The organism is Pseudonocardia sp. ICBG162 (assembly GCF_020496225.1).
GTDB classification, from domain to species: domain Bacteria; phylum Actinomycetota; class Actinomycetes; order Mycobacteriales; family Pseudonocardiaceae; genus Pseudonocardia; species Pseudonocardia alni.
Genome location: NZ_JAHLJD010000017.1, coordinates 111,004 through 223,250 on the forward strand (window position 1 = coordinate 111,004; position 112,247 = coordinate 223,250).

The window sequence follows — 112,247 nt, forward strand, 5'->3', positions numbered from 1 at the left end:
GGTGATGTCGAGCAGGTCGGCCCGGGTCACGCCCGGGTCGACGAGCATCCGCGCGATGTCCTTCGAGGGGATCGCGGTGGCCCGCTCGGCGACCTCGACGTCGATCGCGTGGTCGGCGATGAAGGTGTCCATGAAGTCGAACGCGGCGCGCTCGCGCCCGTCCATCTCCACGATCACGCCGTTCTCGACGCGGACGCTCGGCTGCGGGTCGAAGTCGCTCTCCATCGCGACGAGACCCTTCTCCGGCCACTCCTCGACGAAACCGTCGAGGTTGACCGGGCGGGACTCGAGCATGTCGGTGCGCTTCGAGGTCCGGGCCCCGGTCGCCGGGGTGCCCACCTCGGGGAGGGTGCTGGTCATCGGTCAGTCTCCTTCGCGGGCGAGCAGGTCGCGGGCGGCGTAGACCTGCGCGGCCTCGCGGACGAGCGCGGCACAGGTGGCGGCGGCGTAGTCGTTCTCCAGCCGGTCGGCGATCTCCGCGAGCCGGGCGGCCGACGAGGCGCGGGGCCGCAGCGCGTTGTAGATCGCGAGGACCTCGTCGTCGGGGACGGCGGTGAGCTCGGCGGCGCGCCGCATGTTCTCGGCGAGCTGGCGGCGGCCGACCGCGTCGGAGATCTGGCCCTGCAGCTGCAGCGTCTCGGCCGAGATCCGGAGGTCCTCGTTGCGGATCTCCCCGGACACGACGGCGGCCATGGTGACCTCCGCCAGCGGCCGGCCGGTCGGGGTGCGGAGCAGGTCGGGCCGCTGCACGGACAGCGGGTAGTCGGTGGGGCCGAGGGTGGTGGTCATCGGGTCTCCTCCAGGCGGGACGGCAGGGGCTGCTCGACCGGGGCGTCCGGCTGCGGGACGCGGCCGACGGGGACCTCGCCGGTCGCGGCGGCCTCCAGCTCGGCCGGGGCGAGGAAGCGCTCGACCAGCAGGACGAACGCGCCGCCACCGATCAGACCGCCGAGCAGCGGGGCGACGATCGGCAGCCACCAGTACGGGACGCCCGCGCTCGTGACGAACGCGGTGTCGTAGCCGGTGACGAACGAGGCCAGGCGCGGGCCCAGGTCACGGGCCGGGTTGATGGCGTACCCGGCGTTGGCACCGAAGGCGATGCCGATGCCGACGACCAGGAACCCGATCATGAAGGGCGCCATGTTGGCGCCGGGCGGGTTGTTGAGGGCGTTGGTCAGCGCGAAGATCACGAAGACCAGCAGGGCGGTGCCGACGATCTGGTCACCGAACGCGGCGAAGATCGTGACGTGCTCACCGGGCAGGGTCGAGAAGATGGTCTGGGTGGCGACGGTGTGACCGGGGTCGGCCGCAGCGATCGGGCCGGCGTAGACGGCCCGCACGACGAGGGCGGCGAGGAAGGCGCCGGCCGTCTGGGCCAGCGAGTAGGGCAGGACCTTGCGCCAGGAGAAGCCCTTGAACACGGCCAGTGCCAGGGTGACGGCCGGGTTGAGGTGGGCACCGCTCACACGGCCGGCGATGTAGACGCCCATCGTGACCGCGACGCCCCAGCCCCAGACCAGGGTGCCCCAGTCGCCCGCCTTGCCGTCGGAGGTGACGACCTGGGCGACGGTGCCGCAGCCGATGAGGATCAGGACGAAGGTCCCGGCGAACTCGGCTGCGAGCTCGCCCGCGTCCCCGCGGCTCACGCGAGTGCCGCGACGGCGGCCTCGGCCACCGTCACGTCCTGCTCCACCGAGCCGGCGCTGACCCCGACCGCGCCGACGAGCTCGCCGTCGCGGTGGATCGGGATGCCGCCACCGAAGATGACCATGCCGCCCGCGGTGTGCTCGAGGCCGTAGAGCTCGGCACCGGGCTGCACCAGCGGAGTCAGCGCGGCGGTCGGCAGGTTCATCAGGATCGACGTGCGCGCCTTGCGCTGGGCGATGTCGATGCTCGCGCGGATCGCGCCGTCCTGGCGGGCGAAGGCGAGCAGGTGACCGCCGTCGTCCACGATCGCGACGTTCATCGGCTGGCCGATCTCGGTCGCCTTCGCCAGTCCGGCGGCCAGCGCCTTCTCGGCGTCCTGGAGGGTCAGTCGCTGCATCCGGGCCTCACTCCTCGTCGAGTCGAGCTGCCCGGTTCCGTACCGGGCCACGACGAGGACGCTATGAGCGCGGTCACCGGTGAGATATGAGGACTCTCCCTACCTCACCCCCACCCCCACACCCTCCGGGGAGGGCCGTATGGCCCAGTCGGCGCCGGTGCGGAGGGGTCGACGGATCGGTCGCCGCGGCGGCGTCGACCGGGTGGCCCGGCCGGCCGCGGCGACGGCGGCCACGCCGTCGGGCGTGCGGGCCGGGGATGCCGTCGGTCAGTTGCCCGCGCCGAAGCGGGCCAGCATGGTCCGGTTGCGGGCGCCGGTCTTCCGCAGCACCGCACCGACGTGCTTCTCCACCGTCTTGACCGAGATGGCCAGCCGGGTGGCGATCTGCTTGTCCGCCAGCCCCTGCTCGACGAGTGCGCGGACCTCCCGCTCCCGCAGGGTGAGCGTGTGCTGGCCGCGGGCCGGCTGCAGGCCGGTGGGCGGCACCACGAGCGAACCCGCCGTGTACGGGGTGGGCGGGTCGGGCCAGCAGGCCCGCACACGTGTCCCCCACCCGGGGACGCTGTCGATCTCCAGCCGGCCGCCCGCCGCGCGCACGGTGGACTCGACCCGGTCCAGCCCGGACCGGGGCGCGGTGACGGGGTCGAAACCGCGGCCGTCGTCCTCGACGAGCAGGCGGACCGTGCCCGCCTCGAACGCCAGCCCCACCCGCAGCGTGCACGCACCGGAGTGCAGCACGGCGTTGTCGAGCAGCAGCCGCGCGACCTCGTGCACCCCGGTCGCGACGACCGGGTCCGGCACCCGCTCGGTACCCAGGGTGACCACGCCGCCGCGGGCACCGAGCGCGCGCAGCGCGCGGTCCAGCTCGGCCCGCAGCTCCGGCAGCAGCTGCGGCGCGGCGGGGGCGGTCGCGACCGCCGGGACGTCGGCGAGCAGCCGGGCCGCCATCACCGCGACGGCCGCCTGCTCGGCGAATCCCTCGACCGCGGCGACGTCGGAATCGCGGAAGGATCCACCCCCGCCGAAAGCACAGGCTCCGAGGAGTTCGTCGTCCCACCAGAGGGGGGTTCCGAGCACGTCCGGTGCGCCAGGGCCGGCCCCCTCCACAAGGAGGGTGCGGGGCTCCCGGACCAGACGGGCCAGGACGTCCTCGACCGGGGGCAGCGGGTCCCGGTGCACGACCGGCGCCGGGTCGCCCAGCAAAGCGACGGTGCCGCCACCACCGCCCAGCCTGCTGGTCGTGCGCCGGACGAGGTCGTCGAGCAGCGTCGTCACACCCCGGTCCTGCACCGCACCGTGAGTGAGGATCACCCGGTCCTCCCGGTATCCATCTTGCATCTATGTCGCGTTCCTGGAGGGGAACGGTAGGGATGTCGGCCGGGGTGGGCAAGCCTCGCGAACCCGGGCCGGACGTGATCAGGCATCATTCGGACGTGGACGACGGGTCACGGGCGAGCGGTAGCGCCACCGAACGGGCGTACCGGTTCGCCAAGGCCGGGATCCTCGACGGCTCCCTGCCCGCGGGCGAGCTGATCAGCGAGGGTCAGGTCGCGCGGCCGCTGGCGCTGAGCCGCACACCGGTCCGCGAGGCGTTCCTGCAGCTGCAGGCCGAGGGACTGCTGAAGCTCTATCCCAAGCGCGGCGCGCTCGTGGTGCCGGTCTCCCCCGGTGAGGTGGACGCCGTCGTCGAGGCCCGCGACGTCATCGAGTCGCACGCGATCGCCACCGTCGTGGGGGTCGACGACGAGACCCTGGAGCACATCGCCGCCGCGATGGACGCCGCGATCGACGACCAGCTCGCCGCCGTGGCCGCGCGCGACGAGCTCGCCTTCGTCGAGGCCGACCGCCAGTTCCACACCGTGCTGGTGCGGGCCGGGTGCCGCAGCATCCTGCTGGAGGTCTACGGGACGCTGCGCGACCGGCAGCTGCGGATGAACATGGGCGCCCTCGGTGGCCGCTTCCCCGGCCGGGCCGAGCGCCTGGTCTCCGAGCACCGGCAGCTGCTCGCCGGGCTGCGCGCCCGGGACCGCCAGGGCGCCGTGGCCGTGCTGCGGGTGCACCTGGCCGGCACCCGGGCGTCGGTCCTGGGCGCCCCGCCGGCGAGCGCCTGAGCCGCCGGGCCTCAGCCCCGCAGCACCCGCACCACGACCGTGCGGCTCGCGCGGTCGTGCCAGCCGCGGCCGTCGGTGTCGCGCAGGAACGGCGGCAGCACCACCGCGATCATCGCGGTGCGCAGCAGCGCCCGCGGCACGCCGACGTGGGTCGCCATGTCGGTGCGCGCGACCCGCATCCCCAGCGCGAGGTGCCCCGGCGCCGTACCGAGCACCGACACGGACAGCGCGGTGATCACGAACCAGGTCCCGAGGACCCACCAGCTGAACTCCGGGGTGCCGAGCGCGTCGACCCCGGCGACCAGCAGCACCAGCAGGTAGGACAGGAACCAGTCGAGGCAGACGCCGGCGACCCGGCGGCCGAACCCGGCGACGGAGTAGTGGCCGGTCGCCGGCAGCCCGAGACGCTCGCCGGGGTGTCCGGCCGGGGCGGAGCCTCCGGCGGATGAACCGGGGAGCCAGGACTCGATCCAACGGGCCATGCTCTCTAGCGTAGGCGCCGTAGCCGCACCACCGAGCGGGACCGGACCGGACACCGATGACGAACGTGATCGATGTCGCGGTCGGGTCAGTTAACGTCGGTGAAACAGGTGAGTGATGGGTGAGCAACACGCCACTCCTACCGTCACCCACGATCTCCACCAGCGAATGAAGGAGCCCAGAGAGTGTTCAGCAACGCCGAAGAGGTACTCAAGTACATCTCGGACGAGAAGGTCGAGTACGTCGACATCAGGTTCTGCGACCTGCCCGGCGTCATGCAGCACCTCACCGTCCCCGCCAAGACGGCCGGCGACCTCCTGGAGAACGGTGCCGCCTTCGACGGCTCCTCCGTCCGCGGTTTCCAGGCGATCAACGAGTCCGACATGGCGCTGCACCCGGACACGACGACCGCCCGTCTCGACCCGTTCCGCAAGCACAAGACGCTGAACATCAACTTCTTCGTGCACGACCCGATCACCGGTGAGCCCTACTCCCGGGACCCGCGGAACGTCGCACGCAAGGCCCAGGAGTACCTGGCCGCGTCCGGCATCGCCGACACCGCGTACATGGCGCCCGAGGCCGAGTTCTACGTCTTCGACTCGATCCGGTTCGGCACCGACCCGCACCAGGCCTACCACCACATCGACTCCGCGGAGGGCTGGTGGAACACCGGCCGCGAGGAGGTCGGGGGCAACCTGGGCTACAAGGTCAACTACAAGGGCGGCTACTTCCCCGTCCCGCCGGTCGACCACTACGCCGACCTGCGCGCCGACATCGTCACCGCGATGCAGGCGTCGGGCTTCGAGGTGGAGCGCGAGCACCACGAGGTCGGCACCGCAGGCCAGGCCGAGATCAACTACAAGTTCGACACGCTGCTGCGTGCGGCCGACGACGTCATGCTCTTCAAGTACCTGGTGAAGAACGTCGCGTGGCAGAACGGCAAGACCGCGACCTTCATGCCGAAGCCGCTGTTCGGCGACAACGGCTCGGGCATGCACGTGCACTCGTCGCTGTGGAAGGACGGGCAGCCGCTCTTCCACGACGAGTCCGGCTACGGCGGCCTGTCCGACACCGCCCGCTACTACATCGGCGGCCTGCTGCACCACGCGCCGTCGCTGCTGGCGTTCACCAACCCGACGGTGAACTCCTACCACCGTCTGGTCCCGGGCTTCGAGGCGCCGGTCAACCTGGTCTACTCCGCGCGCAACCGCTCGGCCTGCATCCGCATCCCGCTGACCGGGGACAGCCCGAAGGCCAAGCGCGTCGAGTTCCGCTGCCCCGACTCGTCCGGCAACCCGTACCTCGCCTTCTCGGCGATCCTGATGGCCGGCCTCGACGGCATCAAGAACAAGATCGAGCCGCCGGCGCCGATCGACAAGGACCTCTACGAGCTCCCGCCGGAGGAGGCCAAGGACATCGCGCAGGTCCCGGCCTCGCTCGGTGCGGTCATCGACAAGCTGGAGCAGGACCACGACTACCTGCTCGAGGGTGGCGTGTTCACCCCGGACCTGATCGAGACCTGGATCTCCTACAAGCGGGAGAACGAGATCGACCCGCTGCGGCTGCGCCCGCACCCGTACGAGTTCGCCCTGTACTACGACGTCTGATCGAGGCGTGCCGCTGACCGTCCGGTCGGCGGGATGACGGCGGTCGACCCGGCTGGATGCCTGTCGGGTCGGCCGCCGTTCGTCGTTCTCCCACGGGGCCCGGCCGGGGACCCCGGGCTCACGTCAGAGGCGTTCGACGCGGTCGGCCTGCGGGCCCCGGTCGCTCTGACGCACCGCGTAGCGGACGCGGTCGCCCTTCTGCAGCGGCTCCGACCCCGCGATCACCGACACGTGGACGAAGAGGTCGTCGCCGCCGGCGTCCGGGGCGATGAAACCGAAGCCGCGGTCCTCGTCGTAGCGCACGACGACGCCCTCGCCACCGCGTGCGGGCACCTCGCGCGACGCCGGCCCCGAGGCCGCGGCGGGTGCCGGCCGCTTCGGCGCCGGGGGCTCACCGCTGCGGACCAAGTGCACGTCACGGGCCTGCGGGCCCCGGTCCCCGTCGGTCACCTCGTAGGCGATGCGGTCGCCCTCCGCGAGCCACGTCAGCCCCTCGGCCAGGGCCCGGGCGTGGACGAAGACGTCCTCGCCGCCGGAGTCGGGGGTGACGAAGCCGAAGCCCTTGTCCTCGTCGTACCAGGCCACCGTGCCGTCGGCGTCGTCCGCGGTGTCGTCGGTGGCGGGCAGGCCTGCCCCCGCTCCCAGCGGGATCACGTGCCCGGCCTGCGGACCGCGCTCGCCCTCGACGACCAGGAAGGCCACCCGCTGCCCCTCGGTGACCACGCCGCCGGTCACGATGGCGGAGCTGTGCACGAAGATGTCGGCGCCGCCGCCGTCCGGGGACGCGAAGCCGTACCCCTTCCCCGGCTCGTACCAGTTGACGGTGCCGAGCAGGCCCAGGGCGCTCTCGGCAGCCTCCGCCGTGACGCGCACCCGCAGCGCCTGGGGTCCGCGGTCGTTCTCGCCGACCTCGAACTCGACGACCTGGCCCTCGCGGAGCACCGGCGCGCCGCCGCCCCCGACGATCTCGGAGGCGTGCACGAACACGTCCGGCGAGCCGTCCTCGGGTGCGAGGAAGCCGAAACCCCGTTCGGCGTCGAACCAGCGGACGGTCCCTTGCGGCATCGAGAACTCCAGATCGGGAAGGCGGGTCACTGGCCCCAGTCTCCCCGACGGACCCCGCGCTCCCTCGGGCCGGGCCCACGGGCCGGCGGTGCGGGGCGGCCGGCGGTCCGGGTGCTCCCCCCCCCGCCACCCGCGGCGCGGCGGCCGGCGGACGGGGCCGGACATACGTCGGCGCCCGCCCGGAGGGTCTCCGGGCGGGCGCCGACGAGGGTGTTACGCGCGTGTCAGGCGCGGACCTTGCGGCCCACGATCACGCGGTAGATCGCGAGCAGGATCAGCGACCCGACGATGGCGAGCAGCCAGGTCGACAGGTTGAAGAACCCGCCGAGGCCGACGCCGAACACCGCGCTGCCGATCCAGCCGCCGAGCAGCGCGCCGACGACACCCAGGATCAGGGTGACGATGATTCCGCCCGGGTCCTTGCCCGGCATGATGGCCTTGGCGATGGCGCCCGCGATCAGCCCCAGCACGATCCACGCGATGATGCCCATGTCTGTCTCCCTCGCTTACGGTCCGTTCGTGACGAACCGAATCTGACCGGTCGGCATCGAGTGACCCGTGGGGGTCGTGGCGAAACGTCCCCGGTGGTCACCGTTCGGATGCGATCAGGAGACGGGAGAACGTCGGCCCGCTCCGGCTGCTCCGAACGGCACCGTGGAGACGCCCGTCCGCCGACCGATGTACGGCCGTCGGCACCACGCGGTTCCCGATGTCGTGTAGGACGTCGCCGACGCTAACCACTGCCGGTCACGGAAACATCGCAGAACACCCCTGCCCCACCATCAGGTGCCGGAGTTCGCACGGTCGGGGTCTTCCCGGATGCGCGCGCGTCACGAGGCGGTCACGGCGGACGGATGCGACCCCCGCTCAGGGTCAGGTCCGCTCGGAGCATCCCCGACGCGGAATCGGTGCAGAGATCATCTCACCGACCGCGTCCGCGGATTCGTTGACAGGGGTGGGACGCGAATGCTTGACTCAGAGCTACCGTGTTCCAGGTCACACGGAGTGAGGGCCACACCGGCCCGGCCACTCCGCTCGGTGACACCGCCCGGGTGTCCAAGGAACGGCACCGGCCACGCGCGACCCTCTGCGTCACCCTGCGCCCTGCGGCGCGACCACGAACGTGCACGGTCCTTCCTCGGCGGCAGGATCGTGTCCCCTCCGCGCCCCCGGGCTGACCTCGTCGCCCGGGGGTGCGGCACATTCCGGGGCGTCGGGACTACTCGGCGCCGGTGACCGCGACCAGACCGGCGGCCTCGATCCCCGCGAGGGCGGCGGCCTCGTCGTTGAGCGACGCGTCGCCGGTCACCCCGACGGCGCCGAGCAGCGCGCCGGCCGCGTCCTTGACGAAGACCCCGCCGGGCACGGAGAGGATCTTGCCGCCGGCGAGGTTCGCCACCGAGGTGAAGAACTCCGGGGAGTCCGCGGCCCGGGCGGCGATCGCGCGGTTGGTCATGCCGAGGGCGAGCACACCGCTGGCCTTGGCGACGGCGAGGTCGGGACGCAGGAAGCCCGAGCCGTCCTGGCGGGCCAGGGCGACGATCGCACCGCCCGGGTCGAGCACCGCGACCGTGAGCGGGTTGAAGCCCTGCTCGGTGCCGTGGGCCAGGGCAGCGGCGGCGATGGTCTGGGCCTGCTCGAGGGAGATCGTCATGGCCCGAACCCTGCCATCACCGCGGCGCCCATGCCCACCCCGGCCTCACGCACCGGGCAGGACGGCGGTCAGCGCCGGGTGAGCCCCACCAGCGGGATCCTCCGGTCGGTCTTGCGCTCGTAGTCGGCGAAGCCGCCGTTGTTCTCCTTGATCCAGGTCCAGATGCGGTCGCGGTCGGCGTCGTCGAGCTCGCTCGCGTGCACCGGGACGGTCTCGACCCCGCCCTCGCCGTCGGCGATCTCGGCGGTGACGTCCGGGTTCGCCATCAGGTTGTGGAACCAGGCGGGGTGACGCGGGGCGCCCGCCGCGGAGGCGACGACGACCCAGCGGTCACCGTCGGCGAACCAGCGCAGCGGCGCGATCCGCTCGGCGCCGCTCTTCGCGCCGACGTGGTGGACGAGGATCATCGGCAGGCCGGTGAACGGCTCGCCGACCCGGCCGTCGTTCTCCCGGAACTCGCGGATCACCCTGGTGTTGAAGTCCTCTGCCATGACCCCATGCTGTCAGGCCGGTGCCCCACCGGGGGCGAACACGACCCAGCAGGCGGCGAGCGTCGCCGCGAACGCGACGAGGACGAACAGTGCCGCCCACGCCCCGCCGCCGAGCGGGGTGAGCTCGGCGAGCCGGTCGGCGTCGGAGTGGCGCAGCCTGCCCCCGCGACGACCCCGGCGCAGCTCCAGGCAGGCCTTCACCCCGCCGAACAGCAGGAACCAGGTCAGCGCGGCGGCGAACCCGGTCCGCAGGTCGGCCGGGGCGCGCAGCGCGACGAGAACGAGCACCGCCCCGGTCGCGACGACGGCCAGGCCGCCGTAGAGGTTGCGGATCTGCAGCAGCGTCGCGGCGAGCAGGACCACCGCGATCCACAGCATCACCTGCGCCTCGTCCGCCGCGACCAGCACCGCACCGCCGAGGCCGAGCAGCGGCGGGAAGACGTAGCCGGCGAAGAACATCGCGACCACGCCGGGCCCGCGCCCGGCGCCGGTGGAGTGCGTGACGCCGGAGGAGTCGGCGTGCAGCCGGATCCCGGCCAGGCCCCGCCCGACCAGCACCGCGACGAGTGCGTGCCCGCCCTCGTGGGCGATCGTGACCGCGGTGCGCGTCAGTCGCCAGGTCGGCCGCCACGCCACGACCGCCAGGGCCAGCAGCGCGGCCAGCAGCGACGCCGGCCGGGCCGCGACGAGCTCGTACCCGCGGGTGATCACGTCGAGGTCTGCCACGGACCCCAGTGAACCAGCGGGGTCCGGTCACCCCGCGCCGAGGATCTCCTCGACCGCCTCCAGCGCCGAGTCGGTGTCGTCGGCCAGGTACATGAGGTCGACGAAGGTGTGGTCGACGTCGGTGTCGGCGGCGGCCCGGCGCACCAGCGCGGCCGCGTCGGCGGCGGTCTCCCCCGCCTTCGGGTTGACCCGCAGCACCGCGCCGATCGCGTCGGCGGGGCGGCCCGCCTCGGCCGCGGCGGCACGCAGGTCCGCCCAGGGCGCGGAGACCGCGGCGTCGAGGTCGGTGACGTCGGAGGTGACGACCGGCAGGAACCCGTCGGCCCGTTCCGCGATCCGCCGGCGCGCCCGGGGGCTGAACCCGCCCAGGTAGACCGGCACGTGGTGCGGCCGGGCGTGCACGTACGACGGTGCGACACTCGCGAACCGGCCGGTGAACTCCACCGGGTCGTCGTGCCACCAGGCGTCGAACAGGTCGAGGGTCTCGTCGAGCCGGGCGCCGCGCTCGCCCATCGGGACGCCCACGGCGTCGTACTCCTCGGGCGACCAGCCGATGCCGAGGCCCAGCAGCAGCCGTCCACCGGACAGGTTGTCGATCGTCGCCGCCTGCCGGGCCAGCAGCGCCGCCGGGTACCAGGGCGCGTTGAGCGTGTTGGTGCCGAGCTGCACCCGCGCGGTGACGGCGGCCGCCGCGGTCAGCAGCGCCAGCGGGTCGTGCGCGGCGGTGAACTGCTCGGGCACGCTGCCCGGGCCGCCGGGCCCGCCGCCGTAGCCGACCGTCGGGTCGACGGCCACCAGCAGCCGGTCGCCGGTCCACAGGCTCGCCGCGCCGCGCTCCTCGGCGCCCGCCGCGAAGCACATCGTCCCGTCCACGTGGGCCGCGGCCGCACCGAACTGCGGGATCCCGAAACCGATTCGCACTTGACCTCCAGCCGCTGGAACACCCGACGCTGTACCCCGTGACCGCACCGCGTACCGATGATCACCCTGTCACGTTGACGATCGGGCAGCTCGCCCGGCGCAGCGAGGTCCCCGTGCGCACGCTCCGCTTCTGGTCGGACGAGGGGCTCGTCCCCGCCGACCGCAACGGCGCGGGCCACCGGGTCTACGGACCGGCCGCGGTCGCCCGGCTCGACCTCGTGCGCACCCTGCGCGAGCTCGGCCTGGGTCTGGACGACGTGCGCGCCGTGCTGTCCCGCCGACGGGGGGTCGGCGAGATCGCGGCGGCACACGTCCGGGCCCTGGACGACCGGATCCGGGAGCTGCGGGCGCAGCGCGCGGTGTGCGCGTTGCTGGCCCGCACCGGGGCCGGTGACACCCTGCCCGACGAGCGGAGCGTGACCCTGATGAACGACCTGGCCCGGCTGTCCGCGGCCCAGCGGCAGCACCTGATCGACGACTTCGTGACCGAGACCTTCGCCGGCATCGACGACGACGCGCCGGGCGCGGGCATCGCCACCGGCATGCGGTCGATGCCCGCCGAGCTCCCCGACGACCCGACCCCCGAGCAGGTGGGGGCCTGGGTGGAGCTGGCCGAGCTCGTCGCCGACCCGGGGTTCCGGGCCCGGTGCCGGGAGATGGCCGTCGCCGGCGCCACCGCTCCTGAGCACCGGGAGCAGCAGGCCGACCCGGCCGCGGTGGCCGAGCACGCCGGGGCCGCGCTCGCCGCGGGCGTCGACCCGGCGAGCCCGGGTCCTCGCCCGCATCCCCGGCGTCGAGGGGCAGGACGCGGCGGCCCGCGCCCGGACCGCGGACAGCGTCGAGCTGTTCGCCGACCGTCGCGTCGAGCGCTACTGGACGCTGCTCGGGGTGCTCAACGGCTGGCCGGCCCGGGAGCCCGCGGTCCCGGCGTTCGAGTGGTTCGCCGCGGCGCTCCGGTCGGCACCGGCCGGTCAGTCCTCGGACCAGCCGTAGAACACCCGCTCGACGACCGCGCGGGCCCGCCGCGTGACGCGCTTGTAGTCGTCGAGGAACTCCCCCGGGTCGCCGCCCGCCGGGTACCCGAGCGCGACGGCGACGGCGGCCAGTTCCCGCCCCGAACGCGGGAGCTGGTCGCCGGGCTTGCCCTTGACCAGCATGATCGCGTTGCGGGCCGCGGTCGCGGTGCGCCAGCCCTCCTCCAGCTCGGCGGCGTCCCCGGCGCTGATCAGCCCGGCCTCCGCGGCCTCGTGCAGCCCGTGCAGCGTCGACGGGGTGCGCAGCTCGGGGACGTCGCCCGCATGCTGGAGCTGCAGCAGCTGCACCGTCCACTCGACGTCGGCCAGCCCGCCCAGGCCGAGCTTGGTGTGGGTGGTGCGGTCCGCGCCGCGGGGCAGGCGCTCGGCGTCGACCCGGGCCTTGATCCGGCGGATCTCCGACACCGAGGCCGCCGACACGCCGTCGGCCGGGTAGCGGATCGGGTCGATCAGCGCGGTGAACTCGCGGCCCAGCGTCCGGTCCCCCGCGATCGGGCGGGCCCGCAGCAGCGCCTGGGCCTCCCACACCTCGCCCCAGCGGGCGTAGTACTCGCGGTAGGAGGCCAGGGTGCGCACCATCGGCCCGGACCGGCCCTCCGGGCGCAGGTCCGCGTCGACCGGCAGCTCCGGATCCGGGCTGGGTGAGCCGAGCAGCCGCCGCACCCGTTCCACGACCCGCGTCGCCCACCGCACCGCGGTGTGGTCGTCGACGCCCTCGGCGGGCCTGCAGACGAACATGACGTCGGCGTCGCTGCCGTAGCTGGACTCGCCGCCGCCGAGGCGGCCCATCCCGATCACCGACAGGACGGCCGGGCGCTCGGACTCCGCGCGCAGCACCGCGTCCAGGGTCGCGGCCAGCACCGCCTCGTTCACCGAGTTCAGCGCCGTGCACACCGCGTCGACGGGCAGCAGGCCGAGCAGGTCGGCGCAGGCGATCCGCAGCATCTCGTGCCGGCGGTAGGACCGCGCCGACGCCACCGCGGCCTCCGGCGTGCTCTGCCGGGCGACGGTGGTGCGCAGCGCCATCGACACCTCGGCCGGGTCCCGGGTCAGCTCCGGGCTCTGCACCCCCGAGGAGGTGGCGAGCATCCGCAGCACCTCCGGCGCGCGGGCCAGCAGGTCCGGGACCAGCGCCGACGTGCCGAGCAGCGTCATCAGCCGCTGCGCGACCGCGCCCTCGTCGCGCAGCAGCCGCAGGTACCAGGGGGTGTCGGCGAGCGCCTCGGACACCCGCCGGTAGGCGAGCAGGCCGCGGTCGGGGTCGGGGCTGCGCGACAGCGAGTCCAGCAGCACCGGCAGCAGCGCCCGCTGGATCGACGCGGCCCGCGACACCCCGCCGGTGAGCGCCCGCAGGTGCCCGAGCGCCCCCTCCGGCGACGCCCAGCCCAGCGCCTTCATCCGTGCCTTCGCCGCCTCCGGGGACAGCACGGCGTCGGCGCCGTCGGCGGCCAGCCGGGACACCGCCGACAGCAGCGGCCGGTAGAACAGCTTCTCGTGCAGCCGGGTGACGCGGCGCGCGTTGCGCTGCCACTCGTCGACCAGCACGCCGACGACGTCGCGGCGCCCGTCCGGGCGGATCCGCGCGGCCCGGGCGAGCCAGCGCAGCCCGTCGGTGTCGTCGGCGGCCGGGAGCAGGTGGGTGCGGCGCAGCTTCTGCAGCTGCAGCCGGTGCTCCAGCAGGCGCAGGAACCGGTAGGACGCGGCGAGGTTGGCGCCGTCGTCGCGGCCGACGTAGCCGCTCTCCGACAGCGCGGCCAGCGCGACCAGGGTGTTGCCCGAGTGCAGGGTGTCGTCGCCCCGGCCGTGCACCAGCTGCAGCAGCTGGACGGCGAACTCGACGTCGCGCAGCCCGCCGCGGCCGAGCTTCAGCTCGCGTTCGCGCTGCTCGGAGGGGATGTTCTCGATGACCCGGGCGCGCATGGCCTGCACGTCGCTGACGAAGTCGTCGCGGGTGCAGGCCTGCCACACCATCGGGTCGAGTGCGTCGATGTAGAAGCGGCCCAGCACCGGGTCCCCGGCGATCGGACGGGCCTTGAGCAGCGCCTGGAACTCCCAGGTCTTCGCCCACCGCTTGTAGTAGGACACGTGCCCGTCCAGGGTCCGCACCAGCGCACCCTGACGGCCCTCGGGGCGCAGGTTCGCGTCGACCTCGAAGCAGGCCTCCCCCGCGATGCGCATGACCCGTGACGCGAGCTTCGTCGCGGCCTGGGTGAGCTCCCCGCCGGGCTCGGCGACGAACACGACGTCGACGTCGGAGACGTAGTTGAGCTCCCGGCCGCCGCACTTGCCCAGACCGATGATCGCGAGCCGCAGCTCCTCGGGCGGGTCCTGCTCGGCCGCGGCCACCGCCAGCGAGGCCGACAGCGCGGCCTCGGCGAGGTCGGCGAGCTGGGCGGCGACGTCGTCGACCTCCATCACCGGCAGCCCCGGGTCCCCGACGGCGGCCAGGTCGGCCGAGGCGAGGCCGAGCAGCTCGTCGCGGTAGGCCGTGCGCAGCGCGGCGACGGCCTCGGCGCCGGTCAGCGTCGCCCGCGCTCCCCCGGCCGTCCCCGGCGGCGGCGCGGCCGGGTCGGCCCCGACCGCGCGCAGCAGGTTCGCGGTGCGCCGGGCCAGGTCCGGCGGCGGGTCACCGCGCTCGGCGGTGTCGGCCAGCAGCGGCCAGCGGTCCGGGTGGCCGACGAGGTGGTCGCCCAGCGCCGTCGACGACCCCAGGGTCGCGAACAGGCGCCCCCGCAGCCCGCGGTCGGTGCGCAGCGCCCGGTCGATCGCGGGCCACGGGGCGGTCTGCGCCAGCCGCTCGACCGCCCGCAGGGCGAGGGACTGGTCGGGGCTGCGGGCCAGCGCCCACATGATCTCCTCGCAGCCGGGCGCCGGCCCGTCGGCCGCCCACCAGCCCAGACCGCGCAGGGTCGTGGCCGCGTCCTCACCGGTGAGGCCGAGCCGGGCGAGCGAGGTCCCCGTGCGACGGTCCATGACCGGTGATCCTGCCCCATCGCGGGCCGCCCTTCCCTCAGGGGCGTTCAGCGGTCAGGCTCGGGGCATGCACGTCGTGATCGTCGGTGGAGGTATCGGAGGACTGACCACGGCCCTGGCCCTGGAGCGGGCCGGGATCGGGTCCACGGTCTACGAGCAGGGGTCCGGCGCGGGTGAGCTCGGTGTCGGGTTCAACCTGCTCCCGCACGCCGTGCGGGTGCTCGACGGGCTCGGCCTGTCCGCGGAGCTGGCCGACGTCGGCATCGCGACCACCGACCTCACCTACGCCCACCGGCTCGGGCAGCCGATCCTGCGCAGGCCCTGCGGGGTGGCGGCCGGCTTCGCGTTCCCGCAGGTCGCCGGGCACCGCGGCCGGGTGCACCGGATGCTCACCGACGCCGTGCGCGCACGGCTGGGGCCCGAGGCGATCCGCACCCGGCACCGGGTCGCCGCCGTCGAGCACTCCGACGGGGGTGTCCGGGTCCGCTTCGCCGACGACGCCCTGCCGGAGGCGACCGGCGACGTGCTGGTCGGCGCGGACGGCATCCACTCCGCCGTGCGGGCCGGTCTGTTCCCCGGCGAGGGACCGCCGCACTGGAACGGGGTGTCGATGTGGCGCGGCGCGACGGACTGGCCGGCGTTCCGCGGGGGCCGCTCGATGGTCGTCGCGGGCGGGAACGCGGCCAAGCTGGTGGTCTACCCGGTCGGCGCCGGCAGCGCGCCGGGGACGGTCCTCACCAACTGGGCGGTGTGCATCGCGACCGGCGCCGACGGCGACCCCGCCCCGCAGCGCCAGGACTGGTCACGGCCCGCCGACCGCGACGAGACCCTCGCCCACGCCCGTCGCTTCCACCTGGACGACGTCGACCACCTCGCGCTGGTCGCCGCGACACCGGAGATCTTCGAGTTCCCGATGTGCGACCGGGACCCGCTGCCGCGCTGGTCGCACGGGCGGGTCACCCTGCTCGGCGACGCCGCGCACCCGATGGTCCCGATGGGCTCCAACGGCGCCGGGCAGGCGATCCTCGACGCCGAGTCGCTCGCCCGACACCTGGCCGCGGGCGGCGACCCGGCGGCGGCGCTGGCCGCCTACGAGGCCGAGCGGCTGCCGATGACCGCCGACGTCGTGCTCCGCAACCGCGTGGGCGGCCCGGAACGGGTCATCGACGAGGTCGAGCGCCGCGCGCCCGACGGCTTCGACGACCTCGACGCGGTGATCACCGGCGAGGAGCTCGAGGAGATCTTCGCCGGTTACCACCGCGCGTCGGGCAACACCCGCTAGTACTACAGTCGCGTTTATGGGTTGTGGCTGCGGTGTTGGTAGTGGTGCTGTTGGGCGGTGTGTTGGTGTCTTCGTCGCCAGCGTGAGCGGCGCAGCACGTGGCCGGGGTCGGCGATCGTGTCCAGTGCGAGGGTGGCGATGAGGTGGCGGATCTCGGGCAGGCTCAGCGCGATGAGCTCGCCGCTGTCGGCGTGGAGAGCCCCCTTTTTGACCGTGTCACGGTGAGGAAGGCGTGCGCGAGCATGGAGAGAGTGATGTGCCGGTACCAGCCGGTGTATTGCCGGACTTGGTAATGATCGAGGCCGGTCTGGCCTTTCGCGGTCTGGAAGGTCTCCTCGATCGCCCACCGCGCGCCGGCGACCCGGGCCAGCTCGCTGAGCGCGACTCGCTTGGGCGTGTGGCAGAGGTAGTACGCCAGCTCTGAGGGGGCAGTCAGGCTGCGGCGGGCCAGCAGCCAGTACTCGGCGTCGGGATCGCGTTCCCCGTTGATCCGCGCCCGCGCCCACGCGTAGCGACGGTCGCCCTTCGATCCGGCGCCGGCTGACCTGCTGCGCCACGCGGTGGCCGGCAGTCCTGCGATGAGCGCGTCGGCCCGGTACTCGCTCCCGATGATCGACGAGGTGGTCTTGGCGATCACGCGCTGGTTGGAGGGGATCGCGAGCACGTAGCTCATCTGACGGTCTTCGAGGCTCTTGCGGAGCCGGTAGTGCTGTCCGTAGACGGCATCGCCGGTCACCCACGACGCCGGAACCCCGCCGTCGATCGCGCGGGCGATCATCTCGACCGCCAGCTCGGGCTTGGTGCGGAACTCACGATCAGCAGGGATCCCCGCACGGTCACATCGGGGGCGATCCTCGGTCCACGCCTTCGGCAGATACAGCTCCCCGTCCAGGAACGTCCGCCCATGCGGCGTCGCATAGGTCAGGAACACACCGACCTGCGCGTTCTCAATCCGACCCGCCGTGCCGGTGTATTGCCGCGCGACACCCGCCGACCGGTCTCCCTTCTTCAGGAACCCGGTCTCGTCGACGACGAGGATCCCAGCCCGGTCGCCCAGGTGCGCAACGACATACGTGCGCAGATCGTCCCGCACTGCATCGGGATCCCAGTCCGTCGTCGACAGCAGCCGCTGCATCGGATCCGGCACCGGCTGACCGGCCTGCTCGGAGATCGTCCACGAGTTCTTCCGCTCCCGCTCCGAGAGCAGCCCCCGCACATACGCGACCGCGTTCGCCCGCGGCTCCGAACGCGCGAACCGCGACCCAATCAACCGCGCGATCTCGTCCAGACCCGCCGCCCACTCCCGCACATCCGCCACACCAATATCGTCACCCACCGCCAAGGGTTAACACAGTCACGAACACCAGAACCGGAAACACACCGATCACCCTCAACATAAACGCGACTGTAGTACTAGTTGTGATGCCCAGGCACGTTGGTCGAGATCGTGTGACGACACGGTCTGATCTGTAGATGGGCGAAGGCCTCCCGGGTGTGGAGTGGAGCTGTCGAGGAACCGCTCCGCACCCAGGAGGCCTTCGTGTCCCACGCTACCCACTCCAATGCCGCGCTCACCTGTCGTGCCCGACTCCGACTCGCTCGCTTGGTCGTCGATCTAGGCTGGTCTGTGGCCCGCGCCGCCGAGCGCTACGACGTCTCGTGGCGGACTGCGAACAAGTGGGCCCAGCGCTACCGCGATGAAGGCCCGGCCGGGATGCACGACCGGTCCTCGGCCCCCCGTCACCAGCCGAACCGCACGCCGGCGCCGGTGGTCCGCAAGATCGTGCACCTGCGCTGGAAGCAGCGCCTGGGACCGGTCGAGATCGGCGACCGGCTCGACATGGCGTCCTCGACCGTGCACGCCGTGCTCGTGCGCTGTCGCATCAACCGGCTCACCCACATCGACCGGGCTACTGGCGAGCCGATCCGCCGCTACGAGCACGAGGCGCCCGGCGACTTGATCCACGTCGATGTCAAGAAGCTCGGCAAGGTCCCCGACGGAGGCGGATGGCGCTACGTCGGTCGTCGACAAGGCGAGAAGAACCGTGCGGTGACCTCGACACGAACCGGTCTGCCCAGGAGTCGGTACCACCAGCCTCTGCTGGGCACCTGCTACCTGCACACCGTCATCGACGATCACTCTCGAGTCGCCTATGTCGAAGCACACGAGGACGAGACCAAGCAGACCGCGGCCGCGGTCCTGCGTAACGCGGTCGCCTGGTTCGCCTGCCGCGGTGTCACGGTCAAACGCGTGCTCAGCGACAACGGCGGCTGCTACAAGTCTCATCTCTGGCGCGACACCTGTGCCGAGCTGGGCATCACCCCGAAAAAGACACGGCCCTACCGGCCGCAGACGAACGGGAAGATCGAGCGCTTCCACAGGACCCTGGCCGAGGGCTGGGCCTTCAAGAAGCTCTACAACTCCGAGTCAGCCCGACTCGCGGCTCTGCCAGCATGGGTCCACGACTACAACCACCACAGGCCCCACTCGGCAATCGGAAAGGCCACACCCATCACCAGGTTGAACAACCTGGCTGGGCATCACAGCTAGTCGGCGCCGGGGACGCTGCCCGGCGGCAGGAAGTCGACGTCGTGCAGCGCCGACTGCCGCACGACCTCGGCCGGGTCGGTCAGGTCGTGCAGCCGGTCGAACAGCGACGCCAGCCGGCCGGCCGGGCTGACCCAGAACAGCGCGCGGGCGTTGCCCTGCTCCTTGTTGTAGTAGGCGTGCGGCAGGCCCTTGGGCATGAGGACGGTGTCGCCCGGCCCGGCCTTCTCCCACTGCCCGTCCAGGTAGAGCGTGAACACGCCGTCGAGGACGTGGATGTGCTCGTCCTGGGTCGGGTGCACGTGCGGCGGGACGCCCGTGCCGGGCGGGTCGAGGGTCTCGAAGGCGAAGCTGGTCTCGCTGACGACCTTCGCCCAGTAGGTGTGGCCCAGCACGTTCCACACCCGCTTGTACTGGCCCTCGCCGGCCCGCGTGATGCCCTTCGGCAGCGGGCCCAGGATGATCTCGTCCGAGAAGTCGGTCACAGCACGGGAAGATACGTCGCGAGCTCGTGCGGCGTCACGTTCCGGCGGTAGGCGTCCCACTCGGCCCGCTTGTTCCGCAGGAAGAAGTCGAACACGTGCTCGCCGAGGTACTCGGCGACGAGCTCGCTCTTCTCCATGACGTCGAGGGCCTCGGTGAGGTTCTGCGGGAGCAGCTCGTAGCCCAGCGCCCGGCGCTCGGTGTCGGTCAGGGCCCACACGTCGTCCTCGGTGGGCGGGGGCAGCTCGTAGCCCTTCTGGATGCCGGTGAGGCCGGCGCCCAGGATGACCGCGTAGGCGAGGTAGGGGTTGCACGAGGAGTCCAGCGTGCGGACCTCCACCCGCCGCGACGACGACTTGCCCGGCGAGTACATCGGGACCCGGACCAGCGCGGAGCGGTTCGCGTGGCCCCAGGACACCGCCGTCGGGGCCTCGCCGCCGGTGATGAGGCGCTTGTAGGAGTTGACCCACTGGTTGGTGACGGCGGTGATCTCCCGGGCGTGCTTGAGCACGCCGGCGACGAACGCCTTGCCGGTCGCGGACAGCTCGTAGGGGTCGTCCGGGTCGTGGAAGGCGTTGTGGTCGCCCTCGAACAGCGAGAAGTGCGTGTGCATGGCCGAGCCGGGGTGCTCGGAGAACGGCTTGGGCATGAACGAGGCCCGCACGCCCTGGGTGAGCGCGACCTCCTTCACGACGTAGCGGAACGTCATGAGGTTGTCGGCCATGGTCAGGGCGTCGGCGTAGCGCAGGTCGATCTCCTGCTGGCCGGGGCCGCCCTCGTGGTGGGAGAACTCCACCGAGATGCCCATCGACTCCAGCGTCTCGATGGTGTTGCGCCGGAAGTGCGGGGCGACGTCGTGGCTGGCCTGGTCGAAGTAGCCGCCGGAGTCCGCCGGGATGGGCCGGGTGCCGTCGCCGGGCAGGTCGCGCAGCAGGTAGAACTCGATCTCCGGGTGCACGTAGCAGGTGAACCCGGCCTCGCCCGCCTTGTTCAGCGCGCGGGTCAGCACGTGCCGCGGGTCGGCCCAGGACGGCGACCCGTCGGGCATGGCGATGTCGCAGAACATCCGCGCCGAGTAGTGCTCGCCCGAGGCGGTCTCCCAGGGCAGCACCTGGAACGTCGACGGGTCGGGCTTGGCGACCATGTCGGACTCGTAGACGCGGGCGAAGCCCTCGATGGCCGAGCCGTCGAAGCCGATGCCCTCGGCGAAGGCGCCCTCCAGCTCGGCCGGGGCCACCGCCACCGACTTGAGGTATCCGAGCACGTCCGTGAACCAGAGACGGACGAAACGGATGTCGCGTTCCTCGAGCGTGCGGAGCACGAACTCCTGCTGGCGGTCCATGCGGCGGAGCCTAGGAACCCCGTGTTACGCGGAAGTTACCGGGGTGTGCGGGCGACCCGGTCGTGGTCGCCCGCACAGCCCCGGCGACGGCCCTCAGCTCGGCGAGAGCGTGCACTCCGCGCCCTGCGGCGGGAGCGTGAGGTTCACCAGATAGTCGATCGCGAGCTTGTCGGTGCACGCGTCACCCTGCAGCGACGCGGTGTGCTGGTTGCCGTTGACCTTGATCAGGCTGCCGTTCAGCTGCTGGGCCAGGTCGACCCCGGCCTGGTACGGCGTGGCCGGGTCACCGGTGACCGACACCACGACGACCGGCGGGAGCCCGTCGACCTTCGGCGTGTGCGGCTCGCTGGTGGGCGGGACCGGCCAGAACGCGCACGCGTCGCGGGCACCGACCGGGCCGCGGCCGGTGGAGCGGAACGGGGCGGCCTCGTCGGCCCGCGTCGCCAGCTCCAGGGCCTCCGACGGCTCCTTGAGCGCCGGCTGGTTCACGCAGCTGATCGACTGGAAGGCCTGCAGCATGTTCGAGTAGCGGCCCTGGTCGTCACGCTCGTAGTAGAGGTCGGCCAGGCGCATCAGCAGGTCGCCGTTGCCGTTCGCGACCTGCGAGATCCCGCGCTGCAGGGCGGGCCACAGCTGGGAGACGTAGAGCGCCTGGCTGACGCCGGTCTGGGCGTCGGAGAAGCTCAGGACGCGCCCGTCGCCGACCTTCGCGGGCGTGTCGATCAGTGGCCGCATGACCGCCTGGAACGCCTGGGTCGCCTTCGCCGGGTCGGTGCCCAGCGGGCAGCCGGGGCGGCTGGTGCAGTCCTTGGCGAAGTTGTCGAACGCGAGCTGGAACCCGGCGTTCTGCTTGACCGTGGAGTCGATGGTCGACTGCGTCGGGTCGATCGCGCCGTCGAGCAGCAGCGCGCGGACGTTCTGCGGGAACGCCTCGGCGTAGGCGGTGCCGAGCTCGGTGCCGTAGGAGAAGCCGGCGTAGGTCATCTTCTGGTCGCCGACGGCGGCCCGCATGACGTCCATGTCCTTCGCGACGTCACGGGTGCCGACGTTCGCCAGCACGTCGGCCCCGGTGCGCTGGGTGCAGCGCTCGGCGAACTGGCGGCTGTCGGCCTCGGCGGCGGCGACCCCGGCGGGCGAGGGGTCGGCGAAGACCTTCGTGCGCTCCTCGTCGTTCTCCTTGTCGGTGAGGCACTGGATCCGCGGCATGCTGGCGCCGGTGCCGCGCGGGTCGAACCCGACCAGGTCGAACCGGTCCCCCAGGCCGTTGGTGGCCCAGGTGGCGGCCTGGCGCGCGACGAACGAGGTGCCCGAGGCGCCGGGGCCGCCCGGGTCGGCGAACAGCGAGCCGATCTTCGCGCCGGTCGCCTTCTTGCGCAGCAGCGCAATCTGCATGGTCTTGCCGTCGCCGGGCTGGGCGTAGTCCTGCGGGACGGTCACCCGGGTGCAGTCGAACTGCGGGTCGGCGTAGGTCTGCGCGTCGTCCGCGGTGGGGGCGTAGTCCGCGCAGGCGCCCCACTGCAGCTGCTGGTCGTAGAACTGCGCGAGCTCCGGCGGGTTCTGCGCGGCCTGCGGCTGGTCACCGGTGCCCGCGTCGGCGCACGCGCCGACCAGGACGAGGGTCGCCGCGCCGAGCACGGCGAGCGCGGCCGGACGCGTCCGCCGGCGGGCCGCCCCCGGTGTCTCTCGTCGGTGGGCACGTGGTCGCAACAGCCGAGGGAGCATGACCGTGAGCATGCCACCGACCCCCGACGGTGACCGGTCGCGGGTCACGGCCCGGGTGAGGGTGCCCACACCACGGGGCGGTCCGGGCCCGTGCGCTGCCACCCTGGCGTCCGCCATCGACGGCGAACCCGGGGACCCACGACCAGCGTGGGCCTCGAGGCACGGAAGGAGCTCACCGGTGAGCACACAGGAGAGCGGAGAGGTGGCGGCCCCGTACCGGGCGCCCGCGACCCCGCCGAAGCGGACCCGCGTCCACCACCTGCTGCAGTGGAAGCAGGAGGGCCGGCGCTGGCCCATGCTGACCGCCTACGACGTCTACTCCGCCGAGATCTTCGACGACGCCGGCATCCCGGTGCTGCTCGTCGGCGACTCCGCGGGCAACAACGTGTTCGGCCACGACAACACCATCCCGGTCACGGTCGACGACCTGGTCCCGCTGACCCGGGCCGTGGTGCGCGGCGCCCGCAGCGCGCTCGTCGTCGCCGACCTGCCGTTCGGCAGCTACCAGATCTCCCCCGCGCAGGCGCAGGAGACGGCGTTCCGGTTCATGAAGGAGGGCGGGGCGCACGCGGTCAAGCTCGAGGGCGGTGCGCGGTTCGCGCCGCAGGTCGAGGCGCTCACCGCGTCCGGCGTGCCGGTGATGGGCCACCTCGGGTTCACCCCGCAGAGCGAGCACGCGCTGGGCGGGTTCCGCATCCAGGGTCGCGGCGACGCCGCCGACCGGCTCGTCGAGGACGCGCTGGCCGTGCAGGAGGCGGGCGCGTTCGCCGTCGTGCTGGAGATGGTGCCCGCCGACGTCGCCAAGCGGGTGACCGGGGAGCTGCGCATCCCGACCGTCGGCATCGGCGCCGGGCCCGACTGCGACGCCCAGGTCCTCGTCTGGTCGGACATGGCCGGGATGAACCGCGGGAAGGTGCCGCGCTTCGTCAAGAAGTACGCGGAGCTCGGCTCGGCCCTGCACGACGCGGCGGCCGCGTTCGCCGCCGACGTGGCGCACGGCGAGTACCCCGCCGAGGAGCACAGCTACCGCTGAGCCGGACCGGGGCCCCGGCGCGCGTCGCCGGGGCCCCGCCGGTCAGTCGGTGGCGCGCGTCGCCGGGTGCCCGAGCCCCGGGATGCCGCCGCCCGCGCGGTGGCGGGCCAGCATCCGGTCCGCGGGGGTCTCGCGGCGCGCCAGCCGCCGGGCCAGCGACGCCAGCCGCGCGCCGTGGGCGTCGTCGCCGGCCAGCGCGGCGGTCGCGGCGTCGAGGACGGCCTGCGACCCCGCCCGCACCGCCGGGTCCGCCCAGCCCCGCAGCGCCGAGCGGCGGTGCGCCGCCGCGTCCGGGGTCCGACGCCGGCCGGGCAGCGTGTCGTCGCGCAGCAGGCCGGTCAGCAGGCTCAGCAGCGCCGCGGGCAGGTCGGTGCCCACACCGTCGGCGGGTTCCTCCCCCGCGACCACCGGGACGGCGTCGAACGCCTTGAACTCGATCCGCCCCACCTCCCCGGGGATGCCCGCGTGCCGCACCAGGCTGGGGTCGGTCGCCATCAGCGGGGCGTCGGGCGGCAGGTAGGCCAGCGCCGCCGGGCGCGCCCCGGTGCGACGCGCGGTGCGTGCCGACAGCCCGCCCCAGACACCGCCGTCGCGGAACGGCGAGGAGAACGACCACGGCACCAGGTAGGGGCTGTAGAAGGTCAGCTTCGCCGCCGCGTCGGCCAGCACGGCGGGGTCGGTGCCCGACTCGGGGAACGACAGGTTCAGGTCCGGCCCCCAGGTCACCATGTGCAGGTGCGAGGTCCGCTCCTCCGGCGAGGCCGCCATCAGCGCCCGCTCGTGGGCGTTCGGCGGCGGGTCCAGCCGGTAGGCCGACAGCTGCGGGTGGTGGGCGAACGCGACGGGGCGCAGCCCGTGCCGGGCGGCCACCGCGGCCAGGGTGACCGCGTCGGCGGCCAGCGCGTCGACGGCGGCCTGGACCGAGTCGTGCACGCGGGTCCGGATCTCGATGCCCTTGGGCTCGAACCGGAGCAGCCCGCCGTCATCGTCGAGACGCTCGTAGCCCTCGGCGTACCAGCGCTTGCGGCGGATGCCGGCGTCGCCGATCCGCAGGTCCGACTGGTCCCCGGGCAGCTCCGGGAGCTCGTCGACGACCGCCGCGACCTGGGCGTGGGTCAGCGACCGGTGGTCGGCCACCGTCCCGTCGTCCCGCAGCAGCGCGAGCTCGTGCTCGAGCCCGTAGCGCGCCTCGCCCCGCATCGACCACCCCCGGTCCCCGTCCTGGCACAGGACGTTACCGAGGCCGGGCCGGGCGCCGGCTGTGATCCGTCCCCGGCCCCTCCTCACCCGTTCCGCCCTGGACAACCCCGCGACGAACGGTCAGCCTGGTGACGGCGGCCACGTCCACCAGGTGGCCGGGACCCGGAGCACACGGGAGGCGTCATGAGGCTGGGCCGCAAGATCTCCGAGGGATTCGCCGTGGACCACGAGGCCGACCGGGTGGCCGACGCCCAGGAGCGCCCGCGCCCGGCGCGCACCGTCGAGCCCGAGTTCACCGAGTGGACGCCGGCCGTCGAGCAGCCGGCGCACTCGGGGTCCCGCGAGGACTGACCGGGTGCGCGGGCTGTTCCGCCGGACCCCGCTGGAGTACCCGACCGGCCCGTTGGAGGGCCACAAGCTGGCGTTCCCGATGCTGTCCGCGGACGGCACGACGGCGGGCTTCAGCGGTGTGACGCTCGGGCGGGCGCACGTCTACCGCACCGTCGACGACGCGGTGTGCGCGCACGGTTGCCGGCACGCCTGCCCGTCGCGGTGGTGCGACTGCGGGTTCTACTGCTTCCACACGGCCGACGACGCCCGCGAGCTGGCGTGCGCGCCCGAGCACCAGGGCGCGATCCTGCTCGAGGTGGCCGTCTCCGGCCGGTTCCGCCGCTACGAGCTGGGCCTGCGCTACGCCCGGCAGCGGGTGCGCACGATCCGGATGCGGCCCTGCCGCTGCGGGGCGCGGGTCGCGGTGCTGGCCGACACCGGCTCCGGGCAGCACGGCTGGCGCCGGCTGGAACCGGTGTGCCTGCGGTGCGCCGGGGCGCGCCCGGTGCTGTCGGCGCAGCGCTTCGCCGAGCTGGCCGAGCTCACCCTGCTGCCCGACGACGTCGCGGCGGGCCCGCTGACCACGCCCGACGACGCGGCGGGGTTCGCCGAGCACCCCGACCCGCACGGCACCGAGGCGGCCGACGGCCTGATCGGCGACCCGGTCGCCGCGGCGGGCGCGGTCGCCGTGCTCACCGCGGAGATGGCGCTGCTGCAGGCCCGGCTCGACGAGATGGCCCGCCAGCTCGGCCGGGCCACCGCCCGCCTGGACGCGCTCGAGGGCCGCGACCGGCCCGCGGCGGAGCCGGGGTCAGAGCCAGACCGGTAGCGGCGGCGGGAGCTTCCCGTCGGCGTCGCGCAGGCCCTTGTCGAACGGGCGGCCGAGCAGCCAGGCGATGATGTCGTGCGCCTTGCCGCGGACCGTGCCGAGGTCGCGCGGCTCGGCGCCGTCCGGCCCGGCGGGCCCCGGCCCGAACTCCAGCGTCGCGCCGGTGCGGACCTCCTCCAGGCGCACGTGCGGGCAGCCGGGCTTGCGCTCCAGCCGCGCGACCACGTCGGCGACCAGCACCTCCCGCATCGGGATCGGCAGGTCCTTGAACGAGGCGCCGACGTCGAGGTCGACGGCGTGGATCCACACCTCGCGGGCCCGGTTCCAGGGCACCGCCGTCACCGGCATCTCGACGCCCTGCGGGTTGCGCACGGTCGCCGACCAGGCCTTCTCCGGCATCGCCCGGACCGCGTCGGCGAGCCGGTCGGAGGCGGCGACGACGTCGGCGCGGATCTCGTCGGAGCTGCGCCCGGCACCGGCCTCGATGTCGGCGTCGCGGGACGCGGGATCGGGGTAGGCCGGGGTCTCGACGCCGGTCCGCGCCCAGGTCAGCAGGTTCACCATGGCATCGGCGTTGCGGGCCAGGTGGGTGAGCACGTGCGCGCGGGTCCAGCCCGGCAGCGCCGACGGGGCGCGGAACGCCTCACCGGCCATCCGGGTCATCAGCCCGCGCAGGTGGGCCTGGCCGTCACCGGCCCAGGCCAGCGCGTCGCCCACCGGCGGCGGGACGACGGCGCGGCCGTCACCGGGGGTGCGTGCGAGGCTCACCGCACCGCCCGGCACACGTTGCGGCACTCGCCGATCCCCTCCACCGCGGTGACGATCTCGGCGCCGTCGGTGAGGTAGCGCGGGGGCGTGCGCGCGTCGCCGACGCCGCCCGGGGTGCCGGTGGCGATGACGTCGCCCGGGTTGAGCGTGAGGATCTCCGACAGGTAGACGACCAGGTCCACCGCGCCGAACACGAGCTGGTCGGTCGTGGAGTCCTGCATGGTCTCCCCGGACAGCTCCGAGGAGATCCGCAGCGCGCCACCGGCGGCCGGGTCGGCGGGCAGCTCGTCGGGGGTGACCAGCACCGGCCCGAGCGGCGTGGAGTGCTCCCAGGTCTTGCCCTGCAGGAACTGCTTGGTGCGCCGCTGGTAGTCGCGCATCGACACGTCGTTGAGCACGGTGTACCCGGCGATGGCGGCCGTCGCCGCCTCGCGGTCGGCGCGCCGGACCGAACGCCCGATCACGATGGCCAGCTCCGCCTCGTAGTCCACGCGGTCGGACTGCTCGGGCAGCTCGATCTCGTCGTGGGCGCCGATCAGGGCGGGCGCGAACTTGCCGAAGACCGTGGGGTACTCGGGCAGCTCGTTGCCCATCTCGAGCACGTGGTCGCGGTAGTTCAGCCCGATGCAGATGATCTTCTCGGGCGACGGCACCAGCGGCGCGTAGTCCAGGCCCGCGGTCTCGTGCACCGGGCCCGCCGCGCCCGCGGCGTGCTCGGCCCAGTCGGGGCGCTCCAGCAGCGCCCGCACGTCGGCCTCCCCCGTCTCGACGGCGGTGTCGCCGTCGACGCGCACCGCCCGGTGCCCGGTCGCGGTCCGGATCGTCGCGAGCCTCATCGTGCGGGTGCCTCCCGGTATCGGTTGCGGTCCGGCGCAGAGTCTGCGCCACCGGGGACGCGCGGAACAGTCAGGGGGTGGGTTACCGCGCGTCCCGGCCGGTCGACAGGCGGAAGTCACCCGTACGGGCGACACCCGTGGACGGGGCGCGATCCCCGCTCCGCCGCCCCGGGGACGGCGGGGCACCCGTCGGGGAACCGCACCCGCCGCGCCGGCACGGTCCGTCCGCGCCCCGCCGCGACCGGCCCCGGGGTCAGATCGCCGCGTCGTCCTCGGCGCCACCGCCCCGCACCGGCAGGTCGTCGAAGACCGCGGGCGGCTCACGCCACGCCTGCTCCGGCGCCCCGGCGCGGGCCGCGGCGACCGCCCGCCAGACCCGCTCGGGGGTGCAGGGCAGGTCGATGTGCCGCACACCCAGGTCGGACAGCGCGTCGACCACGGCGTTCTGCACCGCCGGGGTCGACCCGATCGTCGCGGACTCGCCGATGCCCTTGGCGCCGAGCGAGTTCAGCGGGGTCGGGGTCTCGGTCGTCGCGGTCTCGAAGGAGAACAGGTCGGCCGCGGTCGGGATCGTGTACGCGGCGAGGCTGGAGGTCAGGGGCTGGCCCTCGTCGTCGAACAGGACCTCCTCGTGCAGCGCCTGCGCGACGCCCTGGGCGAGCCCGCCGTGCTGCTGGCCCTCGACGAGCAGCGGGTTCAGGATCCGCCCGCAGTCGTCGACGGCGACGTGCCGGCGCGGCGTGACCCGGCCGGTGTCGGTGTCGACCTCGACGACCGACAGGTGCGCCCCGAACGGGAAGGTCGCGCCGTCCTGCGCGGAGTCGAGCCCGACGTGCAGCTCCTCCCCCGTCGCGGCGGCCTGGCGGTGCACGTCGCTCCAGGTCGCGGTCGGGCCGCCCGGCACACCGGCGACGCCGAAGGTGCCGTCGTCGGTGATCTCGACGTCCTCCGCGGCGGCCTCCAGCAGGTGTGCGGCGAGCTTGCGGGCCCGCTCGTACAGCTCGTGCGCGGCCTCGGACACCGCGGTCCCGCCGAGCTGCAGCGACCGCGAGCCGCCGGTCCCGGCGCCGCGCGGGACGAGCGCGGTGTCGGACTGGACGTAGCGGATCCGGTCCATCGGGATCCCGAGCCGGTCCGACACCAGCATCGCGAACGACGTCGCGTGCCCCTGCCCGTGGGCCGAGGTGCCGGCCGACACCGTCGCCGAGCCGTCGTCGTGCACGGTCACCGAGCCGTACTCGCCGCCCCCGCCCCCGGCGGTGACCTCGACGTAGACCGCGATGCCGATGCCCAGGCGCACCGGGTCGCCCGCCTCGCGGCGGCGGGCCTGCTCGGCGCGCAGCTCGTCGTAGCCGGCGATGCGCAGGGCCTCGCGCAGCGGCAGGTCGTAGTCGCCGACGTCGTAGCGGGCGCCGGTCGGGGTCGTGTACGGGAAGACGTCGGGCGCGAGCAGGTTGCGCCGGCGCAGCTCGACCGGGTCGATGCCCAGCTCGGCGGCGGCGACGTCGACCAGGCGCTCCAGGTGGGCGGCGGCCTCGGGGCGTCCCGCGCCGCGGAAGGCGCCCATCGGGGTGGTGTTGGTCAGCGCGGAGACGGCGTCGTAGCGCAGGTTCGTGATGTCGTAGACGCCGGTCGCCATGAGGTAGGTGGTGCGCAGCGGCAGCGCGCCGCCGAAGCCCGCGTAGGCCCCGGAGTCCCCGACGACCCGCACGCGCAGGCCGGTCATCCGGCCGTCGCGGGTGAGGCCGAGCTCGTAGTAGCCGACCTGGCCGCGGCCGTGCGGCATCGAGACGAGGTTCTCCGAGCGGGTCTCGACCCAGGCCAGCGGCCGCCCCAGCGCCCGGGCGGCGACGACGGTCGCGGTGTGCTCGGCGAGCACACCGGCCTTCGCTCCGAACCCGCCGCCGACGTGCGGGGCGATCACCCGGACCTGGTCGGTCTCCAGTCCGGTCAGTCCGGCGAGCTGGGTGCGGAAGCCGTGCGGCATCTGGGTGGAGATGTGCACGGTGAGCGGGAAGTCGGTGGTGGTGGGGTCGGCGACGATCGCGTTGCCCTCCATCGGGACGGCCGCGACGCGCTGGTTCACCATCCGCGCGCGGACGACGACCTCGGCGCCGTCGAGCGGGTCGCCGGTCCCCCGCTCGCCCGCGGCCAGGTTGCTGCCCTGGTCGGGGAACTGCAGCGGGGCGTCGTCGGCGAGCGCGGCCTCGATGTCGGTGACCGCGGGCAGCGGGTCGTAGTCGACCTCGACGAGCTCGGTGGCGTCGACGGCGGCGGCGCGGCTCTCGGCGACGACCAGCGCCACCGCCTCGCCGACGAACCGCACCCGGTCGGTCGCCAGCGGCGGACGCGGCAGCGCGGGGTTGAGGACCATCAGGCCGTGATGGGCGGGCAGGTCGAGGTCGGCCGCGGTGTACACGGCGAGGACGCCGGGCGCGGCCGCGGCCTCGGTGGTGTCGATGCCGGTGAGCAGCGCGTGCGCCACCGGCGAGCGGACGAACGCCACGTGGGCCAGGCCCGCCGGTGCGTCGGCACCGTGGACCAGGTTGCCGACGAAGGTGCTCGCACCGGTGATCAGGTCGGCGTCCTCGACGCGGCGGACGGAGGTTCCCAGGATCGAGCCAGGCATGTGGCCCACACTACAGCACTAACCGGAGGGTCGTCCGGTTAGTGCGCCTCACACGTCGTCTGCGTCTCCACCTGCGGTGCCCGCCCGGCGACGGCCGGTAGCGTCCCCGCCATGCCCGAGTTCCACCACACCGACGTGCTCCCGCTCGGCCCGGACGACACCGAGTACCGCGAGCTCGACCTGCCCGCGGGAACCGTGACCGAGGCCGCGGGCCGCACCTTCCTCGAGGTCCCTCCGGAGACGATCACCGGACTGGTCCGCGCGGCCGTCACCGACATCCAGCACCTGCTGCGACCCTCGCACCTGAAGCAGCTGCGCGCCATCATCGACGACCCCGAGGCGTCCGGCAACGACCGGTTCGTCGCGACCGACCTGCTGCGCAACGCCTGCGTGTCCGCGGGCGGGGTGCTGCCGATGTGTCAGGACACCGGCACCGCGATCATCGTCGGCAAGAAGACCGAGACCGTGCTGACCGGCGGCGACGACGAGGCCGCGGTGTCGCGCGGGGTCTTCGAGGCCTACCAGGAGCTGAACCTGCGCTACAGCCAAATGGCGCCGATCAGCTTCTGGGACGAGAAGAACACCGGCACCAACCTGCCCGCGCAGGTCGAGCTGTACGCCAAGCCGGGCCGGGACCCGTACTACGAGTTCCTGGTCATGGCCAAGGGCGGCGGCTCGGCCAACAAGACCTTCCTCTACCAGGAGACGAAGGCGCTGCTGAACCCGAAGCGGCTCGCGGCGTTCCTGGACGAGAAGCTGCGCAGCCTCGGTACCGCGGCCTGCCCGCCGTACCACCTGGCGATCGTCGTCGGCGGCATGTCGGCGGAGTTCAACCTGAAGGTCGCGAAGCTGGCCTCGGCCCGCTACCTGGACAACCTGCCGACCGAGGGCTCGCCGCTCGGGCACGCCATCCGCGACACCGACCTGGAGCAGCAGGTCCTGGAGCTGACCCGCAACTTCGGGATCGGCGCCCAGTTCGGCGGCAAGTACTTCTGCCACGACGTCCGCGTCATCCGGCTGCCCCGCCACGGCGCCTCGCTGCCGGTCGGCGTCGCGGTGTCCTGCTCCGCGGACCGCCAGGCCAAGGCGAAGATCACCCCGTCCGGGGTCTACCTGGAGCAGCTGGAGCGCGACCCGGCCCAGTACCTGCCCGAGGCCACCGACGCCGACCTGTCCGACGAGGTCGTGCGGGTCGACCTGAACCGGCCGATGGACGAGATCCGCGCGCAGCTGTCGCAGCTGCCGGTGAAGACCCGGCTGTCGCTGACCGGGCCGCTGGTCGTCGCCCGCGACATCGCGCACGCCAAGATCGCCGAGCGGCTCGACGCCGGCGAGCCGATGCCGCAGTACCTCAAGGACCACGCCGTCTACTACGCCGGACCGGCCAAGACCCCCGAGGGTTACGCCTCGGGCTCCTTCGGTCCGACGACGGCCGGCCGGATGGACTCCTACGTCCAGCAGTTCCAGGAGGCCGGCGGGTCCCTGGTGATGCTGGCGAAGGGGAACCGGTCGAAGCAGGTCGTGGACTCCTGCGCCGCGAACGGCGGCTTCTACCTGGGCTCCATCGGTGGCCCGGCCGCCCGCCTGGCGCAGGACTGCATCCGCAAGGTCGACGTGCTCGAGTACCCCGAGCTCGGCATGGAGGCGGTCTGGAAGATCGAGGTCGAGGACTTCCCGGCGTTCGTCGTGATGGACGACAAGGGCAACGACTTCTTCGCCGACACCAGCGCCCCGACCCTCCAGGTCACCTTCCGCACCTGACCCGACCGCCCCGCGCGCCGCCGGCTCCCCGGCGGCGCGCGGGGCGGGTCAGCGCAGGCGGCGGGGGCCCGCGTCGCGGCGGTCGGGCACCGGGCCGATCGTCACCCGGGCCCCGGCCACGAAGGCGCCCTGCGGCGAGGCCAGCACCGGGTCGAGGGCGAGCGAGCGGACCTGCGGCAGGTCCTCCACGAGCCGCCCGATCCGCAGCACGACGTCCTCCAGCGCGGCGAGGTCGACCGGGTCGGTGCCGCGGTAGCCGGTGAGCAGCGGCGCCGCCCGCGGGGCCCGCACCAGCCGGGCCGCGTCCTCGATCGACACCGGCAGGACCCGGTAGGCGCGGTCGTCGAGCAGCTCGGTCGCCATCCCGGACAGCCCGAACGCCACCAGCGACCCGAACGACGGGTCGTCGACGACCTCCACCGTGCACGACGTGCCCTTCGGGGCCATCCGCTGCACGTAGACCTCGTCGGACCCGGTCACCCGCGACAGCTCCGCGTGCGCGACGCGCAGGGCCTCCTCCGAGACCAGGTCCAGGCGCACCCCGACGAAGTCGCCGCGGTGCCGCCACTGGTCCGCGGTCGCCTTGATGACCACCGGGTAGCCGACCTGCTCGGCGGCGGCGACGGCGTCGTCGGCGCCCGTCGCCCGGCGGAAGGTGATCACCTCCAGGCCGTAGCAGGCGAGCAGGTCGACGGCCTCGTCGTCGGTGAGGGTGTGCCGGGTGTCCGGCCCGAACGACGCGACGAGCTCCCGCGCGCGGTCGACGTCGATGCCCTCGGGCACGACGAACTCCCCCACCGGGGTGTCGCGCCACTGCGCGTAGCGGCTGACCCGGCCCAGCGCCGACGTCGCCCGCTCGGGGCTGGCGAAGCTCGGCACCGACCCGCGGCCGGGGGTGCCGTCCGCGCCGGGGACCGACAGCTCCGCCGGGATGCCCTCGGCGGCGAGGAACACCGCGATGACCGGGACCCCGGCACCGCCCGCGGCGTCGCGCAGGGCGTGCGCGTGGTCCCGGCCGGCCACCGCGACCGGCGGGACGAACACCGCGATGAGTGCGTCCGGGCGGGCGTCGCCGTCCAGGGTCGCGCGGACCGCGCCGGCGAACGCCTCCGGGGAGGCCTGGGTGCCGACGTCGACCGGGTCCCCCGCCAGCTCCAGGCCCTCGTCGAGCAGCCCGTCGAGGACCAGCAGGTTCACCGCGGTGGAGTTGCCGACGACCGCGACCCGGCGGCCCTTCGGCAGCGGCTGGTGGGCGATGAGCAGGGCGGTGTCGAACATCTGCGGCAGCGTCTGCACGCGGATGACCCCGGACTGCTCGAACAGCGCCTGCACGCTGGACTCGTCGATCGGTGCCCCGACCGAGGCCAGCGACGGCAGCGTCCCGGTGTGCCGGCCGGACTTCACCGCGATCACCGGCTTGGTGCGGGCCAGCCTGCGGGCGACCCGGGCGAACTTGCGCGGGTTGCCGAAGGTCTCCAGGTAGAGCAGCACCTGCTCGGTGCTCGGGTCGGTCTGCCAGTACTGCATCAGGTCGTTGCCGGACACGTCGGCGCGGTTGCCCGCCGACACGAACGACGACAGGCCCAGCCCGCGGGTGCGGGCGTTCGCGAGGATGGCGCTGCCGAGCGCGCCGGACTGGCAGAAGAACCCGGTGCGCCCGTGCCCGGGCATCCGCGGGGCGAGGGTCGCGTTGAGCCGCACCGACGGGTCGGGGTTGGCGACGCCGAGTGCGTTCGGCCCGACCACCCGCATCCCGTGCGCCCGAGCCTCGGCGACCAGCCTGCGCTCGGCGACGGTGCCGCCGTCGTCACCGGCGTCGGCGAAGCCGGAGCTGATCACGACCAGCACCTTCACGCCCTTGGCCAGGCAGGAGTCCATGACCTCGTCGATGTTCGCGGCCGGGACGGCGACGACCGCGAGGTCCACCTCGTCCGGGATGTCGATCACCGACGGGTAGGCGCGCACGCCCCGCACCGAGCGGGCGTCGGGGTTGACCGGGTAGACCGGGCCGGTGAACCCGGCGCGCAGCAGGTTCAGCAGGACGGCGTGACCGATCTTGGTCTCGTCCGCGGACGCGCCGATCACCGCCACCGAGGTCGGGTGCAGCAGGTTCGCGACGCTGCGGGCCTCGGCGGCCTGCTCGCGCGAGTAGCGGACCGCGATCGACTTCTCGGTGGGGTCGATGTCGAACTCGAGGTGCAGGACGCCCTCGGCGAAGGCCCGCGTGACGCCGTAGCCGGCCTCGCGGAACACCCGCACCATGGCGTGGTTCTCCACCAGCACCTCGGCCTCGAACCGGGACAGCCCGTTCTCCCGGGCCGCGGCGGCGAGGTGCTCGAGCAGGATCGAGCCGAGGCCGCGGGACTGGTGGTCGTCGCGGACGACGAACGCGACCTCCGCGGAGGTGACCGGCTTGTCGGTGCCCGCCCCCTCCTGGGCGGCCGCCCCGCCGCCGGGAGTCAGCCCCTCGTAGCGGCCGACCGCGATGATCTCGTCGCCGAGCAGCGCCAGGAACGCGACCCGGGTCCGGTGGTCGACGACGGTGAACCGCTCCAGGTCCCGCGCCGAGATCCGCGGGTACGGGCCGAAGTAGCGCAGGTAGCGGGTGCGGTCGGACAGCTTGGCGTGGAAGGCCAGCAGCGCGTCGGCGTCGCCGGGCAGGATCGGGCGCAGGTGCACGATCCCGCCGTCGGAGGCGACGACGTCGGCCTCCCAGTGCCGCGGGTAGGGGTGCCCGGGGGCGACGGCCGGGGTCTCGTCGGTCTTCTCGGTCATGGTCGGTCTCAGTCCCGCGGGTCGTCGGGGTCGAGGCCGTGCAGCGGGAACACCGCACGACGGGTCTCCAGGATCGCGGAGTCGACGCGCTCGCCGAACGAGCCGCCCCACCGCTCGAAGGCCGGGTCGGCCCCGTCGGACATCGAGACCGGCAGCGGCGAGCGGGTCCGGGTCGCGGCGAGCGCGGTCCAGTCCGCGGGGATGGAGGTGTCCGGGTCCAGGTCGCGGTCCAGGGCGACGGCCATCAGGTGCGTCCACGAGCGCGGGACCACCCGGTAGAGGGCGTACCCGCCGCCGCCGAGCACCAGCCACTTGCCGCCCGCGGTGGTCTCGGCCATCTCGCGCAACGCGTGGTAGATCGCCCGGTGGCCGTCGACCGACAGCTCCAGGTTCGCCAGCGGGTCCTCGGAGTGGGTGTCCGCGCCGCACTCGGTGACCAGCACCTGCGGGCGGAACGACTCCAGCAGCGACGGCACGACGCCGTGGAAGGCGCGCAGCCAGCCCGCATCGCCGGTGCCGGGGGGCAGCGAGACGTTGACGGCGTAGCCCTCGCCGGCACCGCGGCCGATCTCCCCCGCCCAGCCGGTGCCCGGCCACAGGGTGAGCGGGTGCTGGTGCAGCGAGATCGTCAGCACCCGGGGGTCGTCGTAGAAGCAGTCCTGCACGCCGTCGCCGTGGTGGACGTCGACGTCGACGTAGGCGATGCGCTCGTAGCCCTGCTCCAGCAGCCAGGCGATCGCGACCGAGCAGTCGTTGTAGACGCAGAAGCCCGCGGCGCGGTCGCGCATCGCGTGGTGCAGCCCGCCCGCCATGTTCACCGCGCGGTCCGCGCGGCCCTCGGCGATCTCCCGGGCGGCGGCGACCGAGCCGCCCGCGATCAGCGCGGACGCCTCGTGCATGCCGAAGAAGATCGGGTTGTCGGCGGTGCCCAGCCCGTGGCCGACGCCGAACGGCGCCTCGGGGGCGGACTTGACCGCCGTCTGGAAGCCGGGGGTGTGCACCCGGGTCAGGTCCACCTCGCCCGCCGGCTCCGGGACGACGAGGTCGACGCCGTCGAGCACCCCCAGCCCGCGGGAGAGCTCCATCATCAGCTCCAGCCGCACCGGGTTGAGGGGGTGGTCGTCGGACAGCTGGTAGGTCAGGAACTCCGGAGTCCACACCACCGACGTGCGAGCGCTCATGGGCCGGAACCGTATGCCAGGCCGGCGGGCGCGGTCACTCCCGCGCGGCCCACGGCCGGTCCCCGGTCTCCGCCGGGCGGTCCGGGTCGGCGCTCCACTCCGACCACGACCCGGGGTACAGCGCGGCCGGGGCGTCCGGCGTGGTGAGGCCGGACTCCTCCAGCGCGAGCACCAGGGCGCAGGCGTTGACGCCGGACCCGCAGTAGGCGCCGGTCGCGACACCCGGTGCGACGCCGGCGGCGCGGAAGCGCTCGGCCAGCGTGCCGGCGGGCTGCCAGCGCCCGTCCGGGCCGGTGTTCGCCGCGGCCGGGGTGCTGCGGGCACCGGGGACGTGCCCGGCGCGCGGGTCGACCGGCTCGGTCTCACCGCGGAAGCGGGCGGCGGCGCGGGCGTCGAGGAGCACGCCGTCGCGGGCCAGCGCGGCGGCCCCGTCGGCGTCGACGACGGGCATCCCGCCCGGCCGGACCACCAGATCGCCGGGCGGCAGGGGCTCCGGTTCCGGCGCCCCGGCACCCGGGCCGGTGCCGGCCACGGGCAGCCGCGCGGCCTGCCAGCCGGCGAACCCGCCGTCGAGCACCCGGACCCGGCCGGGCGCGACGCCGGCCCAGCGCAGCAGCCACCAGGCGCGCGCGGCGACCGAGCCGTCGAGGTCGTCGTAGGCGACGACGAGCTGGTCGCCGGCGTCGTCGCGGATCCCGGCCCGGCGCAGGACCTCCTGCAGCGCAGCGGGTTCCGGCAGCGGGTGGCGCCCGCCGGGGCCGGGGCGCGCGGGGCCCGCGGACAGCTCGGTGTCGAGGTCGACGAACACCGCACCGGGGATCCGGTGGGCCCCGTGGTCCTCGCGGCCGGGCGGGCCGACCAGACGCCACCGGACGTCGAGCACCACCGGCCGTAAGGTGCCGGCGGCCGGGGCGGGCCCCAGCAGGCCGGCGAGTTCCGAAGGGGGGATCATGGATCCGGACACGCGGCCCATCCTGCCCCGGACGGGCTCGCCGTGCGCGGGAGCCGCGCTGGGTAGACTGGACGTCGAACGAAGGGGCCCCACGTGAACGACCTCATCGACACCACGGAGATGTACCTCCGCACCATCTACGAACTCGAGGAGGAAGGCGTCGTCCCGCTGCGCGCGCGGATCGCCGAACGCCTCGGACAGAGCGGGCCGACCGTCAGCCAGACGGTGGCCCGTATGGAACGCGACGGACTCGTCGTCGTGGCCGGGGACCGCCACCTCGAGCTGACCGACGAGGGCCGCGGCCGCGCCGTCGCCGTCATGCGCAAGCACCGCCTCGCCGAGCGGTTGCTGATCGACGTGATCGGGCTCGAGTGGGAGCTCGTCCACGCCGAGGCGTGCCGCTGGGAGCACGTGATGAGCGAGGACGTCGAGCGCAAGCTGCTCCGCCTGCTCGACAAGCCGACCGTCTCGCCCTACGGCAACCCGATCCCGGGTCTGGAGGAGCTGGAGCGCGGGGACGACGCGTCGACGTCGTCGTCGGTGCCGCCCACGCTCGAGGTCGGCCTGCAGCGGCTCGACGAGCTGGCCCGCCGCGGTGGCGGTCGCGTCGAGATCCGGCGGATCGCCGAGCACGTGCAGCTGGACTCCGACCTCATGGGCGAGCTGAAGCTCGCCGGGATCGTGCCCGGCAACGCGGTCGACGTCGGCCCGATCTCCCGCTTCGGCGACCCGGTGCCGGTGAGCTCGGAGGACGAGAAGTCGACCGTCGCTCCGCCGGTCGCGCACGCCGTGCTCGTCCGCGCCGTCTGAGGAGGATCCACACACGTGAAGCTGCTCGTCACCGGCGGCGCGGGCTACGTGGGCAGCGTGTGCGCCGCACACCTGCTCGACGCCGGCCACGAGGTCGTCGTGCTCGACGACCTGTCCACCGGCCACCGCGACGCCGTGCCCGCGGGCGCGGAGTTCGTCGAGGGTGAGCTCGGTGCCCGCGCCGGGGAGGTCCTGGGCCGCGGCGGGTTCGACGGCGTGCTGCACTACGCCGCCCGCTCGCTGGTCGGGGAGTCCGTCGAGAAGCCCGAGAAGTACTGGGACGGCAACGTCGTGGCCTCGTTCCGGCTGCTCGAGGCGGTCCGGGAGCACGCGGTACCGCGGCTGGTGTTCTCCTCCACCGCCGCCACCTACGGCGAGCCGGAGCAGGTCCCGATCCCGGAGACCGCGCCGACCCGGCCGACCAACCCCTACGGGGCGAGCAAGCTCGCGATCGACCACATGATCACCTCCTACGCGACGGCGCACGGCCTGGCCGCGACGAGCCTGCGGTACTTCAACGTGGCCGGGGCGCACCTGTCCGGTGCCACCCCGCTCGGGGAGCGGCACGCGGTCGAGACCCACCTGATCCCCCTGGTCCTGCAGGTCGCCGCGGGCACCCGTGAGTCGATCGCGGTCTACGGCGACGACTGGCCCACTCCCGACGGCTCCTGCGTGCGCGACTACATCCACGTCGACGACCTCGCCGAGGCCCACCTGCTCGCGCTGACCCACGCCGTCGCGGGGCGGCACGACATCTACAACCTCGGCAGCGGTCACGGGTTCTCCGTGCTCGAGGTGGTCGAGGCCTGCCGCGCGGTGACCGGGCACCCGATCCCGGCCGTCGTCGCGCCGCGCCGCGCCGGTGACCCCGCGGTGCTGGTGGCCTCGAGCGAGCAGGCCGCGCAGCAGCTGGGCTGGAAGCCGTCGCGGACCGCGATCGCCGAGATCGTCGGCGACGCCTGGGAGTTCGCCCGGTCCCGATGACCCGGACCTCCACCGTGCGGCGGGCGCTCACCGCGACCGCCGCCGTCGCACTCCTCGGTGCGGTCCTCGTCGGCTGCACCGCCGCCGCCCCGGAGCCGGCCGACGACGCGGTCCCGCTGGTCGCCGGGCACGGCATCCACCTCGGCCTGTACTACGGCTCCGGCAGCATCGCCGACACCACCGCCGCGATCGGCCGGACCCCGCGGATCCACCTGACCTACGTCGACTGGCCGTCGGAGTGGGCGACCTCGCCGGTCGTCGCCGAGGACCTCGCGGCCGGCCGGATCCCGCTGGTGAACTGGGAGCCCTTCGACGTCGCGTTCCCCGACATCGTCGCCGGCCGGTACGACGCGATGCTGCGCACCCGCGCGCAGCAGGCGGCGGCCCTGCGCTCACCGTTCTTCCTCGACCTCGCCGCGGAGATGAACGAGGAGGAGGGCTGGGGCGGACACGACCCGGCGCTCTACGTCGCCGCGTGGCGGCACGTGCACGACGTGTTCACCGAGGCCGGCGCCGACAACGTGGTGTGGGTGTGGGCGCCGAACAACACCGACTCGGCCGGAGCGCCACCCGCGACCGCCTACTACCCGGGCGACGACTACGTCGACTGGATCGGGATGGACGGCTACAACTGGGGCACCTCCGACCCGGCGTTCACCTGGCAGTCCTTCGGCGAGGTGTTCGGCCCGCTCTACGACGCCGTCGCCGGCCACGGCAAGCCGATCCTGGTCGGCGAGACCGCCTCGGACGACCGCGGGGGCGACAAGGCCGCGTGGATCGACGACGTCGTGCCGACGCTGCGGGACCGGTTCCCGCTGATCCGGGCCGTGGTGTGGTTCGACGTCGACAAGGAACGCCACTGGCAGGTCGGCTCCTCCCCCGAGGCGGCGGCGGCGTTCGCGCGGCTCGCGGCCGACCCCTACGTGTCCACCGGCTGAGCAGCGGCCCACCCCCTCGACCGGCGGGCTCACCGGACGGCCGGGCCGTCGGGCGCGTGCGGGTCGAGCATCGCGGTGAGCAGCCGCCGCAGCCCGCCCGGGCCCGCCCACCGTGCGGTGGGTGAGCGCGGGTCGCGGGTTCCGTGCAGGCTCGCCGCCACCACCCCGGCGAGGACGTGGTCGGGCCGCTCGGCCAGCGCCCGCTCCACCGCCCCGGTCGCGAGCGCCCCGTCGCCGCGCAGCAGGGCGCACACCACGAGCAGGGCCAGCGGGTGCGCCCGCTGCGGTGACGGCAGGGCCGCGACCAGCACCGCCCACAGCTGCTCGGCGTCCGCCGCGCGACCGCCCAGGCAGCGGCGCAATGCCTCGTCGCGCACGTCGCCGACGTCGAGGGCGCCGCACAGGGCCAGCGCGAGCCGGTCGTCGACGACGAGCCGGCTCGCCGCGGCCTCGTCCAGGCAGGCGTCGAGCAGGGCGGTGCCGGTCGCGGCACCGACCCGGGCCGGTGCGGCGCCGGTGTCGCGCAGCCGGGCCCGGCGACGGCGGGTACCGGCGTCGGAGTCGAGCGGGGCGAGCACCGCGGCGCGGTCGGGCAGGACGGCCCGGCCGTCGCGGACCGCGGCCGTGACCCCGAGCGTGGTCGACGCGGCGTCGGGCAGCAGCCCGCCGCAGGTGCAGGGCAGGTCGAAGCAGCCCCACCGGTCCCCCGCCCGGGTACCGGTCGCCCAGAGTGCCGCGATCGGCTCGATCCCGGCGTCGAGCAGCTCCCGCCGCGCGGCGGCCCCCACGTCCCGGCGGCTCCGGCGCGGACCCGGCCCGGCGGGGCCCGGGTCGCGCACGACGAGCGCCAGTGCCCGGGCGGGCCGTTCCCCGGTGAGCACCCCGACCGCCTCCCGGCACACCCGGCGGGCCGACGCCGACGAGCGCGGCAGGTCGACCCGCACGGTGAGCCCGAGCCGGTCGTCGAGGTGCGGCCCGGTGACCGAGACGAGCACCAGCGAGTCCCGGGGGTGGAAGCCGAGCAGCACCGGGACCGCGGCGATGAGTTCGGCGGGCCGGTCGAGCCGCAGACCGGGACCGGGCGTGGTGTCGGGGGGCCACCCGGTGGCGGGCGGGTCCCCCGCCCCCGGCGACGGGTCGGGGCAGGGGCCGGGGAGGGGGTCGGGCTGGGGGCAGGCGGTCATGCCGCCACGGTCGTCGCGGGCCGGGACGTGCGGAACGCCGTCACCCGACCGGCTGTGGACGGTCCCGCCTCACGCCCCTTGCTGAGGGGGTGTCGTGGATGGTTTCCCCCCACGCCGGGGCAGCCGCCTGCGCCAGGCGGTGAACGAGGTGACCGGTCCGGCGTGCGGGCGGTACAGCCACGGCCAGGGGTGCACCACGACCGGGCGGACGGCGGCGGAGCGGGTGGTGAACCCGGGGACCGGGGCGTGGGTGACCGCGACGGGCGTGCCGTCGAGCTCGTCGGCGACGGTGCCGCGGTGCACCAGCACCGCACGGCGTCCGCCCAGGTCGGCGAGGGTCTGCGCGAGGAACACCAGCCGTTTGCCGGACAGCCGCAGCCGGCGCAGCAGCGGCTCGTCGAACACGAACACCGCGGGCAGGTCCGGGTGGGCGTCGAGGGCGGGGTCGGCGTCGCCGAGCGACTCCGCCGTCAGCCACACCGCCTCCGGCTCGGCGCCGGTGGCGACCGGGGCGGCCGGTCCCCCGGTCGTCTCCGGGTCGGGGTCCGAGCGCAGCCGCGGGTCGTGCTCGGGGGCCGGGCGCGACGGCGGGTCGGCGGGCCAGTGCTCGATCGGGCAGGCGTCGGACAGCGCGCAGCTCCCGCACAGCTGCGGGGCGCGCTTGCGGACCTGCCAGCGGGAGAAGCCGTAGGGCTTGCCGGTCCCGGCGCCGACGGTCCACTGCCAGCCGAGCCGGTTCGCCGCGCGGGAGCCGTCGAGCAGGTGCGCGAAGAACTCGCTCTCCCCGCCCGCCCACTCGTGCCCGGCGCGCACGGTCCACTGCGAGGACAGCCACATGCGGGTCTGGTTCACCAGCCAGCCGTCGGTGTGCAGCTCGGTGAGGCAGGCGTCGACGCAGGCCATCTCGGCGGGCCACGGCTCGTCCCACCCCTGTTCGGCGCGGGCGGGGGCCGCGCGCAGCGCGGAGCGGGTGCGGGTGCCGAGCCGGGCGTAGAGGTGGCGGGCGTACTCCTGCCAGCACAGCTCGTCGCGGAACTTGGCGCGGTCGCGCGGCGGGGCGTCGGCGGCGGCGTCCCAGGCGGTCGGCAGGTCGACCAGCCCGTGCCGGATCCACGGCGACAGCGCCGTCGCGCCGCGCCGCGACACCGGCAGCACCTCGTTGCGCCGCTTCGCGTAGCCGGTCAGGTCCAGTGCCGCGACGGCGGCGTCGGCCGTGGTCTGCCCGCCACGAAACGCACCGGAGGCGACGGGCTCGTCGCGGCAGAGGTCACCGAGGTGCTCGCGGACCCAGTCGGTCGCGGTGTCCGGGTCGGGTGTGGGCAGCTGCACCGGAGAAGTCTGCGGCGCCCCGGCCCACCGCGCGCGTCGACCTGCACGAATGTTCTGCGCCCGTTCTGTGTGCACCACGGGCGGGGGACGGTAGGAACGTCCCATGCGCGTGTATCTGGGCGTCGACATCGGTACGTCGGGTTCGAAGGGCGTCCTCGTCGACGCCGGCGGCCGGGTGCTGGCCCGGGCCGACCGGGCGCACGAGACCGCACAGCCGCTGCCCGGCCACGTGGAGCACGACGCCGAAGCCGTCTGGTGGGGTGACTTCGTCGCGGTCGTGCGGGAGCTGCTGCCCGCCCTCGACGACGGCGCCGAGCTCGCCGGGCTGGGGGTGTCGGGGATCGGGCCGACCCTGCTCCCCACCGACGGAGACGGCCGCCCGCTGCGCCCGGCGATCCTCTACGGCGTCGACACCCGCGCCGGCACCGAGATCGACGAGCTGAACGCGGAGCTGGGCGAGGACGCGATCCTGGCCCGGGCCGGGACACCGCTGTCCTCGCAGGCGGTGGGGCCGAAGTGGCGGTGGCTGGCCCGGCACGAGCCGGAGGTGTTCGCCCGCACCGAGATGTTCCTGATGTGCTCGTCGTACCTGGTGCACCGGCTCACCGGCGAGTACGTGCTCGACCACCACTCGGCCAGCCAGTGCGACCCGATGTACGACCTGACCGCCGCGGACTGGGCGCCCGACTGGGCCGAGCGCACCGCCCCGGGCATCACGCTGCCCCGGCTGCTGTGGCCGACCGAGGTCGCCGGGCGGGTGAGCGCGGCGGCGGCCGCCGCGACCGGCCTACCGGAGGGGCTGCCGGTCACCGCGGGCACCGTCGACGCCTGGGCCGAGGCCACCAGCGCCGGCGTCACCGGCGCCGGGGAGGTCATGGTCATGTACGGGACGACGATGTTCCTCATCGAGGTCATCGACCGCCCGCACCCGCACCCGGCGATGTGGACGACCCGTGGCGTCGTACCGGGGTCGTTCACCCTGGCCGCCGGGATGGCGACCTCCGGGGCGATCACGAACTGGCTGCGCGACCTCACCGGGGAGGGCTTCACCGAGCTCGTCGCCGAGGCCGCGGAGGTACCGCCGGGCAGCGGCGGGCTGCTGCTGCTCCCCTACTTCGCCGGGGAGCGGACCCCGCTGTTCGACCCGGACGCCCGCGGCGTGCTCGCCGGGCTGACCACCGGGCACACCCGCGGCGAGGTCTACCGGGCCGCGCTGGAGGGCATCGCGCACGGCGTACGGCACAACCTGGAGGTCATGCGGTCCGCGGGCGGCGGCACGAAGCGCCTGGTCGCCGTCGGCGGCGGGGTGCAGGGCGGGCTGTGGACCCGGATCGTCACCGACGTGACCGGGGTCCCGCAGGACGTGCCGGAGCAGACCGTCGGCGCCGCGCTCGGCGACGCGTGGCTGGCCGCCGTCGCGACCGGGGCCGAGCCGCGGCTGCGCGACTGGAACCCGGTCGCCCGCACGATCGAGCCGGACCCGGCGGCCCGCGAGGTCTACGACCGCTTCCACCCGCACTACCGCTCGCTCTACACCGCCACCCGGGAGACCGCGCACTTCCTCGCCGACGAACGGAGACGCTCCTACCGCGCGTGACACGCTGTTCACACCGGTGTGGTTGCCGCGCGGCGCGGCGACCACCACGCTGTGCGGGTGAGTGCCGACGAGTCACCCGCCCACGACTACGACCTGCTGGTGATCGGCTCCGGTCCCGGTGGGCAGAAGGCCGCGATCGCCGCGGCGAAGCTCGGGAAGCGGGTGGCGATCGCCGACCGCGGCAACATGATGGGCGGGGTCTGCGTCAACACCGGCACCATCCCGTCGAAGACGCTGCGCGAGGCGGTGCTGTACCTGTCCGGGTTCAGCCAGCGCGAGATGTACGGCGCCAGCTACCGGGTCAAGTCCGAGATCACCATCGACGACCTGCTGGCCCGCACCCGGCACGTGATCGGCCGCGAGACCGAGATCGTGCGCAGCCAGCTGCTGCGCAACCACGTCGACATCCTGACCGGGACGGCGCGCTTCACCGACCCGCACACCGTCGTCGTCGAGGGGACGGGACGGGGTGACCACAACCAGGTCACCGCCTCGCACTTCGTCGTCGCGACCGGGACCCGCCCGGCCCGGCCGGACACCGTCGCGTTCGACGGCGAGCGGGTCGTCGACTCCGACCAGGTGCTGCAGCTGGGCCGCGTGCCGGGCTCGATGGTCGTCGTCGGGGCGGGGGTCATCGGCATCGAGTACGCCTCGATGTTCGCCGCGCTCGGCACCCGGGTCACCGTGGTGGAGAAGCGGGACTCGATGCTCGGCTTCTGCGACCCGGAGGTCGTGGAGTCGCTGAAGTTCCACCTGCGGGACTCGGCGGTCACGTTCCGGTTCGGCGAGGAGGTGTCCTCGGTCGAGGTGAACGGCCGCGGCACGGTGACCAGCCTGGCCAGCGGCAAGAAGATCCCGGCCGACATGGTCATGTACTCGGCGGGCCGGCAGGGCATGACCGAGGAGCTGGGCCTGGACGCGGCCGGGATCCGGGCCGACGACCGGGGGCGCATCGAGGTCGACAAGCAGTACCGGACCTCGGTCGAGCACATCGCGGCGGTCGGCGACGTGATCGGGTTCCCGGCGCTGGCGTCGACGAGCATGGACCAGGGGCGGCTCGCCGCCTGCCACCTGTTCGGCGAGCCCGTCCGCGAGCTGCACGAGCTGCAGCCGATCGGCATCTACACGATCCCGGAGATCTCGTTCTGCGGGCGGACCGAGGCCGAGCTGACCGCGGCGTCGATCCCGTACGAGACCGGGCTGTCGCGCTACCGCGAGCTCGCGCGCGGCGCGATCGTCGGCGACTCCTACGGCATGCTCAAGCTGCTGGTGTCGCCCGAGGACCACCGGCTGCTCGGGGTGCACGTGTTCGGCACGAACGCCACCGACCTCGTGCACATCGGGCAGGCCATCATGGGCTGCGGCGGGACGGTGGACTACCTCGTCGACACCGTCCTGAACTATCCGACGCTGTCGGAGGCCTACAAGGTCGCCGCGCTGGACGCGACGAACAAGATCCGCGCGCTGGAGTCGGTCCAGAACTCCTGACTCAGGTGTAGCGGAACCCGTTCGCGTCGAGCCACGGCTTCGGGTTGATCTTGGTGCCGCTCGGGTCGACGACCTCGATGTGCAGGTGCGGGCCGGTGGACTGGCCGCGGTTGCCGACCTCGGCGATCTGCTGGCCCGCCGCCACCTTCTGGCCGACCGAGACCAGCGAGCGGTTGATGTGGCCGTAGACGGTGACCGTGCCGTCGGCGTGCCGGACCCGGACCCACATCCCGAACCCGCTGGCGGGGCCGGAGCTGATGACGGTGCCGGCGATCGGCACGTGGATCGGGGTGCCGATCGGGGCGGCGATGTCGAGCCCCATGTGCTTGGTGCCCCAGCGGGAACCGAAGCCCGAGGTGACCCGGCCGGTCACGATCGACACCGCACCACCCGCGGAGGCGGACTGCAGCGCGCCGGTGGCACCCGCGGCGCGGGCGGCCTCGACCGCCTTGGCGCGCTCCTCGGCGGCCCTGCGGACCTGGTCGACCGAGGCGGTGGCGGCCTGGACCGCGGAGGCGGCCCTGGCGCGGCCGGTGTCGGCGACGGCGACGGTGCGCGCGGCGGCCGAGGGGGCGGCGGCCGGGGCGGCCAGCGAGGCGATGGTGGCCGGGTCCGCGATCGGCGAGGCGGCGTCGTCCGCGGCGGCCCGCGGGGCGGGCACGGCGGCGGGGAGCGCGGCGTCCTGGTTCGACACGGACGACGATCCCGCCGTGTCGAACCAGGACGTCACGGTCGCGGCCAGGTCGCCGGAGCCGACACCCGCGTGGGCGGTGGCGGCGATACCGCCCACCGCGACGACGGCGGCGGCGATCCGGGTCGAGGCCGGGAAACGCGAGCCGTCCTCGGTCCGGGTGTCACGGGCGCGCCGGACGTGCGGACCTGCGGGGAACGAGCCGACCGGGACCCCGATCCCGGCCACCGCGAACTGCGGGGCCAGGAGCGCGAGGCTCGCCTGACGGCTCCGGGGGGAGCGATGCCGTGCCACGACCCTTCCTTCCGGATCCCGGAACGGCGGACAACCCGTGGGGAGCGGGCGGCCCCCTGGGGAGGAGCCGCGTCCGGTTCGTGACCGTTCCGTGATCTGACACGGACGCTAGCCGGACGCAACGGACGGAAGAACCCGATCGGGTGATCACGAGACCGACGGGACGTTGCGGGCGGTGAGCGGACGACGCCGGCCACTCGCCCCGGCCACCTGCCGTTCACCGTGGCGTCGGTCCGGCCGGTCCACCTCGGACAGGGCCCTGAGCTGGGCTTTCCATCGACCGCGCGCCGCGGCCGAGTGGTCGTGGCCGGGAGCGTCGCGGTCCACGCTCTCACCCACAGTGATGACGCGTGCGCGGCGGCTCCGCGACGCGCGCTCCGCGGACGCGGCCCGCCCGGGACACGTTCGGCGCACCTCGTCGTCCACGGCGCGTGCACCCCCTCACCCGGTGCCCGGATTGCCGCCACGGTGCCGCGGGGGTTGTCTGGACGGGTGCGCCGCCTCCTGGTCCCCCTGCTGACGTGCGCGTTGCTGGTCGTCCTGGCGCCGGCGGCCCTCGCCGACCCGGCACCGGCCGGCGCGGCCGCCGCCCCCGTCCGGTACGTCGCGCTCGGTGACTCCTACGCCGCGGGCGTCGGGGCCCGGCCGGACCCGGCCACCGGCGACTGTCTGCGCAGCGGCGCCTCCTACCCGGCGCTGTGGGCGGCCCGGCACGACCCGGCGTCGTTCGTCAGCGTCGCGTGCAGCGGCGCCACCAGTGGCGAGGTGATCGCCCGGCAGGTGCGCACCGTCTCCGCCGACACCACCCTGGTGACGATCACCGTCGGCGGCAACGACACCGGGTTCGGTCCGGTCCTGGCCGCCTGCAGCACCGCCCGCGACGACGAGACCTGCCTGCGCGCCCTCCGGGGCGGGGAGCGCGCCGCCCGCTGGGTCGCGCCCGGCGGGCTGATCTCGACCATCGTCGGGGTCCGGCTGCAGGCCCCCGGCGCGACGATCCTGGTCCTGGGCTACCCGCGGCTGTTCGAGCCGGGCGCCGACTGCGACGTCCCCGGCGTCCCGAACGCCGTCCGCCGGGAGGCGCTGAACCGGGCCGCCGACACCCTCGACGCCGCCCTCGCCGACGCGGCCGGGCGGTTCCGGGGCCGGTTCGTCGACGTCCGCGCCGCGTTCGCCGGGCACGGGGTCTGCTCCGCCGACCCGTGGATCACTCCCCCGCCCGCGTCGGCCCCGGCGGTCTACCACCCGACCGCCCAGGGCTACCGCGACGGCTACCTGCCCGCGTTCGAGGCGGCCGTCACCCGCCCCTGACCACCAGGTCCTCGCCCGCTCGTCTCCCGGCGGCCACCCGCCCGACACCGGCCGGACCGGCCACGCCACCATGGTTCCCAGGCACCGCCCCCGATCCTGAGGACTCACCTCGTGCGACGCCTGCTCGGCACCCTCCTCGTGCCCGCCGCCCTCCTCGCGACGGCCACGCTCGCCCTCGCCGACACCGACCGTCCCCGGTCCGGTCCGGAGGTCGTCGCGCACCGCGGCGCCTCCGCCGACGCCCCGGAGAACACCCTCGCCGCCGCCGACGAGGCACTCGCCCAGCGGGCCGACGCCGTCGAGGTCGACGTCCAGCGCACCGCGGACGGCCACCTCGTGCTCGTCCACGACGCCACGCTGGCCCGCACCACCGACGTCGGACGGGTCTTCCCCACCCGCGCACTGGCACCGGTCGGCTCGTTCACCCTCGCCGAGCTGCGCCGGCTCGACGCCGGGTCGTGGTTCTCCCCCGCCTTCGCCGGCGAGCGCATCCCGACCCTCGGGGAGTTCGCCGACCGGCTCCGCGGCCGCGCGGACCTGCTGGTCGAGCTGAAGGACCCGGCGCGCTACCCGGGGGTGGAGAAGGAGGTCGCCTACGAGCTCGACGGCCCGCGCCCCGGGGTCGTCGTGCAGTCCTTCGACCACGACGTGATGCGCAGCTTCGCCGAGGCCGCCCCGGACGTCCCGGCCGGATGGCTGTTCGACGGGCGCCCGACCGCGGCGCAGCTCGACGACGCCGCCGCGCACGGGGTCACCCAGATCAACCCGTCGTTCCGGGTCGTCGACGCCGCACTGGTCGCCGAGGTCCGGGCGCGCGGGATGCAGACCGGGGTCTACACGGTCAACGACCCCGACGACATGCGCCGGATCGCGGCCACCGGGGTGGACCGGATCATCACCGACCGGCCCGCGGTGCTGCGGACGGTCCTCGCCGGCTGACCCGATCCGCGTCGCCGGCGGCACGGGGTGGAGCGGCCGGAACTGTCGGGGCACCGCGCGACAGTGACGGCATGGTGCACCTGGACCCCACCGATGAGGACCATGCGTACTTCCTCGGCCTCTTCCAGACCGACGGTCACCTCCGCGCCGCTGACCGGAACCGGGGAGCGGCGACCATCGAGCTGGGTGTGCGGGACATCGCGGTGCTCGACGCCTTCGTCGGCCTGTTCGCCCCCGGTCTCCGCAGCACCGTGACGACCCGCGTCCGTCGCACCAACTTCGCCGAACGCCACGAGAGCGTCACCTGGAAGACCCATGCGTGGAGCTTCCGGACGGAGCTGCAGGCGCTCGGCCTTTTAGCAGGACGCAAGTCCGGGTCGGTCGCGCCTCCGGCGGCGCCCGTGCATGTCCGGGGCTATCTGAGAGGTCTGGTGGACGGTGACGGCAGCGTCGGCTTCACGGCGCGGGGCTACCCGTTCGTCGGGTTCACCACGGCGAGTCCCGCGCTGCACGCGTACTTCTGCGAGCAGGTGCTCGACGTGACCGGAGTCGTCCGGCGGTCGCTCGCCAACGCGCGGGACGGCGTGTTCAACACCGTCGTCATGAACGAGCCCGCCGCCGCGCTCGCGGAGTTCCTGTACCCGCCGGGCTGCCTGGCCCTGCCCCGCAAACTCGCGGCGGCGGGGACCGTCGCGCGATGGCGCCGCCCCGAGGGGATGCGCGCGCGGAGTTCGCCTCGTCGCTGGACCGCTGCGGAGGACCGGGTCGTCGTGCGTCTTCCGCCTGCCGAAGCCGCCGCCGAACTGGGCCGGACCGTCGCGTCGGTGTCGATGCGACGGTGGCGGCTGTCCAGGACCGGCCTCGGGGACGCGGCCGACCCACCGCCGACATCCACCTCACACCCCTCGCCCTAGACTTCTCCTCGCGGCGCGGGCACCTTCCCGGCCGGTGAGCGGAGGATCGGGGATGACGGCTGTTCGGCGGCCAGGACTGCTCGTCCCGGCGGCACTGGCCCTGCTCCTGGTGGCGGGCTGCGGCAGCTCGCTGGCGACCCAGCCGGGTTCGTCGTCCGGCACGGTCACCACGACCCAGAACCGCCCCTCCAGCCCCTTCTGCGACGCCGTCGAGGCGAGCCGGACCGCCACCCAGCCGTTCAGCGGGGTGGGCATCGGCCGCTCGATCTCCGACGTCGGCGAGGTCACCGCGAACGTCCGGCAGGCGAACCAGCAGGTCACCTCGCTCGCACCGCAGGAGATCCGCGCGGACTTCGAGCGGGTGGACCAGCTCGTCGAACGTCAGCTCGCCCTGCTGGAGGCCAACGGCGGGGACACCCTCGCCGTCGCCCGTGACCCGGGGATCGCGCAGGACCGGGCGGACCCGGAGTACCAGGCCGCGTCGCAGCGGATCCGGGACTACGTCCGGTCGACCTGCACCTGACCGTCGACGACGACCGGTGCGGTCCGCCGCCACCCCAGGTAGCGGTCGGCCTCGACCAGCAGGGCCCCGCCCAGCCACATCGCGACGACCGCGTCGTCGCCGAGGCCGAACACGGTCAGGAACGCCTCGGGCACCAGGTCGACGGGCGACACCAGGTAGGCCAGGGCCATCAGGAACAGCGCGACCCGGCCCTTGCCGAGGTGCGGGTAGGTGCCGCGCCAGGCGTCGCCGGCCATGGCGGGCAGCGCCCGGAACCGTTCGACGGGTCCGGGCTCGCCGGGGCGGCCGCGACGGGTGAGGGCACGGAAGAGTGTCGCGAACGCGGCCGTGCGGCCGGCGCGGCGACCTGCGGTGGCACTCGCTGCAGTCATGTCCGGTCCAACGCACGGCGCACCCCGGTCGTTCCCGGCGAAACGGTCACGTCACACCGGGGACGCCGGGGGCGGGGTCAGTGCGAGGCGAGGTAGATGTCGCGCAGCACCCCGGCCTCGGTGCTCATCTCGGCCAGCCGCTGCTTGACGACGTCACCGATGCTGATCATCCCGACGAGCCGTCCGTCGTCGACGACGGGCAGGTGGCGGTGACGCCAGCGGTTCATCAGACCCATGGCCTCGGCGAGCGAGTCCTCCGGCGAGCAGGTCACGACGTGGCGGGTCATGACGTCGGCGACGGTGAGGTCCAGCAGGGCCGCGCCGTCGGTGGCGAGCCGGCGCACGATGTCGCGTTCGGAGACGATGCCGTCGACGCGCTCGCGGCGGCCGTCGTCGGAGACGACGAGCGCGCCGATCGCCGGCGGGCCGGCGAGCCGGGTCGCGGCCTCGGCGATGGTGTTCCACGACAACACGGTGTGCACCGTGTCGCCCTTGATCCGCAGGATGTCCGACACCTTCATGGAACTCTCCCTTCGACGTGCCTATTGTTGCGCTTGCGCAGTAGTTATGCAATGGCAAAGATTGATCGACGCAACGGTCAGCGCGGAGTAAAGATCGCTGGTGAGGGAGGTGGACGGGGATGACCGACGCACACGGCCGAGATCGGGATCACCCGGACGGCGCGACGGTGGAGGCCGGTCTGGCGCTCGCGCGCGCGTTCACCGGCATCAGCGTGCGCGCGGTGGCGGCGGCCGGGGACGCCGTGACCGTCCCCCAGCTGCGGGTCCTCATGCTGATCGCGGACGCGGGGCGCACCAACGTCACCGCGGTCGGGCGTGAGCTCGACGTCCATCCGTCGAACGCCACCCGGGTGCTCGTGCGTCTCGGGCGGGCCGGCCTGGTCGAGCGCCGGCCCGACCCGGACGACCGGCGGCACCTGCTCGTCGAGCTCACCCCGGCCGGACGGGAGCTGATCCGCGAGGTCGACGCCCACCGTCGCGCCGCGGTCGCCGACCTGCTGGGCCGGGTGCCGCCCGAGCGACGGGTGGGCGCGGCCGAGCTGCTGTCCGCGCTGGCCGACGCGGCGACCCCGCCGACGTCCTAGGATCGGAGGGTGTGAGCGAGGACGCCCCGACCGACGTCGCATCCCTGCGGGCCGCCGTCGCGGCGGGGGCGCGCCCGCGGTTCGTCCCGTTCTGGGGCTCCGAGCCCGCGCCGGGCGACGTGCACGTACTGAGCCAGTGGCATCCGTCGCCGTTCGTCGTCGACGGGGTCCGCTACGCCACCGCCGAGCACTGGATGATGGCGGCCAAGGCCCGCACCTTCGGCGACGACGACGCGCTCGCCCGCGTCCTGTCCGACGACGACCCGGACACCGCCAAGCGGGCCGGGCGCGAGGTCCGGGGCTTCGACTCGCAGGTGTGGGCCGCGCGCCGGGTCGAGGTCGTCGTCGAGGGCAACCGGGCCAAGTTCCGCTCGGCCGAGCGGCTCACCGCGGCCCTGCTGGGCACCGGCGACGCGGTGCTCGTCGAGGCCTCCCCCGTCGACCGGATCTGGGGCATCGGCCTGGCCGCCGACGACTCCGACCTCGGCGCGCCGGACCGCTGGCCCGGGCAGAACCTGCTGGGCTTCGCCCTGATGCGGGTGCGCGCCGGGCTCGGGAGCCGCTGACCCCGACCGGCCCGGGTCAGACCACCCCGGGGTACCGGTAGCGGCGCGGACGGCGGGCCCGTCGCACCACCAGCACCGCCCCCACCCCGGTCGCGACGGCGCCGCCGACGTAGGGCACGGCGGCCCGGGCGATCTCCCCCGCCCGTCCGACGAGCGCCGCGCGCCGTGCCGCGAGGCCCGCGCCGAGCCGGTCCAGGCTCGCCCGCAGCTCGCGTGCGGCGTCGACGACCTGGTCGTCGCGGCCGTCGGACCGCGCGGAGAGCCGGTCCCGCAGCTGCGCCGCGGAGACCTCGCTGAGGTCGACCTCCTCGGCCGTGTCCTCCGGTGCCTCGCCGGCCGGGCCGGCCCCTGCGTCGTGACGCCCCACGACTCCCCCTCACATCCGGCGGACCGCCCGCCGGCCCGCCGGGACAGTGAACCCGCCACGGGCCGCCCCGCGCACCCTCAGGACATTCTCAGAATATCGCCGTTGCAACGCAGAGCAGTCGCGATATATCGTGATGGCACACGAGCCGATCGAAGAGGGAGGCTCACGACGAGAGGACCACGCGTCATGACCACGCGCGACATGTTCCGGAGCCCGTTCGGGCCCCGCACCCACCGACACCCCCGGGGCCACCGCGGCGCCGGGTTCCCCTGCGGCCCGGAGGAGGCAGCCATGCACGACACCCCCGACTTCCACGGCGACGACCGTGACGACCCCCGTGACGACGCCCGCGACGAGGGCGGACCCGGCCACCGCCGCGGTCGCGCCCACCGCCGCGGACGCGGGCCCGGCGGGCGGGGCTTCGGTCCCGGCCGCGGCTTCGGCCCCGGCGGACCGTTCGGTCCCGGCGGCTTCGGCCCCGGTGGCTTCGGCCCGGGCGGGTTCGGTCCCGGTGGGCCCCGCGGCCGGCGCGGCAAGCGTGCCCGCGGCGACGTGCGCACCGCGGTGCTCGCGGTCGTCGCCGACGGCCCGCGGCACGGCTACGAAATCATCCAGGAGATCACCGGCCGCTCCGGCGGGCAGTGGAAGCCGAGCCCCGGCTCGGTGTACCCGATGCTGTCCCAGCTGGAGGACGAGGGCCTGGTCCGGTCCGAGCAGACCGAGGGCCGCCGGGTCGTCCACCTGACCGAGGAGGGCACCCGGCACGTCGAGGAGCACCGCGCCGAGCTCGACGCGGTGTGGGCACCCTTCGCCGAGGACGCCGAGGCCGCCGAGTCGGACCCGGCGACCGGCCTGGTCACCGAGCTCGGCCGGCTCGCCGCCGCCGCGCGGCAGGTCGCCGAGGCCGGCTCCGAGGCACAGGTGGCGTCGGCGACCGAGGCGCTGACCGAGGCCCGCAAGGCGCTGTACCGGCTGCTCGCCGAGTGAGGCCCGCCGAACGAGCAGAAGCTCGGTGAGAGCACCCGGTTCTCGGTGAGGGCCGGATGTGGGCGACGGGGGCGGGACCGCGATGGTCCCGCCCCCGTCGTCGTCTACCGGGCCTGTCTCCGGCGCCGGTTGCGGCGCAGCGCCTCCCGCAGCGGCGGGACGACGGTGCCCTCGGCGGCCATCACCCGGCGGGCCTTGCGCCGCGCGAGGACGACCGCGACGGCGGTCAGCGCCCAGATCGGGAACTGCACGAGCCAGGCCAGCCGGAACGCCTCGGGGGTGTAGCCGCCCGACACGCTGAGCACGAGCCCGACCAGCAGTGTGGTGGTGAGCGAGGCGGTGAACCCGCCGACGTTGACGATCCCGACGGCGGTGCCGCGCCGGTGCGCGGGATTGAAGGTGCGGGCGTAGTCGAAACCGACGGCGGAGCAGGGCCCGTTCGCGGCGAGCACCACCACGAGCAGCACGAGCAGCCACAGCGGCGCGGGCGGCGGGACGAGCAGCACGACCGTCCACACGAGCGCGGTCGCGCCGATGACCGACAGCACGAGCCAGGAGCGGCGCAGCGGGTGGCGGGCGGTGAACTCGCCGAACACCGGGCCGACGACGGCGCCGGCGAGGACGAGCACGGTCAGCATCACCGAGGCGCCGGTGGGCGTCATCCCCTGCCCGGCGACGAGGTAGGGCACGCCCCACAGCAGCGCGAACACCAGGCCGGAGAACTGGGTGCCGGCGTGCGACCAGAGCCCGAGGCGGGTGCCCGGGTGCGCCCAGGCGCCCTTGAGGCCGTCGACGACCTCGCGGGGGCTGCTCGCCGGGGCCGGGGCGAGGCTGCCGGGCGGGCGGTCGCGGAACACGGCGAGCACCGCGACCGCGGCGACGACGCCGATCCCGGCGGCGGACAGGAACGCGGTCGTCCAGCCGTAGGCGTGCAGGACGGTGGCGAGCGGGATCGCGGAGAGCACCTGGCCGAACTGGCCCAGCAGCGCCGTGATCTGCGTCATCAGCGGCACCCGGCGCGGCGCGAACCAGGTGGACAGCACCGACAGCACCGAGATGAAGGTCAGGGCGTCGCCGACGCCGACGAGCACGCGGGCGGCGATGGCCAGCGGCAGCGAGGTGGCGAGCGCGACGAGCACCTGCGCCGCGGTCATGGTGACGGCGCCGGCGAGCACCATGGTGCGGGCGCCGAACCGGTCGAGCAGCAGCCCGACCGGCACCTGGAGGGCGGCGTAGACGAGCAGCTGCAGGACGAGGAACCCGGCGAGCACGGTCGGGGACGCACCGAACCGGTCCGCCGCCTCCAGCCCGGAGACGCCGAACGAGCTGCGTTGCAGCACCGCCACGACGTAGGCGAACAGACCGGCGGACCAGACGAGGTAAGCGCGACGTGACGTGTGCATGACGAACGACCATTCTGGTCCATCCCGGACGGGCGGGGTGTCCCGGCGGGGCCGCGTCACACGGGGTCGGTGGTCACACCGCGACCGGGCAGGCCGTGGGGGGCTCCGGATAGGGTCGCGGTGCACGCCACGACTCGGAGGACGCCGGTGCTCGATCCCGCTCAGCTGTACCAGGTCGACCCGGCCGCGCCGGCGCTCGACGAGCCGGTCCTGATCGTCGTGCTGGACGGTTTCGTCGACGCCGGCAACGCGGGTGCGCTCGCGGTCGGCGCGCTGACCGACGAACGCGAGGCGGTCCGGGTGGCCCGGTTCGACGTCGACCAGCTCGTGGACTACCGGTCGCGGCGCCCGCCGCTGCGGTTCGAGACCGACCGCTGGGCCGACTACGACCCGCCGGAGCTCGACGTCGTCGCGCTGACCGACACCGGGGACACGCAGTACCTGCTGCTCGCCGGCCCGGAGCCGGACATGCAGTGGGAGCGGTTCGTCGCCGCGGTCGGGCTGCTGGTCGAGCAGCTCGGGGTCCGGCTGGTGATCACGTTGCAGGGCATCCCGATGGCCGTGCCGCACACCCGTCCGATCGGGGTGACCGCGCACGGCACCCGCCCGGAGCTGGTGGAGGGCCACACCCCGTGGTTCGCGACCGCCGACGTCCCGGGCAGTGCCGCGGCGTTGCTGGAGTACCGCCTCGGGCAGGCCGGGCAGGACGTCGTGGGCTACGCCGTGCACGTGCCGCACTACCTGTCACGCTCGGCGTACCCGCAGGCCGCGCGGGTGCTGCTGGACCACGCGGGGCTGTCGGCGGGGCTCTACCTGCCGACCGAGACGCTGACCCGCGCCGCCGAACAGGCCGAGTCCGAGATCGCCGAGCAGATGGCGGCGTCGGACGAGGTCGGGCAGGTCGTGTCGGCGCTGGAGGAGCAGTACGACCAGGTCGTCGCGGCCCGGGAGTCCGGTGACCTGCGGGACGGCCTGGAGGGCGGCGAGCTGCCCAGCGGCGACGAGCTGGCCGCGGAGTTCGAGCGGTTCCTCGCCGGCGGTGGCGACGACAAGCCGGGCGGGAAGTCCGGCGACGAACCGCCGCACGAGCCGCCCGCGCCGCCGCTGCCGCCCGCGACCTGACCGGTCCTCCCCCGGCGGGTCAGCCGCCGAGGGCGAGGGCGTGCTGGACCCGGCCCCGGCCGCCGGGTCCGTGCAGCACCGCCTCGACCCAGCAGCCGACCGGCCGGGCCGTGAGTCCGGCCGCGGTGGCGGCCAGCCAGGCGTCGTGGACGGCGAGGCCGGACCGGACGTGCTGGGCGACGGTGTCCGGGCCGGGGTCGACGTCCCCGGTGACGACGAGCAGCCCGCCGACGCCGGTGAGGTCGGGCAGGCCGCAGGCCCGCCGGGTCAGCGCGGCCGCGAGCGGGTGGCCCGCGTCGAGCAGGGCCGCGTGCTGTCCCACGCCGAGCCGGGCCCGGGCGACCCGGTCGAGTCCGGGGTCGGCGACGGGAGGTTGCAGGCTCGCGAACGGCGCCGAGTGGCGTGCGCGGAGCACGGCCGACGGGTGCGGGGCCGCGCTCGCACCGAGCGGGACGGCGCCGTCGGGGCCGGGTCCGGTCGTGAGCACGACGCGGGAGTGGTCGCCGTCGGAGACGAGGTGGGCCGTCCGGGGTCGTCGCAGGGTGGCCGCGGCGGCGAGGACGGCGGCGGCCGCGTGGCCGAGGTCGAGCAGCAGCACCGGCAGCGAGCGGGGGCCGTAGCGCCACGCGGTCCGCTCCGGCGTGAGGTGGAGGACGACGTCCTCGTGATCGTCGTGGTCCGGGTCGGGAAGGGCCGGGGCGACGGCGCCGGGCCGGTCGCGGCTGCCGGGTCCGGTTGCGCCGGGCCGGGCGGGCCCGCCGTCGAGGGCGTGGGCGAGCGGGTCGTAGACGCGACCGCCGTCGTCGCCGCCCGTGGTCGGGTCATGGACACGGCCGCCGACCCGGGCGTCGACCGGGTAGCGGCCGCCCGCCGAGGGCACCCGGCGCAGCCGCACGCCGCCGACCGCCCGGTCCGGGTCGGCGGCCAGCGACAGCGCCAGCAGCGCACCGGTCCCCGTGCCGTCGCGGGTCAGGGGCACCGGCCGGGTCGCCGTGGTCGCCTCGGCGGGGCGCGCGGTGTGGTCGGTGGGGCCCGGGTCGGCACCGGACCAGGCGAGCCGGAACGCCGCGGCGGTCCGGGGATCCACGGCGCCGCCGTCCCGCTGCGGGTCCGGCGCGGCCCGGCCCGGGGGCTGCACCGTCACAGGAACGGCGGCGGGCAGTGCACCAGCCCGTCGGGCCCGGCGGCCGGGTCGAGGTCGAGCCCGTGGGCGCGGGCGGTGTCGCGCCAGCGGGGCAGCCCCCAGTACCGGAACGCGGCGGGCGCGTTCGGGACGAGCCCGGTGGCGCAGGTGCGGACCACCCGCCACGGGGTCTCGGCGACGTCGGGCGTGGTGAGGTCGACACGGGCGATGCGGTGCCCGTCGGCGAGCAGCGCGGCGGTCAGCGACGCGAGGTCCCCGGCCGGCCCGGTGCGCAGCGGGCCGCGGGTCGCGGGCGCGATGAACCGGGGCAGGTACTCCTCCCGGACGCGCGGGTCGAGCCACACCTGCACCTGGGCGCCGAGGTCGCGCACGGCGGCGTAGCGCTCGCCGGCGTCGTCGCGGTAGCGGCGGTCGGCGCGGTGGTCGAGGTAGAGGCCGCGGGCGAGGACACCGGCGTCGATCGAGGCGTACACCCAGCCGTCGGGGTCGAGCAGGCCGCGGGTGAACACCCAGGTGTGGACGGCCTCCAGCACCGCCTTGGTGGCGGCCTCGGCGGCGTCGAAGCGGGCGGCGCCGCCCCCGGCGACGATCCCGGTCTCCGGGTCGACGACGACGGCCCCGACCACGGCCGCCGGGTACTCGGTGGGCAGCTCGACGAGATGGACGTCGAACGCGGCCCCGGCCAGCGCGGCGTCGAGCCCGGGGACCGAGGCCCGGTCGATGCCGTGGGAGGGCAGGCCGAGGTGCCACCAGCGTTCCAGCGCGTCGCGTTCGACGAGCTCGAGCAGGCCGCGCCGGTGGGCGTCGGTGGCGCCGTCGCCGGTGGCGATGCCGGCGTAGTTGAGGTGGTGGAAGCGGGGTTCGTCGCGACGGGCCCCGCTGTGGTGGTTGAGCAGCGCCCAGGAGGCGGGCAGCCAGGTCGGCTCCCCGTCGGCCTCGACGCCGGCGATCCAGCGGATCGGCAGGTCCTCGGTGAAGCGCTGGTAGGGGCGGCCGTCCTGCCAGGGCGCGAGCAGCGGCAGCTCCTCGGGCCCCCAGCACCGGTGTCCCGCGGCGCGCAGCTCCGCGGCCGTGGTCAGCGGCAGGTCGCGCGGGACGCGGTTGCCGCAGTAGCGCTCGACCGCCTCGCCGAGCGCGGCGGTGCGGGCGCCGTCGCGGTCGCCGAAGGTGGTGCCGAGGCTGACCCGGTCCGCGGGCCAGGCGCCGAGCCGGCGCGCATCGGACACCTCCGCGGTGACGGCGGTGTAGGCGGCGGGCAGCCCCGGTACCGGGGCCACGTCGACGAGCCGGCGGACGATCCCGCTCAGCGGGTCGACCAGCGCCTCCACCGGCAGTACGGGAACGGTCGGTGCCGTCACAGGGTGACCTCCTCGGGGATGGCGGCCGCGGCGACCTCGTCGCGGCCGGGTCGGACGTGCGGCAGGTCCAGGCGCAGCGCGTGCACGGTGCGGTGGTCGGCGCGCAGGGCGGTCGCGTGCGCCGGGTCCTGTCCGGTGTGCGGGTTGCGGGCGTGGGCGGGCCAGTGGTGCCCGGCGATCTCGACGCGCAGCCGGTCGCCCTCGTGCACGGCGGCGCCGACCGGCGGGGTGGTGACGACGACCTGCCGCGACGCCGGGCCGCGGTGCCGGTGCACGGCGGTGACGAGGTCGTGGCCGCGGAGTCCGACCCGGACGACCCAGTCGGCGTCCAGGGCGTCGGTGTCGCCGGTGACGGTGACGACCAGGGGCCCGGCGAGCGCCCCCGCCGGCAGCGGCGGGGTGTGGGCGACGACCCGGTCGGAACGGTGCGTGTCCGAGCCCGGGCCGGGATCAGGGCCGGGATCGGGGGCGACGGGCGCACCCGGTGCCCGGGACCGCACCGGCCGGTCCGGGTCGGCGACGAACCCGGCGGGGAGCCCGCCCGGCGGGACGGCGTCCACCGCCAGCGTCGGCCCGTCCCCGGCCCGCACCCAGCGCCCCGTCCCCCCACCGCGACGAGTGCCCCGCGCCCCCGCGGCCGGCCCTGCACCGCGGCACGGGCCCAGGCGGCGTAGACCGCGCCGATCCGCCGTCCGGCCAGGACCGCACCGGGCGCCGGGGCGTCGAGCTCGTGCCCCCACGGCCCCAGGACCAGCCGTGACGGCCCGCCCCAGCGCCGGGCGAGCTCACCGGTGCGGGCGGCGAACGGGTCCGCGGTGCCCCCGACGGCGAGCAGCGGCATCGCGGCCCGCGCGATCCCCTCCCACAGCCACGGCGTCTCCGCGGGGGCGTCCCACAGCTCGGCCCACCCGTCGGGGGCCGGGGCCAGCGCCGCGGTGACCGGCAGCGTCGCGGCTGCCGACGGGGCGGCGGGACGCGCGTCCGCACCGTGCTCGGACCACCAGCCGATCCGGCAGGCCAGCCGGGCGGCGCCGCCGGGTTCGCGGGCGGTCTCGCCGGGCCCGAGCGCGGGGACCGCGGCGAGCACCCCGCACACCTCGGGGTCGGCGAGGGCACCGGCGAGGGCGCAGTGCGCCCCGTAGCTGGCGCCGGCGAGCACGACCCGCCCGTCACAGCCGGGGATCGCGCGCAGCGCGGCGAGTGCGGCGACGCCGTCGTCGGTCTCGTGGGCGTAGGGCCGGAACGCGCCCGTCGAACCGCCGCGCCCCCGGACGTCGACGACCAGCACGCCGAACCCATGGGCGGCCCAGCCGCGGGCCTCGGGCAGCAGCCGCTCGCGGCCGTAGGGGGTGCGGATCAGCACCGAGGGCCATGTCGCGACGGCGGGGCGGACGAGGGTGGCGGCGAGCCGGACCCCGTCCGCGCCGGGCAGGTCGAGGTCGGTCACGGCGCGCTGTCGGGCACCGGCAGCAGCGCGTGGTCGGCGATCGCGGCGGTGTCGAGGTCGACCACCCGCAGACGTCGCCGGGCCGGCAGGGCGGCCGGGACCAGGTCACCGGTCGCCGGGGTGTCGTGGCCGGCGCCCCAGGCGCGCACGTCGGCGGCGAGCAGCGCGGCCAGCAGGGCGTGGTCGCCGGGACCGGTCGGGGCGACGGGCGCGGCGTCCCAGTAGGCGAGCAGGTGCGGGTGCCCGGACCCGGCCGCGGCGAGGCGGCGGGCGCGGACATCGGCGTGCCCGGCGTCGCCGGGGTGCACGGCGGGCGGTTCGAGGATGCCGTGCCGTCCTTCGACGGCGAGCCGGAACCAGGCGGTCCCGCGCTCGGGCAACGAGTCGAGCGCGGTCCAGGCGGCCGGGGCGGGCCCGTCCGCGACGGCGCACACCGCATTCGTGTCCGTGTCCGTGTCGGCGGCGGCGAGGGAGTCGAGGTCCCCGCGCCGGACCCGCAGCCCCGGCCCGGCGAGCGCGGCGGCGACGGCGTCGGCCAACGCCCCCCGCCCGGCGACGGTCACGGTGGCGGTCCGCGGCGGCGGGGCCTCGTCCAGGTAACCGGCCGCGGCGAACGCGCCCCGCTCCGGGTCGAGCCCCGGCGGGGGCACCGGGTCGGCGCCGTCGAACCAGCGGGTGAGCGCCTCGACCGTGCCGCGGGGCAGGTCGACCCCGCGCAACCGGCCGGAGGCCTCCCGCAGCGCCGAGCCCCGCCCGGGGACCTCGAACACGCTCACGCCCGGTCGCAGTCGTTCCACTCGCACTCCCTGGTCCGTCGGTCGGTCACGGCAGACCGCGGGCCCGGCACCGTCGCCGGTGCCGGGCCCGCGGCGGGTGTCACTCCTGCTCGGCGGCCTGCTCGGTCGCGAACGGGTTCTCGACCAGGGCGTTGGAGTGGCTCGCGGAGTTGTGCGGCAGGGCGCGCTCGGCCTCGAGCTCGGTGAAGATGTCCTTCATCGTTTTCTCCTCCAGTGGGTGACATCGTCCGGTTCCGGACCACTCCATCGTGGCCATAAACGACATCGATTTCCAACAGTGGTGAATGTCTCGTTACCTGCTATTGGTGATGACTGTCGTTCCACACTATGGTTCGCGCAACCCCGACGGAAGGACCCCGTGAGCGAGACGGCCCCGACCGCCCCCGAGCACGAACGCACCGACCTGCGCCGCTATCTCGCCGCCCGGGTCGTCTCGGTCGCCGGTTCCCTGGTCGCCGCGGTCGCTCTGCCCGTGCTCGTCTACCGGCTGACCGGATCGCCCGCGTGGACGGCGGCGATCGCGACCGCGGAGGCACTGCCCTACCTGCTGTTCGGGCTGGTCGCGGGCGCGCTGGCCGACCGGGTCGACCGCAGGCGGCTGATGGTCGGCGTCGACCTGGCGTGCGGCGCGGTGCTGGCGGGGATCCCGCTCGCCTGGTGGGCGGGGGTGCTCACGCCGTGGCAGGTGCTCGGCACGGCGGTCGCGGTGCAGACCGGCTTCGTCTTCTTCGACGCCGCGAACTTCGGCGCCCTGCCCACGCTGGTCGGGCCGGACCGGATCACCGCGGCGTTCTCCACCCTCTACGGCGCGACGACCGTCGTCGAGCTGGTCGTGCCGCCGCTCGCCGGGCTGGCCGTCGCGACCCTGGCCCCGGCCGGGCTGCTGTCGGTCACCGCGCTCACCGCGGTCGCGTCGGCGCTGCTGATCCGGTCGGTCGCCGGGCGCCTGTCCCCCGGGCCCGGCACCCGCGCGCCGACCCGGATCCTCGCCGACGTGCGCGAGGGCCTGGCGCTGCTCCTGGGCAACCCGGTGGTCCGCACGCTGACGCTGGTCGGCACCACCCAGGCCGTCGCGGGCGGCGCCTGGCTCGCGATGACCGTGCCGTGGGCGGACCGGGTGCTCGGCATCCGCGCCGACGGCGACGCCCGGCTCGGTCTCCTGTTCGCCTGTTGGGGTGTGGGCGGGCTGGCCGCGGCCCGGCTGGTCCCGCGGCTGTCGGCGCGCTGGGGCGGGGCCCGGCTCGCACTGGCCGGGCTCCCGGTCTCGCTGGCCTGCGCGGTCGCGGTGGTGTCGGCGACGCACTGGGTCCCCGCACTCCTCGCCGCGACGGCATTCGGGGCGGCGTACTCGACGGTCGTGCTCAACGCCGTCACCTACCGGCTGCAGGTCACCCCCGAGCACGCCCGCGCCCGGGTCTCGACGACCGCGCGGATGCTGTCCTGGGGCCTCGGCACCCCCGCCGGGGCGGCCCTGGCCGGCGTCGTGGCGACGACACCGGCGGGCCCACGCGGCGGTCTGGCGGCCGGGGCCGCGGTGCTGGCCGTCGGGGTCGCGCTGGCGTGGCTCACCCCGCCCCTGCGCCGGGCCGCCCGCGGGTAGGGCCCGTCGCGGGTCCCGCGCGATCGTCGGCCGGCCGCCGGCGGTGACGACACGGTGGCCGGAACCACGACAACGCGACGCCCGGCGACGCGGGCGCCGCGGCCGGGGTCGGACGCAGTTGCCGGGGTCGGCGCGCCGACTCCGGACCAGGGCGCCGACGCCGGGCTCAGGCGCTGACGCTGCGGGCCGGGTCGGCGTCGAGGTAGCTGCAGGTCAGCCGTCCCTCGTGGGTCGAGACGACCCCACGCACCCCGAACACCTCGGCCAGCAGCCGCTCGTCGACGACGTCGCCGGGGGCCCCGTCGGCGTGCACCCGCCCGTCGCGCAGCGCGACGATCCGGTCCGCGCACCGCGCGGCCTGGGCGAGGTCGTGCAGCACCGCGACGACGGTCAGGCCGCGCTGCTCCTGCAGCTCCCGGACCAGGTCGAGCACCTCCAGCTGGTGGCGGACGTCGAGGTAGGTGGTGGGCTCGTCGAGCAGCAGCACCGGGGCGTCCTGGGCCAGGGCGAGCGCGATCCGCACCCGCTGGCGTTCCCCGCCCGACAGCAGCTCGACCGGGGTGTCGGCCCACGCCTCGGTACCGGTGGCCGCCAGTGCGTCGGAGACCGCCGCGTCGGCGCCGCCACCGAGCATGCCCAGCGGCCCGCGGACGGCGTAGCGGCCCTGCGCGACGAGCGCCCGCACCGTCACCCCGCCCAGCGGAGGCAGGGCCTGCGGCAGCACCGCGACCCGCTTCGCGACCTCCCGGCGCGGGGTCCCGGCCAGCGGCCGGTCGGCCAGGTGCACGGCGCCCGCGTCGGGCCGGTGCAGCCCGGCGAGCACCCGCAGCAGCGTGGTCTTCCCGCAGCCGTTGCGCCCCACCAGCGACAGCCACTGCCCGCGGGCGACCGCCAGGTCGACGCCGTCGAGCACGGTGCGCCCGTCGAAGCGCACCGTCACCCCCTCGGCCCTGAGCACCGTCACAGCGCACCTCCCACCGTCGTGCGGGACCGTCGGCGGACGATCCCGATGAGCACCACCGCGCCGGCGACCGCCGTCACCGCTCCCGCGGGCACCCCGATCGGCCGGTCACCGGCCGGGGCGAGCGCCGTCAGCAGCTGGGCGACGACGTCGGCGGCGACGACCGTCCCCGCACCGGCCGCCGCCGCCGCGGGCACGAGCAGCCGCGGGTCGGCCGCGCCCCGCACCCCGAGCACCGCACGGGCCAGGTGCGGGGCGAGCAGCCCGACGAACGCGAGCGCCCCGACCGCCGCGACCGCCCCGCCGGTGGCGAGCACGGCCAGCAGCACCCCGGCCGAGCGCCATCCGGACACGGCGAGGCCGACGCCGCGGGCGTGGTCGTCGTCGACGCCGAGGACGGCGAGCACCGGGCCGAGCAGCACCGCGAGGACCACCGCGGTGAGCGCGACCGGCCAGAGCGCGGCCCAGTGCTCCCAGCCACGCCCGTTGAGCGAGCCGACCAGCCACCGGACCATCGACCCGGCCAGCTGCGGGCGGGCGGTGAGCAGCAGCAACGTCGTCCCGCCGAGCACCGCCGACACCAGCACCCCGACGACGGCGAGCCGCAGCGGGTCCGCGGTGCCCGGCCCCGCGGCCCGGCCGGCGAGCAGCCACAGCACCCCGCCGCCGAGCGTCCCGCCGAGCAGGGCCACGGCGAGCACGCCGAGCGGGGTGCCGACGGGCCCGCCGAGCACGGTCCCCAGCACCGCGCCGAGCACCGCACCGGAGCCGACGCCGGTCACCTCCGGGGAGGCGAGCGGGTTGCGCAGCACCGCCTGCAGCACCGTCCCGGCGACGCCGAGGCAGGCACCGGCCGCGAGCCCGACCAGCACCCGCGGCGCCCGCAGCTCCCGGACGAGGTCGGTGGACAGCGGGTCCGCGACCCCGGCGAGCGCCGCGAGCGCGGTGCCGGGCCCGACGGCGGTGCCGACCAGGAGCCCGGCCAGGGCGGCGACCGCCACGCACAGTCCGAGCAGCCCGAACCGGGCCGCGAGCGTCGCGCCCCGGCCCACCGAGCGGTTCACCGGTCCACCGCCGCGGCGGTACGGTCGGTGCGGGCGGGACCGGCCGTGCGGGCGGCCCGCGGGCGTCGCCACACCAGCAGCAGCCCGCCCGCGACGATCGCGACCCCGGCGGTGAAGCCGCCGACCGGCAGCTCCACCGGGTACAGCACGGTGCGGGCCAGCAGGTCCGCGACGACGACCACGGCCGCGCCCGCCCCGGCGCAGGCCGCGGCGCGGGGCAGCGGCCGGGCCGCGGGGAGCAGCACCCGCACCAGCTGCGGGGCGAGGAAACCGACCCAGGCGACCGGCCCGGCCGGACCGACGACGGCGGCGACGAGCAGGCAGGCCACGCCCAGCACCGCCGCCCGGGCCGCGCCGGTGTGCAGGCCCAGCGCGGAGGCGGCGTCGTCGCCGAGACGCAGCGGCCCCAGCAGCGGCAGCACCGCGACCCCCGCGACGAACGCGACCGCCAGCGCGGGCAGCACCGGCGTCACCGTCGCCCACGTCGTGCCGGTCAGCGAGCCCAGCAGATAGCGCACCAGCACCCCCTGCTCCGACGACCCGGTCATCGCGACCGCCGCGAGCAGCAGCGCCTGCAGCGCCGCGCCCACCCCGGCCCCGATCAGCAGGACCGCGGCCGGTCCGACGGCGCCGCGGACGGCGAGCAGGGTGAGCGCTCCCCCGGTCACCGCACCGACCACGGCGGGCAGTAGCGGCGCGAACGGGACCGCGGCCCCGGTGACGATCGTGACCGCCACCGCGGCCGCCGCGCCGGAGGACACCCCGAGCAGCTCGGGGACGGCGAGCGGGTTGCGCAGGCCGTCCTGCAGCAGCAGCCCGGCCAGCCCGAGCGCGGCACCGGTGAGCACGCCGAGCAGCAGCCGCGGCACCCGCAGCTCGGTGACGACGACGTGCTCGATCCCGCCCGCCGCGCCCAGCACGGCGGGCAGCCGGTGCGGGGCGACGGCCGGGGTGCCGGTCCCGAGGACCAGCGCGGCGAGCAGCACCGCCCCGAGCGCGACGGCGAGCAGCAGCAGGGCCCGTCTCACCGGCCGGGGACCGCCGCGAGCGACTGGGTGACGATCGCGCCCAGGCTGCGCGTGCCGCGGCCGCTGCCCCACAGCCGGGGGTCCATCTCGTGCACCTGCCGCGCCGCCACGGCCGGGACCTGCTGCCAGACCGGGTTGTCGGCGAGCTGGTCGGCGAGGGTGCGGTCGGCGGAGGAGAACAGCAGCGAGTAGGCGAACACCACGTCCGGCGCCCGGGCGAGGATCTCCTCGACGCTGTAGGTGCTGGCGGTCTCGACGTCGGCGCCGCGCGGGACGAACGGGTAGTCGTAGAGCGTCGCGAGCAGGTCGCCGTTGACGGTGTCGGTGGTGTCGACGCCGATGGTGTCGGCGCTGCCGTACATCAGCAGCACCTTCCGGTCGGCCCGGCCGGTGGCGCGGGCCTGCTCGACGCCGTCGGCGAGGGTGGTGCGGAAGCGCTGCTCCGCGGCGGTGGCCTCGCCGGTGCGTCCGGTCAGCGACCCGAGCGCACGCAGGTACCCGACGGACTCCTCCCAGGTGGTGGGCTGGACCAGCCAGAGCGGGGCGAAGCGTTCGACGGCCGCACGCAGCGGCTCGTGCACCCCGCCGAGGCCGATCACGAGGTCGGGGCGCAGCGCGGCGATGGACTCGACGTCCTCGCTGCCGAAGCTGCCGGCGACGGTCGGGACCTGCGCGGCGCGGTCGCCGAGCAGCACGGGGTTCTTCAGCAGGGCCGGGGTGGAGGTGCCGGCCGGGGTGAGCCCCAGCTCGACGACCATGTCGTCGCACAGGCCGGTCAGGCAGACGATGCGCGTCGGCGGGGCCGGCACGGTGACGCCGGTGCCGCGCGGGTCGGTGACCGAGAGCGCCGGCTCCAGCGGCGCGACGTCCCGGCTGACGGCGGGCCGCTCGGCGGCCGCCTCCGGCGCGGGCGCGGCCGTCCCACCGCACCCGGCGAGCAGCAGCGCGACCACCGCGACCGGCAGCAGCGCGGCGATCCGGGAGGCACGGGCCGGCCGGGCGGTGGACCGGGCGGCAGCGACGGTGCGAGCAGGTGCGGCGGACCGGGCGGCGGCACCGGCGGACAGGGGACCGGCGCTCATCGCGCACCGGCCAGGTCGCGTCCGGCCCGCAGGTCGCGCAGCGCGGCGGCGTCGCGGCGCAGCGAGGCGGCGGTGTCGCCGGGGACGAACTCCAGCAGCACCTCGGTGTCGGTGCCGTCGTCGCGGGACTGCGCGGTGAGCTCGGCGAGCACCGGGGCCCACAGATCGGCGCGGTCGGCGAGCGGCAGCCGCTCGGTCCAGCCGTCGGCCCCCCAGGAGAACGCGTGCACGGTGGCCGGGCGCAGCGCACGGACCTCGACCAGGCAGGCGTCGGTGTCGGGCAGCTCGCGGGGCTGCCAGTGGGTGACCAGGGCCGGGTGGCCGACCTCGGCGCGCAGCCTCAGCGCGGTGTCGAGGCCGTCGGTGAGGGACTCGACGTGGTGCTCGACGAGCAGCCCCATCCCCCGCTCGGCGACGGCGTCGGCGCAGCGCCGCAGCGCGTCCACGGTGGCGGCGCGCACGGCGGGCGACACGTCGGCCGAGGCCGACGTCCCCGCCCAGACCCGCACCCGCGGGGCGCCGAGCTCGGCCGCCGTCGCGACGACGGCGTCGAACTCGCCGGGGTCGGACGCGCCGGCCTTGTGGTAGCTGCCGTAGGTCCCGATCCGCAGCCCGGCACCCGCGCACGCACCGCGGGCCGCCGACGCCGCCGCCCGGTCACCGGGGCGGACGTGCCGCGGTCCCCGGCCCACTCGACGACCTCGGAGCCGGCGTCGACCGCCAGGCGCACGACGTCCGGAACGGATCTCTCACGGAAGGTGACCGACGCCAACCCCAGAAGCAGCATGGTCTGTAACCGTAGTCATTATCGTTTGTGTGATCCAGCGACGTACGTCACCCGGTGTCCGGTTCCGCCTAGAGCAGGTCGAGCCCGGCCGCCACGACCGTGTCCGCGTCGAGCCCGTGGTGGGCGTAGACCGAGGCGAGGTCGCCGGACTGCCCGAAGCGGTGCACGCCCAGGTGCGTCGCCGGGACCCGGTTGACCCCGGCGAGGAACGCGAGGGTGTGCGGGTGCCCGTCGAGCAGGGTGACCAGCGGCGCGGCCCGGCGCGCGGGGAACGCCGACTCCAGGATCCACGGCTCGGCCTGCGGACGGGCGGGGCGTCCGGCGCGGGCCTGCAGGGCGTCGAACAGCAGCCCCGGGCTGGTCACCACGACGACGTCGACATCGTGGCCGAGCTCGGCGAGCCGGTCCGCCGCGGCGAGTGCCTCGGTCGTCGGCGCCCCGGCGACCGCGATGGTCAGCGCGGGCGTGCCCGCGGCGCGACGCAGCGGGTAGGCCCCGGCGACCACCTGGCGCCGGCGCCGCTCGCGCGCGGCCGGGTCGGCCGGGACCGCCGCGAGGGTCTGGTCCACCGGCCTCGTCGACAGGCGCAGGTAGGCGCTGGTGCCGTCCGGGCGGCCGAGCCGGGCGAGCGAGGCGAGCAGCGTCCACTCGGTGTCGATGGCGAACGCCGGCTCGTAGGTGACGCAGCCGGGCTGCTCCAGCCCGACCGACGGCGTCGTCACCGACTGGTGGGCACCGCCCTCGGGGGCCAGCGACACCCCGGAGGGCGTGCCGACGAGGATCGACTGGCCGCCCGCGTAGATGCCGAACGACCACGGCTCCAGCGCGCGCTCGACGAACGGGTCGTAGAGCACCCCGATCGGCAGCACCGGACGGCCCCAGCGCGACCAGGTCGCCCCCAGCTCCCCCAGCGCCCCGACCAGGTTCCCCTCGGCGATGCCCAGCTCCAGGTGCTGGCCGGTGGGCCGCTCGCGCCAGTGCAGGATCGTCTCGGGGTCGTCGTCGAACCAGTCCTTGCGCTCCGCGGTGGACCAGACGCCGACCTTGTTCACCCAGCCGCCCAGGTTCGTCGACGACGACACGTCCGGGCAGAGCGTGACCACCCGGCCGGCCGCCTCGGGGGCCTCGCGGGTGAGGTCGAGCAGGGCCCGGCCGAGCGCGGCCTGGGTGGTGGCGCGCCCGGTCGGGGTGCGCCCGATGTCGGTCGGCAGCGGCGGGACCGGCTGGTCGTCGACCGGGTCGCGGTGCAGCCGCCGCGCCGCGCCGGCCACCACCTCGCCCGCCGGGGACTCCGGGTCGAAGCGCCGCCAGGGGTCGTCGGGGTCGACGCCGACGGCGTCGGCCAGCTCGCGGACCTGGTCGGCGCTCAGGATCGAGCCGTGGTTCTGCGGGTGGCCCGCGGTCGCGAGGCCGTGGCCCTTGACGGTGTAGGCGAGGATCACCGTGGGCCGGGTGTCGTCGATCGCGGAGAACGCGTCGCGCAGCGCGGCGGTGTCGTGCCCGCCGAGGTTGCGCACCGCGGCGAGCAGGGTGTCGTCGTCGAGGCCGGCGACGAGCTCCTCCAGGTCGGCGTGCCCGTCGGGGAGCCGGGTGCGGACCTCGTCGGAGTCGCAGCGCAGCAGCCGCTGGTACTCCGCGTTCTGCATGGTGTCGATCCGGGCGCGCAGCGCGTCGCCGCCGGGGCGGTCGAACAGCTCGTGCAGCAGCCTGCCGTACTTGACGGTGAGGACCTGCCAGCCGGCCGCGGAGAACATGCCCTCGATCCGCGGCGCGCCGATCGCGGGGACGACCCGGTCCAGGGACTGCCGGTTCAGGTCGACGATCCACACGACCTCGCCCAGCTCACCGACCATCGGGTCGAGGATGGCCTCCCAGACGGCGCCCTCGTCGAGCTCGGCGTCGCCGACCAGGGAGTACTGCCTGCCCTGTCCGGCGCCCCCGAAGTGGGTGTCGACGTAGCGGCGGGCCAGCGCACCCCAGATCGGGGCGGTCGCGCCGATCCCCACCGAGCCGGTCGAGTAGTCGACCGGGTCGGGGTCCTTGGACCGCGACGGGTAGGACTGCAGCCCGCCGAAGGCGCGCAACGTGCCCAGGTAGCGCTCGTCGAGCTCGCCGAGCAGGTAGTTGATCGCGTGCAGCACCGGCGAGGCGTGCGGCTTGACCGAGACCCGGTCCCCGGCCCGCAGGTGCTCGAACCACAGCGAGGTCATGATCGTGGTCATCGACGCCGACGACGCCTGGTGCCCACCCACCTTCAGCCCGCTGGGGTCACCGCGCCGGTTGGCCGCGTCGACGATCGCGGTGGACAGCCACAGCACCCGCTTCTCGATCTCGACGAGCGTGTCCGTCGTCACCGTCTGCGTGCCCATCGCCCACCACTCCAGCCTCGTCGCTCATGCAGCCTGCCCAGCCAGCCCACCACCACACCGACGAGTGCACAACCACAGCCCACACGACTGAGCAGAGTGCACGCGACGGGCCGGGCGGGACGCGCGCCGGGGCGGCATAATGCGCACCCGCGGACACGAGGAGGGGCACCACGTGACGGGAACGACCGGCGACGGGCGGGCCGCGCTCGACGGCCACGACGCCCGGCTGCTGCTGGCCCTGGCGCAGGACCCGCGCGCGACGGTGCTCGCCCTCGCCGAACGGGTCGGCCTGTCCCGCAACACCGTGCAGGCCCGGCTGGCCAAGCTGGACCGGCTCGGCGCGCTGGACACCTTCGAGCGCCGGGTCGACCCGGCGGCGCTCGGCTACCCGCTGACCGCGTTCGTGACGGTGCGGGTGGTGCAGCGCGAGCTCGCCGCCGTCGCCGACGCACTGGACCGGGTACCGGAGGTGCTGGAGGTGCACGGCGTCTCCGGCCCCGAGGACCTGCTGGTGCACCTGGTCGCCCGCGACGCCGACGACCTCTACCGGATCGCCGGGCACCTGCTCGCGATCGACGGGGTGGAGCGCACGTCCACGTCGCTGGTCATGCGCTCGCTGGTCGGGTTCCGCACCGCCCCGCTGCTGCGCCGCCTGACCGACGGCGGCGCAGGCGCACCCGTCGTTCACCCGGCACCGCTAGCGTCACGCCGATGAGCGCCCCCGCCGCCCCCGGCTTCGACCCGGACTTCCTCGGCGTCGCGACGCCGATGCCGACGCTGCCCGGGACCGACACCGTGCTGCTCCCCTACACCCACTTCACGACGCTGCACCGGCCCGACCGGCGCCTGGCCGCGGCCACCGCCGTCGCGATCGACGGGGCGACCCTGCGGCAGCTCGAACGTTCCGACGACTGGCGCCTCGACGACCGGCTGCCCGCCGGGCAGCAGGCCGGCGCCGAGCTCTACGCCGACAACGACCTCGACCGCGGCCACCTGGTCCGCCGCCAGGACCCGGTGTGGGGCGGGGCCGCCGAGGCTGCGACGGCGGAGTCCGACACGTTCCACTACACCAACGCCGCCCCGCAGGCCGCCGCGTTCAACCAGGACAAGGAGACCTGGGGCGGGCTGGAGGACTACCTGCTCGACAACGCGGGCGACAACGACCGGCGGCTCGTGGTGTTCACCGGCCCGGTGCTGGCCGACGACGACCCGGAGTACCGCGGCGTACGCATCCCGCGGCTGTTCTGGAAGATCGGCGCCTTCGTCACCGGCGGCGCGCTCGGCACCACCGCCTACCTGCTGGACCAGACCCCCCAGCTCGGCGACCTCGCCGAGCCGCCGGCCGGGGACCCGCCGCCGCTGGGCCCGTACCGCACCTTCCAGGTGCCGGTGGCCCGGATCGGCGAGCTGACCGGGCTCGACCTGGGCCCGCTGACCGCCGCGGACCGGATGCCGGTACCCGAGCCGGTGCCCGCCGCGCTGTCCGAGCGGGCGGTCCGGCTGCGGTCGTTCGCCGACATCCGGGGGATCTAGTCTCGCCCCCGTGACCGAGCTGCTCCCCAGCACCCAGCGCACCCTGCTCGCCCGCGTCGCCCGCGCCCAGCGCGACGGCCGCGTCCCCTCGCTCGTCGCCGGCGTGGTCCGCGACGGCGCCCTGGCCTGGCACGCCGGCCGCGGGGACCTGCCCGACGGCGCCGGCCCGGACGACGTCCAGTACCGGATCGGCTCCATCTCCAAGACCGTCTGCGCGGTCACCGTCCTGCGGCTGCGCGACGAGGGACTGCTCGACCTCGACGACCCGCTGGACCGGCACCTCCCCGGCACCCCGCTCGGCGACCGCACCCTGGGCCAGCTGCTGTCCCACCTCGCGGGGGCCGGCTCCGAGAGCCCCGGCCAGTGGTGGGAGCGCACCCCCGGCGGCACGCTGGAGGAGCTGGGCCTCGGCGACGCCGACCGGGTGCTGCCCGCCGCGCGCCGCTTCCACTACTCCAACCTCGGGTTCGGGCTGCTCGGCGAGGTCGTCGCCCGCCTCCGCGGCCGCGCCTGGACCGACGTCGCCCGCGACGAGGTGCTGCTCCCGCTGGGCATGACCCGCACCTCCACCCGTCCGCAGCAGCCCGCCGCGGCGGGACGGGCGGTGCACCCGTGGGCCGACCTCGTGCTGGCCGAGCCCGAGCACGACGCCGGGGTGATGGCCGCCGCCGGGCAGCTGTGGTGCACCGCGGCGGACCTGGCCCGGCTCGGCGCGCTGCTGCTCGGCGACACCGGCGGGGTGCTCTCCCCGGCCACGGTCGAGGAGATGACCCTGCCCGCGGGCGTCGACCCGACCTCGCCGGTCTGGGCCGGCTACGGCCTGGGCGTGCAGGTCCTGCGGTTCGAGCGGCCCGAGGGCGGCGGCACCACGACGCTGGTCGGGCACGGCGGCTCCATGCCCGGCTTCCTCGCCGGGCTCTGGGTGGACCGCGAGGAGGGCGCCGGCGCGCTGGCGATGGGCAACACCACCTCCGGGATGGACAGCGGGCTGGCCGCCGGGCTGCTGAACGACCTGCGCGTCGCCGAGCCCCGCATCGTCGCGCCGTGGACCCCGCAGCCCTGCCCGGTCGACCCCGAGCTGCTCGGACCGTGGTTCTGGGGCCCCTCCCCCTACGCGCTGCGCTCGGTCGGCGGCGGGCTGCTGCATCTCGGCGGTCTCGGGCGCCCCGGACGCGCGTCGCGGTTCCGGCCCGGCCCGGACAGCACCTGGGTCGGCCTGGACGGCTACTTCGCCGGGGAGACCCTGCGGATCGCCCGCGACCACCTGTGGCTGGCCACGTTCGTCTTCACCCGCACCCCCTACGACCCGGCCGCACCGGTCCCCGGCGGCGTCTCCGACGAGGGCTGGACCACCGCCTGACATCACGGTTCGGCTTGCACAGCGACACGGGACGGTCCAGTACCTACACTTTCGGCACACAAACGACTTGTGCACCATTTCTGCACGAACGAGAGCGGAGGGGGATACGCCCGGCATGCGGGCGTGACCACGTATGACACAGGCCCAATCACCACCGGACGGCCGTCCGGACACGACCGGGGACGACCGGCCCCGCACCGACTGGATCGTGTTCGGCGTCGGCGCCGCGCTCGCGCTGCTGTTCGTGCTGTGGGGGCTGCTCAGCGCCGACACCCTCGGCGCCACCGCCGAGGCGATGCTCGGCGGGCTGATGCGCGGCGGCGGCTGGGGCTTCATCCTCGCCGCGACCGCCTTCGTCGCCTTCGCGCTGTTCCTGGCCTTCAGCCGGTTCGGGCGCATCAAGCTCGGTGCCGACGACGAGGAGCCCGAGTTCCGCACGGTCTCCTGGATCGCGATGATGTTCTCCGCCGGTATGGGCATCGGGCTGATGTTCTTCGGCGTGAACGAGCCGCTGACCTTCTTCCAGTCGCCGCCGCCCGGCGCGGCCGAGCCCGGCACCATCGACGCGCTGCAGACCTCGATGGCGACCTCGCTGTTCCACTGGACGCTGCACCCGTGGGCGATCTACGCCGTCGTCGGCCTCGCCATCGCCTACTCCACGTTCCGCAAGGGCCGCCGCCAGCTCATCAGCCAGGCCTTCATCCCGCTGATCGGGCGCAAGGCCGCCGAGGGCTCCATCGGCCGGGGCATCGACATCCTCGCGATCTTCGCGACGCTGTTCGGCTCCGCGGCCTCGCTGGGGCTGGGCGCGTTCCAGATCGGCGGCGGCATGCAGACCGTCGGCTGGGTCGACGGCCAGGTGAGCCCCTGGGTGCTCGCCGCGATCATCATCGTGCTGACCGCCGCGTTCATCCTCTCCGCCGTCTCCGGTGTCGAGAAGGGCATCCAGTGGCTGTCCAACACCAACATGGTGCTGGCGGCGGTGCTGGCGTTCTTCGTGTTCGTCGTCGGCCCGACGGTGATCATCCTCGACCTGATCCCGACGTCGATCGGCGCGTACTTCTCCCAGTTCTTCGAGATGGTCGGGCGCACCGAGGCCGTCGGCGGCGAGCCGATGCTCGAGTGGCTCTCCGGCTGGACGATCTTCTACTGGGCGTGGTGGATCTCCTGGACGCCGTTCGTCGGCATGTTCCTGGCGCGGATCTCGCGCGGGCGCACCATCCGTGAGTTCGTCGGCGGCGTCATCCTCGCGCCGAGCCTGGTCTCGCTGGTCTGGTTCTGCATCTTCGGCGGCACCGCCATCACCCAGGCCCAGCAGGGCACGCAGTTCTCCGACGACTCCAACGTCCAGCTGTTCCAGATGCTGGCCGCCTACCCGTGGGCGACCTTCACCGGCCTGCTGGTCATGCTCCTGGTCGCGATCTTCTTCGTGTCCGGCGCGGACGCCGCGTCGATCGTCATGGGCACGCTGTCCCAGCGCGGCACCATCGAGCCCAGCAAGTGGGTCGTGGTCTTCTGGGGCTCGGTCATGGGTGCGGTCGCCGTGCTGATGCTCGTCACCGGCGGGGAGAACGCCCTGGACGGCATCCAGAACCTGACCATCCTGGTCGCGGCGCCGTTCGTCGTGATCATGGTGCTGCTGTGCTTCGCGCTGTTCAAGGACCTGCGTCGCGACAAGGTCGTGCTGCGGGACGAGAAGGGCGCGCAGGTGCTGGAGCAGGCGGTCGACTGGGCCACCGACAACCACGGCGAGAACTTCTACGTCAAGGTCGGCGCGTTCGACCCGGACGACGAGAACGCGCCCGCCGACGGCAACGGCAGCTCCGGCAACGGCCACGGTTCCGTCGCGGCCGGCGGGGCCGACGGACCGGACGGGCGGACCGGCGACGAGTCGACGCGGGCGACCGCCGAACGGCGCGACAGCCCGGTCGGCGGCGACTGACCACCTCTCGTCGCACACGACGGCGGCCGGACACCCTCCCGGGGTGTCCGGCCGCCGTCGTCCGTGGCAGGGTCGAGGGCTCACGGTCGCGGGGACGGCCGGACGATCGGACGGCCCGTGACCGACCGCCCACCGACGGTGAGCGGTCGGGAGTGACCCGGGCCGCCCGCGCTCGTTGGACCTCCTGCGACCACCCGGTGCCCGGCCCCCGCGCGCACCGACGATCATCGGAAAGTGCTGCGCCGCAGCCGGAGCGGATGGGAGGGACCTGACACAGTGGGCCGGATGCGTCTCGTCTTCACCCCCGGGGACGACCAGGGGTACGCCGAGGCCCGCAGCCGCCTGCTGGAGCAGTTCTCCCTCTGGGCCCGCCGCCGTCGCGTCGAGGTCGACACCGCGCTCGTCGCCGCCGTGCTGGACTACAAGTACGCGCGCGACCGCAGGCTGGGCCGCTGGACGCGCTCGCACATCGCCGACGCGCTGGGCATGTGGTTCCCGCGCAAGGTGACCGTGCTCGAGCCCGACGACGTCGCCCCCGCCTTCCACGCCCTCGTCGACTTCGTCGACGAGCACGACTGGTTCGACCCGCAGTCGCACCCGGCGGACGCGCTGCACCGTCAGATCCTCGACTCCACCCCCGCCCTGCACGACGGCCTCGCCGACGAGCGCAACTACGACCTCGGCAAGTTCTGGGGCGTGCAGCTGCACCGCCACGGCGTCGACCCGGCCGACCCGGCCGCCGTGCAGCGGTTCCTCGACCGCGCCGGTGCCGGGCAGACCGACGTCGACCGGCACGCGCTCGCCGAGATCATGCGGCGCGAGGCGCAGCGGCCCACCCGCACCGAGTGGAACCCGGAGCTGCCGCCGGTGCCGATGCCCGGCGCCGCGGCGCTCGTCGACGCCGCGGAGCGCTCCGAGGCCCTCGAGCTGCTCCGCAAGCTGACCCTGTGGGTGCGGGCCGGGCGCCGGCTCACCTCCGACGGCCGCCTCGACCGCACCGACGCGCTCGACCTCGCCGCGCACCTGCAGCTCGACCACATCTACCGCGAGACCGCCCGCACCAGCGACGACCTGCCCGAGGTGTCGCTGCTGCTGCGCTGGGCCCGCTCGGCGCGCCTGGTCCGTGTGGTGCGCGGGCGGCTGCTGCCGGTCAAGAGCGCGGGACCGCTGCTGAACCGGCCGATCGAGCTGTGGCGCCGCGTGTTCGAGTCGGTCGGGCGCCTCGGCGACAGCCTGGGTGGGACCGACGTGTTCGGGGCGCCGTCGCTGTTCGGGATGTCGATGTCGCAGGCGTTCCCGATGCTGTGGGTCGGGCTCTACGCCACCGGCGGCGGGCAGGTCCCGCTCGAGCACTTCCACCGCCAGGTCCGCGACGCCGTCAACGACGAGGCCGGCTGCGTGGTCGACGACCTCGCCGGCGACGTCGAGCAGCGGCTGTGGCGCCGCGACGTCACCGCCCTGCTGGACGCCTGCGAGCTGCTCGGCGCGATCGAGCTGACCGAGACCCTCGACGCCGACGAGCTCGACGAGCTGTCCCGGGTCGCGCACCGCGACGACCCGGACCCCACGGTCGTCGCACTGACCCCGATGGGGCTGTGGGCGGTGCACGAGTACCTGACCGAGCAGGGCATGCACCTGCCCGCGCCGGGCGAGCTGGCCGACGAGGACGTCGAGTACGTGTGCGTGCGGATGAGCGGGGTGCGGGCCGACGTCGCCGAGGCCGAGCTCGCCGCGTGGGCGCTGGCCCGCCACCCCGGCGACGCCGTGCGCGAGCTGGACCGCTTCCTGCGCCGCTGCGAGGTCCCGGTGCACCGGGCCCTGGCGCTGCACGCGCTGACCGCGACCGGCCCGGCCGGGCGGGCGGTGGCCGCCCGCCACCGGTTGCACGTCGCCGAGCCCGTGGTGGTGCCGGCGCCGCACCGCCACGTCGGCCCCACCCCGGCGCCGCGCGCCGCGGCGGCGGCCGCCGAGACCACGGCGCCACTGCCGCGCACCGCGGTCCGGCACAACCTCGAGCCGGCCGGCTGACCCGGCTCAGGTCAGCAGCACGACCTTGCCGGTGACGGTGCGGTCGTCGATGCGGGACAGGGCGGTCGCGGCGTCGTCGAGGCCGAAGCTCTCGCTGATCAGCGGGTCGAGCGCGCCCGAGCGCAGGTGCGGGAGCAGCGCGTCCCACTCGGAGCGGATGAAGTCCGGGCGGCCCAGCGCGTAGGCACCCCAGCCGACCCCGCGGACGTCGACGTTGTTCAGCAGCAGCCGGTTCACCTTCACCGTCGGGATGTCACCCGCGGTGAACCCGACGACCATGAGCCGGCCGAGCGGGCCGAGGCAGCGCACCGAGTCGGTGAAGCGGTCACCGCCGACCGGGTCGACGACCATGTCGACGCCCGCACCGCCGGTGAGCTCCTTGACCGCGTCCTTGAACCCGTCGACGCCGACGGTGTGCGTCGCGCCCGCGCGCCGCGCGACCTCGGCCTTGGCCTCGGTGGAGGTGACGCCGATGACGGTGGCCCCCATCGCGGCGGCCAGCTGGATCACCGCGGTCCCGACGCCCCCGGCCGCGCCCTGGACGAGCACCGTCTCCCCCGCCCGCAGGCCACCACGGGTGTCGAGGGTGAAGTGCGCGGTCAGGTAGTTCATCGGCAGGCAGGCGCCCGCGGCGAACTCCACCTCGTCGGGCAGCGGGAAGACGTGCTGCCCGGGTGCGGAGACGGTCTCGGCGAACACCCCGGACATGGTGAACGCGACGACCCGGTCACCGGCGGCGAACCGGCTGTCCGGGCCCGCCTCGCGCACCGTGCCGGCACACTCGGAGCCCAGGGTGAACGGCGGGTCCGGCTTGTACTGGTACATCCCCTTGGTCAGCAGGACGTCCGGGAAGTTCACCCCGGCCGCGGCGACGTCGATCAGGACCTCGCCGTCACCGCGGACCGGTGGCTCGACCTCCGCGACGCGGACCGCGGACGGCCCGTCCAGCTCGCTGACCTGCACTGCACGCACGTGTGCTCTCCCTCGTGGTCCGACGGCGGTGTCCGCCGGTCATCGAACCACGGGCGAGGATGGTCCACACGGGCCGCGGGGCGCGGCTACACGGGCTGGGCGTCGCCGTAGCGCGGGGTGCGCGGCTCGGTGAGTGCGTCGCACAGCTCGGAGAGCCGGTTGTCGATGCGGTCCTGCACCCGCTCGAGCGCGTCGAGCTCCAGCATGAGGTCCAGGGCGTCGCCGGTGGTGCCCCCGGAGAGGACGCGCTCCAGCTCGGCGCGGCGCTCGGCGGCGCGACGACGGCAGGCGTCGGCGGTGGCCTTGTGGGCGCGCAGCCGGGCACGGGCGGGGTCGGCGAGATCGCGGCCGCCGTTGACGGTGGCGACGCGCTCCTCCAGCAGGTGCGGGTTCACGGGGCCCTCCGATGCGTGGTGGTGGGAACGTCGGCTCGGCGGTGACGTGACCGCCGCCACATCCCACGCTAGACGATCAGCGTGTGCCGCGCATCACATCGGTGTGACATCCGTGGAGAACCGGCCCCGGACGCGCGACGACCCCCGGTGCCGCGGGCACCGGGGGTCGTCGGGTGTCGGGTCGGGTCGGGTCGGGTCAGTCGCCGCGGCGCGGCTGCGGGATGAGCTCCGCCGGGCCGCGACGGCGCTGGGCGACGGCGTCGGTGGTCAGGTGGTAGTGCCCGCGGCGCGACCGCCGGCACAGGTAGGCCCGCTGCGGGCGTCCGCCGAGGGCCTCCAGCTCACGGGCGGCGCACTCGGCCGCGTCCCGGTCCGGGTAGATGACCTTGCCGTCGCTGCCGGTCGCGGAGGCGCCGAACCGCTCGCGGTCCTCGATCTCGCGCCGCCCGGGGAGGCAGACCTCCGGCCGGCCGGACCGCATCAGCCGCGCGTAGCGGGCCAGCACGCGGCCCCGCTCGCCGTCGACCACACCTCGTCCGGACGGCAGGTTCTCCACCGACCGCCGTGCCGCGGGGATCATCCCCGGGTGCACCGCCGGAACCCTGTCGAACTGCCCGTCCATGTCGCCTCCACGTCGCCGTCACTTGTGGATCGCTCGACTCATCCTGCCTCGTTACCGCCTGCGGCGGACTCGCTCGATCGTGTCATCTGTCACGCAGACACCGGCACATCCGCTCACTCAGTGTGACATCGCCTGCTGATCGGCGTGCCGGCGACGCCGTTCACCGCCGCGTCGGTCGTGTCATCACACCTGTGGGTACGGCCGTGTGCACCAGCCTGTGCGCCCGTCCGGACCGTCCTATCCTGGTTCCCCGGGAACGCGCGTGCCCCGGGTCGGGGGACGAAGATGGCGATCCAGCCCGAGACGGGTGTCGGGAACGGGGCGTCCGGCGGCCCGCGGTGGGACGAGGTGTTCACCCCGTCCGACCTGGCCGAGGGCGTGTTCGACGTGCGCTGGGACCTGCGTCCGCGGCTGCGCCGCTGGCTGGCCGACCAGGGGCTGGCCACCGCGTCGGGGCGCGAGACGCACCGTCCCGCGATCGACGCCTGGGCCCTGCTCGACGGCGGCGTGATCGCCGTGTCCGCGGTGAGCCTGCCCGGCATCCCGCCCGGCGCGGTGCCGCTGCCCGGACAGGAGCCCGCCGCCGGCACCACTCCCCCACGGAACTCCGCGCTGCTGTCCCCGGGCATGCGGCTGATCGGGCACCGCACGCTGCGCCTGGTCGTCGCCCGCCTCGGGCTGCCCGGTGGCGACGAGCCGCTGCCCGGGGAGCACCGCGACGTGCCCGGCCTGGTCGAGGACCTGTTCGACGCCCGGCGCCGCGACGCCGAGAGCGCCGAGCAGGCCGAGCTGCTCGCCACCTGCACCGACCGGACGTCGCTGCGCTGGGTGGTCACCGCACTGCGGCCCTGAGGCGACCGCCCGGGGTCAGGACGCCGCTCCCCTCCCGGTCGGGCTGCGGTACACCCCGATCTGCTTCATCAGACCGAGCAGGTCGTAGGTCGCGTTGAGGTAGCACGCCCGGCCGTCGCGGAAGTCGAACGTCTCCAGCCCGGCGAACGCGAACGGCCTGCCGGTTCCCGGGATCCCGGGCGGGGTGAGCGTGCCGCTGAAGTGGCCGGTCCCCCGCCAGCTGAACGACACCCGGGCGTCCTCCGTGGCGAACATCGGCGGCGCGGTGACCTCCCAGACCAGGTCCGGGTAGGCGCCGAGGACGTACCGGACGTAGTCGACCGCGCCCTGCTGCCCGCGCACGTCCCAACCGGTGTGGCGGGTCGTCGGGCTGTCGAGCCAGAAGTCCTCGGTGACGATGTCGCGGACCTGTTCGGGGTCGTGGCTGTTCCAGCCGTCGATCCAGCTGCGGTACCAGCGCACCGCGAAGTCGACCCCGACCGGGCCCGTGTCGGCGACGGGACGCCCCGCGGGCGTGGTGATGTCGTGCGGCATGGTCGTCTCCTGGTCTCGGTGGTGGGGGCCGTGCGGCGCGGACGGCCCTCCCGGCGTCGGGCGGCCGGGGGTCATCGGCGCCCCGTACCGCTCCGCAGTACGCCGGTCCGGCGCAGCAGCCCCATCAGGTCGTAGCTGGCGTGGAGCCGGTGGGCGCGACCGTCGCGGGAGTCGAAGACCTCCAGGCCGACGAAGTCGAACGGGAGCCCGGTGCCGGGGATCCCGGGCGGGGTGAGCGTTCCGGTGAAGTGCCCGGTCCCGCGCCAGGTGAACGCCGCGCGCGGGGTGTCGGGGGCGAGCAGGGGCGGCCCGGTGCGCTCCCAGGTCAGGTCCGGGTAGGCGGTGAGCACGTACCGCATGTAGTCGGCGGCCGCGTCGGGACCCCGGACGTCCCAGCCGGAGTTGCGCGTCGTCGGCGTCTCCAGCAGGAAGTCGTCGGTCACGAGCGGGCGGACCCGGTCCGGATCGTGGCTGTTCCAGGCGTCGATCCAGGCCTGGTACCAGCGTAGCGCGGCGTCCGGGTCCAGCCGGGTGGCGTCCGGGGACGGGGCGGTCGTCATCGCGTCTCCTCAAAATCTAATGGTCGTCAGATTTTAAGCTAGCATAGGAAACCTGCCCGGCAGACAGGAGCGGACGATGGTGTTCACCTTGCGCGGACTGGTCGAGGAACGACGGCGCGAGCGGCCCGACGACGTCGTGGTCACCGAGGACGGGACCGACACGACCTGGCGCGAGCTCCACGACCGGTCGGTCCGGATCGCCGCCGCCCTGGTGCGCGACGGCGTCCCGCCCGGCGGCCGGGTCGCCCACCTGGGGAAGAACTCGTCGGCGTGGTTCCCGTACCTGTTCGGCTGCGCGCTGGCCGGGGGCGTGGCGGCGCCGCTGAACTGGCGGCTCGCACCCCGCGAGCTGGCGGAGATCATCGACGACAGCGGCGCGGAGGTCGTGTTCGTCGACCCCGGGATGCACCGGACCGCCGACCTCGTCGAGGAGGCGCTCGGTCGCAGGCTGACCGTCGTGTTCCTCGGCGGGGACCACGACGGACGGCCGGGCCTGACGAGCTGGTGGGGCCCCGCGGAGGATCCCGCGGTCGAGCCGCCCGACGACGTCGCGCTCGAGCTCTGTACGAGCGGCACCACGGGACGCCCGAAGGGGGTCCTGTTCGCCGGCCGCACCAACCTCCGGGTCCTCATCCGGGACATCGCGCCACGCTGGGGACTCACCGACGGCGAGGTGAGCCTGCTGGCCATGCCGCTGTTCCACATGGGTGGCGTGGCCTGGGCACTGGCCGGCCTCGCCGCGGGGGCACGCGGCGTGGTCGTCCGGGACTTCGATGCGGCCGCGGTGCTCGACACGATGGAGCGCGAACGGGTCACGACCGCCTTCTGCGTCCCCACCATGCTCGCCTCCCTGGTCACCGAGGCCCGGTCCACCCCCCGGGACCTCGCGCTGCGGCGGATGACCTACTCCGGCGCCCCGATCAGCACGACGGCGCTGGTCGCGGGCATGCGGACCTTCGGATGCGACTTCGTCGGGATCTACGGCCTCACCGAGGCGACCGGCGCGTTCGCCCAGCTGCCACCGGAGGACCACGACCCGGAGGGCAGCCGCTCCCACCTGCTGCGGTCGGCGGGGAAGCCCTACCCGTGGGTCGAGGTCGCCGTGGTGTCCCCGACCGACGGGCACACCTGCACGGTCGGGGAGATCGGCGAGATCCTGACCCGGTCGGAGCAGAACACCGTCGGCTACCGCACGCGCGCCGGCGTCACCTCCGCGCTCGACGCGGACGGCTGGCTGCACACCGGGGACCTCGGCCACCTCGACGCCGACGGCCGGATCTTCCTGGTCGACCGGGCCAAGGACCTCGTCATCAGCGGCGGGGAGAACGTCTACCCCGCCGAGGTCGAGAACGAGCTCGCCGCACACCCCGACGTCGCCGAGGTCGCGGTCATCGGCGTCCCCGACCCGAGATGGGGCGAGACGGTGAAGGCGATCGTGGTCCCGCGGCCGGGGACCCGTCCCGATCCGGCCGCGCTGATCGCGTTCGCCCGCACGAGGCTGGCCGCGTTCAAGTGCCCGACCAGCGTCGACGTGGTGGACCGGCTCCCGCGGACCGCGACCGGCAAGGTGATCAAGGGCGAGCTGCGGGAGCCGTACTGGCGTGGTCACGACCGGCTCGTCCACTGATCACGGGCCGGGGTGAGAATGGGGTCGTGCAGGCCGAGCTCCGTCGTCCGTCCAAGGGGGACCGGACCCGTCGCCGGCTGCTCGACGCGGCGGCGGCGCTGCTGGCCCGCGACGGACCGGCCGGGGTCAGCCTCAGCGGGATCGCCGAGGCCGCGGGCCTGCAGACCGGGAGCATCTACTTCCACTTCGGCTCGAAGGACGAGCTCATCGCGACGGTGCTCGAGGAGGGTCTGCGCGAGTCGCTCCGGCATCTCGACGACGCCCTGCAACCCCACCCGGCCGGCGACGCCGGGGCCCGGCTGTGGGCGGCCGTCCGCGCGCACCTCGACGCCCTGGTGGAGCTGAGCGACTACGCCGCCGTCGTGCTGACGATGCCCGAGCCCGACTCCGACGCGTCGGTCGCGACCTACCGCTCGCTGATGCAGCGCTACCGGAACCGGTGGACCGAGCTGGTCGAGGACGCACAACGGTCGGGCGCGGTCGCCGCCGGACCGGAGGCCCGGCTCGTGCGCGACCTGCTGTTCGGGGCGATGAACGCGGTCGCCGGCACCCGTCGGCGACCCGGGCGGACCCCGGCCGACTGCGCCGCCGCGGTCCGGGAGCTGCTGGCGGGCCCGCTCGGTCCGCCTCCGGGGGGATGACCGCGACGCCGGGACCGCCGCCGACCGGCCGCCATGGGACCCGGCGGGCGGGCCGTGGCACCCTCCTGTCGTGACGACCTGGACCAGCGACGAGTGCGCCGCCCACTGGGGCGTGCAGGTGGGCACCTGGAACTCCTACGTCTCCCGCGGCCAGGCCCCGGCCCCGCTGCCCGACCCCGGCCCGGGCGGCCGCAAGGTCTGGGACGCCGACGCCGTCCGCGCGTTTTCCCGGCCCGGGGTGGGCCGCCGCCGGGGATCCGCCGAGTCCGCGGCCGTGCTGGAGGAGCTGCGGGCGGCGGCGGACGCCCCGCGCGAGCGTCGCCGCGAGCTGCTGCGCGCCGGGCGCGAGGCCGGCTGCGAGGTCAGCGCGATGGCGGCGGCGCTGGGTGTCTCCCGGCACACCGCCTACGCCTGGTTGAAGGACTGACCCTCCTGCGGAGAGACTGCGCGGGCGTGCGCACCGCAACGGAGGGGGAAGGCGTGCTGGTCTCGACGGCCGTACGGACGGCGACGAAGCGGCTCATCCCGCTGCTCGCCCTGGCCTATCTGCTGAACTACATCGACCGGGTCAACGTCGGGTTCGCGTCGCTGACGATGAACGCCGACCTGGGCCTGTCCGCGGCCGCCTACGGCCTGGGCGCCGGGCTGTTCTTCATCGGGTACTTCTTCTTCGAGGTCCCGTCCAACGTGATCCTGCACCGGGTCGGCGCCCGGATCTGGATCGCCCGGATCATGGTGACCTGGGGCATCGTCGCGTCGTCGACGGCGTTCATCCAGGGCGAGGTCGGCTTCTACGTCGTGCGGGTGCTGCTCGGCATCGCCGAGGCCGGCTTCTTCCCCGGCATCATCCTGTACCTGACCTACTGGTTCCCGAGGGTCGAGCGGGCGCGGATCGTCGCGCTGTTCTTCCTGGCCGTGCCGCTGTCCTCGGTGGTCGGCGGGCCGCTGTCGACGTGGCTGATCTCGGTCGGCGACGGCGCCCTGGGCTTCGACGCCGGCTGGCGCTTCATGTTCTTCGTCGAGGGCATCCCGGCGGTGCTACTGGGGATCGCGGTGCTGTGGCTGCTGCCGGACCGCCCGACCCGGGCCCGGTGGCTGCCCGCCGACCAGGCGGTCGCGTTGGAGGAGCGGATCGCCGCCGAGGACGCGGCGGCGGCCGGGCAGGACCGCGGCGTCGCCGCCGCCCTGCGCGACGGCCGGGTGGTGGCCCTGTCGGTCGTCTACTTCGGGATCGTGTTCGGGCTCTACGTGCTGGCGTTCTTCCTGCCGCAGATCGTCGCCGGGTTCGAGCAGCAGTTCGGCGCCGACTACTCGCTGGTCGAGGTCGGCCTGATCACCGCGGTGCCGTACGCGATCGCGTCGGTGACGATGGTGCTGTGGGCCCGGCACTCCGACCACAGCGGCGAGCGGCCGCTGCACGTGGCCGTCCCCGCCGTCGTCGGGGCGGTCGCGATCGCGGGCGCGCTGTACATGGACTCGCCGCTGCTGGTCATGGCGTGCGTGACCGTCTGCGCGATCGGGGTCTTCGCCGCCATCCCACCGTTCTGGTCGCTGCCGAACGCGTTCCTCACCGGTGCAGGGGCGGCCGCCGGGATCGGGCTGATCAACTCTTTCGGCAACCTGTCCGGGTTCGCCGGGCCGTTCGTCGCGGGGTGGTTGAAGGACCTGACCGGTGACTCCCGCGCCGGGATGTGGGTGGTCGCGGTGATGATGCTGATGTCGGCGGCGATCGCGGTCGGTTTCCGCCGGACGGTGCAGCGGGCTGCGGCGGCCGACGCAGCCGACCGGACGGCCGATCGTCAACAGTGATTAACCGGTCAAGGATTCCGTAAACGGCGACGTAACCTCGGTGACCGGGGCGGCGACAGGGGGTCGCACGCTCCATTCATCGGGGGGCGACGAGAATGACGGAATTCCTGCTGGCCGCAGCCGAGGAACAGAGCGGGGCGAGCGGCACGACCATTCTGGTGATCATCGGTGCGGTGGCCCTGGTCCTCTACATCGGGTCGCTCTACCTGCACCCTTTCACCCGGTGCGGGCGCTGCAAGGGCACCCCGCGGCAGTACGGCGCACTGGCCACGAAGTCGTGGCGGCACTGCGGCGCGTGCAACGGTTCCGGCCGCGAGATCCGGCTCGGCGCGCGTATTCTGGGAATCGATCCCTGAATGCGTCAGTACCCGATCGCACTCGCGTAGTGGACCGCGCCGAAGGCGACGGCGGAACCGGTCACGGCGAGGGTGACCAGCGCGAACGGCCAGGCCGGGCGCCGTTCGACGACCCGCAGCACGGTCATGGCGAGACCCGCCACGCCGGCGGCCGCCGCGACCACCAGCGACCCGCCGACCGAGACGAGCACGGCCGAGGAGCTGCAGGTCCGCGGCGGGCAGTAGTCGAGGAACGCGACGAGGAAGACGGCGCCGAACACACCCAGCGCGACCAGCATCCCGGTCACGGCCAGCGCGACCCCGGACAACGCGGCGTCCCAGCGGACGATCGGCCGACGTCCCGTTTCCGGACGAGCGGGACCGGTCGACAGCATGACGTCAACGGTACCGCTACCGCCCGGTACAGGACAGATCGGACATCCGTCATCACCGTTCGGTGAGCGGCCGGGCGCTGTGTCCCGCCTGGCACCCGGGGCACCAGAACAGGTTCCGCGTGCGGACCTCGGCGTGCGCGATCGGGGCGCCGCAGACCAGGCAGGGCTGCCCGGTGCGGCGGTAGGCGTAGACGACGCTGGCGCAGACCGCGCCGCGGTCGGGGGGCGCCAGCAGGGCCGGGTCGTGCTCGGGGCGCAGCGTCTCGATCCGGCCGCGCCGCTCGCCGTCGTGGAGCATCTCGGTCAGGTCGTCCCAGAGCAGCGCGAAGGACCGGTCGTCGAGGTCGCGGGCCGGGGTCATCGGGTCCAGCCCGGTGCGGAACAGCGTCTCGGCGCGGAAGACGTTGCCGATGCCCGCGATCACCGACTGGTCCATGAGCAGGGCGGCCAGCGGGACCCGGGAGCGGGCGAACCGCTCCCGGACGCGGGCCGGGTCGGCGTCGTCGCGCAGCGGGTCCTCGCCGAGCCGGGCCCGCAGCTCCGCGACCCCGACGTCGTCGAGGAGCTCGCACGCGGCCGGGCCGCGCAGGTCGGCGTAGTGGGTCTCGCCGACGATCCGCATCCGGACCTGGCCGCGGGGCGGCTCCTGCGGGAGCGTCCGGTTCGGGAACCGGCCCCACAGTCCGAGGTGGACGTGCACGGTGGTGTCCGGGCCGTAGTGCTGGAACAGGTGCTTGCCGTGGGCCTGCACGTCGACCAGCACCCGCCCGTCGACGATCTCGGCGCCGGTGGTGAACCGGCGCTGCGGACTGGAGACGGCCACCGGCCGTCCGGCGTAGCGGCAGCGCTGCAGCCGCGCGAGCCGGTGCACGGTGTGTCCCTCGGGCATGTCCCGGGGATCCCCCGCCGGGGTGGGTCCTACTCCCCCGCGGAGACACCCACCGCGTGCCGGGCGGGCGTGCGACCGCGGCCGGCGACGAGCGCGTCGACCGAGAACCGGCCCGGTCCGACCGCGGCCAGCGCGAGCCCGCCGGCGGCGATCACGCCGACCAGCTCCCAGCCGCCCGAGTCGACGAACGGGTTCAGGCCCGCGTGCGCGAAGAGGAAGGCCCCCGCCATCGCGACGACGACGGCGAGCCCCGCCACGGTCGTCGCGGCACCGGCGAGCAGCAGCAGACCGCCCCCGAGCTCGGCCACGATCACGAACAGCGCGGAGACCGTGGGCAGCGGGATGCCCATGCCGGCGAAGCTCGACGCGACCCCGCCGACACCACCCGAGAGCTTCTGCAGGCCGTGGGCGACGAGGACGACGCCGACGAGCACCCGGACGAGCAGGAGGGCGATGTCGGAGAGCGGCGCGGGGAGCGGTCGCATGAGTTCCTCTCGATTGTTGAACTTTCACGCTTGCGCTCCCGAGGCTAACAGGATCGTCAGAACGGCGTAGTCGTGTCCGCGGTCACCGCCCCCGAGGCGTCGGTGTCGGTGACCTGCTCCTGCCCGTGACCGTCGGCGCCGGTCGTCCGGGTGACCAGCCGGGTGGAGCCGTCGGCGTAGGTGGTGCGGTCGGTGTAGGAGCGGCTGCCGTCGGCGTTCTCGGAGCCGTAGGTCTCGGACACCACGCGGCCGAACACCTCGTCGACGATCGACCAGTCCACCGTCCCCGCCTGCGGGTCGGTGGTGCGGGTGTTGTGCCGGACGCCGATCTGACGGTCCTGCTCGTCGGTGATCGGCTCGTCGTAGTTCTCGGTCCACGGCTCGTCGCTGTCGATCGGCCCGTACCCCGAGCCCTCCGGCGGCCGCAGCTCACCGCCGGTCGACCCACCGGCGGGCGGGGTGGTCCCGCCGTCCGAGGACGACGCGCCGAACCCCGCGGAGGTGCCGTAGACCCGGTACCCGTCCTCCCGCTGCTCGTAGATCACGGTGGTCTCCTCGGGGAAGGCCTCGGCGTAGCGGCGGTCGGTCATCGTTCCTCCTGGTCGAGGGTCGTACCGGGTCCCCCGTCCTCGCCCCGGCCCGCGCCGCCGTTACCCCTCCGGTTGCGCCGCGGCACGACGGGAGATCAGGTGGACCCGTGCCCGACTTCTCGACGCTGTCCCACCTGGAGTGCTCCCGGACCGGCGAGGTCCTCGACGCCGACACCGTGCAGGGCACCTCGGCCTCCGGTGCCCCGCTGCTCGCCCGCTACGACCTGGACCGCGCCCGTGCCCTGGTGACCCCGGCGGACATCGCCACCCGCCCGCCGGACCTGTGGCGCTACCACGAGGTCCTGCCCGTGCGGGACCCCGCGCACGTGGTGACGATGGGCGAGGGCATGACCCCGCTGCTGCCGCTCCCCCGCGCCGGCGCCCGCCTCGGGCTGCCCGGCCTGCGGATGAAGGACGAGGGGCTGGTCCCGACCGGGGCGTTCAAGGCCCGCGGCGCCGCGGTGGGCGTCTCCCGCGCCGCCGAGCTCGGCGTCCGGGCGGTCGCGATGCCCACCAACGGCAACGCCGGCGCCGCCTGGGCCTGCTACGCCGCACGCGCCGGGCTCGGTGCGCTGATCGCGATGCCGGTCGACGCCCCGGAGATCACCCGCCGCGAGGTCGTCGTCTCCGGCGGGGAGCTGTACCTGGTCGACGGCCTGATCGGCGACGCCGGGAGGCTCGTCGCCGACGCCGTCGCCCGTCGCAACTCCGGCGGGGCGGGCTACCAGGACACCTCGACGCTGCGCGAGCCCTACCGCATCGAGGGCAAGAAGACGATGGGCTACGAGATCGTCGAGCAGCTCGGCTGGCGCTGCCCGGACGTCATCCTCTACCCCACCGGCGGCGGCGTCGGGATCATCGCGATCCACAAGGCACTGGCCGAGATGCGGGAGCTCGGCTGGATCTCCGGTCCGCTGCCCCGGCTCGTCGCGGTGCAGGCCACCGGGTGCGCGCCGATCGTCGACGCGTTCGAGGCAGGCCTGCGCGAGTCGACCGCCCCGGCCGACCCGCACACGGTGGCGTTCGGGATCACCGTGCCCAAGGCGCTGGGCGACTTCCTCGTCCTCGACGCCGTGTACGACACCGGCGGGACCGCCGTCGCCGTCTCCGACGACGAGCTGCTCGCCGCCGAGCACGCCCTCGCCCGCGACGAGGGCACCTGGATCTGCCCGGAGGGCGCGGCCTGCGTCGCCGCGGCGGGCCGGCTGCGGGAGTCGGGCTGGCTCGACGGGTCGGAGACGGTCGTCGTACTGAACACCGGCAGCGGGCTGATCTACCCCGACACCGTGACCGCCGACGCGCCGGTGCTGGCGAAGGACGGGCGCATCCCGTGACCCACGGCGACCTCGTCGTGATCACCGGTAGCCTGCGCACGTGTCACTCCTGCGACCCGGATCCGAGCCGTCCCCCGCGCCGCTCTCGCGGTACTGGCGGACCTACGTGGCCGAGTGCACCGAGCAGGTGCAGCGCTTCCACCGGATCACCACGGTGATCTCGGCGATGCAGGTGCGGACGTGGCTCACCGAGATCGGCAAGCGGCTGGACTCCGAGCTGGAGGCGGTGCAGCGCCTGGCCGCCGTCGGCGACTCGATCGAGCCGGCCCGGTTCCGGCTCACCGAGCCGCCGGCGAAGCGGATCGCCGCCCGGCTGAACAAGGCCAAGGCGTCGCTGAAGCAGTCGGTCGACCAGGCCGCGGAGATCGCCGAGCAGGCGGTGCTGGACCCGACCCACGACGACGTCCGGGTGCACCTCAAGGTCCTCAACGAGCAGGTCGGGCGGCTCGCGATCGCCGCCCCGATGGAGGACGAGCCCGCCGACCGCCCGCGTCGCCGCCGGTGGGGCCGCACGGCGTCCTAGACCTCCGTGTCCGGCCCCGTGTCCCGGCCCTGCGTCGGCGCGCGGGTGTCCGCGGGCGCCCGCACACTCGGGTGATGGACATCGAGGCCCTGCACCCGGTCGGCGCCCGCGTCACCGGGGCGTCCCTGCCCGACCTCGACCCGGACGCGCTCGGGGCGCTGCTCGCCGAGCACGGCGTCCTCGTCCTGCCCGGCCAGGACGACGTCGGCGACGACGACTTCCTCGCCTTCCTGCGCGGCCTCGGCCCGCTGGCGTTCACCACCGGCGAGACGCCGCTGGAGACCCACCCGGACCTCAACGTGATCTCCAACGTCGGCCGCGACACCCCGCCGCGCAGCTCGTTCCACGTCGACACCAGCTACGTCGCGGCCCCGCCCGCCTACACCGCGCTGCGGGCGGTGACCGTCCCCGCCCGGGGCGGCGCGACCCAGTTCTCCAACCAGTACCGCGCCTACGAGACGCTCCCGGAGCCGCTGCGGACCCGGCTCGACGGCCGCAGCATCCGCCACGTCGTCACCGGGCTGTCCCCCGACGACGCCGGTACCGAGACCGAGGCCTGGCACCCGGTGTTCCGCCCGCACCCGCGCACCGGCCGGACCGCGCTCTACCTGTCGACCGCGGCCCGCTGCGCCGAGGTCGGCGGGATGGACGCCGAGGAGTCCGCGGCGACCGTGCGGGAGCTGCTCGGACACTCGACCCGGCCGGACAACGTGCTGGACCACCGGTGGGCACCGGGCGACGTCGTGATCTGGGACAACGCCTGCGTGCTGCACCGCGCCGACCACGCGGGCGTCGTCGGGGACCGGGTCATGCACCGCGGCATGGTGCGCGAGCACGTCCGCCCCCGCGCCGCCCGCTGAGCCTCCGTCGCACCCCGGACGCGGTCGCCGCACCCGCCGCGGAGGGTGCGCGGGCCACCTCCGGGGTGCGACGGCGCGCCCGACCGGCGGGGGCCCCGGCGGCGGGAGCCCCGGCGGCGGGAGCCCCGGCGGCGGGAGCCCCGGCGGCGGGAGCCCCGGCGGCGGGAGCCCCGGCGGCGGGGCGGCGGGAGCCCCGGCGGCGGGAGCCCCGGCGGCGGGAGCCCCGGCGGCGGGAGCCCCGGCGGCGGGAGCCCCGGCGGCGGGATCAGCGGTCGGGGCCGGGCGGGGCGGTGGTGCGGGCGGCGGCCCGGGTGACGGCCTCGGCGAACAGGTCGGCGACGCCGATCCCCGCGGCCTCGGCCATCGTGACGACCACCGAGGTGCGGGCGAACGAGCAGTACAGCCCGGCCTCCAGGAACCAGGGCCGGCCGTCCGGGTCGATGCGGAAGTCGAACAGCCCGTAGTCGCGGCAGCCCAGGGCGCGGAACGCCGCGCGGGCGGCCTCCTGCACCGGCCCGGTGACCGGGTCGCCGGCGTCGACGATCCAGGATCGGGCGTCCTTCGCGACCAGGCGTAGGTCGCCGTCGCCGGTGCGGGCGAGCTTGTCGTCGGCGAGGCGGACCGGCTTGTCGACCGCGTCCATCCGGTACTCCTCCAGCGGCAGGCCGACCAGCTCGCCGTCGCGCTCCACCACCGCGCACCGGACCTCGCGGCCCAGCGGCACGAACTCCTCGACCAGGGCGCGGTCGCCGTGGACCAGGGCGGCCTTCACGGCCACCTCGAACCCGTCCGGGTCGTGGACGAGGGTGACGCCGACCGAGTTGTCGGTGTCCACCGGCTTGACGACGGCGGGCGGCCGGACCGTCGGCACCTGCCCGGCGCGCACCGTCTCCCCCGCCGGGACGGCGACCCCGCCCTCGGCGACGACCGCGCGGGCCAGGGCCTTGTCCGCGCCGAGCGCCATGACCTCGGGGGTGTTGCCGACGTAGCCGATCCCGAGCAGCTCGAACAGCGCCCGGTGGTGGGTCATCCCGGGCCGGCAGAACATCTGCGGCACCATCACGTCCACGTCCGCCCGGGCGATCTCGGAGACCGCCTCGGGGAGGGTCCGCAGTGGCGCGGCGGCGATCTGCTCCGTGTCGAGCCCGGCCGGGAACCGCCAGCCGTCGGGCGTCACGTACGCGACGACGAACTCGTAGCGCGCCGGGTCGGCGGTCGCGGCGAGGCAGTCCGCGGCGTAGAGCCGGGACAGGTCGCAGAAGAACTCGTCGACGCCCGAGCCGACGAGGTGCAGGACACGCAGCACGGTTCAGTCCCCCGCCGGTTCGACGAGCTTGCCGATGTTCACGTCGACGGTCACCCACGGCCGTCCGCGCAGCAGGTTGCCCAGCAGCAGCGAGGCGATCTGCAGGTGCGGGACCAGCAGGAACGGCAACGGGTCGTGCACGTCGAGCAGTGCCTCCCGTCCGTCGCGCACGATCCGCAGCCGCTCCCGCCACGACCCGGGGTCGCCGAGGAGCCGGCCCAGCTCGTGGTGCAGCCAGTAGGTCGGCCGGGTCGCCGGTGCCGGCACGAGCGTGCCGGTACCGGCGTCGAGGTAGGCCGCGGCGACGCCCGGGTGGTCGTGGAACAGGGTGATCGCGGAGTGGGTGCGCGGGTTGCACTCGATGGCCAGGACCCGGCCGTCGGGTGCCTCCATGAAGTCGAACGACAGCTGCCCGGTCACCCCCAGCTCGCCGCAGAACCGCCGCACCCAGTCCTCGATCGCCGGGTGGTCGACGTGGTCGTAGTTGAGCAGGAAGCTCGACGACGGACAGCAGCAGTACAGGCGGACGTCTCCGTCTCGGACGGTGGCGTGGGTGCAGTACTCCGTGCCCTCGACGAACTCCTGCAGGATCCAGGGGTTGTCCGGTGAGATCGGCAGGGTCGCCACGAACGCCGCGGTCTCGGCGCGGGTCGGGAGCGGCAGCCGGGTCAGGTCGCGGCGGCGCACCGGGTCGTAGCGCAGCGACTTGAGGATCCAGGTGCGCCCCGGGGTGGCGGCGAAGTCGTGGTCGACGACCTGCGCCGGGTCGGTGATGCGCCGCGCCGCGGGCACCGGCAGGCCGAACCCGGCGGCGGTCGCGGTGAACCGGTGCTTGTCGTCGAGCATGGCGACGACGTCGGCGTCGGGGTGCACGACCGCGCAGAACGGTTCGAGCAGCCGCTTGGCGTCGGCGTCGTACCAGCTCGCGACGGGGCTGCACACCGGCACGTACACGTCGGCGCCCTCCCGCCGGGCGATGTCGGCGAGCGCGTGGGCGTAGCCCGGCGCGTCCGGGGCGGGGACGACGTGGAACGCGTCGACCGCCCGGGAGAACCGGTGCCCGGTGAAGCGGTAGCGGGCCTGCTCGACGAGTACGACCCGGTGCCCGGCCCGGTGGAAGGCCCGTGCCAGCTCCAGCGCCTTGGTCATCTTCCCGCCGCTGAGCAGCACGGTCAGCGGCCGGTGCGGCCGGGCCCGCTCACGGCGGCGCAGGAGCCCGGCCAGCGCGGCGACGCCTGTGATCGCCAGGTCGGCAGGCAGGGCGGCGGTGAGCAGGGCGAGGGTGCCCGCGGTGCGGACCCGGGTCGCCGCCGTGCCCTCACGCGGGGTGCCGTCGCGGCCGGTGCCCAGCGCACGCCCGGCGAGCCCGGCGGCGGCGAGCGCGACGACGCCCGTGCCGAGCCGGGCCGGGGCGAGCCGCGCCGGGGCCGGGCCCGACGAACGGGCCCGGCCCCTCATGGCGGTGGTGCGGCTCATGCGGACCGTCGGATCAGGGTCAGTCCGTCGCGCAGCGGCACCAGCACCTGCTCCACGCGGGGGTCGTCGGTGATCCGGCGGTTGAACGCGGCGATGGCGTCGCCGTTGGGTGTGCGCTCGCCGGTCCAGGGCTGCCCCTGCATCAGGGTGTTGTCCACGCACACCACCCCGCCCGGGGCGAGCAGGCCGCCCTCGAGGACGGTGTCGAGGTACCCGGCGTAGCCGGCCTTGTCGGCGTCGACGAACACCAGGTCGAACGCGGTGCCCCGCAGCCGTTCCAGGGTGTCCGCGGCCGGGCCGACCTCGACCCGGATCCGGCGTCCCGCCGGGGACGCGGCGAAGCAGTCCCGCGCGAACGCCGCCACGTCGGCGTCGAGCTCGCAGGCGACCAGCTCGCCGTCGTCGGGCAGGGCCTCGGCCATCGCGAGCGCCGAGTAGCCGGTGAACATGCCGACCTCGAGGACCCGCCGGGCGCCGGTCATGGCGACGAGGAACGCGAGGAACCGGCCCTCGACGTGCCCGGACAGCATCTCCTGCTCCAGGGTCCCGGTCCACGCCGCGGACCGGGTGCGCGCCTCCAGCTCGACCAGCGCCGACGACGCCGGCGAGGTGTGCTCGTCGAGGTAGGGGTCCAGGCCCGCGGCCAGGTCCCGGGCCCGGACGAGGTCGGCGTCGGCGCCCGCCCCGGCGCGGGTGACGAGGTCGTCGAGCAGCTCGGCGAGGATCGTCGTCGGTGTGACCGGGCGGGCGGGCCGGGTCGGTGCGCCGGTCACTTCAGCGACCACATGTCCACCCCGCCCGCCGCCGTCGGCAGGTCGGCGACGACCTCCTTGTGCGCGGCCAGGGCCGCGGTCAGCTCCGCGGGGGTGGCGTCGTTGACGAAGTGGCAGGTGCCGATGGGCTTCGGCACCGCCGCGCGCAGCAGCCCGGCCCGGGTCTGGGTGATCGACTCGGTGGCCTCGGTCAGCAGCTCCGGGGTGAGGTACGGGCTGTCGACGGTGAGCCCGAGCCCGCTGAACAGCCGGTGGACGCGGTCCCGCTCGCCGGTGGAGATGTAGCCGCGCCGCTCGGCGAGGGTCGCGGAGAACGCCATGTCGACGCTGATCGCGTGCCCGTGCAGCATCGGTGTCTCCGGGGCCAGCTCCAGGGTCGGGCTCCAGGTGTGGCCGAAGGCGATGACCCGGTCGAGGTCGAGCTCGTGCAGGTTGCGGTGCTCCAGCTCGAGCATGGTGCGCACGGCGTCGTAGGTGGCGCGGTGGGAGATCTCCCGCAGCTCCGGGGTGCCGTCCCGATGGCCGAACCCGGTGGCGAGCAGGTCCTCGCCGTACTTCTCCAGCAGGTCGAACAGGTCCGCGTTCGCCACCGTCGCGATCTTGATCATCTCGGCGACGCCGTTGCGGACCTGCGCCTCGGGCAGCGTCGCGAGGAACGAGAAGTCCAGCAGCACGTCGTGCGAGGCGTGGAAGGCACCGAGCCGGTTCTTGTGCTTCCCGTGGTTGACCGCGACCTTCATCGCGACGCTGGCGTCGATCAGGCCGATCAGCGTGGTGGGGATGCGGATGTAGGGCGTGCCGCGCTTGTAGGACGCGCAGGCGAACCCGGCGACGTCGGTGGTCAGCCCGCCCCCGACGACGAGTGGCGGCTCGGTGCGGTTCAGCCCGAACTCGGCGAACGCGTCGACGATCCTCTCCAGCGTCCGCAGGCTCTTCGCGGTCTCGGCGATCGTCAGCGGGACCGTGGTCAGCGAGATGCCGTGGTGGTCGAAGTAGGCGCGGATGCGGTCGCCGTAGAGCTCGTGCACCGCCTCGTCGACGACCATCAGGCAGCGGCCCTTGTCCCGGTACAGGTCCGCGACGTGCGGGTTCTCCGGTGCGAAGGCGCCGTCGACGTAGGAGAGGGTGAACTCGATCCGTTCCCAGCTCTCCACACGGAACGCGGTGTCGGTCGTGGTCAGCACGGCCTGGGGATTGCTCATGTCCTCTGGTCTCCGATCAGGTCGATCCGGGGCGGGGCATGGGGTTCGTGGGCACGCCCGTGCCGGGCCCGGTCGGTGCGGCCGGGCCCGTCGGGGCCGTGCGGGGAGGTGCGGCCGGGCGTCAGCGGGTGACGTCGGCGAGCAGCGCGCCGTCGTCGAGCGACTCGACGCGCTCGGTGGCCTGCGAGAAGTCGTGACCCGCGGTGTTGGCGTTCGGGAAGGCGACGACGCGCACACCCGCGCCGGCCGCCGAGGCGACGCCACCGACGTTGTCCTCGATGGCGACCACGCTGTCGGCGGTCTCGCCGAGCGCGGCGATCGCGTGCGTGTACGCCGCCGGGTCGGGCTTGGGTGCGGACACGATCGCGCGGTCGATGAGCAGCGCGAAGTCCGTGCGCGTCACGTCCGGTCCGAGCGCGTCGAGGACGGCGTCGACGTTGTCGCGGGAGGTCGTCGTGACCAGCCCGACGGTGACCCCGCGGCCGTGCGCGGCCTTGATCGTCTCGCGGACGCCGGGGCGCGGGGTCGCGCCGGACTCCCGCAGCCTCTTCCGGAAGACCTCGGACTTGGTGGCGTGCACGGCGTCGGCGTCGACGGTCTCGCCGGTGGACGCGGCGTGCTCGGCGATGCGCTGGGCGCCGCCGTTGGACTCCAACATGGCGAGGTAGTCGTCGCGGTCCCAGTGCCAGTCGAGGCCGTGCTGGGAGAAGGCCTCGTTGAACGCCTCGCGCTGCAGTTCGGAGGTGTCGACGAGGGTGGAGATGGAGCCGAACAGGATCGCGGGCACGGGGGTGCTCCTTCGCGGTCGGGGCATGCCGGCGCACGCCCCGCCGCGGGTGGTGGCGGCGGGGCGGGATGCGCGTACGGACGCTCGTGGGAGGCGCCGATCCTGCTGCGTGTGGACACGCCGGGACCGACCGGTTCGCGGTGGCGGCCGCTCTCTGGACCGCCTCCTCCCAGTATCGAGGGGCCCCCGTGTTCGGCAACTCGAACTCGGGTGGCCGACCCTCAGAAGGGTCGGCCACCCGCGATCGCGACACGCTCGGCGACCCGGGTGTGCGGGTGGTAGTCACCGACGGCGTAGTGCTGGGTCGCCCGGTTGTCCCAGAATGCGAGCGTCCCCTCGGACCAGCGGTAGCGGATCTGGAACTCGGGCACGTGGGCCTGGGCGAACAGGTGCCGCAGCAGCGCGTCGGACTCCTCGCGGGGCAGCCCGACGATCGCCGTCGTGAACGAGGCGTTCACGAACAGCGTGCGCCGCCCGGTCTCCGGGTGGGTCCGGACGACGGGGTGGGTCACCGGCGGGAACAGCTCGTGGCCGCGGGCCAGCCGCTCCGGGTCCAGGAACCGGGCGAAGCCGGGCACCATGTCGTGCACCGCGACGGCGTCGTCGATGCGCGCCTTCACCTCGCCGGTGAGGTTGTCGTAGGCGACGGCCATGTCGGCCCACATCGTGTCCCCGCCGAACGGCGGCGTCTGCACCATCCGCAGCATGGCGCCCATCGCCGGAGCGGTGCGGAACGTGGTGTCGGCGTGCCAGATGTTCTCGTAGGTGCGCTTCCCGGTGCCGAAGCGGACGACGTCGGCGGAGTCGCCGGTGTCGAGCATCGGGTTGGTCTCCAGGTCGCCCCAGAGCAGCGCGAGCTCACGCTGCCGCTCGCTCGTCAGGTGCTGGCCGGGGAAGAACAGGACCTTCCACTCCAGCAGTGCCCGGTGCAGCTCGGCGCGGAGGGGCTCGCCGACGCGTCCGCGCAGGTCGATGCCGGTGATCTCGGCACCGAGGGTGCGTCCGAGCGGGGTGAGCGTGAACGCCTCGAAGTGCCCGCCACATCGGTCCGCCCCGTCCCCCGGCAGGCGGGCGAGCAGACGCTCGCCCTCCAGGAGGTCGATGGCGGGCGTGGTGCGGGGCCGGGAGACCGGCGCGTCGAGGTGGATCGTCACGTCCGCGATGGTGCGTCCGCCGTTCGGCGGTCGACAACCAGGTGTCCACTGCGCGGTGACCTGTCCGGTCAACTCCGGCGCGCGCCGCCCCGGACCCACTCCAGCGCGGCGTGCCCGGCGGGGGTGAGGGCGGAGGTCAGCTCCCGGACCTCGGTGCCGGACAGCGGGAACCGCACCTCCTCCCGGACCGACGCCCACACCGACGCCGCCAGGTCCGCCGGGCCGACCGCCTTCACCAGCAGCGGCACCACCCGCCGGTACTCCGAGCGCACCAGCGCGTCCAGCGCGGTCGCGGCGACCGAGACGTCGAAGTCCAGGTCCCCGGGGTCGGTGGAGTCGGCGAGGTCCAGGCTGCGCCGCTCCGCGATGATCCCGAGCAGCACCGGGTGCAGGCGCGGGTGGTCGCCCAGCACGCGGTCGGGGTCGACGTCCCACTCCCCCGGCACGCCCAGGTCGAGGGCGCGGGCGCAGAACTCGCGGTGGAACATGTTCAGCGCGAGCAGCCGCAGCACCAGCTCGCCGCGCTCGTACTCGGAGCCGGCGGCGGCCAGTCCGGCCCGGGTGAGGATCGACCAGGCCCACGCCGCCCACTCGGGCTCGGAGCCGTCGTAGCAGAGGTCGAAGACGCTCGTCGCGACCTCGTGGAGGTCCCCGAGGACCTCGGCGGCGTCGGGGGCTTCGAGGAGGTCGTCCCGCATGTCGGTCATCACCGCCGGTTCTACACGCGTGCCGCGGTTGGTCCGGCGGGCACGGGGTACCACCGGCGCAGCACTCCCACTTCCGCGACGGACCGGGCGGCGCGGGCGTGCCGGCGCCGGCTGCTCGAAACCGTCGGTCCCGACAGGCAGGATGGACCCATGACGACCACCGAGTCCGCCCCGAACTCGCGACCGTCCGGTCTCGACCTCAGCTGGGTCGACCCGGACGTCCGCCCCCAGGACGACCTGTTCGCCCACGTGAACGGCCGGTGGCTGGCGACCCACGAGATCCCCGACGACCGCTCGCAGGACGGTGCGTTCCGCGTCCTGCGCGACCGGGCCGAGGACCAGGTCCACGAGATCGTCGAGGAGTGCGCCTCGTCGTCGGGGACCGGCACCGAGGCACGCAAGATCGGGGACCTGTACCGGTCCTTCATGGACGTCGAGCGGGCCGAGGAGCTCGGCATCGCGCCGCTGCGCCCGCTGCTCGACGAGGTGTACGCCGCCACCGACCGGGCCGCGCTCGCGACCGTGCTCGGCCGGCGCCAGCGCGAGGGCCGCGCCGCGCTGTTCGGCGAGTTCATCGCGACCGACCTCAAGGACTCCTCCCGCTACCTGGTGAACCTCAACCAGGCCGGGCTGGGTCTGCCCGACGAGTCGTACTACGGCTCCGAGGGCGACCCGGAGATCCGTTCCAAGTACGTCGAGCACCTGCGGCGCCTCGCCGAGCTGGTCGGCCTCGCCGAGCCGGAGCGCGTCGCCGAGCAGGTCATGGACCTGGAGACCGCGCTCGCCGACGCGTCCTGGGACCGGGTCCTCAACCGCGACGCCGAGAAGACCTACACCCTGATGACCCGCGAGGAGCTGCGCACCGCGGCCCCGGGCTTCGACTGGGCCGAGTGGGAGTCCGCGCTGGGGGTGCCCGCGCACGCCTACGACGAGGTGATCGTCCGCCAGCCGAGCTTCGTCACCGCGGCCGGTGAGCTGTGGGCCGGGCGCCCGCTGGAGCAGTGGCAGGCGTGGCTGGCGCTGACCGTCGCCGGGTCGTGCGCGGAGTTCCTGTCCGCCGACCTGGTCGAGGCCGACTTCGACTTCTTCGGCCGCACCCTGTCCGGCACCCCGGAGCTGCGCGAGCGCTGGAAGCGCGGGGTGTCGCTGGTGGAGGGCGCGCTCGGCGAGGCCGTCGCGAAGATCTACGTCGAGCGGCACTTCCCGCCGCGGGCCAAGGAGCGCATCACCGAGCTGGTCGACAACATCGTCGAGGCCTACCGCCGGTCGATATCCACCCTGGACTGGATGAGCCCGGCCACCCGGGAGCGGGCGCTGGACAAGCTCGGCAAGTTCACCCCGAAGGTCGGCTACCCGGACGCCTGGAAGGACTACTCCGACCTGCAGATCGACCCGGCCGACCTGCTCGGCAACGCGGGCCGGGCCGCCCAGTGGCGTCACGACTTCGAGTACGCCAAGCTCGGCGGCCCCGTCGACCACGGCGAGTGGCTGATGACCCCGCAGACGGTCAACGCCTACTACCACCCGCGGCTCAACGAGATCGTGTTCCCGGCCGCGATCCTGCAGCCGCCGTTCTTCGACGCCGACGCCGACGACGCCGCGAACTACGGCGGCATCGGCGCGGTCATCGGGCACGAGATCGGGCACGGCTTCGACGACCAGGGCTCCCGCTACGACGGCGACGGCAACCTCACCGACTGGTGGGAGTCCGCCGACCGGACCGAGTTCGAGTCCCGCGCGCAGATGCTGATCGACCAGTACGACGGCCTGTCCCCCGCCGGCCTGCCCGACCACAAGGTCAACGGCTCGCTGACGGTCGGCGAGAACATCGGTGACCTGGGCGGCCTGACGATCTCGCTGAAGGCCTACGGGATCGCGCACGAGGGCTCCGAGCCGCCGGTGATCGACGACCTGACCGGCGAGCAGCGGGTGCTGTTCGGCTGGGCGCAGGTGTGGCGGGCGGTGACCCGCGACGCCGAGGCGATCCGGCGGCTCACCACCGACCCGCACTCGCCGCCGGACCTGCGGTGCAACGCGGTCGTGACGAACCTCGACACGTTCCACGAGGCGTTCGGGGTGACCGAGGACGACGGGCTCTACACCGACCCGGACCGACGCGTCCGGATCTGGTGAGGTGTCCCCCGCGCCGGGTTGACCGGCCGGCGCGGGGGTATCCGCTCCCATGACGCAGAAGTTCGCCAAGGGCACGTGGGTCGCATGGAACTGGGGCAACGGCACCCCGACCGGCAAGGTCGTGGACCACTCCACCGACCGCATCGAGAAGACCATCGACGGGTCGAAGCAGTCCCGCAACGGGACCGAGGACAACCCGGCCTACGTGCTGGAGCAGGAGGACGGCCAGACCGTCCTCAAGCTCCACTCGGAGCTGAAGAAGGCGTGACCGGCGGGGTCGGTCCCCGGGGGCCGTCCGCCGGTGCCTCGGCCAGCGCCCGCCGGAACCAGGTCACGTCGCGCCACGCGCCGTGCTTCCAGCCGACCCCGCGGAACGTCCCGACCTCGCTGAACCCCAGGGCGCGGTGCAGCGCCGCGCTCGCCTCGTTCGGCACGGTCATCCCGGCGACGGCGACGACCATGCCGCGCGCGACGAGCTCGGCGAACAGGGCCTCGTACAGCGCCCGGCCCAGCCCCCGCCCGTGCGCCGCCGGGGCCAGGTAGACCGAGACCTCGCAGGTCCACGCGTAGGCCTCGCGGGACTTCCACGGGCCGCCGTAGGCGTAGCCGAGCACCTCGCCGCCGTGGCCGACGGCGACCAGCCAGGCGTGCCGTTCCCGGGCGGCGGCGATCCGCTCGGCCATCTCCACCGGGCCCGGCGGCTCGGTCTCGAAGCTGATCGCGGTGTCCCGGACGTAGGGGGCGTAGACGGCGGCGCAGGCGTCGGCGTCCTCGGCGGTCGCCGGGCGGATGACGGGTCGGTTCGGCACGGTTCACAGCGAATCACGGTGCACCGGTCGCGTCGGCGGGTGAGGATCGACGCGTGCTCCTGTCGATCGTGCTCGGACTGCTCTTCGGCCTCGCCGGCACGTCGACGTCGGGGGTGACGGTCGCGTTGCCGCTGCTCGCCGACGGGCTCGGTGTCGACACCGCGGTCGCGACCTGGATGGTGAGCGGGTACGCGGTCGCGCTGGCCGTCGCGACGCCGGTGCACGGACGGCTCGCCGACGCCGTCGGCATCCGGGTGCCGCTGTGCGTCGGGGTGGGCCTGCTCGGGCTGGGGGCGCTCGCCGCGGCGGCCGCGCCGAGCTTCGGGCTGCTGATGGCAGCCCGGATCGTGCAGGGGCTCGGCGCGGCGTCGGTCCCGGTGCTCGCCTCGGCGCTGCTGTCCGCCAGGACCCCGCCGGAACGACGCGGCGGCGTGCTCGGGCGGCTGGCCGGGATCTCGGCCGCACTGTCCGCGCTCGGCCCGCTGATCGGCGGGGCGCTGACGACCGTGGGCGGCTGGCGGGCCGCGGTCGCGCTGCCCGTGCTGGCGCTGCTCGCGGTCCCCTACCTGTGGCGGCACTCGGTGGTCCGCGGCGACGGCGCCCGGGTGGACCTGGTGGGTGCGGTGATCGTCGCGACGGCGGTGACCGGGCTGGTGCTGCTGGTGCAGTCGCCCAGCGCGGGTGCGGTCGCGGCCGTCGCCGGTGGCGTGCTGCTCGCGGTCGGCGTCCCGCTGACGGCGCTGTGGGTGCGGGCCCGGCCCGACGGGTTCCTGCCGCGCGGGGTGGTCGGCAACGCGACGGTGGTGCGCAGCTCGCTGTGCGCCTCCGCGGTGCCCGCCAGCTGGTTCGCCCTGCTACTGGGCATCCCGCTGGAGCTCGCCGAGCGCGGCTGGAGCCCGCTGGCCACCGGGCTGGTGCTGGTGCCGTCGGCGGTGGTGGCGCTGGCGTGCCCGGCGGCGTCCGCGTTCCTGCAGGCCCGGATCGGGCCGCGGCAGACCCTGACGTGCGCGTGCGCGACGACCGTCGTCGGGCTGGTCGTGGCCGTGGCCGGGGTGGCGAGCCACCTGCCGTGGGTGCTGGCGCTCGCGCCGATGCTGGTGACGCTGGCGTTCGGCACCGGCCAGCCCGCGATGATCGCCGCCGTCGGCACCGCGGTGCCGCAGGACCGGCGCAGCGGCGCGATCGGGGTGGCGACGCTGTGCTTCCTCACCGGCGCCGGGGTCGGGGCGGCGGTGATCGGCGGGTTCGCCGCCGTCGTCGGGCTGAGCGCGGCACTCGCGCTGCTGCTGGTGCTGCCCGTCGCCGGGACCGCGGTGCAGCTGCTCGCGGGGCGCCGGCCCGGGACGGCGTGATCGTTCACCCGCGCGCCACCCCGGCGACGCCCGGGGGTCGCCGGGGCGCCCGGTCCGGCCGCGATCGTCCCCGTCCGGGTGATCACCGTGCCGGACCGGCCGGGCCCGAACGAGGAGTGTCCGTGTCCCGAACCACCGTCCGTACCGCCCTCGTCGCGACCGTCGCGGCACTCGTCGTGGGGGCGACGACCGGCGCCGCCACCCCCGCCGCGGCGGCGCCGTCCGCCGTGCCGGCTGCAGCGCCGTCCGCGGTCCCGCCGACCGCCCCGTCCGCCGCGCAGGCGCGTGAGGGCGACCTGCTCCAGGTGCGGCTGGGCGACCTGCGGCCCACCCAGCCGAACATCGGCCACGACCAGATCCACTACAAGCTGGGCCGCTACGCGGGCACCAAGGACACCGACCGCGGCAAGCCGAACAAGCGGTTCGACGACTGGTGCGAGGCCGACGGCCGGGGCGAGGCCGCCGAGGCCGGACCGGGCGCCACGCTGCGCGACCCGTCGTCGTTCCGGTGCACGGTCGCGACCGGCGCGGAGACGCCGGCGTCGCTCGCGGCGATGAAGACCGTCGTCGTCGGCCCCGGGAACGCGCTCTACCTGACCGACGGCCACCACACGACGACGTCGCTGCTGGAGACCCCCGACGGCGGACCCGACGTCCGCGTCCGGATGCGGGTGCAGGCGAACCTGTCGCAGCTGACCCCGGCCGCGTTCTGGGCGCAGATGCAGGCCCGGTCCTGGGTGTGGCTGCGCACCGCCGGCGGCGCCGCCATCACCCCGCAGCAGCTCCCCGACCGGATCGGGCTGGCGCTGCTGCCCGACGACCCCTACCGCGGCCTCGTGTACTTCACCCGCGACGTCGGCTACGCCCCGCCCGCCGACGCCCCGGAGTACCTGGAGTTCTTCTGGGCCTCCTGGCTGCGGACCCGGATCGACCTGGGCCGCTACGACCTGCACGACCCGGCCTCGTACCTGCGCGCGGTGGAGGACGCCTCCCGGCTCATGTCGTCGACGCCGGGCGGCACGGAGATCGCGCCCGGCCGGACCGCCGACCAGCTCGGCCGGATGGCCCGCTGGAACAACGGCAAGGCCGCCGACAAGGGCGAGCTCGGCGACCTGTCCCGCCCGATCACCGACCCGAAGCCCGGCAAGGTCGCCTACGCCGTCGACTCCCGCAACCGGGTCCCGGCCACGCCGGCGTGCACCCGCACCGTCACCGGGCCGTACACCGGCCCGCTCACCGTCGGCGCGGGCGTGCTCTGCCTGGACCGGGCTCAGGTCCGCGGACCGGTCACGGTGACCGGCGGAGCGAGCCTGGTGCTGCGCGGGTCCGACGTGACCGGTCCGGTGACCGCCACCCGGGCCCGCGTCGTCGAGGTGTGCGGGGCCCGGGTGACCGGTCCTGTCGTCGTGCGGGGCAGCACCGAGCGGTCGCGGGTCGGCGGCTGGGCCTGCACCCCGAACGAGGTGCGCGGGCCGGTCGTCGTCGGCTGAGCCGCTCAGCGGCCCGCCCGGACCGAGCGCCGCACCTCGTCGGTGTAGCGCAGGCGCAGCGCCGCGGTCCGGGCGGTCCCGACCAGCCGCGGGTCGGTGCCGGGGGTCTCCCGGGCCACGACGTCGTCGAGCCACACCCGGAAACAGCCGTGCAGCCCGCGGACCAGGCCGTCGAGCAGGCACGACGCCGGGTCCAGCGGGTCCAGCACCGTCGAGACCGCCCGGTGGCCCCGCTCGGGGTCCGGCGCCGGCTCCGGGCACACGACGAACCAGCCCTGCCGGGCCAGGACGGCCTCCTGGAGCAGGTGGAGGACCACCTCGTCCTCGGCGGTCCCGGCGAGGGTGCAGAGCACGTGCCGGGTCACCGCGAGGTCCTCGTGCCCGATCGCCTCGGCGAGCGCGACGACGTCGGGCACCGTGTGCTCGACCCGCTCCGCGACGAGCGCGGCCGAGGCCCGCAGCCAGCGCAGGGTCGCGACGGCGGCCGCGTTCGGCTCGACCGACGTCGCGATCGCGGGCGGGCCGAGCGGGTCGTCGTGCAGCAGCGCGTGGGCGACGAGGAGCTGCTCGGCCGGGGCGTCGCACCGGGGATGGACGACGGCCTGGGCGGAACGTCCGGTGAGGACGCCGTCGTCGGCGTCGAGCACCGCGTCGGTCTCGGCGCGGACGTCGGCGGCGACGGCGTCACGGAACGCCCGCCCCGGTGCCCGCGCCACGATCCGGCCCAGCAGGTGCGCGGTCTCGGCGCAGCCGTCCTCCATGACGCGCAGCAGGTCCCCGACCGGCTGGTTCGGGTGCCGCACCGCCGCGGCCAGCGCCGCCGGGTCGAGCTCGTGCGCGGCCTGGTCGGCGTAGGTGGCCCACAGGTGCGTCGACAGGGCGCTCAGCGCCTTCGCGGTGCGGCGGGCCAGGGAGTGGTCGAGGGTCTTCGGGACGCGGGCGGCCCGGTGGGCGACGGCGCCGTCGCCGGTGGGCCAGCAGGCGACGATCGTCGAGGCGACCGGGTCGTGGGCGTAGGTGGTCATGCGGCTTGGACGACGCCCGGACGGCGGCGGTTCCGCCGGACCCGCGGCCGGGCACCGGTGACCGCGCCCGACCGCCGGGTCACCGTCCCGGCCGGTCAGTAGTTCCCGACCACCCGGTCCGGCGCGACGAGCACCGCGGCGCGCCGCTGCTCGGCCATCACCCGGTCGTACTCGGCCCAGTCGTCGTGGGTCCCGCCGCAGGCGACGAACACCGCCCGCAGCAGCGCCGGGACGTCGACCCCGTCCCGCGGGTCGTCCGGCCCGATGATCTCCGAGCCGCCCTCGACGGCCGCCCAGCGCCACCCGGCCCGCCAGTGCAGCGACGTCGCGGGTCGCGCACGCAACGCCGTCAGCTTGACGGGGCCGTAGGTGACGTAGGCGGCCACCGGGGCGCCGGTGACGGGGTGGTCGAGCACACCCGCGTTGACCAGCGAGGTGTGCGGGCGGCCGTCGGCGCGGACGACCGCGACGGTGCACAGCCCGGAGTCCTCGGCGACGATCCGCCGTACCGCGTCCAGATCCATGCCGCCAGTGTGGCGGGTCAGCGCCAGCCGAGCTTCTTGGTGCAGGCGGGCCAGGCCTTCCAGCCCTGCTCGTCCTGCACCTTCTTCGCGATCTCGATCTGCTGGGCCTTGGTGGCCTGCTCGGCGCTCGGGGCGTACTGCCTGCCGCCGAACTCCTTCCAGGTCGACGGCGTGAACTGCAGCCCGCCCTTGAACCCGTTGCCGGTGTCGGCGTCCCAGTTGCCGGTGCTCTCGCAGTGCGCGAGCTTCTCCCAGGTGGCCGAGCGCTCGACCGACGGGGCCGACGAGGTCGACTCGGCCGCCGAGGCGGTCCCGACGACGCCCAGCGGGGCGGCCGCCATCGCGGCGAACGCGCTGATCCGGGCGACCTGACGGCCGGTCTCGGTGGGTTTGCGGTGTCGTCCAGCCATGGTCGTTCCTCTACCTCGGGGAGCAGGTGCCGCCCGGGCCGGAAGAGCGGGGAGGACCCGGAGCGGCCGACACCGTAACCACGCCGAGACCATCGGTCACAACCCGTGACACCCGCCCACCGCGGAGTACGCGACGAGTGGTCGCCTGCCCGCGTTCACCGACGGACGGACTAACGCATACCGCGCGCGCCGTCCGCCGATCAGCCGCCGCGGGTCGGCGCGGGGACCGGGTCACCGGTCGCGGGAACCGGCACACGGCGGCCCAGCACGGCCGCGACGACGGCCAGCAGCGCGACGACGCCGCCGTACACCAGCGCCGTGGGGCGCAGCTCCCCCAGCGTCGCGGCGACGCCCGCGACCATCGCCGGCACCGAGAACGCCAGGTAGGCCAGTGTGTAGACGGCCGCGAACAGCTCACCGCGCTCGTGCGGCGCGGCGAGCGCGGACAGCGTCCCGAAGGTGGCGTAGGCCGCCGCGCCGAACCCGACCCCGGCGACGACCGCGCCGAGGGCGGCGAGCGCGAGCAGCCCGGTCAGCACCCCGGCCAGGGTGACGACGGTGCCCGCCGCCAGCAGCCCGGCCGCAGGGACGAGCAGCGTCGACGGGACGCGCCCGCGCAGCGCGAACGCCGTCACCGCGCCGGTCCCGACGAGCGCGACGACGGTGAGCCCGCCGACCAGGTGGTCGCGCACCCCGAAGACATGCGCGACGACCGAGCCCCCGAGCGACAGGTACAGCCCGCCCAGGGCCCAGCTCGCGAGCAGGATCGGCACGATCGCGACGAAGCCCGGCCGGACGCGGGCGGGCACCCCGACCCGCGGGCGCAGCGACGCGAGCGCCCCCGGCCGACGGTCGATCGTCTCCGGGATCAGTGCGACCAGAACGGCGGCCAGGACCAGGCCGGCGAGCAGCAGCGCCCAGACCAGGCGGGTCGGGGCAGGCGCGTACTCGACGAGCAGGCCGCAGCCGAGCGCACCGAGCGCCAGCCCGGCGAGCGGTGCGGTCCCGTTGACCGCACCCGCCCGGTCCGGCCGGTCACCGCGGGCGGCGAGGTCGACCAGCGTCGCGGGCAGCGTCGCCGTCGCCGCGCCGGTCGCGACGCCCTGGACGACGCGCGCGACGAGCAGCCAGCCGACGCCGTCGGCCAGCAGGAACAGCACCAGGGACACGACCTCCAGCGCGATCGCACCGAGCAGCACCGGCTTGCGTCCGATGTGGTCGGACAGCGACCCGGCGACGAGCAGGGCGGCGATCAGCGCGAGGACGTAGACCGCGAACACCGTGGTCAGCGTGAACTCGGTGAACGCGAAACGCTCCTGGTAGACGACGTAGAGCGGGGACGGCGCGGACGACGCGGCGAGGAACCAGACGAACGTCGCTGCGACGACGGCGAACGCCACCGGCGGGGACAGACGGGGCACGGTGCTCCTCGGGTCGGACGGCCTTCTGAGCATCGGCAACGACCGGTCCGGGGCGGGCATTCCCCGACGCCGGCCCACCCGCGGGGGTGGGCCGGGCGGGGCGCTCAGGCCAGAGCGGCGCGCAGGGCGGCGCCCGCCTCGTCGAGCAGGGCGCGGCTGTCGTCGACCGCGGCACCGAACTGCAGGAACCCGTGGATCATGCCCGGCGACTCGCGCAGCTCCGCCTTCACGCCCGCGGCGTTCAGCGCCGCGGCGTAGGCGGCGCCCTGGTCGCGGAGCGGGTCGAACTCCGCGGTGACGACCAGCGCGGGCGGCAGCCCGGACAGGTCGGTGGCGCGGGCCGGGGACATCCGCGGGTCGCGCAGGTCCTCCTCGCCGCTGAGGTAGTGGCCCATGAACCACTCCATCCAGGCCCGGGTCAGCAGCGGGCCCTGGGCGTTCTCCGACATCGACGGGCTCTCGTCGGCGCCGTCGACGGCCGGGTAGACCAGCAGCTGGAACCGCAGGGCGGGGCCGTGGTCGCGGGCGTGCTGGGCGACGACCGCCGACAGGTTCCCGCCCGCGGAGTCGCCGCCGACGGCGATGCGGGACGGGTCGCCGTCGAACTCCGTGGCGTGGGCGTGCACCCACTCCAGGGCGGCGACGGCGTCGTCGACGGCCGCGGGGAACCGGTGCTCGGGCGCGAGCCGGTAGTCGACCGCGACGACGACGGCGCCGGACCGGTTCGCCAGCGACCGGCACACCGGGTCGTGGCTGTCGAGGTCGCCGATCACCCAGCCGCCGCCGTGGTAGAAGACCAGGATCGGGAACGGACCGGTGCCCTCGGGCGTGTAGATGCGCACCGGCACGTCGCCGGCGCGGTCGTCGCGGACCGCCGCGACCGGCTCGGGCGGACCGGACACCGCGGCCATCTCCCGGATCATCGCACGGTTCTGCGCGACGGTCATGGTCTCCGGCGGCGCCCCGCCCTGTTCGGCCATGAGGTTCAGGAGGGCTTCCACCTGCGGGTGCAGCGGCACGGTCGGTGCTCCTTCGACGTCGTCGTCCTGCGGGGCGGAGGGCCCCACCTGATCATCCTGCACCCGCCGGTCCCCGACGGCACGGACCACGACCGCGCTCGCGGCGAGCAGTGCCGCCAGCGCCGGGACGACGGCCGGCAGGTGCGCCAGCGCCAGCCCGCCGGCGACGGCGCCGAGCACGATCGCCGCGAGCTGGCGCAGCGCCGGCCACCGCCGCCCGTCGCCGGTGGCCAGGTCGGACACGGCGCCGGTCAGCGTGCCGGTCATGTAGGTCGTGGACTGTCCGAGCAGCTGCGCGACGCTGCTCTGCCCGCCCATCGCCAGTGCGGCGCCGGCGAGCAGCGGGAGCGTCGCGCCCGGGGCGAGCGGCCAGGCCACCGCGAGCGCGACGAGCACCACCAGCTCGGCGACGAGCGGGGCCGACACCGCCGCCGGCCACCGGCGCCGCAGCAGCGACCACAGCGCGACGCCGACGACGAACCCGGCCACCGCGACCGCCGGTGGCAGCAGCCGGGCCGGCTCGGCGACGGCGAGGGCGTGCCCGGCCGTCACGAGGTTGCCGGTGACCACTCCCGCGAACGCGCCGCCCAGTGCGACCACGGCCCAGACGTCCACCACCCCGGCGCACGCGGCCAGCAACGCGAGGACCACCGCACGGTTCACCGCCCGATCCTCCCCCGGCGGCCCGCGGGATGGGAGGCTGGTCCGGTGCAGCTGCGCGCCGGGTCGACGTCGTCGGGGTTGTTGCGTGCCCGCTACGAGGTCACCGCGGACGGCCGCGTCGTGACCGGCTGGACCGCGCGGACGCCGCAGGCGCACCGGGAGCTGGTCGTCGACGGGGCCACGTACGTGCTCGACGCGCACGGCGTCGCCCGGTTCTCCCTGGAGGGCGGGGTGCGCGCACACCTGCGGCGCACGGTCGACCCGCGGCCGCGGACGAGCTGGACGCTGGAGGCGGGCGCGCTCGCCTACCGGATGACCGGCTCGGGCCTGGGCCGCCGGTTCACCCTGGCCGACGTCGACGGCGGTGCCGAGGTCGGCGCGGTGTGGCGGACGACGGGGCTGCGCCCGTCCTACGGCGCGGAGCTCCCGGACGAGGTCCCGGTGCCGGTCGGGGTGTTCGTGCTCTGGGCGGCGATGGCGATCTGGCGGGCGACGGTCACCGCGGCCGCGACGGCGGTGCGCTGACCCGGGTCCCGGACGCACCGTCCCGGACGCACCACGGCCCCGGGCGTCGTGGTGGGGACGCCCGGGGCCGGTGGTCGTGCGGGTGGTGCTCAGACCTCGCCGCGGTAGCCGGCGGCCTGCGCCTGCCACATCCAGCGGGCCTCCTCCAGCGCGCGGCCCAGCTCGATGAGCAGGTCCTCGGTGAGCGGGTCGGCCTTGCCGGCCTGCTCGATGCGCGGACGCAGTCGGTCGACGGCGGCGTCGACGGTCGCCGAGATGGTGAGCACGGTGTCCTGGTCGGACACGTAGCCCGCCGGGTACTCGGGCAGCCCGGTGTCGCGGCCGACGGTCCGCGCGCGGCCGTCGGGGGCGACACCGATCGCGGCGGCCCGCTCGGCGACCGAGTCGCCGTGCTCGCGGGCCAGGTCGACGAGCTCGTCGAGGTGCAGGTGGATGTCGCGGAACTGCCTGCCGACGAGGTTCCAGTGCGCCTGCTTGGCGACCAGGGACAGGTCGACGAGGTCGACGAGGGTCTCCTGCAGCACGCGGCCGGTGATGTCGGTGGCGCCGCTGTCGAGCGGGCTGGTGATCGGGGTGGCCATGGTGCTCACCGCTCCTTCCGATGTCGGTTCGGGACGTACCGGGAGTGCCCCGACGGTGCGGCGCCCACACCCGTACGTGATCCGTCCGACACCCGGTGAGGCGTGCCTGACCTGGGGAAGGTCCAGGCTACGAGCGCGCCGCGTGGGTCACGAGGACCGGGATCGGCGAGTCCAGGATGATCCGCTGCGCGGTGCTGCCGGTGAGCAGCTTGCCGACCGGGCTGCGCCGCTTCACCCCGACGACGAGCAGCTGCGCGTCCTCCTGCGCGGCCAGGTCGAGGATCGCCTCGGCGGGGTCGCCGCCGTCGTCGACGACCCGCACCGCGGTGGCCGGGTCGCCGTCGGCGCGCAGCCCGGCGAGCCGGGAGCCGATGGCCGAGTCCAGCGCCGCGTGGTCGTGGGTCCCGGCGCCGTCGGCGTCGAACAGCTCCTGACGCCCGGTCGCCAGCACCGTCAGCGGGGTGCCCCGCAGGCGGGACTCGCGGACCGCCAGGTCCAGGGCGGCGTCGCCCTCGGGCGTCGGGCCGTAGGCCACACAGATCGTCATGTCGCTCCCCATCAGGCGTTCGCGGACGGGTCGGAGACTAACCACGCCGAACGGACATACCGGAGAAAAGTTCGTTGTGGTCACAGAGATCGTAGAGTTTCCGATCCGGACAGTGGAGGACGGAGCGGACGTGTGCCAACGTCTGCGCTCATGCCACGACGGCAGGTCATCGCAGCCCTGGGAATCATCCTCGTCGCCGCACTCGCGGTGACCGCCTTCGCCGACGCCGCCCGGTCCGGGGAGGGACAGGCGGCGCGCTCCAACCTCACCCTCATCGCCCCCGCGGCCGCCGGTGGCGGCTGGGACCTGGTCGCCCGCGAGGCGCAGCAGGCCATGCGCACCGGGAACATCGTCAACACCGTGCAGGTGGTCAACATCCCGGGTGCCGCCGGGACCATCGGGCTCAACCAGCTCGCCGGGCTCGCCGGTGAGGAGACCACCATGATGGTCACCGGAACCGTCATGCTCGGCGGGATCAGCCAGTCCGGCAGCGCGATCAGCCTGCAGGACACGACGCCGATCGCCCGGCTCGCGGAGGACTTCGAGGTCGTCGCGGTCCCGGCGGAGTCGCCGTTCCGGACGCTCGACGACATGCTCACCGCCTGGGCCGCGAACCCGGCCGCGCTGCCGGTCGGCGGCGGCTCGGCGGGCGGCATCGACCACATGGTCGCCGCCCAGCTCGCGCAGGCCCGCGACATCCCCGTCGAGCGGATGGTCTACACCCCGCACCCCGGCGGCGGCGAGCTCACGCTGAGCCTGCTGTCGACCGCGGCCGGCACCGTCGGCGTCGGGATCTCCGGCTACAACGACTTCCGCGACCTGGTGGAGTCCGGGCAGCTGCGGGTGCTGGCCGTCGTCGCGCCCGAACGCCTGCAGGGCGTCGACGCCCCGACCATGGACGAGCTCGGCATGCCCGAGGTCGACCTCGTCAACTGGCGCGGGCTCGTCGCCCCCGCCGGGATCACCCCCGAGGCCCGCGCGGAGCTGGAGCAGATCGCCCGCGAGATGGTCGGGACCGAGTCCTGGGGCGAGGCCGTGACCCGCAACCGCTGGGTGCGCAGCGAGATCTACGGCGAGGACTACGACCGCTACCTGGTCACCGAGCAGGCCCGCATCGACGACCTTCTGAAGGAGCTGGGGCTGGCATGAGCGGCCGTCCTGCACACCTGTCCCGGGGCGCGCTCGTCGTGCCCGCGATCCTCGCCGCGCTGGGGGTCTTCCTCACCTACGGCACGCTGACCATGCAGGTCGTCGGCGACGGCGGCCTGTTCGGCCCGACGACCATGCCCTGGATCGTCGCGGTCCTGTGCTACGTGGTCGCGGCGCTGCTGGCGTTCGACATCCTGCGGCCGCGACCCGAGTTCGACGCCCCGGCTCCCGCCGCGGCGGGCACCGGTGACGGCGACGGCGAGGGCACCGCCGCCGGGGACGCGCCGGCCGACACCGGGGTGAACGCCCCGGCCGTGCTGACCGCGGTCGGCGGCGTGGCCGCGTTCATCGTCGTCCTGCCCTACCTGGGCTGGATCCTGTCCGCGACCGGGCTGTTCGTCGCCGTCGCCGCCGCCCTGGGCAACCGGCGCTGGCCGGCGATGGCGCTCGGCGGGCTCGCCGTGTCCTCGGCGGTCCAGGTCGTGTTCAGCATGCTGCTCGGGATCTCGCTGCCCGCCGGCTTCGTCGGGGGGTTCTGATCGTGGAACAGCTGACCAACCTGCTCGGCGGCTTCGCCGACATCCTCAGCCCGTCCGCGCTGCTGTTCGTGTTCCTCGGTGCGCTGATGGGCACCGCGGTCGGGGTCCTGCCGGGGCTGGGCTCGGCGATGGCCGTGGCGCTGCTGCTGCCGCTGACCTTCGTCCTCGAACCGACCAGCGCGCTGATCATGTTCACCGGCATCTACTTCGGTGGCCTGTTCGGCGACTCCATCGCCGGGTTCCTCATGAACACCCCCGGCAACTCGACCGCCATCGCCAGCACCTTCGAGGGCCACCGGATGGCGCTGCGCGGCAAGGCCGCCCAGGCTCTGGCCACCGGCGCGATCGGCGCGTTCATCGGCGGCATGGTCGCCTCGGCGCTCGTCGTGTTCTTCGCCCCGACCCTCGCCCGGCTCGCCACCGGCTTCGGCCCCGCCGAGTTCCTCGCGCTGGCCGTGTTCGCCTTCGTCGCGATCTCCGCGGTGGTCGCCGACTCCGCGATCCGCGGCGTCGCCGCGCTCGCGATCGGCCTGACCCTCGCCCTGGTCGGGATCGACCAGCCGACCGGCACGCCCCGGTTCTCCTTCGGCTTCTCCCCGCTGCTCGACGGCGTCTCGATCGTCGTGATCACGGTGTCGCTGCTGGCGCTGGGCGAGGTGTTCAGCCAGGCCGCGAAGGTCGGCCGGGCCGAGGAGACCAGGGCCGTCATGCCGACCGGCCGGTGGTGGCTGTCGAAGGCCGAGTTCCGCCAGGCGCTGCCCGCGTGGCTGCGCGGCACCGCGATCGGTGTCCCGTTCGGCGTCATCCCGGCCGGTGGCGCCGAGGTGCCGACGTTCCTGGCCTACGGGACCGAGCGCAGGCTCGACCGGCGCAAGGCTGAGCCGACCTTCGGGAAGGGCGCCATCGAGGGCGTCGCGGCACCGGAGGCCGCGGGCAACGCCACCGCGGGCACCGCGATGGGCGCACTGCTCGCGCTGGGCCTGCCCACCTCCGCGACGGCGGCGATCCTGCTCGCCGCGTTCCAGCAGTACG

110 protein-coding genes and 4 pseudogenes (2 of these 114 only partly in view) are annotated in these 112,247 nt (G+C 74.8%); 45 read left to right on the forward strand and 69 right to left on the reverse strand.

Annotation, left to right across the window (positions count from 1 at the left end):
• From KPL60_RS14595 to KPL60_RS14615, 5 genes are all read right to left on the reverse strand, one after another.
• Positions 1–360 carry the 5' portion of a propanediol/glycerol family dehydratase large subunit gene (locus KPL60_RS14595; RefSeq protein ID WP_226357701.1) on the reverse strand. Its footprint begins 1,362 nt before the window's first position, so the window shows 360 of its 1,722 coding nt (coding positions 1–360); its start codon is at positions 358–360; the stop codon falls past the left edge of the window.
• A gap of 3 nt (positions 361–363) precedes the next feature.
• Positions 364–789, reverse strand: coding sequence for a diol dehydratase small subunit (locus KPL60_RS14600; protein WP_178373437.1), 426 nt, complete (start codon positions 787–789; stop codon positions 364–366).
• Positions 786–1,646 carry an MIP/aquaporin family protein gene (locus KPL60_RS14605; RefSeq protein WP_226366163.1) on the reverse strand — a complete coding sequence of 287 codons (861 nt, stop codon included), beginning with the start codon at positions 1,644–1,646 and terminating at the stop codon, positions 786–788. The genes KPL60_RS14600 and KPL60_RS14605 overlap by 4 nt, the downstream gene beginning before the upstream one ends.
• On the reverse strand, positions 1,643–2,095 hold the full coding sequence (locus tag KPL60_RS14610; protein ID WP_226357702.1) for a heme-binding protein: 453 nt from the start codon (positions 2,093–2,095) through the stop codon (positions 1,643–1,645). The genes KPL60_RS14605 and KPL60_RS14610 overlap by 4 nt, the downstream gene beginning before the upstream one ends.
• A gap of 216 nt (positions 2,096–2,311) precedes the next feature.
• Positions 2,312–3,355 (reverse strand): LuxR C-terminal-related transcriptional regulator, encoded by a 1,044-nt coding sequence (locus KPL60_RS14615; protein WP_226366164.1) that lies wholly within the window; start codon positions 3,353–3,355, stop codon positions 2,312–2,314.
• 122 nt (positions 3,356–3,477) lie between these two features.
• On the opposite strand from KPL60_RS14615, the gene KPL60_RS14620 reads away from it, so the two are divergent.
• Positions 3,478–4,155: a GntR family transcriptional regulator gene (locus tag KPL60_RS14620; protein ID WP_226357704.1), complete on the forward strand. Its 678-nt coding sequence runs from the start codon at positions 3,478–3,480 to the stop codon at positions 4,153–4,155.
• A gap of 11 nt (positions 4,156–4,166) precedes the next feature.
• Here KPL60_RS14620 and KPL60_RS14625 read toward each other — a convergent pair whose 3' ends face one another.
• Entirely contained in the window at positions 4,167–4,637 is a 471-nt protein-coding gene (locus KPL60_RS14625; protein ID WP_226357705.1) for an RDD family protein, read from the reverse strand.
• A 183-nt stretch (positions 4,638–4,820) separates the two neighbouring features.
• On the opposite strand from KPL60_RS14625, the gene glnA (KPL60_RS14630) reads away from it, so the two are divergent.
• Positions 4,821–6,242 (forward strand): type I glutamate--ammonia ligase, encoded by a 1,422-nt coding sequence (gene glnA / locus KPL60_RS14630; protein WP_062395988.1) that lies wholly within the window; start codon positions 4,821–4,823, stop codon positions 6,240–6,242.
• 123 nt (positions 6,243–6,365) lie between these two features.
• Here the strand turns inward: glnA (KPL60_RS14630) and KPL60_RS14635 are convergent, their stop codons facing one another.
• The 7 genes and pseudogenes from KPL60_RS14635 to KPL60_RS14670 form a co-directional block, all read right to left on the reverse strand.
• Entirely contained in the window at positions 6,366–7,115 is a 750-nt protein-coding gene (locus tag KPL60_RS14635) for a cold-shock protein (protein ID WP_374228710.1), read from the reverse strand.
• A pseudogene (locus tag KPL60_RS14645) lies at positions 7,110–7,307 on the reverse strand (cold-shock protein); the annotation flags it as partial. The pseudogene KPL60_RS14645 and the gene KPL60_RS14635, both read right to left, overlap by 6 nt.
• A gap of 224 nt (positions 7,308–7,531) precedes the next feature.
• Complete coding sequence (locus KPL60_RS14650; RefSeq protein WP_062395991.1) at positions 7,532–7,798, reverse strand: GlsB/YeaQ/YmgE family stress response membrane protein; 267 nt, start codon at positions 7,796–7,798, stop codon at positions 7,532–7,534.
• Between the two features lie 728 nt (positions 7,799–8,526).
• A complete protein-coding gene (locus tag KPL60_RS14655; protein WP_073574172.1) occupies positions 8,527–8,961 on the reverse strand; it encodes a heme-binding protein in 435 nt (144 codons plus the stop codon).
• Between the two features lie 68 nt (positions 8,962–9,029).
• Positions 9,030–9,452, reverse strand: coding sequence for a nitroreductase/quinone reductase family protein (locus KPL60_RS14660; protein WP_226366165.1), 423 nt, complete (start codon positions 9,450–9,452; stop codon positions 9,030–9,032).
• Between the two features lie 12 nt (positions 9,453–9,464).
• On the reverse strand, positions 9,465–10,178 hold the full coding sequence (locus KPL60_RS14665) for a M50 family metallopeptidase (protein ID WP_226357707.1): 714 nt from the start codon (positions 10,176–10,178) through the stop codon (positions 9,465–9,467).
• Positions 10,179–10,205: 27 nt separating this feature from the next.
• Positions 10,206–11,099: a TIGR03619 family F420-dependent LLM class oxidoreductase gene (locus KPL60_RS14670; RefSeq protein ID WP_226366166.1), complete on the reverse strand. Its 894-nt coding sequence runs from the start codon at positions 11,097–11,099 to the stop codon at positions 10,206–10,208.
• Positions 11,100–11,212: 113 nt separating this feature from the next.
• On the opposite strand from KPL60_RS14670, the pseudogene KPL60_RS14675 reads away from it, so the two are divergent.
• Positions 11,213–11,398: pseudogene (locus KPL60_RS14675) on the forward strand (MerR family transcriptional regulator); the annotation flags it as partial.
• 672 nt (positions 11,399–12,070) lie between these two features.
• Here the strand turns inward: KPL60_RS14675 and KPL60_RS14680 are convergent.
• Positions 12,071–15,106, reverse strand: a complete 3,036-nt coding sequence (locus tag KPL60_RS14680; RefSeq protein WP_226366167.1) for a bifunctional [glutamine synthetase] adenylyltransferase/[glutamine synthetase]-adenylyl-L-tyrosine phosphorylase — start codon at positions 15,104–15,106, stop codon at positions 12,071–12,073.
• 67 nt (positions 15,107–15,173) lie between these two features.
• Between KPL60_RS14680 and KPL60_RS14685 the strand changes: the two genes are divergently transcribed.
• Positions 15,174–16,388, forward strand: a complete 1,215-nt coding sequence (locus KPL60_RS14685) for an FAD-dependent monooxygenase (RefSeq protein ID WP_226366168.1) — start codon at positions 15,174–15,176, stop codon at positions 16,386–16,388.
• 163 nt (positions 16,389–16,551) lie between these two features.
• Here the strand turns inward: KPL60_RS14685 and KPL60_RS14690 are convergent, their stop codons facing one another.
• Entirely contained in the window at positions 16,552–17,706 is a 1,155-nt protein-coding gene (locus tag KPL60_RS14690) for an IS701 family transposase (RefSeq protein WP_374228582.1), read from the reverse strand.
• 222 nt (positions 17,707–17,928) lie between these two features.
• Here KPL60_RS14690 and KPL60_RS14695 point away from each other — a divergent pair, with 222 nt between their 5' ends.
• Positions 17,929–18,939: an IS481 family transposase gene (locus KPL60_RS14695; protein WP_226365102.1), complete on the forward strand. Its 1,011-nt coding sequence runs from the start codon at positions 17,929–17,931 to the stop codon at positions 18,937–18,939.
• Here KPL60_RS14695 and KPL60_RS14700 read toward each other — a convergent pair.
• The 3 genes from KPL60_RS14700 to KPL60_RS14710 all read right to left on the reverse strand — a co-directional run bounded on the left by KPL60_RS14700 (position 18,936) and on the right by KPL60_RS14710 (position 22,483).
• Positions 18,936–19,421: a cupin domain-containing protein gene (locus tag KPL60_RS14700; protein ID WP_226366169.1), complete on the reverse strand. Its 486-nt coding sequence runs from the start codon at positions 19,419–19,421 to the stop codon at positions 18,936–18,938. The genes KPL60_RS14695 and KPL60_RS14700 overlap by 4 nt on opposite strands.
• Positions 19,418–20,761: a type I glutamate--ammonia ligase gene (gene glnA / locus KPL60_RS14705; protein ID WP_226357712.1), complete on the reverse strand. Its 1,344-nt coding sequence runs from the start codon at positions 20,759–20,761 to the stop codon at positions 19,418–19,420. The genes KPL60_RS14700 and glnA (KPL60_RS14705) overlap by 4 nt, the downstream gene beginning before the upstream one ends.
• Positions 20,762–20,854: 93 nt before the next feature.
• Positions 20,855–22,483: an alpha/beta hydrolase gene (locus tag KPL60_RS14710; RefSeq protein ID WP_226357713.1), complete on the reverse strand. Its 1,629-nt coding sequence runs from the start codon at positions 22,481–22,483 to the stop codon at positions 20,855–20,857.
• A 178-nt stretch (positions 22,484–22,661) separates the two neighbouring features.
• On the opposite strand from KPL60_RS14710, the gene panB reads away from it, so the two are divergent.
• Positions 22,662–23,516, forward strand: a complete 855-nt coding sequence (gene panB, locus KPL60_RS14715; RefSeq protein WP_224402110.1) for a 3-methyl-2-oxobutanoate hydroxymethyltransferase — start codon at positions 22,662–22,664, stop codon at positions 23,514–23,516.
• A gap of 42 nt (positions 23,517–23,558) precedes the next feature.
• Here the strand turns inward: panB and KPL60_RS14720 are convergent, their stop codons facing one another.
• Positions 23,559–24,716: a glutamate-cysteine ligase family protein gene (locus tag KPL60_RS14720; protein ID WP_226366170.1), complete on the reverse strand. Its 1,158-nt coding sequence runs from the start codon at positions 24,714–24,716 to the stop codon at positions 23,559–23,561.
• 183 nt (positions 24,717–24,899) lie between these two features.
• Between KPL60_RS14720 and KPL60_RS14725 the strand changes: the two genes are divergently transcribed.
• Together KPL60_RS14725 and KPL60_RS14730 are read left to right on the forward strand one after the other, a co-directional pair.
• On the forward strand, positions 24,900–25,067 hold the full coding sequence (locus tag KPL60_RS14725; protein ID WP_208822403.1) for a hypothetical protein: 168 nt from the start codon (positions 24,900–24,902) through the stop codon (positions 25,065–25,067).
• Positions 25,068–25,071: 4 nt separating this feature from the next.
• Complete coding sequence (locus KPL60_RS14730; RefSeq protein ID WP_226357716.1) at positions 25,072–25,875, forward strand: hypothetical protein; 804 nt, start codon at positions 25,072–25,074, stop codon at positions 25,873–25,875.
• Here KPL60_RS14730 and KPL60_RS14735 read toward each other — a convergent pair.
• The 3 genes from KPL60_RS14735 to KPL60_RS14745 all read right to left on the reverse strand — a co-directional run bounded on the left by KPL60_RS14735 (position 25,858) and on the right by KPL60_RS14745 (position 30,108).
• Positions 25,858–26,643: a maleylpyruvate isomerase family mycothiol-dependent enzyme gene (locus KPL60_RS14735; protein ID WP_226357717.1), complete on the reverse strand. Its 786-nt coding sequence runs from the start codon at positions 26,641–26,643 to the stop codon at positions 25,858–25,860. The two genes, KPL60_RS14730 and KPL60_RS14735, sit on opposite strands and share 18 nt — an antisense overlap.
• Positions 26,640–27,479, reverse strand: coding sequence for a fumarylacetoacetate hydrolase family protein (locus KPL60_RS14740; protein ID WP_226357718.1), 840 nt, complete (start codon positions 27,477–27,479; stop codon positions 26,640–26,642). The genes KPL60_RS14735 and KPL60_RS14740 overlap by 4 nt, the downstream gene beginning before the upstream one ends.
• Before the next feature lie 253 nt (positions 27,480–27,732).
• Positions 27,733–30,108: a xanthine dehydrogenase family protein molybdopterin-binding subunit gene (locus KPL60_RS14745; RefSeq protein ID WP_226366171.1), complete on the reverse strand. Its 2,376-nt coding sequence runs from the start codon at positions 30,106–30,108 to the stop codon at positions 27,733–27,735.
• A gap of 111 nt (positions 30,109–30,219) precedes the next feature.
• On the opposite strand from KPL60_RS14745, the gene KPL60_RS14750 reads away from it, so the two are divergent.
• A complete protein-coding gene (locus tag KPL60_RS14750) occupies positions 30,220–31,869 on the forward strand; it encodes a fumarate hydratase (RefSeq protein WP_226357720.1) in 1,650 nt (549 codons plus the stop codon).
• Positions 31,870–31,917: 48 nt separating this feature from the next.
• Here KPL60_RS14750 and KPL60_RS14755 read toward each other — a convergent pair whose 3' ends face one another.
• From KPL60_RS14755 to KPL60_RS14765, 3 genes are read right to left on the reverse strand one after another with little or no spacing between them, the layout of a single operon-like run.
• Entirely contained in the window at positions 31,918–34,644 is a 2,727-nt protein-coding gene (locus KPL60_RS14755) for a bifunctional GNAT family N-acetyltransferase/acetate--CoA ligase family protein (protein WP_226366172.1), read from the reverse strand.
• 8 nt (positions 34,645–34,652) lie between these two features.
• On the reverse strand, positions 34,653–35,825 hold the full coding sequence (locus KPL60_RS14760; RefSeq protein WP_226366173.1) for an acetoin utilization protein AcuC: 1,173 nt from the start codon (positions 35,823–35,825) through the stop codon (positions 34,653–34,655).
• 34 nt (positions 35,826–35,859) lie between these two features.
• The gene (locus KPL60_RS14765) at positions 35,860–36,798 is read right to left on the reverse strand and encodes a sulfurtransferase (RefSeq protein WP_374228679.1); all 939 of its coding nucleotides are present in this window, start codon (positions 36,796–36,798) and stop codon (positions 35,860–35,862) included.
• A gap of 72 nt (positions 36,799–36,870) precedes the next feature.
• Between KPL60_RS14765 and KPL60_RS14770 the strand changes: the two genes are divergently transcribed.
• From KPL60_RS14770 to KPL60_RS14780, 3 genes are read left to right on the forward strand one after another with little or no spacing between them, the layout of a single operon-like run.
• Positions 36,871–37,587, forward strand: coding sequence for a metal-dependent transcriptional regulator (locus KPL60_RS14770; protein WP_226357723.1), 717 nt, complete (start codon positions 36,871–36,873; stop codon positions 37,585–37,587).
• Positions 37,588–37,602: 15 nt separating this feature from the next.
• The gene (gene galE, locus KPL60_RS14775; protein WP_226366174.1) at positions 37,603–38,571 is read left to right on the forward strand and encodes a UDP-glucose 4-epimerase GalE; all 969 of its coding nucleotides are present in this window, start codon (positions 37,603–37,605) and stop codon (positions 38,569–38,571) included.
• Positions 38,568–39,509: a glycoside hydrolase family 26 protein gene (locus KPL60_RS14780; protein ID WP_226366175.1), complete on the forward strand. Its 942-nt coding sequence runs from the start codon at positions 38,568–38,570 to the stop codon at positions 39,507–39,509. The genes galE and KPL60_RS14780 overlap by 4 nt, the downstream gene beginning before the upstream one ends.
• Positions 39,510–39,538: 29 nt before the next feature.
• On the opposite strand, the gene KPL60_RS14785 is transcribed toward KPL60_RS14780, so the two are convergent.
• Together KPL60_RS14785 and KPL60_RS14790 are read right to left on the reverse strand one after the other, a co-directional pair.
• Positions 39,539–40,693: a DUF4192 domain-containing protein gene (locus KPL60_RS14785; protein WP_226366176.1), complete on the reverse strand. Its 1,155-nt coding sequence runs from the start codon at positions 40,691–40,693 to the stop codon at positions 39,539–39,541.
• Positions 40,694–40,762: 69 nt separating this feature from the next.
• Positions 40,763–42,022, reverse strand: coding sequence for an FAD-binding domain-containing protein (locus tag KPL60_RS14790; RefSeq protein ID WP_226366177.1), 1,260 nt, complete (start codon positions 42,020–42,022; stop codon positions 40,763–40,765).
• Between the two features lie 103 nt (positions 42,023–42,125).
• Between KPL60_RS14790 and KPL60_RS14795 the strand changes: the two genes are divergently transcribed.
• Positions 42,126–43,619, forward strand: coding sequence for an FGGY-family carbohydrate kinase (locus KPL60_RS14795; protein ID WP_226366178.1), 1,494 nt, complete (start codon positions 42,126–42,128; stop codon positions 43,617–43,619).
• Positions 43,620–43,676: 57 nt separating this feature from the next.
• Positions 43,677–45,107: a Si-specific NAD(P)(+) transhydrogenase gene (gene sthA, locus KPL60_RS14800; protein WP_226357729.1), complete on the forward strand. Its 1,431-nt coding sequence runs from the start codon at positions 43,677–43,679 to the stop codon at positions 45,105–45,107.
• A 1-nt stretch (position 45,108) separates the two neighbouring features.
• Here sthA and KPL60_RS14805 read toward each other — a convergent pair whose 3' ends face one another.
• Positions 45,109–46,092, reverse strand: a complete 984-nt coding sequence (locus KPL60_RS14805) for a M23 family metallopeptidase (RefSeq protein WP_226357730.1) — start codon at positions 46,090–46,092, stop codon at positions 45,109–45,111.
• A 492-nt stretch (positions 46,093–46,584) separates the two neighbouring features.
• On the opposite strand from KPL60_RS14805, the gene KPL60_RS14810 reads away from it, so the two are divergent.
• The 4 genes from KPL60_RS14810 (at position 46,585) to KPL60_RS14825 (ending at position 49,779) form a co-directional block, all read left to right on the forward strand.
• Entirely contained in the window at positions 46,585–47,403 is an 819-nt protein-coding gene (locus KPL60_RS14810; protein WP_226366179.1) for an SGNH/GDSL hydrolase family protein, read from the forward strand.
• 111 nt (positions 47,404–47,514) lie between these two features.
• Positions 47,515–48,342: a glycerophosphodiester phosphodiesterase family protein gene (locus KPL60_RS14815; RefSeq protein ID WP_226366180.1), complete on the forward strand. Its 828-nt coding sequence runs from the start codon at positions 47,515–47,517 to the stop codon at positions 48,340–48,342.
• Positions 48,343–48,413: 71 nt separating this feature from the next.
• On the forward strand, positions 48,414–49,256 hold the full coding sequence (locus KPL60_RS14820) for an LAGLIDADG family homing endonuclease (protein WP_226366181.1): 843 nt from the start codon (positions 48,414–48,416) through the stop codon (positions 49,254–49,256).
• Between the two features lie 52 nt (positions 49,257–49,308).
• Complete coding sequence (locus KPL60_RS14825) at positions 49,309–49,779, forward strand: hypothetical protein (RefSeq protein WP_226357734.1); 471 nt, start codon at positions 49,309–49,311, stop codon at positions 49,777–49,779.
• On the opposite strand, the gene KPL60_RS14830 is transcribed toward KPL60_RS14825, so the two are convergent.
• A complete protein-coding gene (locus KPL60_RS14830; RefSeq protein ID WP_062396014.1) occupies positions 49,755–50,150 on the reverse strand; it encodes a YkvA family protein in 396 nt (131 codons plus the stop codon). The two genes, KPL60_RS14825 and KPL60_RS14830, sit on opposite strands and share 25 nt — an antisense overlap.
• A 77-nt stretch (positions 50,151–50,227) precedes the next feature.
• A complete protein-coding gene (locus tag KPL60_RS14835) occupies positions 50,228–50,671 on the reverse strand; it encodes a CBS domain-containing protein (RefSeq protein ID WP_226357735.1) in 444 nt (147 codons plus the stop codon).
• Between the two features lie 119 nt (positions 50,672–50,790).
• Between KPL60_RS14835 and KPL60_RS14840 the strand changes: the two genes are divergently transcribed.
• Positions 50,791–51,255 (forward strand): MarR family winged helix-turn-helix transcriptional regulator, encoded by a 465-nt coding sequence (locus KPL60_RS14840; RefSeq protein WP_226366182.1) that lies wholly within the window; start codon positions 50,791–50,793, stop codon positions 51,253–51,255.
• An 11-nt stretch (positions 51,256–51,266) separates the two neighbouring features.
• Complete coding sequence (locus tag KPL60_RS14845; RefSeq protein WP_226366183.1) at positions 51,267–51,821, forward strand: NADAR family protein; 555 nt, start codon at positions 51,267–51,269, stop codon at positions 51,819–51,821.
• 16 nt (positions 51,822–51,837) lie between these two features.
• Here KPL60_RS14845 and KPL60_RS14850 read toward each other — a convergent pair whose 3' ends face one another.
• A complete protein-coding gene (locus KPL60_RS14850) occupies positions 51,838–52,188 on the reverse strand; it encodes a hypothetical protein (RefSeq protein WP_226366184.1) in 351 nt (116 codons plus the stop codon).
• A gap of 291 nt (positions 52,189–52,479) precedes the next feature.
• On the opposite strand from KPL60_RS14850, the gene KPL60_RS14855 reads away from it, so the two are divergent.
• Positions 52,480–53,175, forward strand: coding sequence for a PadR family transcriptional regulator (locus tag KPL60_RS14855; RefSeq protein ID WP_226366185.1), 696 nt, complete (start codon positions 52,480–52,482; stop codon positions 53,173–53,175).
• A gap of 104 nt (positions 53,176–53,279) precedes the next feature.
• Here the strand turns inward: KPL60_RS14855 and KPL60_RS14860 are convergent, their stop codons facing one another.
• On the reverse strand, positions 53,280–54,578 hold the full coding sequence (locus KPL60_RS14860) for a nitrate/nitrite transporter (RefSeq protein WP_226357740.1): 1,299 nt from the start codon (positions 54,576–54,578) through the stop codon (positions 53,280–53,282).
• A gap of 147 nt (positions 54,579–54,725) precedes the next feature.
• Between KPL60_RS14860 and KPL60_RS14865 the strand changes: the two genes are divergently transcribed.
• Positions 54,726–55,700 (forward strand): proteasome assembly chaperone family protein, encoded by a 975-nt coding sequence (locus KPL60_RS14865; protein ID WP_226357741.1) that lies wholly within the window; start codon positions 54,726–54,728, stop codon positions 55,698–55,700.
• A gap of 19 nt (positions 55,701–55,719) precedes the next feature.
• On the opposite strand, the gene KPL60_RS14870 is transcribed toward KPL60_RS14865, so the two are convergent.
• The 6 genes and pseudogenes from KPL60_RS14870 to amiA all read right to left on the reverse strand — a co-directional run bounded on the left by KPL60_RS14870 (position 55,720) and on the right by amiA (position 60,645).
• Positions 55,720–56,844 (reverse strand): hypothetical protein, encoded by a 1,125-nt coding sequence (locus KPL60_RS14870; protein WP_226366615.1) that lies wholly within the window; start codon positions 56,842–56,844, stop codon positions 55,720–55,722.
• On the reverse strand, positions 56,841–58,202 hold the full coding sequence (locus KPL60_RS14875) for a YcaO-like family protein (RefSeq protein ID WP_226366186.1): 1,362 nt from the start codon (positions 58,200–58,202) through the stop codon (positions 56,841–56,843). The genes KPL60_RS14870 and KPL60_RS14875 overlap by 4 nt, the downstream gene beginning before the upstream one ends.
• Positions 58,199–58,792 (reverse strand): CocE/NonD family hydrolase C-terminal non-catalytic domain-containing protein, encoded by a 594-nt coding sequence (locus KPL60_RS34675; RefSeq protein ID WP_226366187.1) that lies wholly within the window; start codon positions 58,790–58,792, stop codon positions 58,199–58,201. The genes KPL60_RS14875 and KPL60_RS34675 overlap by 4 nt, the downstream gene beginning before the upstream one ends.
• A 149-nt stretch (positions 58,793–58,941) precedes the next feature.
• Positions 58,942–59,649, reverse strand: a pseudogene (locus KPL60_RS35110) (CocE/NonD family hydrolase); the annotation flags it as partial.
• Positions 59,646–60,425, reverse strand: coding sequence for a hypothetical protein (locus KPL60_RS14890; RefSeq protein ID WP_226366188.1), 780 nt, complete (start codon positions 60,423–60,425; stop codon positions 59,646–59,648). The gene KPL60_RS14890 and the pseudogene KPL60_RS35110, both read right to left, overlap by 4 nt.
• Before the next feature lie 100 nt (positions 60,426–60,525).
• Positions 60,526–60,645 (reverse strand): streptamidine family RiPP, encoded by a 120-nt coding sequence (amiA, locus tag KPL60_RS33770; RefSeq protein ID WP_020625778.1) that lies wholly within the window; start codon positions 60,643–60,645, stop codon positions 60,526–60,528.
• A gap of 159 nt (positions 60,646–60,804) precedes the next feature.
• On the opposite strand from amiA, the gene KPL60_RS14895 reads away from it, so the two are divergent.
• Positions 60,805–62,046, forward strand: coding sequence for an MFS transporter (locus KPL60_RS14895; RefSeq protein ID WP_226366189.1), 1,242 nt, complete (start codon positions 60,805–60,807; stop codon positions 62,044–62,046).
• 166 nt (positions 62,047–62,212) lie between these two features.
• Here KPL60_RS14895 and KPL60_RS14900 read toward each other — a convergent pair whose 3' ends face one another.
• From KPL60_RS14900 to KPL60_RS14925, 6 genes are all read right to left on the reverse strand, one after another.
• Positions 62,213–63,010, reverse strand: coding sequence for an ABC transporter ATP-binding protein (locus KPL60_RS14900; RefSeq protein WP_226366190.1), 798 nt, complete (start codon positions 63,008–63,010; stop codon positions 62,213–62,215).
• Positions 63,007–64,071, reverse strand: coding sequence for an iron ABC transporter permease (locus KPL60_RS14905; protein ID WP_226366191.1), 1,065 nt, complete (start codon positions 64,069–64,071; stop codon positions 63,007–63,009). The genes KPL60_RS14900 and KPL60_RS14905 overlap by 4 nt, the downstream gene beginning before the upstream one ends.
• Positions 64,068–65,099 (reverse strand): iron chelate uptake ABC transporter family permease subunit, encoded by a 1,032-nt coding sequence (locus KPL60_RS14910; RefSeq protein WP_226366192.1) that lies wholly within the window; start codon positions 65,097–65,099, stop codon positions 64,068–64,070. Before KPL60_RS14910 ends, KPL60_RS14905 begins: the two co-directional genes overlap by 4 nt.
• Complete coding sequence (locus KPL60_RS14915; RefSeq protein ID WP_226366193.1) at positions 65,096–66,181, reverse strand: ABC transporter substrate-binding protein; 1,086 nt, start codon at positions 66,179–66,181, stop codon at positions 65,096–65,098. The genes KPL60_RS14910 and KPL60_RS14915 overlap by 4 nt, the downstream gene beginning before the upstream one ends.
• Positions 66,178–66,873: a sugar phosphate isomerase/epimerase gene (locus tag KPL60_RS14920; protein WP_226366194.1), complete on the reverse strand. Its 696-nt coding sequence runs from the start codon at positions 66,871–66,873 to the stop codon at positions 66,178–66,180. Before KPL60_RS14920 ends, KPL60_RS14915 begins: the two co-directional genes overlap by 4 nt.
• Positions 66,874–67,036: 163 nt before the next feature.
• On the reverse strand, positions 67,037–69,337 hold the full coding sequence (locus KPL60_RS14925; protein WP_226366195.1) for a pyruvate dehydrogenase: 2,301 nt from the start codon (positions 69,335–69,337) through the stop codon (positions 67,037–67,039).
• A gap of 172 nt (positions 69,338–69,509) precedes the next feature.
• Between KPL60_RS14925 and KPL60_RS14930 the strand changes: the two genes are divergently transcribed.
• The 5 genes from KPL60_RS14930 (at position 69,510) to KPL60_RS14950 (ending at position 76,200) form a co-directional block, all read left to right on the forward strand.
• Positions 69,510–70,052 carry an Lrp/AsnC family transcriptional regulator gene (locus KPL60_RS14930; protein WP_226366196.1) on the forward strand — a complete coding sequence of 181 codons (543 nt, stop codon included), beginning with the start codon at positions 69,510–69,512 and terminating at the stop codon, positions 70,050–70,052.
• Entirely contained in the window at positions 70,049–70,870 is an 822-nt protein-coding gene (locus tag KPL60_RS14935; protein WP_226352371.1) for a DNA/RNA non-specific endonuclease, read from the forward strand. The genes KPL60_RS14930 and KPL60_RS14935 overlap by 4 nt, the downstream gene beginning before the upstream one ends.
• Positions 70,871–70,880: 10 nt before the next feature.
• Positions 70,881–72,230: a serine hydrolase gene (locus tag KPL60_RS14940; RefSeq protein ID WP_226352372.1), complete on the forward strand. Its 1,350-nt coding sequence runs from the start codon at positions 70,881–70,883 to the stop codon at positions 72,228–72,230.
• Positions 72,231–72,363: 133 nt separating this feature from the next.
• Positions 72,364–74,172 (forward strand): BCCT family transporter, encoded by a 1,809-nt coding sequence (locus tag KPL60_RS14945; protein ID WP_226352373.1) that lies wholly within the window; start codon positions 72,364–72,366, stop codon positions 74,170–74,172.
• A gap of 285 nt (positions 74,173–74,457) precedes the next feature.
• Entirely contained in the window at positions 74,458–76,200 is a 1,743-nt protein-coding gene (locus KPL60_RS14950; protein WP_226366197.1) for a hypothetical protein, read from the forward strand.
• A 6-nt stretch (positions 76,201–76,206) separates the two neighbouring features.
• Here the strand turns inward: KPL60_RS14950 and KPL60_RS14955 are convergent, their stop codons facing one another.
• From KPL60_RS14955 to KPL60_RS14965, 3 genes are all read right to left on the reverse strand, one after another.
• Positions 76,207–77,172, reverse strand: coding sequence for an NADPH:quinone oxidoreductase family protein (locus KPL60_RS14955; protein ID WP_226366198.1), 966 nt, complete (start codon positions 77,170–77,172; stop codon positions 76,207–76,209).
• Between the two features lie 86 nt (positions 77,173–77,258).
• Entirely contained in the window at positions 77,259–77,567 is a 309-nt protein-coding gene (locus KPL60_RS14960; protein ID WP_073574211.1) for a hypothetical protein, read from the reverse strand.
• Positions 77,568–77,763: 196 nt separating this feature from the next.
• Positions 77,764–78,189: a hypothetical protein gene (locus KPL60_RS14965; RefSeq protein WP_062396034.1), complete on the reverse strand. Its 426-nt coding sequence runs from the start codon at positions 78,187–78,189 to the stop codon at positions 77,764–77,766.
• A gap of 285 nt (positions 78,190–78,474) precedes the next feature.
• Between KPL60_RS14965 and KPL60_RS14970 the strand changes: the two genes are divergently transcribed.
• A complete protein-coding gene (locus KPL60_RS14970) occupies positions 78,475–79,041 on the forward strand; it encodes a hypothetical protein (protein WP_226366199.1) in 567 nt (188 codons plus the stop codon).
• A 15-nt stretch (positions 79,042–79,056) separates the two neighbouring features.
• Here the strand turns inward: KPL60_RS14970 and KPL60_RS14975 are convergent, their stop codons facing one another.
• Positions 79,057–79,575: an ester cyclase gene (locus tag KPL60_RS14975; protein ID WP_226366200.1), complete on the reverse strand. Its 519-nt coding sequence runs from the start codon at positions 79,573–79,575 to the stop codon at positions 79,057–79,059.
• Between the two features lie 71 nt (positions 79,576–79,646).
• Positions 79,647–80,135 carry an ester cyclase gene (locus KPL60_RS14980; protein ID WP_226366201.1) on the reverse strand — a complete coding sequence of 163 codons (489 nt, stop codon included), beginning with the start codon at positions 80,133–80,135 and terminating at the stop codon, positions 79,647–79,649.
• A gap of 76 nt (positions 80,136–80,211) precedes the next feature.
• On the opposite strand from KPL60_RS14980, the gene KPL60_RS14985 reads away from it, so the two are divergent.
• The 5 genes from KPL60_RS14985 to KPL60_RS15005 all read left to right on the forward strand — a co-directional run bounded on the left by KPL60_RS14985 (position 80,212) and on the right by KPL60_RS15005 (position 84,568).
• Positions 80,212–81,762 (forward strand): AMP-binding protein, encoded by a 1,551-nt coding sequence (locus KPL60_RS14985; protein WP_226366202.1) that lies wholly within the window; start codon positions 80,212–80,214, stop codon positions 81,760–81,762.
• A 26-nt stretch (positions 81,763–81,788) separates the two neighbouring features.
• Positions 81,789–82,403: a TetR/AcrR family transcriptional regulator gene (locus tag KPL60_RS14990; protein WP_226357755.1), complete on the forward strand. Its 615-nt coding sequence runs from the start codon at positions 81,789–81,791 to the stop codon at positions 82,401–82,403.
• A gap of 70 nt (positions 82,404–82,473) precedes the next feature.
• Positions 82,474–82,830 (forward strand): hypothetical protein, encoded by a 357-nt coding sequence (locus tag KPL60_RS14995; protein WP_226357756.1) that lies wholly within the window; start codon positions 82,474–82,476, stop codon positions 82,828–82,830.
• Positions 82,831–82,883: 53 nt separating this feature from the next.
• Positions 82,884–84,212 carry an MFS transporter gene (locus KPL60_RS15000; protein ID WP_226366203.1) on the forward strand — a complete coding sequence of 443 codons (1,329 nt, stop codon included), beginning with the start codon at positions 82,884–82,886 and terminating at the stop codon, positions 84,210–84,212.
• A gap of 95 nt (positions 84,213–84,307) precedes the next feature.
• Entirely contained in the window at positions 84,308–84,568 is a 261-nt protein-coding gene (locus KPL60_RS15005) for a hypothetical protein (RefSeq protein WP_226366204.1), read from the forward strand.
• 5 nt (positions 84,569–84,573) lie between these two features.
• Here the strand turns inward: KPL60_RS15005 and KPL60_RS15010 are convergent, their stop codons facing one another.
• Genes KPL60_RS15010 through KPL60_RS15025 form a run of 4 tightly spaced genes read right to left on the reverse strand, consistent with a single transcriptional unit; the run spans position 84,574 to position 86,906 of the window.
• A complete protein-coding gene (locus tag KPL60_RS15010) occupies positions 84,574–84,942 on the reverse strand; it encodes a hypothetical protein (RefSeq protein ID WP_226366205.1) in 369 nt (122 codons plus the stop codon).
• 52 nt (positions 84,943–84,994) lie between these two features.
• On the reverse strand, positions 84,995–85,831 hold the full coding sequence (locus KPL60_RS15015; RefSeq protein ID WP_226366206.1) for an Fpg/Nei family DNA glycosylase: 837 nt from the start codon (positions 85,829–85,831) through the stop codon (positions 84,995–84,997).
• 29 nt (positions 85,832–85,860) lie between these two features.
• Positions 85,861–86,316, reverse strand: coding sequence for a DoxX family protein (locus tag KPL60_RS15020; RefSeq protein WP_226366207.1), 456 nt, complete (start codon positions 86,314–86,316; stop codon positions 85,861–85,863).
• Between the two features lie 56 nt (positions 86,317–86,372).
• Complete coding sequence (locus KPL60_RS15025) at positions 86,373–86,906, reverse strand: hypothetical protein (RefSeq protein WP_226366208.1); 534 nt, start codon at positions 86,904–86,906, stop codon at positions 86,373–86,375.
• 107 nt (positions 86,907–87,013) lie between these two features.
• Between KPL60_RS15025 and KPL60_RS15030 the strand changes: the two genes are divergently transcribed.
• From KPL60_RS15030 to KPL60_RS15040, 3 genes are all read left to right on the forward strand, one after another.
• The gene (locus KPL60_RS15030) at positions 87,014–88,240 is read left to right on the forward strand and encodes a threonine synthase (RefSeq protein ID WP_226366209.1); all 1,227 of its coding nucleotides are present in this window, start codon (positions 87,014–87,016) and stop codon (positions 88,238–88,240) included.
• A 40-nt stretch (positions 88,241–88,280) separates the two neighbouring features.
• Positions 88,281–88,763 (forward strand): hypothetical protein, encoded by a 483-nt coding sequence (locus KPL60_RS15035; RefSeq protein WP_062396040.1) that lies wholly within the window; start codon positions 88,281–88,283, stop codon positions 88,761–88,763.
• A 74-nt stretch (positions 88,764–88,837) separates the two neighbouring features.
• Positions 88,838–89,623, forward strand: coding sequence for a TauD/TfdA family dioxygenase (locus KPL60_RS15040; RefSeq protein ID WP_226366210.1), 786 nt, complete (start codon positions 88,838–88,840; stop codon positions 89,621–89,623).
• Between the two features lie 265 nt (positions 89,624–89,888).
• On the opposite strand, the gene KPL60_RS15045 is transcribed toward KPL60_RS15040, so the two are convergent.
• The 7 genes from KPL60_RS15045 to KPL60_RS15075 all read right to left on the reverse strand — a co-directional run bounded on the left by KPL60_RS15045 (position 89,889) and on the right by KPL60_RS15075 (position 97,028).
• The gene (locus KPL60_RS15045) at positions 89,889–90,929 is read right to left on the reverse strand and encodes a D-alanine--D-alanine ligase (RefSeq protein ID WP_226366211.1); all 1,041 of its coding nucleotides are present in this window, start codon (positions 90,927–90,929) and stop codon (positions 89,889–89,891) included.
• A 3-nt stretch (positions 90,930–90,932) separates the two neighbouring features.
• Entirely contained in the window at positions 90,933–92,405 is a 1,473-nt protein-coding gene (locus KPL60_RS15050) for an ATP-grasp enzyme (protein WP_226366212.1), read from the reverse strand.
• Positions 92,402–93,178: a class I SAM-dependent methyltransferase gene (locus KPL60_RS15055; protein ID WP_226357766.1), complete on the reverse strand. Its 777-nt coding sequence runs from the start codon at positions 93,176–93,178 to the stop codon at positions 92,402–92,404. Before KPL60_RS15055 ends, KPL60_RS15050 begins: the two co-directional genes overlap by 4 nt.
• A complete protein-coding gene (locus KPL60_RS15060; RefSeq protein ID WP_226366213.1) occupies positions 93,175–94,380 on the reverse strand; it encodes a sedoheptulose 7-phosphate cyclase in 1,206 nt (401 codons plus the stop codon). Before KPL60_RS15060 ends, KPL60_RS15055 begins: the two co-directional genes overlap by 4 nt.
• Positions 94,381–94,501: 121 nt before the next feature.
• Positions 94,502–95,167 carry an HAD family phosphatase gene (locus tag KPL60_RS15065; protein WP_226366214.1) on the reverse strand — a complete coding sequence of 222 codons (666 nt, stop codon included), beginning with the start codon at positions 95,165–95,167 and terminating at the stop codon, positions 94,502–94,504.
• A 221-nt stretch (positions 95,168–95,388) separates the two neighbouring features.
• Positions 95,389–96,321, reverse strand: coding sequence for a TauD/TfdA family dioxygenase (locus KPL60_RS15070; RefSeq protein WP_226366215.1), 933 nt, complete (start codon positions 96,319–96,321; stop codon positions 95,389–95,391).
• A 68-nt stretch (positions 96,322–96,389) separates the two neighbouring features.
• Positions 96,390–97,028: a hypothetical protein gene (locus KPL60_RS15075; RefSeq protein ID WP_226366216.1), complete on the reverse strand. Its 639-nt coding sequence runs from the start codon at positions 97,026–97,028 to the stop codon at positions 96,390–96,392.
• A gap of 150 nt (positions 97,029–97,178) precedes the next feature.
• Here KPL60_RS15075 and KPL60_RS15080 point away from each other — a divergent pair, with 150 nt between their 5' ends.
• Both KPL60_RS15080 and KPL60_RS15085 read left to right on the forward strand, forming a co-directional pair.
• Entirely contained in the window at positions 97,179–99,161 is a 1,983-nt protein-coding gene (locus tag KPL60_RS15080; RefSeq protein ID WP_226366217.1) for a M13 family metallopeptidase, read from the forward strand.
• 49 nt (positions 99,162–99,210) lie between these two features.
• Positions 99,211–99,429: a DUF2945 domain-containing protein gene (locus tag KPL60_RS15085; RefSeq protein ID WP_062396049.1), complete on the forward strand. Its 219-nt coding sequence runs from the start codon at positions 99,211–99,213 to the stop codon at positions 99,427–99,429.
• On the opposite strand, the gene KPL60_RS15090 is transcribed toward KPL60_RS15085, so the two are convergent.
• Entirely contained in the window at positions 99,398–99,970 is a 573-nt protein-coding gene (locus KPL60_RS15090) for a GNAT family N-acetyltransferase (protein WP_226366218.1), read from the reverse strand. The two genes, KPL60_RS15085 and KPL60_RS15090, sit on opposite strands and share 32 nt — an antisense overlap.
• A 53-nt stretch (positions 99,971–100,023) precedes the next feature.
• On the opposite strand from KPL60_RS15090, the gene KPL60_RS15095 reads away from it, so the two are divergent.
• Together KPL60_RS15095 and KPL60_RS15100 are read left to right on the forward strand one after the other, a co-directional pair.
• Positions 100,024–101,322, forward strand: coding sequence for an MFS transporter (locus KPL60_RS15095; protein WP_226366219.1), 1,299 nt, complete (start codon positions 100,024–100,026; stop codon positions 101,320–101,322).
• A gap of 122 nt (positions 101,323–101,444) precedes the next feature.
• On the forward strand, positions 101,445–102,812 hold the full coding sequence (locus KPL60_RS15100; protein ID WP_226366220.1) for a ParB/Srx family N-terminal domain-containing protein: 1,368 nt from the start codon (positions 101,445–101,447) through the stop codon (positions 102,810–102,812).
• Between the two features lie 5 nt (positions 102,813–102,817).
• Here the strand turns inward: KPL60_RS15100 and KPL60_RS15105 are convergent, their stop codons facing one another.
• The 6 genes and pseudogenes from KPL60_RS15105 to KPL60_RS35120 all read right to left on the reverse strand — a co-directional run.
• Positions 102,818–103,837 (reverse strand): hypothetical protein, encoded by a 1,020-nt coding sequence (locus KPL60_RS15105; protein WP_226366221.1) that lies wholly within the window; start codon positions 103,835–103,837, stop codon positions 102,818–102,820.
• Positions 103,838–103,932: 95 nt separating this feature from the next.
• Complete coding sequence (locus KPL60_RS15110) at positions 103,933–104,361, reverse strand: pyridoxamine 5'-phosphate oxidase family protein (protein WP_226357776.1); 429 nt, start codon at positions 104,359–104,361, stop codon at positions 103,933–103,935.
• 17 nt (positions 104,362–104,378) lie between these two features.
• On the reverse strand, positions 104,379–104,771 hold the full coding sequence (locus tag KPL60_RS15115) for a transglycosylase family protein (protein ID WP_226357777.1): 393 nt from the start codon (positions 104,769–104,771) through the stop codon (positions 104,379–104,381).
• Between the two features lie 200 nt (positions 104,772–104,971).
• Positions 104,972–106,192 carry an MFS transporter gene (locus tag KPL60_RS15120; protein WP_226366222.1) on the reverse strand — a complete coding sequence of 407 codons (1,221 nt, stop codon included), beginning with the start codon at positions 106,190–106,192 and terminating at the stop codon, positions 104,972–104,974.
• Positions 106,193–106,296: 104 nt separating this feature from the next.
• Positions 106,297–107,172, reverse strand: coding sequence for an alpha/beta hydrolase (locus KPL60_RS35115; protein ID WP_374228711.1), 876 nt, complete (start codon positions 107,170–107,172; stop codon positions 106,297–106,299).
• 141 nt (positions 107,173–107,313) lie between these two features.
• Positions 107,314–108,030: pseudogene (locus KPL60_RS35120) on the reverse strand (DUF1275 family protein); the annotation flags it as partial.
• On the opposite strand from KPL60_RS35120, the gene KPL60_RS15130 reads away from it, so the two are divergent.
• Positions 107,920–108,399 (forward strand): hypothetical protein, encoded by a 480-nt coding sequence (locus KPL60_RS15130; RefSeq protein WP_226366224.1) that lies wholly within the window; start codon positions 107,920–107,922, stop codon positions 108,397–108,399. The pseudogene KPL60_RS35120 and the gene KPL60_RS15130 overlap by 111 nt on opposite strands.
• 89 nt (positions 108,400–108,488) lie before the next feature.
• Here the strand turns inward: KPL60_RS15130 and KPL60_RS15135 are convergent, their stop codons facing one another.
• Together KPL60_RS15135 and KPL60_RS15140 are read right to left on the reverse strand one after the other, a co-directional pair.
• Positions 108,489–108,980 carry a Dps family protein gene (locus tag KPL60_RS15135; RefSeq protein ID WP_226366225.1) on the reverse strand — a complete coding sequence of 164 codons (492 nt, stop codon included), beginning with the start codon at positions 108,978–108,980 and terminating at the stop codon, positions 108,489–108,491.
• 127 nt (positions 108,981–109,107) lie between these two features.
• Positions 109,108–109,527 carry a universal stress protein gene (locus KPL60_RS15140; protein WP_226357782.1) on the reverse strand — a complete coding sequence of 140 codons (420 nt, stop codon included), beginning with the start codon at positions 109,525–109,527 and terminating at the stop codon, positions 109,108–109,110.
• Between the two features lie 150 nt (positions 109,528–109,677).
• On the opposite strand from KPL60_RS15140, the gene KPL60_RS15145 reads away from it, so the two are divergent.
• The 3 genes in view from KPL60_RS15145 to KPL60_RS15155 are tightly spaced (at most 2 nt apart) and all read left to right on the forward strand, a layout consistent with a single transcriptional unit that may run on beyond the window.
• A complete protein-coding gene (locus KPL60_RS15145) occupies positions 109,678–110,676 on the forward strand; it encodes a tripartite tricarboxylate transporter substrate binding protein (RefSeq protein WP_226366226.1) in 999 nt (332 codons plus the stop codon).
• The gene (locus KPL60_RS15150) at positions 110,673–111,215 is read left to right on the forward strand and encodes a tripartite tricarboxylate transporter TctB family protein (protein ID WP_226357784.1); all 543 of its coding nucleotides are present in this window, start codon (positions 110,673–110,675) and stop codon (positions 111,213–111,215) included. Before KPL60_RS15145 ends, KPL60_RS15150 begins: the two co-directional genes overlap by 4 nt.
• Positions 111,216–111,217: 2 nt before the next feature.
• Positions 111,218–112,247: the 5' portion of a tripartite tricarboxylate transporter permease gene (locus tag KPL60_RS15155; protein ID WP_308016760.1), read on the forward strand. 293 nt of this gene lie beyond the right edge of the window; the window shows 1,030 of its 1,323 coding nt (coding positions 1–1,030); the start codon lies at positions 111,218–111,220; its stop codon lies off the right edge, out of view.

Excerpts from the sequence above, each read along its gene's own strand:
- KPL60_RS14600 (WP_178373437.1), bottom strand. The coding sequence starts at position 789 with ATGACCACCACCCTCGGCCCCACCGACTACCCGCTGTCCGTGCAGCGG.
- KPL60_RS14625 (WP_226357705.1), bottom strand. The coding sequence starts at position 4,637 with ATGGCCCGTTGGATCGAGTCCTGGCTCCCCGGTTCATCCGCCGGAGGC.
- KPL60_RS14650 (WP_062395991.1), bottom strand. The coding sequence starts at position 7,798 with ATGGGCATCATCGCGTGGATCGTGCTGGGGCTGATCGCGGGCGCCATC.
- KPL60_RS14655 (WP_073574172.1), bottom strand. The coding sequence starts at position 8,961 with ATGACGATCTCCCTCGAGCAGGCCCAGACCATCGCCGCCGCTGCCCTG.
- KPL60_RS14660 (WP_226366165.1), bottom strand. The coding sequence starts at position 9,452 with ATGGCAGAGGACTTCAACACCAGGGTGATCCGCGAGTTCCGGGAGAAC.
- KPL60_RS14680 (WP_226366167.1), bottom strand. The coding sequence starts at position 15,106 with ATGGACCGTCGCACGGGGACCTCGCTCGCCCGGCTCGGCCTCACCGGT.
- KPL60_RS14685 (WP_226366168.1), top strand. The coding sequence starts at position 15,174 with ATGCACGTCGTGATCGTCGGTGGAGGTATCGGAGGACTGACCACGGCC.
- glnA (WP_226357712.1), bottom strand. The coding sequence starts at position 20,761 with ATGGACCGCCAGCAGGAGTTCGTGCTCCGCACGCTCGAGGAACGCGAC.
- KPL60_RS14710 (WP_226357713.1), bottom strand. The coding sequence starts at position 22,483 with ATGCTCCCTCGGCTGTTGCGACCACGTGCCCACCGACGAGAGACACCG.
- KPL60_RS14720 (WP_226366170.1), bottom strand. The coding sequence starts at position 24,716 with ATGCGGGGCGAGGCGCGCTACGGGCTCGAGCACGAGCTCGCGCTGCTG.
- KPL60_RS14725 (WP_208822403.1), top strand. The coding sequence starts at position 24,900 with ATGAGGCTGGGCCGCAAGATCTCCGAGGGATTCGCCGTGGACCACGAG.
- KPL60_RS14740 (WP_226357718.1), bottom strand. The coding sequence starts at position 27,479 with ATGAGGCTCGCGACGATCCGGACCGCGACCGGGCACCGGGCGGTGCGC.
- KPL60_RS14745 (WP_226366171.1), bottom strand. The coding sequence starts at position 30,108 with ATGCCTGGCTCGATCCTGGGAACCTCCGTCCGCCGCGTCGAGGACGCC.
- KPL60_RS14750 (WP_226357720.1), top strand. The coding sequence starts at position 30,220 with ATGCCCGAGTTCCACCACACCGACGTGCTCCCGCTCGGCCCGGACGAC.
- KPL60_RS14755 (WP_226366172.1), bottom strand. The coding sequence starts at position 34,644 with ATGACCGAGAAGACCGACGAGACCCCGGCCGTCGCCCCCGGGCACCCC.
- KPL60_RS14760 (WP_226366173.1), bottom strand. The coding sequence starts at position 35,825 with ATGAGCGCTCGCACGTCGGTGGTGTGGACTCCGGAGTTCCTGACCTAC.
- KPL60_RS14765 (WP_374228679.1), bottom strand. The coding sequence starts at position 36,798 with ATGGGCCGCGTGTCCGGATCCATGATCCCCCCTTCGGAACTCGCCGGC.
- KPL60_RS14780 (WP_226366175.1), top strand. The coding sequence starts at position 38,568 with ATGACCCGGACCTCCACCGTGCGGCGGGCGCTCACCGCGACCGCCGCC.
- KPL60_RS14785 (WP_226366176.1), bottom strand. The coding sequence starts at position 40,693 with ATGACCGCCTGCCCCCAGCCCGACCCCCTCCCCGGCCCCTGCCCCGAC.
- KPL60_RS14795 (WP_226366178.1), top strand. The coding sequence starts at position 42,126 with ATGCGCGTGTATCTGGGCGTCGACATCGGTACGTCGGGTTCGAAGGGC.
- KPL60_RS14820 (WP_226366181.1), top strand. The coding sequence starts at position 48,414 with ATGGTGCACCTGGACCCCACCGATGAGGACCATGCGTACTTCCTCGGC.
- KPL60_RS14825 (WP_226357734.1), top strand. The coding sequence starts at position 49,309 with ATGACGGCTGTTCGGCGGCCAGGACTGCTCGTCCCGGCGGCACTGGCC.
- KPL60_RS14830 (WP_062396014.1), bottom strand. The coding sequence starts at position 50,150 with ATGACTGCAGCGAGTGCCACCGCAGGTCGCCGCGCCGGCCGCACGGCC.
- KPL60_RS14835 (WP_226357735.1), bottom strand. The coding sequence starts at position 50,671 with ATGAAGGTGTCGGACATCCTGCGGATCAAGGGCGACACGGTGCACACC.
- KPL60_RS14840 (WP_226366182.1), top strand. The coding sequence starts at position 50,791 with ATGACCGACGCACACGGCCGAGATCGGGATCACCCGGACGGCGCGACG.
- KPL60_RS14855 (WP_226366185.1), top strand. The coding sequence starts at position 52,480 with ATGCACGACACCCCCGACTTCCACGGCGACGACCGTGACGACCCCCGT.
- KPL60_RS14860 (WP_226357740.1), bottom strand. The coding sequence starts at position 54,578 with ATGCACACGTCACGTCGCGCTTACCTCGTCTGGTCCGCCGGTCTGTTC.
- amiA (WP_020625778.1), bottom strand. The coding sequence starts at position 60,645 with ATGAAGGACATCTTCACCGAGCTCGAGGCCGAGCGCGCCCTGCCGCAC.
- KPL60_RS14915 (WP_226366193.1), bottom strand. The coding sequence starts at position 66,181 with ATGAGCGCCGGTCCCCTGTCCGCCGGTGCCGCCGCCCGGTCCGCCGCA.
- KPL60_RS14925 (WP_226366195.1), bottom strand. The coding sequence starts at position 69,337 with ATGGGCACGCAGACGGTGACGACGGACACGCTCGTCGAGATCGAGAAG.
- KPL60_RS14935 (WP_226352371.1), top strand. The coding sequence starts at position 70,049 with ATGAGCGCCCCCGCCGCCCCCGGCTTCGACCCGGACTTCCTCGGCGTC.
- KPL60_RS14945 (WP_226352373.1), top strand. The coding sequence starts at position 72,364 with ATGACACAGGCCCAATCACCACCGGACGGCCGTCCGGACACGACCGGG.
- KPL60_RS14950 (WP_226366197.1), top strand. The coding sequence starts at position 74,458 with ATGCGTCTCGTCTTCACCCCCGGGGACGACCAGGGGTACGCCGAGGCC.
- KPL60_RS14965 (WP_062396034.1), bottom strand. The coding sequence starts at position 78,189 with ATGGACGGGCAGTTCGACAGGGTTCCGGCGGTGCACCCGGGGATGATC.
- KPL60_RS14970 (WP_226366199.1), top strand. The coding sequence starts at position 78,475 with ATGGCGATCCAGCCCGAGACGGGTGTCGGGAACGGGGCGTCCGGCGGC.
- KPL60_RS14975 (WP_226366200.1), bottom strand. The coding sequence starts at position 79,575 with ATGCCGCACGACATCACCACGCCCGCGGGGCGTCCCGTCGCCGACACG.
- KPL60_RS14980 (WP_226366201.1), bottom strand. The coding sequence starts at position 80,135 with ATGACGACCGCCCCGTCCCCGGACGCCACCCGGCTGGACCCGGACGCC.
- KPL60_RS14985 (WP_226366202.1), top strand. The coding sequence starts at position 80,212 with ATGGTGTTCACCTTGCGCGGACTGGTCGAGGAACGACGGCGCGAGCGG.
- KPL60_RS15005 (WP_226366204.1), top strand. The coding sequence starts at position 84,308 with ATGACGGAATTCCTGCTGGCCGCAGCCGAGGAACAGAGCGGGGCGAGC.
- KPL60_RS15010 (WP_226366205.1), bottom strand. The coding sequence starts at position 84,942 with ATGCTGTCGACCGGTCCCGCTCGTCCGGAAACGGGACGTCGGCCGATC.
- KPL60_RS15015 (WP_226366206.1), bottom strand. The coding sequence starts at position 85,831 with ATGCCCGAGGGACACACCGTGCACCGGCTCGCGCGGCTGCAGCGCTGC.
- KPL60_RS15020 (WP_226366207.1), bottom strand. The coding sequence starts at position 86,316 with ATGCGACCGCTCCCCGCGCCGCTCTCCGACATCGCCCTCCTGCTCGTC.
- KPL60_RS15025 (WP_226366208.1), bottom strand. The coding sequence starts at position 86,906 with ATGACCGACCGCCGCTACGCCGAGGCCTTCCCCGAGGAGACCACCGTG.
- KPL60_RS15040 (WP_226366210.1), top strand. The coding sequence starts at position 88,838 with ATGGACATCGAGGCCCTGCACCCGGTCGGCGCCCGCGTCACCGGGGCG.
- KPL60_RS15050 (WP_226366212.1), bottom strand. The coding sequence starts at position 92,405 with ATGAGCCGCACCACCGCCATGAGGGGCCGGGCCCGTTCGTCGGGCCCG.
- KPL60_RS15060 (WP_226366213.1), bottom strand. The coding sequence starts at position 94,380 with ATGAGCAATCCCCAGGCCGTGCTGACCACGACCGACACCGCGTTCCGT.
- KPL60_RS15075 (WP_226366216.1), bottom strand. The coding sequence starts at position 97,028 with ATGACCGACATGCGGGACGACCTCCTCGAAGCCCCCGACGCCGCCGAG.
- KPL60_RS15080 (WP_226366217.1), top strand. The coding sequence starts at position 97,179 with ATGACGACCACCGAGTCCGCCCCGAACTCGCGACCGTCCGGTCTCGAC.
- KPL60_RS15085 (WP_062396049.1), top strand. The coding sequence starts at position 99,211 with ATGACGCAGAAGTTCGCCAAGGGCACGTGGGTCGCATGGAACTGGGGC.
- KPL60_RS15105 (WP_226366221.1), bottom strand. The coding sequence starts at position 103,837 with ATGACCACCTACGCCCACGACCCGGTCGCCTCGACGATCGTCGCCTGC.
- KPL60_RS15110 (WP_226357776.1), bottom strand. The coding sequence starts at position 104,361 with ATGGATCTGGACGCGGTACGGCGGATCGTCGCCGAGGACTCCGGGCTG.
- KPL60_RS15115 (WP_226357777.1), bottom strand. The coding sequence starts at position 104,771 with ATGGCTGGACGACACCGCAAACCCACCGAGACCGGCCGTCAGGTCGCC.
- KPL60_RS35115 (WP_374228711.1), bottom strand. The coding sequence starts at position 107,172 with ATGGCCGAACAGGGCGGGGCGCCGCCGGAGACCATGACCGTCGCGCAG.
- KPL60_RS15135 (WP_226366225.1), bottom strand. The coding sequence starts at position 108,980 with ATGGCCACCCCGATCACCAGCCCGCTCGACAGCGGCGCCACCGACATC.
- KPL60_RS15140 (WP_226357782.1), bottom strand. The coding sequence starts at position 109,527 with ATGACGATCTGTGTGGCCTACGGCCCGACGCCCGAGGGCGACGCCGCC.
- KPL60_RS15145 (WP_226366226.1), top strand. The coding sequence starts at position 109,678 with ATGCCACGACGGCAGGTCATCGCAGCCCTGGGAATCATCCTCGTCGCC.
- KPL60_RS15150 (WP_226357784.1), top strand. The coding sequence starts at position 110,673 with ATGAGCGGCCGTCCTGCACACCTGTCCCGGGGCGCGCTCGTCGTGCCC.